This window comes from Hahella sp. HN01, assembly GCF_018986435.1.
In the GTDB taxonomy this organism is placed as follows: Bacteria; Pseudomonadota; Gammaproteobacteria; order Pseudomonadales; family Oleiphilaceae; genus Hahella.
In genome coordinates, this window is sequence record NZ_JAHMIN010000009.1 from 1 (window position 1) to 114,747 (window position 114,747).

The window sequence follows — 114,747 nt, forward strand, 5'->3', positions numbered from 1 at the left end:
TCAGGCTCTTAATACGAAGAACCCGTCCTCGTGACGGGTTTTTTTTGCCTGAAATTTAACGTCGGGCCCTGCGCCACAACTTAGCCCCTCCCAAGTTCAGTGAAAGTCGCGCGAGGGCGACTCCAGGCCTTCCGGCTGTGGCGTCAGACGGCTCTATTGGGATAGATTCAGGGCCGTTATCGATGTAACATACTGGGGTTGCCTAGCCATGCCACCGATCTCTTCAGTACTCGAATGATTAGGGGCGCTGGCGGACTCAGGTCAACTTCAATGGTCAGCGTCTCACGATTAAAATCATCACAAAGTTAAATGTTCTTAAGTGACGCCCGCATAGTAAACTGTCATTCATGAAGCCCAATGACCAGCACTAGTTAGCCCGTGTTGGAGATGCTAGAGGCTCTGGATGCCGTGTCGGCAGACATTTTTTACCTCGACGACATTTGTTGAGATTAAGCTCTCGGTACACCCGATACATGCTTCAGCGAAGGCCCCAACGCCGAAGAATGGTGAGAGGTTTGCAGAACTTATATGCAGGCTGACGCTCAACCTCTTCCTGACGCTTGGCAGTCAGCTGATCATTTCGATTGCGGTCAGGTTGGTAACGGTAGACGGAATCGCTGAGGCCAACGGTGCGACAGGCATTCGTAAACTGGCGCCATGCCGCTGTTGCGTATCACGTTGGCTGTACAGCTTTTTTCCACAATATCCGATGCTCCAGGCTCAGGTCAGCATGCATGGTTTGGAGTCGGCGACTCTCTTCCTCAATTTCGTCGAACCGCTTGATATCCTAAGCCTCCATGTCCCTGTATTTTGACTTTCAATTGTAATAGGTGGCGTCAGAAGTTCCATATTCCCAGCAGACATCATTCACTTGGCGACTGGTTTCCATTTCCTTCAAAACCTTCACTATCTGACTTTCTGTGTATTGAAATTTTTTCATTGGATGTTCTCCGTATTGCGCTAGTGTACGCTGGAGAGCTCTAGAAGAATGTGTTCGATATGCACAAGTGCCTGGCCGAATATCAAGGGCCGGGAGCTCTAAATGCGAGTGACACTAATTAGGAAAGGTTTACAGAGAGTTTTCTTTGTTGAAGCAGAATGTCGCTGCATTTGGGCAGGTTGACTCTGCTGCAAACCAAGTTTTCGAGGAGTGATATATAGTTGAGCTCATTGAACTTATTAGAAGTAAAAGGGCGTTTCATAACGCCCTTCTTGGTGGGAAAAATTAGCTCTTTCTACGGCGGACGAACAAGCCGGCCAGGCCAAGTCCCATCAATGCCAAGCTTGTTGGCTCGGGTACATTTGAGGCTACAACAATGTGGTCTTTTTCTGTGGCGACTCGACCGCCGTCAACAGTCGCGTAGATGTCAAAGTCGTATGTTCCTGGAGTTGTGCCAGTAAATGTGACTTCAAACTCGTATGATGCTGCGCTGTCTCGAGTGAAAGATCCGGTGTAAGCGCCAGGGGATACTGACACCATGCCCGCAGGAGCGCCTGAAATATCCAATGCTACTTCAGTGTATGAGGAGATAGCATTTGAAATTGCTTCATTGATAGTGTCAACCAATGTGCTAGTGTCTATGCCTGCGTGATAGGTGCCGCCAGTGGCGGCTGTGATACGTGAGGCTTGGCCTGTGCCGTCAAGGCAGTAGCCTGTTCTACAGCTAGATGCTACATCGATTGCTTCCACTTGAATGCTAGCAGCCTGAAGCGCGGCAGTGGCGCTGGCTTCTGTCGAACCCAGAGATGGGTCGTGGCCTGTGGCGTCGCCGAACCATAAAAGTATCCGCTCAGCGTCTGGGCGCCATGAAACTGTGCTTGCTACTTGCTCAAGGGCGTAGATATTGGCTTCTGGAAAGTCATAGCCTCCAGATGCGGTCCAGCTATTGATCGCTGCTTGCGTTGCAGAGGTGTCAGAGGTCATATCAGTAAGTGTGCGATACGTGAATGCGTCGCTGATATCTCGGTAACCGCCAACTCCGAAGTTGATGTCCCCAAAGCCAGCTGCAGTGCTTAATATTGAGCTTGCCGCTGCTTTTACGGCTGCTATTTCTCCACCCATGCTTCCGGTTTCATCCATGAGAAAGAATACGTCAACTTTTGATGTGGTGGCTTCTGCATCAATAGTGACAGTCTTAGTAATGGTTACGCTTTCGCCTACTCCTAAAGTTGCGGAGTAGGATGAGGGGGAAATAGAGTCCGCCATTGCCGAAATTGGCAATAGTGCAGTTAGCGCAAAAGAACACGCCAATCGTTTCATTGTTATCTCCTGATGTCGATTGTAGTTAGTGAGCTTATTAATAATGAGGTGTTTGGAATTGACTCGCTGTCCAAATATGCACAAATCTAGCCATATTTGTTGAAATATCAATTAAGAGAATGACTTACTGTTTGTTTGCTTGGTGTTTGGTTTTTAAACAGATGTAAATCCATTGGACATGAAAAATGGAAGCATTCTCGGTGAATCTGTGACGGGTTATTCTTAAAGGCTTATTTCCATATGGCGGGGGGCGGAGGCTGGACTAGGTCATAATGTTCGGATTTGCTTTTATAAAGTAGACTTTTCAAGATACTCTGCATTTTTAGATATTTTTTATTCCTATTTATTATAAGGGTGGGGCAATAGGAAACGCTGATAAAGTGTAAAGTCTTTGAACGGTATGGTGTTTTTTGCCGACAGCGCCTACAAGCATAGATATGGGGCGAGGCTCAGAGGCTCAGAGGCTCATATAAGGGCTCTTATGACATACTAGTAGCCGTGTTTATGTCTGAGCGTATAATATTTTCTGACAGTGGCGGACGCCTTTTAAATGAAGTGGGAGAGTTGCGATGAGCAGCGGACATTTGGTGATATTTGATACAACCTTGCGTGATGGAGAGCAAAGCCCTGGGGCCTCCATGACAAAGAATGAGAAGCTGCGTATCGCCAAGGCGCTGGAAAAAATGAAAGTGGATGTCATAGAAGCAGGCTTCGCTATCGCCAGTCCTGGAGATTTTGAGGCGGTTAAAGCGATAGCAGAGTCTGTCAGTGAATCCACCGTATGCAGTTTGGCGAGAGCGTTGGATAAAGATATAGATCGTGCGGCTGAGGCTTTAAAGCCGGCTAAATTGGCTCGTATTCATACGTTCATCGCCACCTCCCCAATCCATATGAAATACAAATTGCAGATGCAGCCTGATCAAGTCGTGGAACAGGCAATCAGAGCGGTTAAACGCGCCAGGATGTACACAGACGATGTTGAGTTTTCTTGTGAAGATGCTGGGCGCTCAGAAATAGATTTTCTCTGTAGAATCATAGAGGCGGCGATAGCCGCTGGCGCGAGAACAATTAATATCCCCGACACGGTAGGCTATGCGATTCCTCAGCAGTTTGGTGAAACGATTCAAACTCTACTGGAAAGGGTGCCTAATGCTGATAAAGCAACATTCTCTGTGCACTGTCACAATGACTTGGGGTTGGCCGTAGCTAACTCCCTGGCGGCGGTGATGAACGGCGCTCGTCAGGTGGAGTGTACTATTAACGGTCTGGGTGAGAGGGCTGGAAACGCGGCGCTTGAAGAGATCGTTATGGCGGTGAGAACACGAAAAGACCTATTTGCTGTTGAAACCCGTTTGGATACGCAATTTATCGTGCCGACTTCTCGCTTAGTTTCGACAATTACAGGGTTTCCTGTGCAACCCAATAAAGCAATAGTCGGCGCCAACGCGTTCGCGCATGAGTCTGGCATCCATCAGGATGGCGTACTTAAGCATAGGGAAACTTATGAGATCATGCAGGCGCAGGATGTAGGTTGGCGGACGAACAGTCTGGTGTTGGGCAAGCACTCTGGTCGTAATGCTTTTCGCACCAGGCTGCATGAGCTTGGCTATGAATTTGATTCAGAAACTGCACTTAACGAAGCTTTTGCTCGCTTCAAAGATTTGGCGGATAAGAAGCACGAAATTTTCGATGAAGATTTACAGGCTTTGGTTAGCGCTGTAGAGCTATCAGAAGATGACGAAATTTATAAATTGGTCTGTATGTCTGTTTGCAGTGAAACAGGCGTTACGCCTATTTCGAAAGTTACCTTGATGATAAATGGTGAAGAGCGAACAGCTTCCGCGGAAGGGGGCGGGCCTGTTGATGCAACTTATCGGGCGATAGAAGAAATCGCCTCTTCTGGTGTGAACTTGCAGCTATATTCGGTTAATAACATAACCAGCGGGACCGACTCACAAGGGGAGGTGACTGTGCGTTTGGAGCGTGGAGGCTGGATTGTAAATGGCGTTGGCGCGGATACTGATATTGTGATTGCTTCAGCAAAAGCTTATATAAATGCCTTAAACCTAATCTCTTCAGATAAGAGGAAGCAACATCCGCAGAGTGAAGTGTGATTCTTTTCTGCGCATAAAATTATGAATTTTTTGTACGAGAACGACAGACAGACATATTTGACCGAAATGGGAATTGCGGTTTGGTATGCGCGCAGCCCGTTGCCGAATGCTGCGCCTTCCAACTTGTTTGAATTCGATGAGGCATCAGAGGAGCTAGATAACCGGGATGTAGAGCGACGCGCGAATAAGATCAGCCCGCCAAAAGCGCCATCATTAAAAAGCGCTCAGCAAGCAGCCGCTCTTCGCCAAACGATGTCCGCTATCGCTCAGCCTGAGCCAGCTAAACAGAAGAAGGCCCGGGAACAGGATAAGAAAGACGCTTCTCCAACACCTGTATTGGTAAAGTCATCCCCTGCAACCGTTGATAAGCTACGTGCGATGAGTATAAAGGCTGGCGACATTTGTATGGTGGCGCTGTCTAAGGGGGAAGTGGATATTACTCCTGAGTCGCCCAGCGGCCAGCTTCTTGCCAATATTGCGTTGGCGGTAGGCCTGGGAGAGGAATGGAAAGATGCATATAGCCTTTTTGCCTGGCCGCCATTTGAGCGTAAAGGGTTGCCAATGCAAGACGACGTGATGCTTGCTAGAGTTCTGGCGCGTTGGTCAGCCTCCGGTGGAATGAAGCATTGTATTCTATTCTGTGATGTGGGCATCGCAGCGACTTTGGGCGGTTTAGACCCTGTGTGGAAGGGCGACAGACTCCTACAATTGCCGTCTCTAGACGAGATGCTTTATAACCCCTCTATCAAAAAACTCGTGTGGCGCAAGCTTCGTCAATATCTCTACTCCAATGACTGATCCAAAACCCGATCTCGCTTTCAGGTTAATGACCGAAGCAGACTTATCCCTAGTCTTAAATAATGAGCGTGGGGCTTATTCCCATCCTTGGACTGAAGGCGTTTTTAAAGAGTGCCTTGCGGGAGCTTCCGAATGTTGGGTCGCCGTATATAACGACGAGGTAGTCGGACACGCGGTGACCTCCATGGTTATAGATGAGGCGCACTTGCTTAATCTATGTGTCGCGCGCGCGTTACAAGGGAACGGCATGGGGTTGTCCTTCATGGCGTTTTTGCTGGAGCGCTTTCGTACACAAAATATGGTGGAGCTATTTCTAGAGGTGCGCGCTAGCAACACCGCAGCCGTGCAGTTGTACAGAAAATTGGGCTTTAATGACATTGGTTATCGAAAGGCCTATTACCCGGCCTCCGACGGTCGCGAAGACGCCATCGTGATGTCGATGAAGTTGGGGCGCGAAGAGTAAGTCGTGGAATATGTTCGCGTTGATTCGCTGCCTTTAGCTGTAGAGCTGGGACTGTGGGGAGCGATGCTTGTCTGTATTGCTCTGCTGTGGGTTAGGCGTTGTCATGTTTATCTGCGGCGAGATAATAAGCTGCAGCATATTTTCTGGGGTTGCGCGTTGGCCCTGGGGCTGTTTTGGCGTCTCAGAATTGATGTCGATTTTGGCGTTTCTCTTCATTTTCTCCTTCTAAGTGCACTGACCTTGATCCTGGATTGGGAGTTGGCGATATTTGCCGGCTTTATTGGGCTATTGCTACTTGCGCTCCAGGGCGCAACGCCTTGGCTATTGCTCCCTTTGAATTTTCTAGGGGCGGTGCTGATCCCTGTTATGGTGACCAAATGGGTGGTGGACAGGGAAAAGAAGTCTGGCGGAAGGTTATTTTTTGCTTACCCTTTAGTGAACGGCTTCTTGGGTGGAGGGCTGTCGATAGTCGCCAGTATTCTGTTTGGAATGACTATCTGCTGGCTAGTAGATGGGGAGTGGAGTCAGGATCACTCTTTAATGTTCGCTTACCTCCCTTTGATTGCCTTGCCTGAAGGCGTAATTAATGGGATGTTGGCGACAGGTATGATGGTTTATTTCCCGGACGTGCTTAGAACCTTTGATTCCAGTCGCTATCAATAGCTTTTGACACTCTGTTTGCGGCGCTATAATGTTCGCCCTCAATTCGCCAGATGTTCAAGGTTTGTCATGGGACTTCGTGAAGAAATCAAACGCCGTCGTACATTCGCCATTATCTCTCACCCTGATGCGGGTAAAACCACTATTACAGAGAAAGTACTCTTGCATGGCGGTGCGCTGCAGAAAGCCGGTACAGTAAAAGGTAAAAAGTCCGGTCAATTTGCGAAATCCGACTGGATGGAAATGGAAAAAGAACGGGGCATCTCCGTAACCACATCCGTTATGCAGTTTCCTTATGACGACTCTCTGGTAAACCTGCTTGATACCCCGGGTCACGAAGACTTCTCTGAAGACACCTATCGTACTTTAACTGCGGTTGACTCATGCTTGATGGTTATAGACAGCGCAAAAGGCGTTGAGGAGCGCACCATCAAACTTATGGAAGTGACGCGGCTGCGCGATACGCCAATCATTACTTTCATGAATAAGCTCGACCGCGATATTCGAGACCCAATGGAATTGCTGGATGAGGTCGAGGACGTACTGAAAATTAAGTGTGCGCCTATATCTTGGCCCATTGGCATGGGCAAAGGCTTCAGAGGTGTATATCACCTTCTTCGGGATGAGGTCATTTTATACCAGACTGGTAAGGGGCATACTCTCCAGGATGGTCGCACGATTAAGGGGCTGGATAACCCTGAGTTGGATACGGTGCTTGGCTCGGACGCAGAGAACTTACGCGGTGAAATCGAATTACTGCAAGGCGCTTCTCATGAGTTTGATCATCAGGCCTTTTTGGCGGGCGAGTTGACTCCAGTATTTTTTGGTACTGCGCTAGGTAACTTTGGCGTTGATCATATGCTGGATGGCTTGGTGGCGTGGGCCCCTTCCCCCCAGCCCAGAGAGACTGATAAGCGCGTTGTTGAAGCGGAAGACGAGAAGTTTTCTGGCTTTGTATTCAAGATACAGGCGAATATGGATCCGCTTCATCGTGACCGTATTGCTTTCTTGAGGGTCTGCTCAGGTCGCTACGAACAGGGCATGAAAATAAAGCATGTGCGACTGGGCAAAGATGTTCGTATTGCTGATGCGCTGACATTCATGGCGGGAGATCGAACTCGGGCGGAAGAGGCATTCGCGGGCGACATTATTGGTTTGCACAATCACGGCACTATCCAGATTGGCGATACGTTTAGCGAAGGGGAGGAGTTTAAGTTTAGCGGTATTCCTAACTTCGCCCCTGAACTATTTCGCCGTATTCGCCTGAAGGACCCGTTGAAGTCCAAACAATTGCAAAAAGGTCTGATTCAGTTGTCTGAAGAAGGCGCTGTGCAGGTATTCAGACCGCTCAATAACAACGACTTGATTGTTGGAGCGGTGGGAATGTTGCAGTTTGACGTGGTAGTTCATCGTCTCAAATCTGAGTACAAAGTGGACGCGGTGTATGAGCCGGTAAACGTCGCCACTGCGCGTTGGGTTGAGGCGAAAGATGTGAAAAAGCTAGAGGAGTTTAAGCGGAAAGTGTCCGAAAACTTATCTCTGGATGGGGGCGACAGTCTGACCTATCTGGCCCCGACGAATGTCAACTTGCAGCTGGCGATGGAGCGTTATCCAGATGTTCAGTTCAGGAAGACAAGGGAACATTAAGGGCATTGGCGATGGCGGTTTACATTGACAGCCATTGCCACTTTGACTTTCCCGACTTTGATGACGATAGAGAAGAGGTTCTGCGCAAAGCTCGGGAGTTGGGTGTAAAGCGCATTATTGCGCCCTCGGTAGGCGTCCAAAATTGGGCGCGCATATCTCAGATGGCTGCGCATTATGACGAGCTCAATTTTGCGCTGGGTATTCATCCTTTATACCTGCACGAGCATTCCGTGTTTCATCTGGACGAACTGGCTGAGAGGTTGCGTACTCAACGTGCGGATATTTCAGCGGTCGGGGAGTGCGGGCTTGACGCAACAGTAGGCATCGACTTTGACGTGCAGCGGTTTTTTTTGCGCGAACAGCTGAGGATGGCTAAAGCGAGTGATCTTTCCGTCATTCTTCACTCAAGAAAGACCCATAGCCAGCTTGCCAGGCTGGTCAAGGAATCTGGCGTTAAGAGTGGGGTGGTGCACGCCTTTTCGGGAAGCTACGAAGAGGGGATGCAGTTTGTGAAACTGGGGCTCAAATTAGGGGTCGGCGGCGTTATCACCTATGACCGAGCGCAGAAAACCAGAAAAGCGGTCTCCAAGTTGCCATTGGAGTCTCTGTTGTTGGAGACCGATGCCCCTGATATGCCTTTATGTGGTCGGCAAGGGCAGCGCAATTCTCCTGAGTTTATTCCTCAAATATTTGATGCGTTGTGCGCTTTGAGAGAGGAAGCCCGAGAACAGATATCCAATACTGTTCTGCAAAACACAATCGAGACATTCGGCCTGCCAAATCTTGATATGTGACCTTGGCGTTGCGCTGCCGTGTAATTAATTGGATTTAGAGTAGCATTTGAGCAGGAAGTGCCATATAATCCTGCGCCCGGATTTGCAATATAGTTAGGAACTTTGGCGAAGCCCCGAAGCCCAAGTTCCGAAAAGTCAGAACGTCGTTGTAACTTTCCCCGAAGGAAAGGATCAGCGTGCGTTTTATTTGGATTAATCAGCCGAGAATTTAAGAGTAAGGCGGGATTTAAATGAAAACGATCAGCGCTAAGCCAGAAACCGTAAAGCGTGACTGGTATGTTATAGACGCGACCGACAAGACGCTTGGACGTCTTTCTACTGAAATCGCCCGTCGCTTGAGGGGCAAGCACAAAGCGGAATATACCCCTCATGTGGACACTGGGGATTACATCGTTGTAGTAAACGCAGAAAAAGTGCGTGTTACTGGCAACAAAGCACAAGACAAAATGTACTATCGCCACACAGGCTATCCTGGCGGCTTGAAAGAAATGTCTTTCGATAAGCTGATTCAACATGCTCCAGAGCGTGTTATCGAAACAGCTGTTAAAGGCATGATGCCGCGCAATCCTTTAGGTCGTGCGATGCTGAAAAAGCTCAAGGTATACGCTTCGGCTGAACACCCGCATACCGCTCAGCAACCGATTGAACTGAAAATTTAAGGAAGGTGGATATGTCTGTTACTCAATATTACGGTACCGGTCGTCGTAAAACTTCGACTGCTCGCGTCTTCCTGAGACCCGGTAGCGGAAAAATCACTGTGAACCAGACTGATCTGGATTCTTACTTTGGTCGCGAAACCGCTCGCATGGTCGTGCGTCAGCCTTTAGAGCTGTTAGAGGCTACCGGCAACTTTGACGTTTTTGTTACTGTTAAAGGCGGCGGCCCTTCTGGTCAAGCAGGCGCAATTCGTCACGGTATTACTCGTGCGCTGATTCAGTATGATGAAGCGAATCGCTCTCCGCTGCGTAAAGCCGGTTACGTTACTCGCGATGCTCGTGAGGTTGAGCGTAAGAAAGTCGGTCTGCGTAAAGCGCGTAAGCGTCCGCAATTCTCCAAGCGTTAATCGATACGCTAAAGATAAAAAGCCCGGTAATCCGGGCTTTTTTGTTTCCGCTGAGCATAAGCGAAAACCGTCCGACGGATATTTAACTTGGATCAATATTGTTGAGACAACGCCACGCCGCACGCGCGTCGTCCTTGTATCGATAAGGCATTTTAATTAGTATGTCAGCCGGATTTTACGCCTGAAGAAATAAGAGCATAATGGCCTGATTTTGGCCTCAAATTGCTGCCTGATGGGAGAAACCTAGTATGACGAAAGACGACGTGAACAAGAGCCGCCGTCGTTTTCTGGTGGGAGCAACCTCGGTCGTTGGAGGTATCGGCGCCATTGGCGCAGCGGTGCCTTTTGTCGCTTCCTGGAACCCAAGCGCTAAAGCGAAAGCCGCTGGTGCGCCTGTTAAGGTTAATATCAGTAAACTTGAACCCGGTCAACAAATGACGGTTGAATGGCGGGGCAAGCCTGTTTGGGTAGTGCGCAGAACGCCAGAAATGCTGAAAGCGCTGGATTCGATTGCGGACGATTTGCAGGACCCGCAATCTGAAAAGCCGCAACAACCCGCTTACGCTCAAAACGCCCACCGCTCCATCAAAGATGAATACGTCATACTTGTAGGAATCTGCACTCACTTGGGGTGCTCTCCGAAATTCATGCCGGAAGTTATTCCTGATGAAACTGTTGGTGGTTTTTACTGTCCTTGTCACGGCAGCAAGTTTGACTTGGCTGGAAGGGTCTTCAAAGGCGTACCTGCTCCCAAGAATCTTGAAGTGCCTCCCCACATGTATGTTGACGACGTGAACCTCATCGTAGGTGATGACAAGGAGAACGCATAATGCAGAAGCTTATCCAGTGGGTCGACGATCGTCTGCCTGTCGTCGATGCCTTCGAAAAGCACATGAGCAAGTACTATGCGCCTAAAAACTTTAACGTATGGTATTTCTTCGGTTCGTTGTCTTTAGTTGTACTTGTTAACCAGCTGCTTACAGGTATTTGGTTGACTATGAGCTACAACCCTACTGCTGAAGGGGCGTTCGCTTCAGTAGAATACATTATGCGTGATGTGGAGTTCGGGTGGCTCATTCGATTGATGCACTCAACCGGCGCATCAGCATTCTTTGTCGTTGTCTACCTGCATATGTTCCGCGGACTCATGTATGGCTCATATAAAAAGCCTCGTGAGTTGGTTTGGATCTTCGGTATGACAATTTATCTGTGTTTGATGGCTGAGGCTTTCCTTGGCTATTTGTTGCCTTGGGGGCAGATGTCATACTGGGGTGCGCAGGTAATCGTTTCTCTGTTTGGCGCGATACCCTATGTAGGTGAAGATCTTGCTCAGTGGATCAGAGGCGACTACCTGATTTCGGGTATTACTCTTAACCGATTCTTTGCTCTGCACGTTATCGCTTTGCCAATTGTGCTGCTTGGTTTGGTTGTTTTGCATATTCTTGCTCTCCATGAGGTCGGCTCTAACAATCCTGATGGCGTTGAGATCAAGAAGAACAAAGATGAGAATGGTATTCCGAAAGACGGTATCCCCTTCCATCCATACTACACGGTGCATGACATCGTGGCCTTGGTTGTCTTCCTCTTTGTATTCTGTGTGGTAGTGTTCTACTTCCCTGAAATGAATGGGTATTTCCTGGAAAAGCCGAACTTTGAGCCAGCCAACCCCCTGAAGACTCCTGAACACATTGCTCCTGTTTGGTATTTCACGCCTTTCTACGCCATGTTGCGGGCAATTACTTATCCGTTGTTTGGGGTTGATGCGAAGTTCTGGGGTGTGGTGGTAATGGGCGCTGCGATTGCGATTCTCTTCGTGTTGCCGTGGCTGGATCGCAGCCCTGTTAAATCTATTCGTTACAAAGGTGTGATGAGTAAGGTCGCGCTGTTGATATTTGCGGTGAGCTTCGTGATTCTGGGCGTTTGCGGCGCACTGCCCGCTAACGAGCAGCCCAGCTGGATGGCGCCTCTGTTTACAGGCTTGTATTTCGCTTACTTCCTATTGATGCCTTGGTATACCAGAGCTGAAAAGACTAAACCTGTACCAGAGAGGGTGACTCACTAATGAAAAGCATACTGAAAGTTCTGCTTCTCTCGTGCGTGACGTCTCTTGCTTACGCGTCCGGCGGCGGAGATGTTCACTTAGATCATGTGGATGTTGATATTCGTGATAAGCCTTCTATGCAAAGAGGGGCTGCGATGTTTACCAACTACTGCATGGGCTGCCACTCTTTAAAATACTCTCGTTATGAGCGTGTAGCGGACGATATTGGTATTCCGCACAATCTTTATGAGGAGAATCTGATCTTCGGCGATGCGAAGATTGGACAGCTGATGGATATCGCTATGGCTCCTTCTATGGCGAAAGGCTGGTTTGGCGCTGCGCCTCCTGACCTGACATTGATCTCCAGATTGCGCGGACCAAATTGGTTGTATAGCTACCTGCGAGGCTTCTATAAAGATGAGTCTCGTCCATGGGGGGTCAACAACGTTGTGTTTAAAGACGTTGGTATGCCCCATGTCCTAGTCGGTCTGCAGGGCTTGTGCGCTGAAAAGCCGGAACTGGGCAGTAAGGCGGGTATAGATCCCCTAAGTGGTGTTGTCGTTGGTGCGCCAGGTTGTAAGTCATTTGCTACAACGGGCAGCATGGAGCCGCAAGAGTATGATGCTGCGATTCGCGACATGGTCAACTTCCTGGCCTATGTGGGTGAGCCCTCAAGGCTGGAAAGTGAAGACATCGCTCCGTTTGTATTGTTGTTCCTGGTGATTCTGTTCGTTCCTGCATACCTCCTCAACAGAGAATATTGGAAAGACGTTCACTAGTCTTTTCGTGTATAATGTTCGACCTTGGATAAAAGCTCCAGCATCGGGTTGCCCCGGTGCTGGAATTTTTCTTTCTGAATAATCTGAGTTACAAGCGACCGAGGTAATTCTATGGGAGTCGTGACCAAACGGTCATCAATGACATTTTTTTCTGATCCGCAGAGCCACTACAGTCATAGAGTCCGTATTGTTTTGGCTGAGAAAGGTGTGGCGGTAGATATCATCGATGTTGATCCTGATGATAAGCCTGCGGAGATTGCCGACCTAAATCCTTATAACACGCTGCCAACCCTGGTGGATCGTGAGCTGTCGCTGTACGAACCAAACATCATGATGGAGTATCTGGATGAGCGTTTTCCTCATCCGCCGCTTTTGCCGGTTTATCCGGTTGCGCGGGCGCAGAGCCGTTTGTTGATGTATCGAATCCAAAAGGATTGGTGCAGTCTGGCGGATATCGTTCTGCAAGGTAAATCTGATACTGCAGAGGTTGAAGAGGCGCGCAAACAGCTTCGTGAAAGTTTGATAGCCGCCGCCCCGATCTTTTCGGAGAAGCCGTATTTCATGAGCGAAGAGTTTACAATTGTAGACTGCTGCGTCGCTCCACTGTTGTGGCGTCTGAAGCTCATGAAGATTGAGCTTCCTGAAAAGCCGGCTAAACCGCTGATCAAGTATATGGACCGCCTGTTCTCCCGTGAGTCCTTCAAAGCTAGCCTGTCCGATATCGAACAGGAAATGTTTAGCTGATACTTCTAACTGAAGGGGTCTATGCAGGGCCCCTAAAGCTCAAATTGAATTGGCAATACCAATGACTCCCAGTCGTCCCTATTTGTTGCGAGCTCTGAACGAGTGGATTCTTGATAATCATCTAACGCCATACGTGGTTGTGGATGCGTCGCTTCAGGGCGTAGATGTGCCTCGTGACTTTGTAAGCAACGGCCAAATTGTGCTTAACATCAGTCCGCAAGCGGTGCGCGGCTTGAACATAGGTAATGATTATCTTGAGTTTAGCGCTCGTTTTGGTGGCGTGCCGCGTCAAGTGTCCGTTCCGATAATGGCGGTGCTGGCGATATACGCGAAGGAAAATGGTCAGGGCATGGTCTTTGGTTCTGAGCCGGGCGGAGCGCCTGAGCCGCCTAGCAATAAGGGTAAGCCTGGATCTTCTCCAACGCCTCCACCCAAAGGTGGTGGGCGAGATGGCTCAAAGCCGAGCTTGAAGATAGTCAAGTAAGCAATTAAAGCTTTAGAGTCTGAAGAGCCGGAAGCATGGTGAAAGCCGTGCTTCCGGCTTTTTTGTTGCTTTAGTCTATTGGGCCAAAAATTTCGCGGTCGATGTAGTCGCAAAGAGTATGGATTGTTAACAGGTGTACTTCCTGAATTCGTGCGGTGGAGGTCATTGGAACTCGAATTTCAACATCCTCGGCCTGGAGCAAGGAAGCCATGTTTCCGCCATCTTTTCCTGTCAAAGCAACCACTCTCATCCCCCTGTCATGGGCTGCCTGTATCGCTTGAATTATATTCGCAGAATTGCCGCTTGTGGAAATAGCTAAAAGTACGTCGCCTTCAGAGCCCAGGGCGCGTATCTGCTTGGAGAATACTTCGTTGTAGCTGTAGTCGTTAGCGATGGATGTCAGTGTCGAGGTGTCAGTCGTCAGAGCGACTGCTGGTAGGCTGGGGCGCTCACGCTCAAAGCGGTTTAGCAGTTCAGAGGAGAAGTGTTGCGCATCCCCGGCGGAGCCGCCATTGCCGCAGGAGAGAATTTTGTGATCGCTAAGAAGAGCGTGAACCATCAACTGGCCTGCCGCCTCAATCAGTGGGGGGAGTGATTGTGCGGAAACTTGCTTCGCTTTAATGCTTTCTTCGAAGAGGTGGATGATGCGTTCAATACTGTTCATATAAAAATCCGGAATTAACGGTGGTGTACGTTGGTGCGAAAGGTGGCGTCACCAGCAGCTAAATGCGTCTGGTATCCATTGAAAGCCGGTATTTGATTTGAGGTTTCCCACGATAACATCAAATCGGCATGGCATGTCTGTTAAACCTTTCTTCTGAAGGTATATGTTTGCGGCAAGGATAATGCGTTGCTGCTTTTTTTGGGTAATAGATTCTGCTGCGCTGCCAAACTTATCGCTGCTGCGATGGCGCACTTCTATAAATACCAAGTGCTCGCCGTGTTTAGCGATGAGGTCAATCTCTCCCCCTTTGCAGCGGAAGTTGCGCTCAAGGATGGTGAATCCTTGGGCGCGTGCAAAACTCTCCGCTTGGCTTTCTGCTGCGCGGCCAATATCAATAGACTTGATCAGGCGCTTAAAGGGCATTATTGGGAGATTGGCTCGGGGCTGTTTAACTCCGCTTTCGCCACGCCTCTTTCAAATATCGCCCATTCCAGTATGCGGCGGATTTGCTGTGCGTCATTCATAAAAAGGTTGCCTGTCGCGCCTTGTATCTGGCTGTCAGGGAATTGGCGCATGAGGCTGAGTCGTGGGGCGATAGTGTAAGCATCGGCGCCCATTGCATACAGTCTTTCGTAGCGCGTGGTGTCTGCGACATATCGAATATCTTGTTTGAGTGGCAATGACTGGCTCAATAACCAAGGCGTTTCCGTAAAATGAATGCCATTCAAGTCGTGGTCTTTATCTGGCTGAGGGACGCCTCCGTAAATTTGCGAAGTAGCGTAGACTGGCAGGTCGCTGGCGTAGTGAAACAGCAGTAAGGGTTTTAGCTGTCTGGCTACATATGGCGTAGAGATCATGATGATGGCATCAATATCCTGTCGGCGACGCGGTTCATACTCAAATTTGCCTGCAACTGACTTTAGCTTTCTGGCTCTTTGCTTGCTTGCGTTGATCTGCAACAGGTGAGCGATGCCGTCTGAATAATTTTCGCCCTCAACATATTTGTACGGGATAGGTAAAGGCAGGTTGGCTGCCTCGTATTCTCTGTCCAGTACGCTGGCGAGTTTTATCGCCCATGGTGAGTCAGGATAAATCACTGCGACGCCGCGCTTTCCTTCCGACATCAGCTTTCTGGCTATCTGGCGCACTTCGTCTTCGGCGGCGAGTCCGTATTGGTACATGCCGGGAGGCGGAGTGACGCCTTCGTCCAGGTAGTTTAATGCAAGTACAGGGGGATCAAGTTCAGGGAATCCGGCAAGCTGGGCGACGGCTTCTTTCTCCAGAGGACCAATAATCAGATCGTAGCCTTCCAGCTGCAACGAGAGGTAGAGGTCGGCGATATTTTCGATAGAGCCGGAATCTATAATCTGGATTTCCGGGCCTTGTCCGTTGCTTTCGCTGCTGTTGATATCCTGGTAGTAGGCTGCCAGGAAGCCGTCACGAATAGCTTCTCCTGCTTTAGCCAGATTACCGCTTAGCGGCGCCAGTAGTGCGATTTTGCTGGGGCGCTCATTGGGCAGTTCCGCCAGCATCTTGAGCTCGGCAGGGAGTCTTTTGGCTGCAGGATGGTCGGCCCATTGCTGGCGCCAGCTTTTTAGCGCCGCCAATTGCATTTCCAGGCTGAACTGGTTCTGACGTACGGCGGTGATCAGTTCAAGCCAGCCGCGCCAGTCGTAGTCTTGCGCCGTTTCCAGCGCGCGGCTCAACTCAAGGCTGGGCGTGGCGCGCAAGGCGTTCCAAACGTCATCCAGCACCCGCCAATACTCTTCGCCAGTATAGAGACCTGATGCGTAAACCAGAAGTTGAGCGGCGTCCAATGAGGAGCCTGTCGCCATAAGCGCTTTGGCGTGCAGTTCATTAGCGCGAAGCTGAATATCCACGGGCCGGCTGGCGAAAGCGCCGGATGGGGCGGCGTTGAAATAAGAAAGAGCTTGGTCTGGTCGATTCTGCTCCAGGGCCAGTGTCGCGCCGAGAATAATATACTGCTCCATCTGGGGCAGAGTCAGGGTGGTGGAGTTGATGGACTCCACCACTTTTTGTGCGTTTGCGTAGTCGCCTCGCGCCAGGTAAATGTCCAGTGCTTTTAATTTGTGGTTGGCTTGCTCGGGCGGTAGCGTATTTTGAGCAAGCTGAAGCTCTCTTTCCGCTTCGTCCTGAGAGGTTGCGCCTTGCGAGCTGGAGTCGCCGCCTCTGACGGGTAAGCCCTCACAGCCGCTTAAAAAAGACAGGAGTAATGTTAAAAGCAGGACGTGAAATGGATAATTATGTTTTCGCTGCATGCGCTTACCAGAGAGCAATAGTTATAAGTCAGGCCGGTTTTATGGTTAACTTAGGCCGGCCGCGGCGGTTATATAATGGCGGCGATATGCGAGAAGCCGAGTGTAAATATAAAAGCAACGGCCATTCTAGCAAAGGCCAAGGTTGGGGTGGAAATTTCAGTTATTAACAAGATGAAAGATTATGAGCGAAGCAAAGGGTGTTTTATACATTGTAGCGACCCCGATTGGTAATTTGGATGACATGACTCCCAGGGCGATCGCCATTTTGCAATCGGTGGACCTGATTGCGGCGGAAGATACCCGGCACAGCGGCAAGTTGTTAAGTCATTTTGGCGTTGATGCGCCGATGACCTCTTTGCATCAGTTCAATGAAGAGGCGAAAACAGAGCGCCTGTTGTCAGAACTGGCGGCAGGTAAGTCCATCGCTCTGATATCTGATGCAGGGACGCCGCTGATATCGGACCCGGGGTTTCCATTGGTGAGGGCGACTAGAGAGGCGGGCTTCGCCGTCACGCCAGTTCCTGGCGCCTGTGCGTTGGTGGCGGCTCTGTCCGCTTCCGGCATGCCGAGTGAACGGTTTGTCTTCGAAGGGTTTCTGCCCGCCAAGGGTTCTGGACGGCGTGGGCGTTTGCAGGAGCTGGCTGACGAACCTCGGACCATGGTGTTCTATGAGTCTCCTCACCGGATTTTGGCGATGATGGAGGATTTAGAGGAGGTGATGGGGGCCGGCAGGGAGGTGGTGATCGCCAGAGAGCTGACCAAAACCTTCGAGACGATAAAAGCGGGCTGCGTTCAGGAGGTTAAAGCCTGGATGCTGGCGGATGGAAACCAGCAGCGCGGGGAGTTCGTCGTGTTGGTGAAGGGGGAGCGCAAAGAGCAAGGCGACTCTGTGGAAATCAAAGTGTCGCAATTGCTACAGGCGTTGCTCAAAGAATTGCCTGTTAAAAAGGCGGCGGCGTTGGCGTCTTCATTGACGGGTGTCGGTAAGAATGAGCTTTATCAGCAGGCGCTGGCGTTAAAGGGCGAGTAAGTTTGCGACTTCTTTAATGACTTGCTGGCGCAAAGCTTGTGTCGGAAGAGGGAAATCGCTAATCTTGCCGCCAGAGCTTGTTAGGCAGTCGCTGTTTCGCATCCTTTATTGGGCGCGGGATGGAGGAAAGTCCGGGCTCCACAGGGCAAAGTGCCAGGTAACGCCTGGGCGGCGCGAGTCGACGGAAAGTGCAACAGAAAGTATACCGCCTAAGTCTGCTTCGGCAGAACGGTAAGGTTGAAATGGTGCGGTAAGAGCGCACCGCATGGCTGGTAACAGTCCATGGCGATGGAAAACCCCACTCGGAGCAAGACCAAATAGGGATCCAATGGCGTGGCCCACGCTGGATCCGGGTAGGTCGCTAGAGGTGCATGGCGACATGCATCCCAGATGAATGACTGTCCACGACAGAACCCGGCTTACAGACAAGCTCTTCTTTTCTCTTTTTAACCCTGAAACTCTTGCGTATGAGAGTTTCAGGGTTAACTTCTCTTAACAATGAAACTGTGCGGCCGATAATTGGGCGTGCACATACCTCGTTTTATTTACCAATGCGGTCTTTATAGCTAAATATTCTTAGATGCGAGCTTGTATCTAAAGAAATTCCTCTAGCGCTTTGATTGCAAAGCTATTTTTGTCTCAAATCTGTCTATTTTTTCCCCTTTTTTTCTGTAACTACTTGTCTTTTAAGAGGAAATTATTGACCCATCCGTAACTTAATCATCTTGAAATAATGCCTTCCGCTTTCTATAGTGTGTAAAAGTGGGTAAAAGTGGATGATTGTGGTTTTTTGTGGCGAAAACCTTCTGAGATGGGCAAATAAGTGTTTAGAGGGGTCAATGCGATCAACATGGATTCAAAGGGGCGCTTTGCTATGCCGACGCGTTACCGGGATCGTATTGCCGAAATAAGCAATAACCAAATGATTGCGACCATTGATACACAAGAACGCTGCCTTCTGATTTATCCATTGCCGGAGTGGGAACAGATTGAAAGCCAGATCGCCGCGCTTCCCGCGTACAACCCGGCGACTCGGCGCATCCAGCGGCTCTTGTTGGGCCACGCCACTGAACTTGAAATTGATGGTGCGGGACGCGTGTTGTTGTCTCAGCCGTTACGTGAATACGCATATCTGGATAAGAAATTGATTCTATTGGGTCAGGGTAAGAAGTTTGAGTTGTGGGACGAAGATCACTGGACGAAGCGGCGCGATGAATATCTGGACGAGGATGCGCTTGGTCAGGATGTCCCAGAAGAACTGATGAACATCGCGCTATAACACTATGGAAAGTAATCAATACGGACACGTAACGGTTTTATTGGCCGAGGCTGTTGAGGCTCTGGGCGTCAAGGCGGATGGGCTTTATATAGACGGCACCTTCGGGCGCGGCGGACACAGTGCGGAGATATTGAAAGCGCTGGGGCCGCAAGGGCGACTGCTGGGTATCGACAAAGATCCACGTGCGAGGCGGACGGCGATGGAAAGGTTTTCTGGCGATGACAGATTTCTATTCCGGCAAGGCTCCTTTGCTGACATGGCCTCGTTTGTTGCGGAACTGCAATGGCCTGGCGTTGACGGCGTACTGCTTGACTTGGGCGTTTCCTCCCCGCAGTTGGATGAAGCCGAAAGGGGCTTCAGCTTTATGCAGGACGGGCCATTGGATATGCGTATGGACCCGGACAGCGGACAGTCTGCTTCAGAATGGGTGAATACCGCAAAAGAAGAAGAAATTAGCAAGGTGCTTTGGGACCTGGGCGAAGAGCGTTTTGCGCGGCGGATGGCGAAGGCCATCGTGGCGGCGCGTCAGACTCAGCCCATTACCCGGACCTTGCAGCTGGCGGAAATCGTCGCGGCGGCTAATCCCCGCTGGGAGAAAGGCAAGAATCCGGCGACGCGAGCGTTTCAGGCTATCAGGATATACATCAACAGGGAGTTGGACGATCTGGCCCAGGGGCTGGAGCAGGCGTTTGGAGTGCTAAAGCCAGGCGGACGCCTGACGGTTATCAGCTTCCATTCTCTTGAAGATCGCATGGTCAAACAGTACATGCGGGATATTGTACGAGGGCCCAAGACTCCGAAATGGCTGCCGGTGGTGGATGATGCGCCGCCAAAAGCCAGATTGGTAGGTAAGAAAATCCGCGCAGGCGAAACTGAGCTCGCGGCCAATGTACGGGCGCGCAGCGCCGTAATGCGTGTATTGGAGAAATGTTGATGATTTTGATTCGTTCTACAGGTCAGGCTACGCCACTGGCGACAAGACGCAGCAAAACGGTTCGTGAGCCGATTTTGCCCGTCGTACTGGAGTGGTGGGGTGAGACGTGTCGCCTTGCCGCAAGCATGATCAAGGGGCGGGCGTTGATCACTTTGTCATTGTTGGCGGCTCTGGTGGTGTCCGGCGTCGCCACGGTGTATGCCGTGCATTTGAACCGGCAGCAGTTTATTGAACTACAGACGCTGCAGCGGGATAAAGACCGCTACGAGCGCGAATGGACCCAGCTATTGCTGGAGGAAAGCGCCTGGAGCGCGCACAGCCGAGTGGAGCAGATTGCGGATCAGCGTTTTGGCATGCATGTGCCTGACGCCACCAAGATAGAGATTGTGAGATGAAAGCCAACGACCGGCGGACAGCTCAACGAGGCGCCATGGAGCAGGCTGAGAGCGGGCAAGCAGCCCCGGCCATGCTCTGGCGCTATTACGCTGTGGCTATCGTGTTGGTCGCGTGTTTTATCGTGCTGGTCTGGCGTGTTATCGATTTGCAGGTGATTAATCATGAGTTCCTGCGTTCGCAAGGCGATATGCGTACTGTACGGGTTGAGCCGATTCAGGCGACCCGCGGCAAGATACTGGATCGCAACGGCGAGCCTTTGGCGGTCAGCGCGCCGGTTGTGACCTTATGGGCGAACCCGCAAGAAGCGCAGGAGAATGATGAAGGTTGGCGTAAGCTGGCGGATTTGCTGGGCATGCAGTCCGACGAGATGGTCGAGCGGCTGCGTCGTCATAAAGGCAAAGAGTTTATTTACGTACAGCGCCAACTATCGCCGGAAACCGGGCGCGTGGCGATGGACCTGAAACTGCAAGGGCTTTACGCAAAACGCGAATTCAAACGCTATTACCCTGCTGGGGAAGTGGCGGCGCATATCGTCGGCATTACGGATATCGACGAAAAAGGTCAGGAAGGCATTGAGCTGGCTTTTGATGAGTATCTGCGCGGCGTTAATGGCAGCAAAAAGGTGCTGAAGGACCGCCGTGGTTATGTGATCAAGGACTTGAGTCTGCTGCAGGACGCGCAATCCGGTACTGACCTGCGGCTCAGTATCGATTTGCGTTTGCAGTATATGGCGTATCGGGAATTAAAGGCGGCGGTTGAGGCGCACCACGCAAAATCCGGGTCGCTGGTGATACTGGATGTGAGGACCGGAGAGGTGCTGGCGATGGTTAACCAGCCTTCGTTCAACCCCAATAATCGGGACAGTATGAACCCCTCGGGGTTGCGAAATCGGGCGGTGACGGATTTGTTCGAGCCCGGGTCCACCGTCAAACCCTTGTCGATAGCCGCGGCGCTTAAGACAGGGAGTTTTACAACGGAAACCCGGATCAACACCAGTCCGGGTTTCCTGCGTTTGAATGGGCAGACTATTCGCGACGCTCGCGACTACGGCACGTTGGACCTGGTTTCTATCATTACCAAGTCCAGCAATGTCGGAACTAGCAAGGTGGCGTTGAAAATCGGCGGAGAAGCGGTTTTTGAAACTTTCTACCAAGCTGGCTTTGGACAGTCGTCTGGCATTGAGTTTCCAGGGGAAGCGGTAGGCGTGTTGCCGAATTTCACCAAATGGCAGCCGATTCGTCTGGCGACGCTGTCATACGGTTACGGACTGTCAGTCACTACGCTGCAGTTGGCTCAGTCATACATGGCGATCGCCGCCGATGGCGTACGCAGGCCAGTAAGTTTGATTAAGGGCGGACAGCAAGGAGTTTCTCCGCAGGAGGTTATGTCGCCGGGCATTTCCAAGCACATCAGGGAAATGCTGGAGACAGTGGTGTTAAAGGGCGGTACAGGAACCCGGGCGCATGTCGCGGAGTATCGTGTGGCGGGTAAAACCGGCACCACTCACAAAGTTGGCGAGCATGGCTATGCGGATGACGCCTATAACGCGGTGTTTGCAGGTTTGGCTCCAGTTGAGAAGCCCAGACTGGCAATGGCGATCTTGATGAATGAACCGCAGGGCTCTGAATATTACGGCGGAGAAGTCTCCGCGCCGGTTTTCGCCAGAGTGGTGGCCAATGCGTTGCGCCTGCTGAATGTGGCGCCGGATCGGGCTATCCCTATGGTCGCAGGAGCAAGCGGCTCCGATAGCAAAAGGAATGGAGGCTGATATGCCGGGTGTCGCGCAACAACGACTGGCGGAACTGTTAAAGGGAATCACGGAAGTGCCGGCCGCTTTGGACTGCTGGCTGTCTGATATCCAGCAAGACAGCAGAAAAGTCACCAGTGGCGCTTTATTTGTCGCGGCTGAGGGCGTCAGTTCAAATGGCGCTCAGTATGTAGAGGATGCGTTGGCCAGGGGCGCTCGCGCGGTTCTGCTGCCAGGAACGCGTCAGCATGTTTATGAAAAAGGCGATGTAGTCTTTATTGAGCTCGATAATGTGCGGCCAGTGGTCGGGATTATCGCGCATCGGTTTTTTGGTCAGGCGACGCATCGCATGAAAGTGGTGGGAGTCACCGGTACTAACGGTAAGTCCTCCGTCACCCATTACGTTGCGCAACTGGCGGAAGGGCTGGGAATGTCGGCGGCGGTAGTCGGCACGCTTGGTTACGGACGCCCGAACAGTCTGAAAGCAACGACGCATACCACGCCGGATGCAGTGTCTCTGCACCGGGTGCTGGCGGAGTTGCGTGATGAAGGCATTGAACTGGTGGCGATGGAGGTGTCCTCCCATGCGCTGGATCAGGACAGAGCGGCGGGCGTTAACTTTGATGTCGCGGTGTTGACCAATATCACTCGGGATCACCTAGATTATCACGGCACGCTAGAGGCGTACGCTGAAGCCAAAAAGCGGCTGTTCCTGTCGGAATCAGTGCGCTGGAAAGTCTTCAATCAGGATGACCCATATGGCGCGCGCTGGGCGCAAGAGCTGCAAGGGCCGAAAACGCTGACGTTTAGCGTCGGAAAACGTGATCAGTCCGCGGCGAACGTATGTGCGGAAGACGTACATTTTGATGCCGATGGAATGAGCTTTGCGCTTGATTTTGGCGCAACCCGTGAACCCGCGCGCTTGGCGCTGGTTGGTGAATTTAATTTATCCAATGCGTTGGCTGCTTGCGCGGCCATGTCGGCATTGAAGGCGGAGCCGCAGGCTGTACGTCAGCAGATGGCGCGATTGACGCCAGTGGCGGGACGTATGCAGCCGCTGCATGAAGATAAGGCTCCGACCGTTGTGGTGGATTACGCGCACACGCCGGATGCCCTGGAAGTTGCATTGAAGGCGGCGCGCAGGCATTGCCCTGGACGTCTCTGGTGCGTGTTTGGCTGCGGCGGCGACCGAGATCCAGGCAAGCGGCCTTTGATGGGGGCCGTCGCTGCGCAATATGCGGATGAGGTGGTGCTGACTGATGACAATCCTCGTGGAGAAGATCCGGAAAGTATTGTCGCGCAGATTGTGAAAGGCGCGGAACAAGGCGCGCACTTTCAAGTGGTGCGTCCCAGAAATGACGCCATCCGTTTCGCAGTGGAGCATGCCGCCCTGGAGGATGTGATTTTACTGGCCGGCAAAGGACACGAGGATTACCAGGAGATTCAAGGGCGGCGCATGCCGTTCTCGGACATTGAGATAGCCCGCGACTGTTTGGCCTCTGTCGCTGGCGTGAGAAGCTCCGCCAACGGCGAAATTTGATGAAGAGATGAAAAAGAGATAGAGACGATGATCGGAGACTGGTTGACAGATGACATAGCGAAAGCGGTCGACGGAACGGCTGAAGGCGACAATGTTGCTTTCACGCGCGTGACGACCGATTCCCGGGGGGATTGCTCCGGCGCTTTGTTCGTCGCGTTGAAAGGCGACCGCTTCGATGGCCATGAATATATAGACGCCGCTGTTTCTAAGGGCGCTGTCGCCGTACTGGCGCAACGCAAAGTGGCGGCGGACGCGGCGCAGATTATCGTGCCCGATAGCTTGGTTGGTCTGGGACGGCTGGGCGCCCTGAACCGGAGTCGCTTCGACGGACCAGTGGCGGCTGTCACCGGCAGCGCGGGTAAGACCACGGTGAAAGAGCTGCTGGCTTCTATATTGTCCCAGCGCGGCGAGGTCTGTAAGACCCAGGGCAACTTCAACAATCACATTGGCGCGCCATTGAGCCTGCTGCAGTTGACTGACGCTCACAAAAGCGCGGTGTTTGAGCTGGGAGCCAGTGCGGTGGGAGAGATCGCCTACACAGTGGCGCTTGCGCGCCCGCAGGTGGCGATTCTGAATAACGCCGCCGCCGTGCATATCGAAGGGTTTGGCGATCTGGCGAGCATTGTTAAAGCCAAGGGCGAGATCGTCTGTGGTTTACCTGAAGATGGCGTGGCGGTGCTGAACAAAGACGACGCTAACTTCTCCGCATGGGTGGAAATGGCGGGGGCGCGCAAAGTTATCAGTTTTGGTATGGATGAGTCTGCGATGGTGAGAGCGCAAGACGTGAACCTGGAGCTAAACGGCTCCACGTTTCAGTTGTGCGCGCCAGAGGGTGACATTGATGCGACGCTGCCGTTGCCGGGTGCGCACAACGTGCGCAACGCGTTGGCCGCTGCAGCTGCTGCATTGGCGTTGGGATGGACGTTGAATGAAGTCCGCGACGGTCTCGCGTCAGCGGTTCCTGTAAAAGGCCGCATGAACAAGTTACTGGGAATTAATGGGAGTGTCATTCTTGATGACACATACAATGCCAGCCCAACTTCAGTGAAGGCCGCGATTGACGTCCTGGCCCGCTATCCAGGGCGTCGAATCGTTGCGCTGGGGCACATGGGAGAACTGGGCTCCGTTGCGGAGGAAGCGCATAGGGAGGTCGCTCAATACGCCAGGGACAATGGCGTAGACATGTTATTGGGAATAGGCCGCTGGGCGGCGGAATATCGTGAAGGTTTCGGGGATGCGTCCCCGGTTGTTACTACTCATGACGACATCGCCGCATGGTTGCGCGAGCGCCTGGATTCTAACACTACGGTGCTAGTGAAAGGCTCACGGAGCGCGGCGATGGAAAACGTTGTGAAGCAGATTGTGGAGAAATGAAATCGTATGAACGTCCGTTCATCAAACGCGATGGGAGACGGGGCTAAATGCTAGTCTGGTTAGCTGATTTTCTAGCGCAGTATTTCAGCATTTTCAGTGTGTTCCAGTACCTCACGCTGCGTGCGATCCTGGGTGTCTTAACGGCGCTGCTGATCTCTTTGCTGGTGGGTCCGGTGATGATTCGCAAGCTCAGCTATTACCAGATCGGGCAAGCGGTCAGAGACGATGGCCCTGAGAGCCATTTCAGCAAAGCCGGCACGCCGACTATGGGCGGCGCTTTGATTTTGGTGGCGATTGCAGTGAGCACATTGTTGTGGGCGGACCTGACGAATCGCTACGTGCTGATCACATTGGGCGTGACCCTGTTGTTCGGCGCCATCGGCTGGGTGGATGACTGGCGCAAAGTCGTCGAGAGAAACCCTAAAGGTTTGCCGGCGCGCTGGAAGTACTTCTGGCAGTCCGTGTTCGGCTTTGGCGCGGCCGTCGTGTTATTCAAGACCGCCCATTTGCCGCAGGAAACGACGTTGATCGTTCCTTTCTTCAAGGACGTCACCCTGGCGCTTGGAGTGGGGTTTGTGCTGTTGACTTACTTTGTCATCGTGGGCGGCAGTAATGCCGTCAACCTGACTGACGGCCTGGATGGGCTGGCGATTATGCCAACCGTAATGGTGGGCGGCGCCTTGGCCGTGTTCGCTTATTTGTCCGGTCACGTGAAGTTTGCAGAGTACCTGCATATTCCTTATCTGCCGGGAACCGGTGAACTGGTGATATTCCTGGGTGCGCTAGTTGGCGCAGGGCTGGGCTTTCTCTGGTTCAACACTTATCCGGCGCAGGTGTTCATGGGGGATGTTGGCGCATTAGCGCTTGGCGCCGCGCTTGGCGTTGTGGCGGTTATCGTCCGTCAGGAATTGGTGTTTTTTGTAATGGGCGGCGTGTTCGTAATGGAGACGGTGTCCGTGATTCTACAGGTGGCGTCATACAAGCTGACCGGAAGGCGTATCTTCCGCATGGCTCCGTTGCACCACCATTTTGAGCTCAAAGGCTGGCCGGAGCCGAGAGTTATCGTGCGGTTTTGGGTCATAACCGTAGTGCTGGTGCTGATTGGTTTGGCGACGTTGAAGATCAGGTAATTCGTTCATGTCGATTTTGGCGCGCGACCGTAATATCGCTGTTATCGGGTTAGGTAAGACCGGGCTGTCCTGCGCGGATTATCTGACACGGCGCGGTTATGGCTTTTGCGTGATGGATACGCGCGAAAATCCTCCTGGGCTGGCGGAGCTTAATGCGATCAATCCGGATGTGCAGGTGGTGACCGGCGGGTTGGATCAGGACATGTTGGCGCGCGCCGACGAAATCTGGTTGAGCCCTGGCGTGCCATTGAGTCATCCAGACCTGCAGGCGGTGAAAGGGCAAGTCAAGATCTGTGGCGACGTAGACGTATTCAGTCGTGAAGCCAATGCGCCCATTTTGGCGATCACCGGCTCCAACGGCAAAAGCACCGTGACCACGCTGGTTGGCGAGATGGCGAAGGCTTGCGGCGTCAATGTCGCCGTGGGCGGCAACCTGGGAACGCCTGTGTTGGACTTGCTGGCGGACGGGGTGGAGTTGTACGTGGTGGAGCTGTCCAGCTTCCAGCTGGAGACGACTGATCGCCTGGGCGCACTGGCGGCCACTGTGTTGAATCTGTCTGAAGACCATATGGACCGCTATGCGGACATGATGGCTTACCACCTCGCCAAGTTGAGAGTGTTCTATGGCTGTCGTCGTCAAGTGCTGAATCGTGATGATGCGTTGGCGCAACCGCCCCTGAGCCGGGACGCGGAAGTTACCTGGTTCACGTTGAAGCAGCCTGAGCCAGGACAATATGGCGTGCTGGAAGAAAATGGCGACGCCTGGCTGGCGTATGGCGCGGAAAAGCTTTTGCCGGTAGAACAGATGCGCATTCGCGGCAAGCACAACTGGAGCAACGCGCTGGCCGCGCTGGCGCTGGCGGATGCTGCAGGTTTGGAGCGCGAGCCCTGTCTGCAGGCGTTGAGAGAATTTACGGGGCTGACCCACCGTTGTGAGTGGGTGGCCGATAAAGACGGAGTCGCCTACATCAATGACTCTAAAGCCACCAACGTGGGAGCGACTCAGGCGGCATTGGCCGGATTGGGTCCTGTTACGAACGGTGGAATCGTGTTGATTTGCGGCGGACAAGGGAAAGGTCAGGACTTTGCTCCTTTGGCTCCGGCGGTGAAAGAGTGGGTGTCCACGTTGATCATCATTGGTGAAGACGGCCCCAAATTAAAAGAAGCACTCGCTGGCGGCGCAATGACGTTGTCAGCTGAAACGATGGAAGAGGCGATTAAGCTGGCGGCGGAAACATCCTCTGCTGGCGATCTGGTGTTGCTGTCTCCAGCCTGCGCCAGTTTTGACATGTTCAAAAACTACGAGGATCGCGGCGACCAGTTCAAGCAATGGGTGAGGGCGTTATGAGTACGTTAACGCTTGTCGCTTCCAAAAATACCCAGACGATGACGCTGGATATGCCGTTGCTGGGCTCCGCCCTGGCGTTGGCGGCCATTGGCTTGATCATGGTGACCTCGGCGTCGGTTGACTTCGCTGACGACGCTAATGGACAGGCCTTGTACTACATGTGGCGGCATTTGTCGTACCTGCTGGCCGGCGTTGCAGTTGGCTTTGTGATTCTGCGGCTGCCTCTGCAATGGTGGCACAAGCAAAGCTGGATATTGCTGGTGGTGGCGCTGGGCTTCCTGGTGGCGGTGCTGATTCCCGGTATCGGGCGCACAGTTAACGGCAGCACCCGCTGGATCAGTCTGGGGGTGATCAATATCCAGGCGTCGGAAATCGCCAAAGTGTGTCTGGCGATATACACCGCCAGTTATCTGGTGCGCCGCCTGGACGAAGTGCGCGGCAGCTGGTGGGGCTTCGCCAAGCCGTTGCTGGTGCTGACGCTGGTGGCGTTGCTGCTGCTGATGGAGCCAGATTTTGGCGCTTTGGTCGTCACCATGTGTGCGGTGGTCGGAATGATTTTCTTAAGCGGCGTGGCGTTAAGCCGGTTCGCCGCACTGTTGATGTTCTGCGTGGGTAGCGTGGCGTTGTTGGCGGTATCACAGCCCTACCGCTTGAAGCGGTTGACGGCTTATACCGACCCTTGGGCGGATCAGTTTGACAGCGGTTATCAGCTGACTCAGGCGCTGATTGCTTTCGGGCGCGGCGAGTGGAGCGGCGTAGGCCTGGGTAACAGTATACAAAAGCTTTTTTATCTGCCTGAAGCGCATACCGACTTTGTGTTCGCGATTATCGCGGAAGAGTTGGGTCTGCTGGGTAGCTTGTTGATTATCGTGTTGTTTGGCGTGTTGCTGTGGCGCGGCATGCATGTGTCGCGGATGGCGGAGCGTGCGGGTCAGCTGTTTAACGCCTACACCGGTTATGGCGTCACGCTGTTGCTGGGCGGTCAGGCGTTGATCAACCTGGGCGTGAACACCGGGCTGTTGCCAACCAAAGGTTTGACGTTGCCGCTGATCAGTTACGGCGGCAGTAGTTTGATTATCAGTAGCCTGTGCGTGGCGATTTTGCTGCGAATTGGCTCCGAGGCGGTGAGCTGTGAACAAAATGAAGAGGCTCCGCCAAAAGTGAAAAACCGGGGAGGCGCGCAGCGATGAGCGACAAGACTTTCCTGGTTATGGCGGGCGGCACCGGCGGGCATGTATACCCGGCTCTGGCGTCTGCGCTGGCGTTGCGTGAACAGGGTGCGAAGGTCGTCTGGCTGGGCGCACGCGGAGGAATGGAGGAGCGTATTATCAGTCGCACCGACATTCCTATGCGTTTAATCACAATTGGCGGCTTGCGGGGCAAAGGCGCGGCTGCATTGTTGATGGCGCCGGTCAACCTGATGCGCGCCCTATGGCAGGCATTTAGCGTATTCCGTAAGGAAAAGCCCGATTGTGTGTTGGGAATGGGCGGATTTGCGTCAGGACCTGGCGGCATCGTGGCCTGTTTGACCGGTACGCCTCTGGTGATTCACGAACAGAATGCGATTGCGGGAATGACTAACCGTTGGCTGGCTCGCGGCGCGCGCTATGTATTGGAAGCTTTCCCGCAAACCTTTGCTCAGGCGCAATCGGTTGTGACCGTGGGTAATCCGGTCAGAGACGAACTGGCGGCGTTGCCCTCGCCGCAGGAGCGGGGAATCGGCTCAAGAAAACCCACGCTGCTTATTCTTGGCGGCAGTCGCGGCGCTCTTGCGTTAAATGAAGCGGCGCCTAAAGCGATTGCGGCCTTGCCAGAGGCTTTGCGTCCACGAATCGTGCATCAAGCGGGCGAGGGTAAGGACCAAGCCTGTCGCGAGCTTTATGCGAGCTTGGGAGTGGAGGCGGAAGTCCACGATTTTTTACAAGACATGGCCAGCGTATATGCAAATGCTGACCTGGCTTTATGTCGAGCAGGGGCGTTGACCCTTGCGGAGCTTTGTACTGTGGGATTGGGAGCCCTGCTGGCGCCCTACCCACATGCGGTGGACGATCACCAGACCGCGAATGCCCGGCACTTGGAGCAGGCAGGAGCGGCGAAGATATTTCAACAGGATCATTTAACAGTGGAAAGATTGGCTGAGACTTTGACTTCCCTGCTCGGGCAGCCGCAAAAACTGCTGGAAATGGCGAACGCCGCACGGACGTTAGCCAAGCCCGAAGCGACCAGAGAAGTGGTCAAGTATTGTTGGGAGGCATGCGCCAATGACTGAGACAACTATGAAGAATACCGTTTGGGGACCGCCCGAAATGCGCCGTATCAGACGCATACATTTTGTGGGCATTGGCGGTTCCGGTATGTGCGGCATTGCGGAAGTGCTGCTGAACCAGGGTTATGAAATCAGCGGCTCAGATTTGAAAGAGTCCGCAACGACCAGACGTTTGAGCGATATGGGGGCGATCATCACCTTCGGCCATACCGCGCAGAATATTGCCGGAGCGAATGTGGTGGTGACATCCAGCGCCGTAGCCAAAGACAACCCGGAAGTGACGGCGGCCAACGAGCAACGTATTCCGGTCATCGCCCGCGCGGAAATGCTGGCGGAGTTGATGCGTTACCGACATGGCGTCGCCATCGCTGGTACCCACGGCAAGACAACGACAACCAGTCTGATGGCGTCCGTTTTAGGTGAAGCGGGTCTGGACCCAACGTTTGTTATCGGTGGTCGTCTGAACAGCGCAGGAACCAACGCCAAGCTGGGCGCCTCTCGATATCTGGTGGCCGAAGCGGACGAGAGCGACGCGTCGTTCCTGCACCTGACGCCAATGGTGTCAGTGGTGACAAACATAGACGCAGACCACATGCACACCTATGGCGGCGACTTTGAGAAGCTGAAGCAGACCTTCGTCGACTTCCTGCATAACCTGCCTTTCTACGGCGTGGCGGTGATGTGTTACGACGATCCAGTGGTGCGTGAAATTATTCCTCGTGTAGGGCGTTCCGTCATCACCTATGGGTTTAACGAGAAAGCGGATGTGCGGGCCGTGGATATCGCACAGCAGGGGATGCAGACATCCTTTACCGCGAAGCGCCCTGGCGATCAGCCCGACTTGCGCATCAGCCTGAATATGCCGGGCAAGCACAATGTGCTGAATGCGCTGGCGGTGATAGCGGTAGCGTCTGACGAAGGGATTGCCGACGAAGCGATTGTCTCTGCGCTGAATAAATTTCAGGGCGTGGGGCGCCGGTTTCAGGTCTACGGAAATTATCCGGTGGCCGAAGGCTCGGTCATGCTGGTTGACGACTATGGTCATCACCCGAGAGAGGTGGACGCCACCATCAAAGCCATTCGCGACGGCTGGCCGGATAAGCGTCTGGTGACAGTGTTCCAGCCACACCGTTACACGCGCACCCGCGACCTGTACGAAGACTTTGTGCAGGTGTTGTCCAAAGTGGACGTGTTGGTGCTGATGGACGTTTATCCCGCGGGAGAAAAAGAAATCCCCGGGGCGGATGGACGCAGTCTCTGCCGCAGTATCCGGCAGCGTGGACAGCTTGACCCAATATTTATCGAACGTGGGCAGGATGTAAAAGCAGTGTTGAGCGGCGTGCTTCAGGACGGCGATCTATTACTGACGCAAGGCGCGGGAGACATTGGCTCAGTGGCCGGGGTATTGGCTGAAGGCGGGCTGCAGTAGCGGCTGGCGTAACGAAGCAACAAGGTAATTAAAGCGTATATGACGGTCCTCAGTTGGGAAAAAGTAAAAGACTTGCCGCCCGCCGATTTCGGCAAAGTGGCGGTGCTGTTCGGAGGCGCTTCCGCTGAGCGGGACGTGTCTCTGAAAAGTGGCGGGCAAGTGCTCGCGGCCTTACGTAACGCTGGTGTGGACTGTTTTCATATCGATCCGCGCGATGGCTTGCAGCCCTTGTTGGACGGCGATTTTGATCGAGCATTTATCGTATTGCACGGCCGTGGCGGAGAAGACGGAACCATGCAGGGCCTGTTAACCCTGCTGAACAAGCCCTACACCGGTAGCGACGTTCTCGCGTCCGCCTTGGCGATGGATAAGCTGCGCACTAAACAGTTGTGGGAAACCATGGGTATCCCGACGCCCAAGTATGCTGTGTTGGACGCCGAATGTGACTGGAATGCCATCGTGCAGGAAGTGGGCGCGGGACATCCGTTGATGGTGAAGCCTGTTCATGAAGGCTCCAGTATCGGTATGCGTAGAGTGGTGTCCGCTGAAGAGTTGGAAGCGGCCTATCTGGAAGCGGCGAAATTTGATTCAGTCGTGATCGCAGAACAGTGGATAACCGGCGCGGAATACACCGTCTCTATTCTGGGTGAGGACGCGCTGCCGGCCATCAAGCTGGAGACAGACCGCCAGTTCTACGACTACGAAGCCAAGTATCTGGTGAACGACACGCGTTACATTCTGCCCTGCGGCTTATCTCAGGACAAAGAAGACGAGCTCAAAACGCTGGCTCTGCACGCCTATCGCGCCATTGGCTGTTCTGGATGGGGGCGGGTGGACGTCATGTGTGACGCATCCGGCCAGCCTTGGCTGCTGGAAGCGAATACGGTGCCTGGGATGACGGACCATAGTCTGGTTCCCATGGCCGCAAAAGCCTCTGGATTAAGCTTTGAACAGCTGGTTTTGAGCATACTTGGTACGACATTGTAACCAGGACGACGATCGACCTGGATGGCAGTCAAGGACGACTGGACAAAATTGAAATGTACGGACGTGCGTAACGACAGTTGCGCCAAGGCAAGTAACTGAGAGTCGCTACAGCTAATGACGCCAATGAAGAAGCAGCTCGACAAATCGCTTGGTTCCCGACGCGGCGCAACTGCGACCCGCGCAAGGGAGCGCGCCGACAACCGGAATACCGGGCCGGCTGCGATCGTGCGACTGCTGGCCTTTATCCCGTGGAATCGGGTACTGCTGCACGTATCGATCTTCTGCTTTTGGCTGTTGGTGTTAAGCGCGTTGATCGCTGGCGTCAAATGGTTGGACCGTCCAGTCGCCACGGTTCAGGTGGTCGGTGAGTTGAATTACGTGAGCCGCGGAGAGGTGAAAGAGCTGCTAGCGCCGTTGCTCAACGCCAGCTTTTTCACATCCGATCTGGAAGGCGTGCGCAAAAGCCTGGAAACCCATCCCTGGATAAAGAGGGCTTCCATCTCGAGATTGTGGCCGGACGCTGTGCAAGTGGATCTGGAAGAGGAAGAGCCTTTTGTCAGATGGCGCAACCAGGGCTATATCAACGAAGCCGGGCGGTTGTTCGTTAAAGAAACCGGCGTTGTGGTGAACGGCCTGCCTTCGCTGATTGGACCGCCGCACAGCGAGCGACTGGTCTTTGATAACTTCCAGAAATGGAAGGCGGAGCTAGCCAAAGTGGGACTGGATGTGAACGGCGTGATTATGGAGTCCAGAGGCGCATGGCTGATCAGCTTTACGGATGGGTGGGAGCTTAACCTTGGGAAACAGGATGTTGAGGGACGGCTACACCGTTTTACTGTGCTGTTTGATAAGAAGCTGCACCAGGAGCGAGAAAAAATAGCGAGTGTTGACGCACGATACACCCGGGGGGTGGCGGTGAAATGGAAAGCAGACGTTACTCCGGAACAAGGTTGAATGTGAACTTTAAGACAGAGTCGAAATATATGGCGAGTTCGAGTGGGAATATGATTGTGGGGCTGGACATTGGCACATCCAAAGTGGTGGCCATTGTCGGGCAGAGAAATCAGGAAGGAGCGATTGAAGTCGTTGGCATCGGTTCCCATCCGTCACGCGGACTCAAACGGGGCGTTGTCGTCAATATCGAAACAACGGTCCAGGCCATACAACGTGCGGTGGAAGAGGCTGAGCTGATGGCCGGTTGCCGCATTCACTCCGTCTATGCGGGCATCGCCGGCAGCCACATCCGCAGCATGAACTCCCACGGCATCGTTGCGGTGCGCGACCGGGAAGTGGTGCAGGCGGATCTGGAACGAGTTCTGGATGCGGCGCAGGCTGTGGCGATTCCCGCTGATCAACGTGTGCTTCACGTCGTGCCGCAGGAGTACGTCATCGACAACCAGGAGGGCGTGAAAGAGCCTGTAGGGATGTCTGGCGTGCGCTTGGAAGCCAAGGTTCATCTGGTTACCTGTGCGGTCAACGCTTATCAGAACATCGAAAAGTGCGTGAAGCGCTGCGGCCTGGAAGTAGACGAAATCATTTTGGAGCAGCTCGCCTCCAGCTACGCGGTGCTGACGGATGATGAAAAAGAATTGGGCGTGTGCGTTGTCGATATCGGCGGCGGCACGACTGATATCGCAATATTCACGGGCGGCTCTATTCGCCACACGGCGGTAATCCCTATCGCTGGCGATCAGGTCACTAACGATATTGCGATGGCGTTGCGAACGCCAACGCAGAATGCAGAGGAAATCAAAATCAAATACGCCTGCGCGCTGACTCAGCTAGCGGGCGCGGATGAGACGATCAAGGTGCCAGGCGTGGGAGATCGCCCGTCGCGGGACTTAAGCCGGCAGTCGCTGGCGGAAGTTGTGGAGCCGCGCTATGAGGAGTTGTTCACCTTGATCCAATCAGAGTTGCGACGCAGCGGGTATGAGGATCTCATTGCCGCTGGCGTCGTGCTCACTGGAGGAACCTCCAGTATGGAGGGGGTCGTGGAGTTGGCGGAGGAGATTTTCCACATGCCGGTAAGGCTGGCGGTGCCGCAGTGGGTCACCGGCCTGAGCGATGTGGTTAGCAATCCTATGTACTCCACCGCAGTCGGATTACTGCTCTATGGATTTAAACAGCAAGAACTCGGCCGGGGCTCCCAGCACCGGGGAGAACCTGCAGAAAACCTGTTCCAACGGCTGAAGAACTGGTTTATGGGGAATTTTTAATCAGCCCAAATAGAGTCAACTCAAAGGTCTATACCAACTTGCGGAAATTAGTTTCAGGTCGCAGGTACTATAACGAAGAAGGAGAAGGGGAATGTTTGAGCTCGTAGATAACGTACCACAAAATGCAGTCATTAAAGTTGTAGGCGTTGGCGGCGGCGGCGGCAACGCAGTTCGTCACATGCTCGCCTCTTCGGTGGAAGGCGTGGAGTTTATCTGCGCGAACACCGACGCTCAGGCGTTGCGTGATGTCGACGCCAAGCACGTGATTCAACTCGGCGGCAGCGTCACCAAAGGGCTGGGCGCCGGAGCCAATCCAGAAGTCGGTCGTCAGGCGGCTATGGAAGACAGAGAGCGCATCGCGGAAACGCTGAGAGGCGCGGACATGGTCTTCATTACTGCTGGCATGGGCGGCGGCACCGGAACGGGCGGCGCGCCGGTTGTAGCGGAAATCGCCCGTGAGATGGGCATCCTGACGGTTGCAGTAGTCACCCGTCCGTTCCCGTTTGAAGGCGGCAAGCGCATGAAAGTTGCGGAAGCCGGCCTGCGTGAATTGGGACAACACGTCGATTCACTGATTACGATTCCCAACGAGAAGCTGTTAAGCGTCATGGGCAAAAACACCAGTCTGCTGGATGCTTTCGCCGCGGCTAACGATGTGCTTTTGGGGGCTGTACAGGGAATTGCGGATTTGATTATCCGTCCTGGAATGATAAACGTAGACTTTGCGGACGTTCGCACCGTTATGTCCGAGATGGGCATGGCGATGATGGGCACCGGCGTTTCCAGCGGCGACAATCGCGCTCGTGAAGCGGCGGAAAGAGCCGTACGCAGCCCGCTGCTTGAAGATATCAATCTGCAGGGCGCGCGTGGGATTCTGGTCAACATTACTGCAGGCATGGATCTGTCTTTGGGCGAGTTTTCTGAAGTGGGCGCCACCATTGAAGAATTCGCTTCCGACGCTGCGACAGTGGTTGTTGGAACGGTAATCGATCCAGAAATGAAGGATGAGTTGCGGGTGACAGTGGTCGCCACGGGTTTGGGCGGTGTGCATGACCGGCCGACCAAGGTGGTGGACAACTCTTCCCGGACTATGAACGGCACAACTGATTATCATCAGCTGGAGCGTCCGACTGTGATGCGTAAACGCGCTACTTCAGTTGTGGGCAATGCGGCGGTGGATCGTCGGGCCGTAGGGGATGAGCAAAACGTGGACTATTTGGACATACCTGCGTTTTTGCGTCGTCAGGCGGATTAAATGAGAATGAGTTCGGTCTTTTAGGTTGGTGCACCTAATACCTTTCTGGTATGATTTGGCCGAATTTTATCCAGATTTTGGTAAATCATTGAAATGATAAAACAGCGCACACTTAAAAACATCATCCGAGCCACTGGCGTTGGTCTGCATTCAGGGGAGAAGGTCTACCTGACCTTGAAACCGGCCCCAGTGGACACGGGTGTTGTATTCTGCCGTACAGATCTCGATCCTATCGTGGAAATCCCGGCGCGTGCTGAGAACGTAGGCGAAACCCTTCTCTCTACGACTCTCGTAAAAAACGGAGTGAAGATAGCAACCGTTGAACACTTGCTGTCAGCTCTGGCCGGTCTTGGTATCGATAACTGCTACGTTGAGTTGAGCGCAGCCGAAGTGCCTATTATGGATGGCAGCGCCGGTCCGTTTGTATTTCTGATTCAATCGGCGGGCATTGCTGAGCAGGACGCGCCCAAGAAATTTATCCGCATCAAGCGCGAAGTAACGGTGACTGACGAAGACAAGCGGGCTACCTTTGTACCGTTCGACGGTTTCAAAGTGACTTTTAGCATAGACTTTGATCATCCTGTGATCAAAGGCCGCTCACAAGAGACAGTTATCGACTTTTCCAGCACTTCTTTTGTTAAAGAAGTTAGCCGTGCGCGGACATTCGGATTCATGCGCGATATTGAAAAATTGCGTGCAATGAATCTGGCTTTGGGCGGCAGCATGGATAACGTTATCGTTGTCGATGACTTCAAAATTCTCAATGAAGACGGCTTGCGCTACGAAGACGAATTCGTCAAGCACAAGGTGTTGGACGCGATTGGAGATCTGTACCTGTTAGGCAACAGTCTGATCGGTGAGTTTAAAGGGCACAAGTCGGGTCACGGCTTAAATAACAAACTTCTTCGTGAGCTTATTTCCCAAAAGGATGCTTGGGAGGTTGTGACCTTTGAAGACGCCAGTGAAGCGCCGATTTCCTACCTGAAACCAGTGCTGGCCTAAGATTTCTAGTCCGCTGTATGAGTTGAAAGAGCCTCCAGTGCTTTCTTCAACTCAGGGTCGTCACAGAGCTGAGCTTCTTGTTTGAGAAGCTCAGCATTCTTTTGCGAAATTGGTTTCGCCTTCCTTTTTGTCTTCGCTTTAACTTCCGTTGGCTCCACGCGAATCTTGAACTGATAAGCAAAATCGAAATCTTTATGCTTGCGTAGTTCCGGTAGAGACGTGTGTTGATTCATGCGCAACTGAGTTGCGGTGACGGCATCGGGGACGGTTACGCGAATAACGCCATCTTTAACTGATGACAGAGTTACCTTGCCGCGTAGTTGATTGGGCAGGCATTGTGAGAATATCTGCTGCAGCTTATCCAGTTGCAGAGCCCGATGAAAAAGAGACTCCAGCGTAGGGGAGGATGACGACAAAATATCTCCCAGCTTTCGATCTCTATCAGGCATTACAGTTAACCAAAGATTAAAGGTTCGTTACATTTGCAGACATCAACTATCACAACATCTGTTACAATTTACAAGTATAGTATTTTTAGATAACCTCCGTCGTTTATATAATTCAGGCAACTCAAAACCCTGGAAAAGCATGAATATTATCTTCCTGAGAGATGGACATGGTCAGTCACGCGCCCGTTCTATGGGCGCGCGCGCAGTTGTGCTGACGACGGTCCTTGCGCTGTCTCTGGTGGCTGCATTGTCGGCGGCGGCGTTTTGGCTTGGACGGCAGTCCGCTGCGTCGGACGCTTCTATCACTCCTGAACTGGTTAGAACTTGGCAGGAAAATCTGAAACAACAGAAAGAAGAAATCCGCACTTATAAGTCGCTTGCGCAACAGAATATAGATGCCCTGACGCTGCGTATGGGCGAGTTGCAGGCGAGACTGTTGCGCCTTGATGCGCTTGGGCAACGTCTTACCGACGTCGCTGGTCTGGATGAAGGGGAGTTTGACTTCGAATCATCGCCGGCATTAGGTGGGCCAGAAGAGCCTGCCTTGGAGCAATCTTTTTCTGTTCCTATGTTAACGCAAGTGCTGGAGTCCATTGAGCAGCAGGCTGAGTCCCGTGAGCAACAACTGCGGGTGATGGATGAGCTATTCGTCAACCAGCGCTTTCAACGAGAACAGTTTGTCGCGGGTCGTCCAATCAAGAAGGGCTGGTTGTCTTCCCATTATGGCTTTCGTTCAGATCCGTTCACTGGCAAGCGGGCGTGGCATTCTGGCGTAGACTTCGCTGGCAAAGAGGGCAGCGATATCGTTGCGGTCGCTGGTGGGGTTGTGACCTATTCGGAAGAGCGCTTCGGCTACGGTAATCTGGTTGAGGTTAATCATGGCGGAGGTTTGGTCACTCGCTATGCGCATTGCGCCAAACTCATGGTTAAAACCGGGGATGTCGTGCAGAAGGGACAAATTTTGGCGAAGATGGGGAGCACAGGGCGTTCTACTGGGCCCCATGTTCACTTTGAAGTTCTTCAGGATGGGCGTTCTGCAAATCCCACAAAATTTATTCACCGCGCAAGTCGGTAACACTTTTTTAGGGCCTTGATGTAACCCACGTCAAGGCCTTGCGATTACTGGCTTTCCCCCACATTCAGTCTAGCCAATTTAAGGCGTTTCTATCTCCCTACCGCGCGCATTGCTTGTTACTAGGGGTAACAAGTGTGCACTAATCCCTTTATTGCTGTAACAAATTGAGGTTAGAATGCGGAGCTTGGAATTACGCTCCCGCTGAATTTATATCTCCTTCGGCAAGGTGGCTCCAAATCCATAAAGTAACGAGTAAGCGATTCCGCCACGAGCGGAGCCTCCATAAACGCTTCAAAGAGACAGGTAATTTCGTTAGTTATGTTTTCATCTATCGCCAGGAAAATTTTCGGCAGCAAAAATGCCCGCGAAATTAAGCGCATGGGCAAAGTTGTCAAACGCATCAACGAACTGGAAGAGTCAATCAGCGCATTAGACGAAGCCGCTCTTAAAGCAAAAACTCAGGAGTTTCGCTCTCGACTTGAGAAAGGAGAAACGCTTGATCAAGTGTTGCCGGAAGCATTTGCGGTAGCGCGAGAGGCCGGTAAGCGTGTGATGGGCATGCGCCATTTTGATGTTCAGTTGATCGGCGGTATGGTGCTGCATGAAGGCAAAATTGCAGAGATGCGTACCGGGGAAGGTAAAACGCTGGTAGCAACGCTTCCCGTATACTTGAATGCCCTGACCGGAAAAGGCGTACACGTAGTCACCGTAAACGATTATCTGGCGCGTCGTGATGCGGACTGGATGAGGCCTCTGTACGAATATTTGGGGTTGAGCGTTGGCGTCGTGGTGAGCGGGCAGGACAGTGAAACCAAGCGCGCCGCTTACGCATCCGACATTACTTACGGAACCAATAACGAATTCGGTTTTGATTACCTGCGTGACAACATGGCGTTCAGCCTCACCGACAAGGCGCAACGCGGACAGCATTTTGCGATTGTCGACGAGGTTGACTCGATCCTGATTGATGAGGCGCGGACGCCTTTGATCATCAGTGGCCCAGCTGAAGACAGCTCTGAGTTGTACAGAAAGATTAACGAGTTGGTTCCTCAGCTCAAGAAAGGTGAGCAGCCAGAGGAAGGGCAGCCAGTTGATGGGCACTTCACTGTTGATGAGAAAAGTCGCTCAGTTGAGCTGTCGGAATCAGGCCACTCTTATGTAGAAGATCTGCTAACCAAAAACGGTTTGCTGGAAGAAGGCGACAGTCTCTACGCCGCCACGAACCTGGGTCTACTGCACCATATCAGTTCTGCTCTGCGCGCCCATCATTTATATAGTAAAGACGTTGACTACATCGTGCAGAACGACCAAGTGGTGATTGTTGACGAACATACAGGCAGAACCATGCCGGGCCGCCGTTGGGGTGAAGGTCTGCACCAGGCGATTGAAGCGAAAGAGCGCATCAAAATCCAAGCTGAAAGCCAGACACTTGCTTCTACTACCTTCCAGAATTACTTCCGTCTTTATGAAAAGCTTGCCGGTATGACCGGCACCGCTGATACCGAAGCCTTCGAGTTCCGCCAGATTTATGGTTTGGACGTCATTGTTATTCCTACCAATAAACCGATTAAGCGTATTGATTACAATGACTTGGTATATCTGTCCGTGGATGAGAAATTCCAGGCGGTTATCGACGATATCAAGGATACAGTGACGCAAAATCGTCCTGTGTTGGTGGGTACGGCCTCTATCGAGGCGTCCGAATATTTGTCGGCCATGCTGAAAAAAGAAGGCATCGCTCACAATGTCTTGAACGCGAAACAGCACGAGCGTGAAGCGCATGTTATTGCGCAAGCAGGTCGTCCTGGCGCAGTCACCATCGCCACTAACATGGCGGGTCGCGGTACCGATATCGTCTTGGGCGGAAACTGGGAAGCCGACGTCGCTGAGTTGGAAGATCCAACACCAGAGCAAATCGCTCAACTCAAAGCCGATTGGCAGAAGCGCCATGATCAAGTAATCGCTGCGGGTGGTCTGCATGTCGTTGGCTCTGAGCGCCATGAGTCTCGGCGTATCGATAACCAGCTACGGGGACGTTCGGGTCGTCAGGGCGATCCTGGCTCGACCCGTTTCTACCTGTCTTTGGAAGATAACCTGATGCGTATTTTCGCCTCTGATCGGGTGAAAAATATTATGCAGGCGTTGGGTATGCAGAAAGGCGAAGCGATTGAGCACCGGATGGTGAGCAACGCTATCGAAAAAGCTCAGCGTAAGGTAGAAGGCCGCAACTTCGACATTCGTAAATCGCTGCTGGAATATGATGACGTGGCGAACGATCAGCGTCATGTCGTTTACGAACAGCGTAACGAAATTATGGCGACCGACGATATTTCGGAAATGATCGATGCGATCCGCGGCGACGTGGTCAACGCTACGGTCAGCCAGTTTATCCCGCCGCAAAGTTTGGCCGAACAGTGGAATATTCCAGGGCTTGAGAAGCAGTTGGAGTCTGATTTTGGCGTTGATTTACCTGTGCAGCAGTGGCTGGACGAAGACAAGCGTCTGCATGAAGAGACCTTGCGCGAGAAAATCCTGCAGGCGGTAGTTGATTCTTATCGTGAGAAAGAAGAAGTGGTTGGCGCATCCGTTATGCGCAACTTCGAGAAGCAGGTATTCCTGCAGGTACTGGATACCTTGTGGAAAGAGCACCTTTCCAATATGGACCTGCTGCGTATGGGTATTCACTTGCGTGGTTACGCGCAGAAAAACCCCAAGCAAGAATACAAACGTGAAGCCTTTGAGCTGTTCCAGAATATGCTGGATACCATCAAGCATGACGTAGTTAGAGTGATCTGCCATGTCAGGGTGCAGAAACAGGAAGAAATGGAAGAGCTGGAGCGCCGTCGTCGTGAAGCACTGGCGCAGCAAATGCAGCGCGCCCAGGCGACTCACCCTGAAGCGTCAGAAGAAGATGTCGATGCGGAAGAGCAGGATGAAAGCTCTGACGCGCCTTATGTTCGCGACCACAAGAAAGTCGGCCGTAACGAGCCTTGCCCATGTGGTTCCGGCAAAAAATATAAACAGTGTCATGGTCGCCTGGAGTAATTGAGATGGCTGTGGGGCATGCGCCTTTACCCGAGTTTCACCCTGTTGCGGGCGTCCGTATCGGGGTTGGGTCCGCCGGCATTAAAAAGCCGGGCCGTAAAGACCTGGTTGTGTTTGAGCTATGTGAAGGAGCGCGAACCGCCGCTGTTTTTACCAATAACGCTTTTTGCGCTGCGCCAGTCACGCTGGCTAAGCGTCACCTTGCTGAGGGCGCGCCTCGTTACTTGTTAATTAACACTGGCAACGCCAATGCGGGCACGGGTCGGCAAGGTCTGGATAACGCCATGCGATGCTGTCAGACGTTGGCGCAGCTTGGCGAAGTGGCGTCTGAGCAAGTATTGCCGTTTTCCACGGGGGTCATTGGCGAGCCGCTGCCTGTCGATAAAATCGTAGCAGGGTTGCCCAGCGCACTGGGTAGTCTCAGTGACAACGCTTGGGCTGAAGCTGCTCAAGGGATAATGACGACGGATACCCGGCCTAAAGGCGCCACTGTGCGTCTTGAAATTGATGGCGTGGCGGTTCATATCAGCGGCGTCAGTAAAGGCGCTGGGATGATTAAGCCGAATATGGCCACAATGCTGGGCTTTGTCGCGACGGACGCAGATATCGAGCCGGAACTGCTGCAACGCATGCTGACTGCCGCCGCCAATAAATCTTTTAATCGCATCACCGTAGATGGAGATACCTCCACCAATGACGCTTGTGTACTGGTGGCGACAGGGCGTTCCGGCGCACTGAGATTTACTGAGGCGAATGCTGAGCTTTGGCGACCATTCCAGGAAGCGTTGGATGACTTGATGCAACGGCTTGCTCACGCCATTGTCAGAGATGCGGAAGGAGCGACTAAGTTCGTCGCCATCAACGTTCAGGGCGCGGCGGCGCTTAGCGAAGCGCTTGATGTCGCCTACACCATCGCCCATTCTCCCTTGGTCAAGACCGCATTATTCGCCAGCGATCCTAATTGGGGCCGCATACTGGCGGCGGTTGGGCGCGCAGGCCTGCAGGACCTTGAGGTTGAGCGTATTAATATTTACCTCAACGAAGTATGCATTGTTGAGGGCGGCGCCAGGGCGGCTTCATATACGGAAGAGGCTGGACAAGCGGTGATGGATCTTGAGGACATTACAATTCGAGTCGATCTGGGTCGCGGAGAAGTAGAAGATACTGTCTGGACCTGCGACTTCTCCCATGAATACGTCACTATCAATGCTGAATATCGCACCTGATCGCTGTGACAGGTGCTGTGGAGACGGAGAATGAAAGCCGTTCATGTCGCTGTTGCGGTGGTTCTTGATCAGCACAATAGAGTGTTGGTGGCCCGCAGACCTGACCACTTGCATCAGGGTGGGCTGTTAGAGTTCCCTGGAGGTAAAGTCGAACCAGGTGAAACGGTTTTGGCGGCGTTGCAGCGTGAACTTTTTGAAGAAGTTGGCGTCCAAGTGGATGTATCTGAGGACGCAACGAACCCTTTGATCCAAATAGAGCATCACTATCCCGATAAGCATGTATTGCTGGATGTGTGGCGCGTATCCCGATTCTCTGGCGAAGCGCAAGGCCGTGAAGGTCAATATGTGGCTTGGCTGGATCTGAATGAGCTTGACCCCGAGGCGTTTCCCGCCGCTAATCGTGAGATCATCGCGGCGTTGCGGCAAGCCAGTTAGTGACCTGAGCGAGGAGTGCGGATGGCGGAACTCACCCATCTTGATGAGAAGGGCGCAGCGCATATGGTGGACGTTTCTGATAAGGAAACGACAACCAGAGTAGCGCGAGCGGAGGCATTGATTCGAATGCAGCCGGAAACCCTGGCTATGATTACCGAAGGTCGGCACAAAAAAGGCGATGTCTTTGCTGTCGCCCGTATCGCTGGCATTCAAGCGGCGAAAAAAACGTCTGACCTGATCCCCCTATGCCATAGCCTTAATCTGACTTCGGTGAAAGTAAACCTGGAGGCGGATTCAAGCGCTTCCCTGGTACGCATTGAAGCGATATGTAAGCTTGATGCGAAAACCGGTGTGGAGATGGAAGCGCTGACAGCGGCCAGTGTGGCGGCCCTGACCCTTTATGATATGTGCAAGGCGGTGGATAAAGGGATGGTGATCGAGTCGGTGCGCCTGCTGGAGAAGCAAGGCGGACGCAGCGGCCATTGGCAGGTGCAGGAGTAAGCCATGATAAAGGTATTGTTTTTCGCGAAGTTGCGGGAGCAGGTGGGTCGTTCTGAAATAGAGTTACCCGCTTTGGATTTCGGGAGCAATGTAGCTGCGCTGTTAGATGCGGTGGTTGCGGAGATTCCAGAAGCCGAGCCTGTCTTGAGGCAGGGAAATATCCTGGCGGCCATAAACCAGGAAATGGCTCCCTTGAGCGCGACAGTTGCAGACGGTGATGAAGTCGCATTCTTTCCGCCTGTGACCGGCGGGTGAGAGTCCGTCGTTTGTAGTTCGCCGCCTGTTGGGCCTGATTTGTTTCGGTAGTTCAGGTGGCGTATAAATGGAGTTGGTAGTTATCGAGGGGGAGTGCGTCTCGTTATGTCTTCAGCCCGCCTGATTGATCGATTTGGCCGTGAAGTAAATTACGTACGGCTGTCTGTAACCGACCGGTGCGACTTTCGTTGTGTGTACTGCATGGCGGAAGATATGACCTTCCTTCCCCGTGAACAAATCCTTTCGTTGGAAGAGCTCTATGACGTGGGCAAAGCGTTTGTTGAGCTTGGCGTTCGTAAGCTACGGCTGACCGGGGGAGAGCCTCTTGTACGCCGTAATATTCTGGAGTTGGTGGAGAAGCTTGGGCGCTTGCAGGCACTGCATGAATTAACCCTGACTACCAATGGCTCCCAGCTTGTCAAAATGGCGCCGGATCTTCGTAAAGCTGGCGTCAAGCGCATCAATGTCAGTCTCGACAGTCTCAATCCCGATCGTTTCAAAGAGTTGACCCGCACTGGGGATTTGCAGCAAGTGTTGGCGGGAATTGACGCCGCCAAAACCGCCGGTATAGAGAGAATCAAGCTTAATGCAGTGGTTCTGCGCGGGCGCAATGAAGACGAGGTGATGGACCTGGTGCGATATGCGCGAGCGGAAAAGCTGGATATTTCTTTCATTGAAGAAATGCCACTGGGCGCAATCACAGAGCATAATCGGCAACTTTCTTTTGTTTCCAGCGCTGAATTACGTGAACGTATCAGTCAGGATTATGAGCTGTTTCCCTGCAGTGAAAATACAGGGGGGCCTTCTCGTTATTACAGAATGTCCGATAGCGGTTCCAGAATTGGCTTTATATCTCCTCACAGCCATAACTTCTGTAATTTGTGTAACCGGGTTCGAGTGACCGTGGAAGGGCGCCTGTTGCTGTGTCTGGGTAATGAGCATTCCGTTGATTTGCGTGAAGTTTTGCGTGGTAGACCTGATCAATTGAAGCAGGCGATTGTCGACGCCATGGCGATTAAACCGGAACGGCACTATTTTAATCTTGAGGAAGAACCTCAGATCGTACGCTTTATGAATATGACCGGCGGTTGACGCCAGTCTTATGGGGCGAATCATTGGCGTAAGTTATTGACGCCATAGATTGCGCCCATGAGTCTAAGTGTTGGGGTGGGGCGGCGCATCTGATAGAATTTCCGCCCCGCCAAGTTTTAGAGAGAGTATCGAGTGTCTGTCACCTATGTCGCCAGTTGTAAGCTGCCAACTCCCTTTGGTGTATTCGATATGCACGGATTCCAGGAAGCCGGTACGCAAAAAGAGCATATTGCCCTGACTTTGGGAGATATTGGCGACGGAGCGCCGGTGTTGGCGCGTACGCACTCAGAATGTCTGACTGGTGACGCGCTGTTCAGTATGCGCTGTGACTGCGGCTATCAGCTCGACGAAGCGTTGCGCAGCATCGCCGCAGAAGGGCGGGGCATTTTGCTGTACTTGCGCCAGGAAGGTCGTGGGATTGGCTTACTGAATAAGATTCGCGCTTATAATCTGCAAGATCAAGGCGCTGATACGGTGGAAGCCAATGAGCAACTGGGGTTCGCGGCGGATTTACGCGACTACAGTATGTGCAAACCGATGTTGTATCACCTGGGAATAAGCCGTATTCGTCTGATGACCAACAATCCTCGCAAGGTCAATTCGCTGACTAATTTAGGAATTGAAGTGGTTGAGCGAGTGCCTCTGGAAGTGGGAAGAAATCCCCATAATCGCAACTATCTGGCCACTAAAGCCGGCAAATTAGGGCATTTGCTGACGACGCACCAAGACGACGATTACGTTGTCGCTGCGAAATAATGCGGACGGGTAGTAAAAAAGACTTCAAGACAGACAGTTTTGAGAAAGGTTAAGCGGGGCGCATAGTGCGCCCCGTTTGCGTTTTCAGGCGATGGCGCCAGTCTTGGGCGACGCCAGATTCAGGCTCTGCAGGCGCTTTTTGATAGCTGCGGCGATGCCTTGCGTATCCAGACCGACTTCTTTGTGCAATTCTGCAGGCTTGCCGTGTTCGATAAACTCATCGGGTAGACCCAGCTGCAATACGGGCATGGCGATGCCTTGCGAAGCGAGAAACTCGATAACGCCGCTGCCTGCGCCGCCAAGGATGCAATTCTCTTCAAGGGTTACCAAAAGATCATGGCTTCCCGCCATCTCCAGAATCATATTTTGATCCAGAGGTTTGATAAAGCGCATATCAACGACGGTGAAATTATTCTCTTCCGCGACTTCCAGAGCTACAGGCAACAAGGCGCCAAAGTTCAGGATGACTGTCTGCGCGCCACGGCGACGCAGATTGGCTTTGCCTATCTCCAATGACTCAAGCCCTGGGCTGATTTCCGCGCCTGGTCCGTTGCCTCTGGGGTAGCGCACTGCAGCGGGGCCTTTGAACTGGTGTCCAGTAGTCAGCATTTTGCGGGTTTCATCTTCATCCGACGGCGCCATGATCACCATGTTGGGGATGCAACGCAGGTAGGTGAGATCGAAGCTGCCAGCGTGGGTAGGGCCGTCTTCGCCGACCAAGCCCGCGCGATCAATCGCGAAAAGCACATCCAGATTCTGAATCGCGACATCGTGAATGAGCTGGTCGTAGGCGCGCTGCAGGAAGGTGGAGTAAATGGCCACTACCGGCTTGGCTCCATCGCAAGCCAGGCCTGCGGCTAACGTCACTGCGTGCTGCTCTGCGATGGCGACATCGTAATAGCGCTCAGGAAAACGTTTGGAGAACTCGATCAGATCGGAGCCTTCGCACATGGCGGGAGTGATGCCCACCAGGCTGGGGTCCTGTTCCGCCATGTCGCACAACCATTGGCCAAAAATATTGGAGTATCGTGGCTTTTTCGGCGCTTTAGCGGTGTCCTGCACCTTGGGCTTAGGTTCAATTTTATTGATGGCGTGATAGCCGATAGGGTCGCTTTCCGCGTGAGCGAAGCCTTTGCCCTTTTTCGTGACTACATGCAGAAACTGAGGCCCGCTCAGTTCCTTGATATTGTTCAGGGTCTCCACCAGACGAGGCAGATCGTGGCCGTCTATGGGACCGATATAGTTAAAGCCAAGCTCCTCGAACAGAGTGCCTGGAGCGACCATGCCTTTGAAATGCTCTTCCGTTTTGCGCGCCAGCTCCATCAGACCTGGCGCGCCTTGAAGCACGCGCTTGCCGCTGTCGCGCATCTGGTTGTATGTCTTGCTCGCCAGTAAGCGGGCGAAGTAGTTGGATAGCCCGCCAACATTGCGGGAAATCGACATATCGTTGTCGTTCAGAATCACCAGCAGGTCCGCTTTGGTGTCGGCGGCGTGGTTCAAGGCTTCGAACGCCATACCGGCGGTCATGGCGCCGTCGCCAATGACGGCGATGGCTTTCCGGGGCTGGTTCTGCATGCGCGCAGCGATCGCCATGCCCAGTGCGGCGCTGATAGACGTGCTGGAGTGGCCAACGCCAAAGGTGTCATATGGGCTTTCTTCGCGGCGAGGAAAAGCGGCGAGACCATCCTTTTGACGAATAGTGAGCATTTGCTCACGGCGACCGGTAAGTATTTTGTGGGGGTAAGCCTGATGGCCCACGTCCCAAACCAGTCGGTCGTCGGGAGTATTGAAGGCGTAGTGCAGGGCTACGGTTAACTCCACCACGCCAAGACCTGCGCCGAAATGGCCGCCGGATTGGCCTACGCTGTACAGCAAAAATGCACGTAGTTCGTGCGCCAACTGCAGGAGTTCGGCTTCATTGAGAAGGCGCAGTTGGGCCGGAGAGTCGATTTTGTCGAGCAGCGGCGTGTTGGGCCGGTGCACTGGAATTTCTTGAAATACGTATGGTTTTTGCATTCTTGCAGTTGTAGTCGCTCGGTTCTAAGGGATTAGCCGCCGGATCATAGCCTCGGACGCAAAAAAATTGCCTATAAAAGCAATCGGCCATTATAAGCGATGTTGGGTTGGAGAACACGGGCAATTGGCGATCAATGCGTGCGCTCGATCATGAAGCTGGCAAGATCCTGTAAGCGGGAGTTCTGCAATCCCAGCGCCTGCAGCTGCGCGAGGGCTTCGTCATACAACTGGCGCGCTTTCAGTTTCGCCGGTTCAAGGCCCAACAGAGACGTGTACGTGGGTTTGTTACGCTCCGCGTCTTTCCCAGCGGTTTTGCCCAATACGCTGGTGTCGCTTTCCACGTCGATGATGTCGTCACGAACCTGGAACGCCAAGCCAATGGCCTGCGCGAAGCGGCGTAAGCCTTCAATGGTTTCAGCGTCAGCCCGACCGCTGGACAGTGCGCCCAATACGATGCTCGCCTCTATCAACGCGCCGGTTTTTTCCAGGTGCATGCGCTCCAACTCTTCGAGCTTGAGCGTATGGCCTTCTGAGTAGATATCGATGGCCTGTCCGCCGACCATTCCCAGATGTCCGCTGGCGCGGGCGAGTTCCCGCACCATTTGCAGCATGCTATCCGCGGATGCGCCAGAGGGCTCGGTGAGTGCGCTGAACGCCAGCGTTTGCAGGCCGTCGCCGACCAGGATGGCGGTGGCTTCGTCGAAAGCGATATGGCAGGTGGGTTTACCCCGGCGCAGAGAGTCGTCGTCCATGGCCGGTAAATCGTCATGCACTAGAGAGTAGGCGTGAATAAGCTCTACCGCGCAGCAGGCAGGCAACGCCTGTTGCAGGTCTCCCCCCAAAGCTTCGGTCGTAGCGAGCAATAATAAAGGACGCACGCGCTTGCCGCCGTTAAGCACGCAATAACGCATAGCCTCATTCAGCCTGGCCTTGGGGCCTTCCGGATTGGGGAGCAGGTTGGCTAGGGCTTGGTCGATCTGGGCGCGGTTACGCTGGAAAAAGTCGTCGAGAGAATCAGTCTTCGGCGTCATTCTGGTCAAAAGGTTTGGTTAGCGGGGTTCCGCGCTCTTCAATTAACTGTTGAACCTTTTGTTCCGCAGTCTGCAAGGCGGTTTGGCAGTGGCGAGTAAGTTGGACGCCTTCTTCAAAAGCGACCAAAGCCTCTTCCAGTTTAAGATCGCCTTGCTCCAGCTTTCTCACCAGTACTTCCAGACGTTGTAATGCGTCTTCGAAATCGGGCGTTGAGCCGCTGGTGGCGGGGCTTACATCAGGGTTGGCGTTTTTTTCAGTCATGGTGTTCTTATGCCGGGTTTTTGCGCAGAGCCACCCTACCTGAGAGCGTCGCCAGGGTCAATCGGTCGCCGTTAAAATTCAGTCGCGCCGGGCTTTGCAGGCGTTCGTTTCAACAAACTAACACCCGGATAAGTCAGCAGTTTTTAAATTCCCTGTCTATACTTTGGGGAAGCCCGGCGCGGCCTGTTCCAGCGCTGGGCTTCCTCTGGGTTTATTCTGTACTGTCCACCCGTAAAGGAGCGCTTTGTGGATTTAGCTACGCTTTTGGGCCTCATCGGCGGTTTCGCGATCGTGACGATGGCGATGATGTTAGGCGGCTCAATTGGAATGTTTGTTGATGTGCCGTCGCTTCTCATTGTATTTGGCGGCACGCTATTAGTTGTTCTGATGAAGTTTTCGCTTGGTCAATTCCTTAGCGCGGGCAAGGTGGCGGCCAAGGCTTTTATGTTCAAGCTGGATAAGCCCGAAGAATTGATCGAGCAGGTCGTGGAACTGGCGGACGCCGCCAGAAAAGGCGGTTTGCTCTCTCTGGAAGGTAAGGAAATTCCCAACGCGTTTCTCTCCAAAGGCATTCAACTGCTGATAGACGGTCACGATGGCGATGTGGTGAAAGCGTTGCTGACTAAAGATCGTAATCTTACCGTGGACCGGCATAAGCAAGGCTCTTCCGTATTCACCTCCATGGGGGATGTGGCTCCGGCGATGGGAATGATCGGCACACTGGTGGGGTTGGTGGCGATGTTGTCCAACATGGATGACCCTAAGTCTATCGGGCCAGCGATGGCTGTTGCGCTACTCACAACGCTATATGGCGCCATGCTGGCGAATATGGTGGCGATTCCAGTTGCGGATAAATTGAAATTGAGAATGGGGGAGGAAGAGCAGATCAAGTCCATGATCATCGACGCTCTGTTGGCGATTCAGGCGGGGCAGAACCCGCGCGTGATTGAGACCATGCTGCGCACCTATCTGCCTGAAGGTAAACGTCAGACTGAAGAAGCCTGACGGGAGTTGCGCCAATGAGTGACGAAGAAGAGCAAAAGTGCGAATGTCCTCCCGGGCTGCCTGCCTGGATGGCGACTTTCGCCGATTTGATGTCCTTGCTGATGTGTTTCTTTGTGCTGCTGCTGTCTTTTTCGGAGATGGATGCGCTCAAGTTCAAACGTCTGGCCGGCTCCATGCGGGAGGCCTTCGGCGTGCAGGCTGTCGTCAATGTGGACAATATTCCCAAAGGCACCAGCATCATCGCCCAGGAGTTCAGCCCCGGTAAGCCTGACCCAACGCCGCTGCAGACCATCATGCAGCAAACCCAGATGGAACTGCCTAACCTGGAGCAGCTCTGCGAGCAGCAGGTGGCTGACGCCTTGAAGGAAGAGTGTCCCAAGATAAAAGGGGAAGAGCTCAGCGACATTGTGCTGGAAAAGATCAAGATGTTGGTGGAGGAGACGGAGAACGACGCCATTACATTGGCTTCCGCTTTGGAGGCGGAGGTTCGCAACAATCAGGTTGAAGTGGAGACCCGGGGACGTAAGATTGTCATCCGTGTGCAGGAGAAAGGCTCGTTTAACAGCGGCTCCGCGAATTTGAATCCAGAGTTTTATCCGGTGATAGACAAGCTGGTGGAACTGCTCAAGTCCATGGATGGCACTATCGCGGTGGAAGGGCATTCGGACAGTATTCCCATTCATACCGCCCGGTTTCGCTCCAATTGGGATCTCTCCGCCGCACGGGCGCTGGAAGTAGCCCATGCGTTGTTTGAGTCGGGAGAGCTGGACCCCTCCCGCTTCAGCGTCGCCGGTTATGCAGACACGAAACCTCTGGCGCCGAATGACTCGGCGGAAAACCGCGCTCGCAACCGACGGGTGGAAATTATTCTGCAACAGCCTCTGGATGCTGAGACCAAGAAAGAAATCCAGAAGGCGAGAGATGTCGCCCCAGGCATTTTGCCCAGCGATCAATCGGAAGAGTGGCAGGGCTTGGCTCCGGACGAAATATTCTGATCTGGCTGATAGTTGAGCGGTTCGCTATAGATTGGGTGAGAGCGTATAAATAGAGAGACGTAATGGGAGCAAAAAGCAGGACGCGCATGAGAGTATTGACGTATGAGCGCGGGTGAGAATCTATGTCTGAGTTAGATGAAAGACGTCGCTTCTTTCGCATTAGCGATACAGTAGGTTTGGCGTATCGGGTGTTGCAGCGCGGAGAGGCGACGGAGAAAGAGTCATCGGAATCCCACGTAAGTTCGGCCTCTTTGTTGACGCTGGAGAATGATATCTCCAAAGCGCTGGAGAGCATGCGGGCGGCGAACGCCGGGTTGGCTCATATGCTTGAGTTGTTCAACCGCAAGATCAACCTAGCGCTGACCCTGGAAAACCGCAGTGACGGCGTATGGTCGGAGCCCCGACGGGCCAAGCGGGTCAATCTCAGCGCCTGTGGCATCGCTTTTCCGGTGGACGATCATCTGGATGTCGGCGTGACGCTGCAACTGCACATGATCTTATATCCCAGCAATATCTCCATGTCCCTGCGTGCGCTCGTTATTGCCTGCGACAAGCCCAGAGCTGACGACGAGGACAAAGATGGCTTTGTCCTGCGGGCGGACTTCACGGACATTGAAGAACAGAATCAGGAAATCCTGATTCAGCATGTCCTTAAGTGTCAGACCCGTCAGTTGCGGGAGCGGCGAGAGGAGAAGGAAAAGAAAGGCTGACTTCGCTCTGGTATACGCCCTTCTCAAACGTCTTTTCCCACATCTGCGTAACGCCGTTTGCATCATGCAGCAACAGCGTACTGCTGCGGGTGCCGTAATCATTCGAGGTAATAAAGGCGGAGGACAGCAACCGCTCCACCTCAACACCAACTCCAGTATCCGGCAACAGATAGTCCGGCGCGGCGGCGTCATCCGCCAGTAACGTCCAGAGTTCATCCTGACTAGGTCCATTGATCGCAGAAGCGAATCGGCGCTTGCCGGCGGTTAACTTGGGCCAGGGCGTATTCAAAAATCCGTTGCTCAAACCGTATACGCCTGGCGTTAAACGCTGATATTGAGGCTCCTTGCGATTGCTGAAATAAGCCAGGGTGGAGCCAGCGAGCATCATCAAGTTGAAACCGCCATAGGAGTGACTGGTCGGCTCCAGGGCGGCGGCGAAATCGTCCACTGACAATTCCGACTCCAGGAAGCTTCTGACCAGAGCGCCTCTAGAAAGCTGCGCCGCTTCGCGGGGGCCGGAGCGGTGATTGGTGATGGCGGCGAATCGGCCGTTGGTGGTTGCGCCCATCCAGGTTCCTCCTTCCTGCAAATCGCGTCCGGCGTAAATGCGCGGGCGCTCAGGCCATTGCGTGAGAGGCTGGGTGGGGCGGGCGTAGAACTCGTCGCGATTGGCGGCGACGATCAGCGGAAACCGGGGATTCGCTTGGTAAGCGACAAATAGTAGGCACATAGGCTTGCTCCCAGACGTGCGTGGAATTCGAAAAGCACAGAGTCCTTAATTTATGTATCATACCACCTTCTTTATACGGGGCTCCTGGCGGAGCGGCCTGATCCTATGGGGGCGAAATGGTATTCCTGGCGTATTTGGCTTTGGGCGCGCTAGCGGGAGTGTTGGCCGGACTGTTCGGCATCGGCGGCGGATTGATTATTGTCCCTGCATTGATTTTCAGCTTCGAACTACAGAACGTGGCCCCAAGCGTCGCTACGCATTTGGCCGTCGGCACATCCCTGGCGACAATTATTTTCACATCTATCAACTCGATCCGGGCGCATCATCAGAAGCAAGGGGTGAATTGGCGCGTGTTTCGTCCTATGGCGGTAGGACTGATGGTGGGCGCGGTATTGGGCGCGCAGACGGCCTCATTGATGCCCGCGGCGCAGTTGAAACTGGTCATCGGGATATTCGCTATCACTATCGGCGTGCAAATGGCGTTGGCGTTGAAGCCCAAACCCCATAGGAGCCTGCCTGGCGACGGTGTATTGGCAGGCGTTGGCGGCGGCATCGGCTGGGCGTCCGCCATATTCGGCATTGGCGGCGGCTCCCTGTCGGTGCCTTATCTGACATGGTGTAACGTGCGCATGCAACAGGCAGTGGGCACCTCAGCCGCTTGCGGGTTGCCGATCGCGCTCATGGGCGCCGTTACAAATATCTGGGAAGGATGGAGCGAAGCGTCGCTGCCGGAATATAGTCTGGGGTTCATCTATCTGCCGGCTTTGGCGGGGATCGCGATCACCAGCATGCCCTTCGCGAGCCTGGGCGCTAAATTGGCTCACCGTCTGCCTGGAGACGTGCTTAAACGAATTTTCTCAGTGCTGCTGTTTGTTGTGGGCGGCCGGTTTCTATATCAAGCGTGGGGACAATTGTGACAGAACGTTGGTTTGACTATCCGAATATCGACCCGGTGGCTTTTTCCGTTGGGCCGCTGAGCGTGCATTGGTATGGCTTGATGTATCTGCTGGGCTTCGCCGCGGCCTGGATGCTGGGTAAGCACCGTTCGCATCAGCCGCATGCGCCTATGCAGGAGCAGCAAGTGGCGGACCTGATCTTCTGGTGCGCGCTTGGCGTCGTATTGGGCGGGCGTGTTGGCTATGTCATATTTTATAACTTTGAACAGTTTCTGGATGATCCCATCTGGTTGTTTGAAGTCTGGACCGGCGGCATGTCATTCCACGGTGGACTGATTGGCGTGATTATCGCCATGTGGGCTTACGGTCGTTCACTGGGACTGTCTTTCTTTCAAGTGGCGGATTTTGTAGCGCCGCTGGTGCCAATCGGCTTGGGCGCAGGGCGCCTGGGCAACTTTATTGGCGGCGAACTCTGGGGCAGGGCGTCTGATGTTCCCTGGGCCATGGTGTTTCCGCGCGACCCGACGCATCTGGCGCGCCATCCCTCGCAGCTCTATCAATTCGCCCTGGAAGGCGTCGCCCTGTTTTTGATTCTATGGTTCTATTCCGCCAAACCCCGCCCGCGCATGACCGTCTCCGGCTTGTTCCTGCTGTGCTACGGCTGCTTCCGCTTCCTGGTGGAGTTCGTGCGTGAGCCAGATGCTCAGCTGGGTTACCTTGCATGGGGCTGGCTGACCATGGGTCAGGTATTATCAACCCCGATGATTGTGATTGGGGTGGCTTTCATTATTTATGGCCGCACCGTTTATGGGGCGGAAGCAAAAGCGGCGCGGAGTTAGTAGACGTCATATGAAACAGTATCTCGACATGATGCGCCATGTGCGCGAGCAAGGGGCCGTAAAAACTGACCGCACTGGCACCGGCACCCGTAGCGTATTCGGTTATCAGATGCGCTTCGATTTGCAGCAGGGGTTTCCCCTGGTGACCACCAAGAAGCTGCATTTGCGTTCGATCATTTATGAATTGCTGTGGTTTCTGAACGGCGACACTAATGTCAAGTACCTGAAAGACAATGGCGTCAGCATCTGGGACGAGTGGGCGGATGAAAGCGGCGACTTAGGGCCTGTTTATGGCTATCAGTGGCGCAGCTGGCCGGCGCCGAATGGTGAGCATATCGATCAGATTTCCAATGTGCTGGCGCAGATCAAAAACAATCCGGACTCCCGTCGTCATATGGTGGTGGCGTATAACCCTGCGTTTGTGGACCAAATGGCGCTGCCTCCCTGTCACGCCATGTTCCAGTTCTATGTGGCGGAAGGGCGTTTGTCCTGTCAGTTGTACCAGCGTAGCGCCGATATTTTCCTGGGCGTGCCTTTCAATATCGCCAGCTATGCATTGTTGACGCATATGTTTGCGCAGCAGTGCGACCTTGAGGTGGGAGATTTCATCTGGACCGGCGGCGATGTTCACCTGTACAACAATCATCTAAATCAGGCGGATGAGCAGTTAAACCGCGAACCGCGTCCGCTGCCGCAATTGCAGATTCGTCGCAAGCCGGCGTCGCTGTTTGAATATGAATTTGAAGACTTTGAGATTACGGGATACGACCCGCACCCTCATATTAAAGCGCCGGTAGCAGTGTAAGGAGCGAAGATATGAGCGCAGTTTTATCAATCGTTGTCGCCCGCGCCGAGAATGGCGCTATTGGCGTGGAAAATACGCTGCCCTGGCGTTTATCCAATGACCTGCAGTATTTCAAGCGGGTCACCATGGGTAAGCCCATTATTATGGGGCGCAAGACCTTTGATTCGATCGGGCGCCCCTTGCCGGGCCGAACCAATATCGTGGTGACGCGCAATAAAGACTGGCGTCATGATGGCGTCAGCGTGGCGCATTCTCTGGAAGAGGCCGTATCTCTGGCGGGGCGGGAGCCCGTGGAGGAAGTCATGCTGATTGGCGGCGCCGAATTGTACCGGCAGGGACTGGCGGCGGCTCAGCGTGTTTACTTGACGGAGGTGAAGACCTCCGTGCAGGGCGATGCGTTCTTTCCAGAGCTTGATCCCGCTGACTGGCGTGAAACTTCTCGCGAGTCGCACCCGTCGGATGAGAAAAATCAATATCCCCATGACTTTGTCGTCTTTGAGCGGTCATAACGCCTCAGTCTCCATGCTCCCCATCGATCACATTATCCCTGAGCTTCTAACCACTCTGGAAGCTCACTCCACGGTACTGTTGCAGGCCCCGCCAGGGGCCGGTAAGACCACTCGGGTTCCTTTGGCCCTATTGGATTCGCCCTGGCGCGACGACCGCAAAATTCTGATGCTGGAGCCGCGCCGGTTAGCGGCGCGCTCCGCCGCTCGCTTTATGGCGAAGCAACTGGGAGAGCCGGTTGGACGCCGAGTCGGTTATCGTACTCGACAGGACACCAAAGTTTCCGCCGATACGCGTATCGAAGTGGTGACCGAAGGCATTTTGACCCGCCTGATTCAATCTGATCCCGCCCTGGAAGACTATGCAGCGGTGCTGTTCGACGAATTTCACGAACGTTCTCTGCAGGCGGACCTGGGCTTGGCTTTGGTGCGTGAGAGCCAACAGGCTCTGCGGGAAGATTTGCGGGTGCTGGTTATGTCCGCGACCCTGGATACCGCGCCACTGGCCAAGCTGCTGGGAAATGCGCCAGTGCTGACCAGCGAAGGGCGCGCCTATCCCGTGGAGGTGCGCTATCGCCCCTTGCAGCGGGAGCAGCGACCGGTAGAGAAAACGGTTGCGGTGGTGCGAGAGGCGCTGGCGGAAGAAAGCGGCTCGTTGCTGGTGTTTTTGCCCGGTGTAGGCGAGATTCGACGGGTCCATGACGCCTTGGCGGAGCACTTGCCAAACGGGGTGCGTTTAGCGCCTTTGTACGGCAACCTCAAAGCGGAAGAGCAGGATCAGGCGATTCTGCCTTGCGTGGAGGGCGAACGAAAAGTGGTTCTCGCCACGGCTATTGCGGAAACCAGTTTGACCATTGAGGGCGTGCGCGTGGTGATTGACGCGGGCCTGCAGCGTCGCGCGATCTTTGACGCCAATAGCGGCATGACCCGCCTCACGACGGGCAGAGTGTCAAAAGCGTCGGCGAAGCAGCGCAAAGGCCGCGCCGGCAGGTTGGAGCCCGGCGTATGCTATCGCCTTTGGTCGGAGACGGAGCAGCAGGGATTGAGCCCTTTTACCCCGGCGGAAATACTGGAAGCGGATTTGGCTCCCTTGGTGCTGGAGCTGGCTCAATGGGGCGCGCGTCAGCCGCAGGACTTAGTTTGGCTGGACCCACCGCCGATGGCGCATTGGCGACAGGCGGTCGATACGTTGCGCTGGTTGGATGCGCTGGATGAGGCTGGCGCAATTACCTCTCACGGGGAAAGTCTGCGTGAGTTCGGCGTCCACCCCCGTTTGGCGCATATGGTGGTGATGGGGAGAGCGATCGGCGCGCCGGTGCTTGCGGCGGAAGTCGCTGCGCTCCTGGGCGAGCGGGATCTGCTGGGACGGGATGCCGGCGCAGATCTGCAGCAGCGTGTGCGAGCCCTGCGCGGTGAATACAAAGGCACCGGGCTGGATCGCCGACGCCTGGAAAGCGTACGTCAGGATGCGCGCAAGCTTATAGACGGCAAAACCTCTGACGAGCTTGGGATGGATGCGGTCGGCCGGCTACTCGCGTTGGCCTACCCAGACCGCATCGCCCGACGGCGCACTGGCTCAAGTCCCCGTTACCAGCTCAGTAATGGACGCGGCGCGGCGCTGGCGGAAGAAGACTCGCTGGGGCGAGAGACTTGGCTGGTGGCGGCCGACCTTGATGGTCAGGCGCGGGAGTCCCGAATATACCTGGCGGCGGCCTTGAGTCCTGGCGATTTTGAGCTGGATTTGAGCGCCCATATCGTCACTGAAGACCAAGCGGATTGGGATGAGCAGCGAGGCACGGTGGTGGCGCGTCGAGTCAGACGGCTGGGCGCATTGATTCTGGAAGAGCGGCCCGTTGCGGTGAGTCCGGAGCTGGTCCGGGAGGCGCTGTTGACCGCTGTACGGCGCAAAGGCCTGGACAGCCTGCCATGGAGCGATGCCGCGCGGCAATGGCGCGCCCGCGTGACTTTAATGCGCAGGCAACAACCTGACGCATGGCCGGAGTTGAGTGATGACGCCTTATTGGCGGACCTGGAAAACTGGCTCGGTCCTTTCCTCAATGGCGTCTCCAACTGGGCGGGACTGCAAAAACTGGACTTGCTGTCGGCGCTGAAAACATTGATTGACTACACCGCACAGCAGGCTCTCGACGCTCAGGCGCCGGTGGCATTGACGATTCCAACCGGGCAAAAAGTGACGCTGGATTATCTGGCGGAGAGCGGCCCAGTGCTGGCGGCTAAACTACAGGCGCTGTTCGGTTGGACGGAAACGCCGCGAGTGGCCGGGGGGCGAGTACCTGTAGTGATTCACTTGTTATCCCCTTCGCAAAGACCGCTGGCGGTGACCAGTGATCTAGCCAGTTTCTGGCGCAATAGCTATCCGGAGGTGCGCAAAGACATGCGCGGCCGTTACCCCAAACATCCCTGGCCGGAAGACCCTCTGACGGCGGAAGCCAAGCAGGGAACCAAGAAGCAACAGTTCTGACAGGGTGAACAACGAAGGAAGCGTTGGTGAGGGGGAGGCAGAGTTGCTTTAGACGCGGGTCAATGTGAAGCCCGTGCGGAGACTGGCTCCGCACGGGTGGGGCGATATCAGATCTGAACTTCTACAGATTACTTCAGTAGCTCTTTATCACGCACGGCGCCTTTATCGGCGGATGTCGCCAACAGCGCGTAGGCTTTCAATGCCGTTGTTACTTTACGCGGACGCGGTTGCGCAGGCTTCCAGGCGTCGGCGCCTTTGGCTTCCATCGCCTGACGGCGCTCATTGAGCTGCTCTGGCGTCAGACTGACGTTGATGCCGCGGTTGGGAATATCAATGATGATTTCATCGCCTTCCTCAATCAGTCCAATAGCGCCGCCCGCCGCAGCTTCAGGAGAGCAGTGGCCGATGGACAGACCGGAGGTGCCGCCGGAGAAACGTCCATCGGTGAGCAGGGCGCAGGCTTTGCCAAGTCCTTTCGACTTCAGGTAGCTGGTCGGATACAGCATTTCCTGCATGCCCGGACCGCCTTTAGGGCCTTCGTAGCGAATGATCACCACGTCGCCTTCTTTTACCTGATCGTTCAGAATGCCTTTTACGGCGTCATCCTGGCTCTCGAAGATTCTGGCTTTGCCTTTGAACAGCAGAATGCTCTCATCGACGCCCGCGGTTTTTACTATACAGCCGTCTTCGGCGATGTTGCCGTACAGCACCGCCAGACCGCCTTGTTGACTGAACGCATGCTCTGCGCTGCGGATACAGCCGTTTTCGCGATCCAGATCCAGCGATGACCAGCGAGTGGACTGGCTAAAGGCCTGCTGGGTCGGGATGCCCGCCGGACCGGCTTTAAAGAACTTATGCAGTTCCGGATCGTTGTTGCGCATGACATCCCATTTGTCCAGGGCGTCTTTCATCGTGTCGCTGTGCACTGTGGGAAGGTCGGTATGCAGCAGTCCCGCGCGATCCAGCTCACCCAGAATCGCCATGATGCCGCCGGCGCGATGCACGTCTTCGATATGATACTTAGGCGTGTTGGGGGCGACCTTACAGAACTGGCCGACTTTCCGTGACAGTTGGTCGATGTGGGTCATGCTGAAATCCACTTCGGCTTCCTGAGCCGCCGCCAGCAGATGCAGAATGGTGTTCGTGGAGCCGCCCATGGCGATGTCCAGGGTCATGGCGTTTTCAAAAGCCTTGAAGCTGGCGATGGAGCGCGGCAATACGGAAGTGTCTTCGTCTTGATAGTAACGCTTGGTCAAGTCGACGATGCGGCGCGCTGCGGTCAGGAACAGCTGCTCACGATCAGAGTGAGTCGCCAGCGTAGTGCCGTTCCCAGGCAGGGACAGGCCGATGGCTTCAGTCAGACAGTTCATGGAGTTCGCCGTGAACATCCCGGAACAGGAGCCGCAAGTCGGGCAGGCGGAGCGTTCGTATTCTTCCGTTAATTCGTCGGAGGCGCTGGAGTCCGCCGCGATGACCATGGCGTCCACCAGATCCAGCTTGTGCTCGGAAAGCTTGGTTTTACCCGCTTCCATCGGTCCGCCGGAAACGAAAATAGTGGGGATGTTCAGGCGCAACGCCGCCATCAGCATTCCCGGAGTGATCTTGTCGCAGTTGGAGATGCACACCAGCGCGTCAGCGCAATGGGCGTTGGCCATGTATTCCACAGAGTCGGCGATGATTTCCCGGGAGGGCAGGCTGTACAGCATGCCGTCATGCCCCATGGCGATGCCGTCGTCCACCGCAATGGTGTTGAATTCTTTTGCGACGCCGCCGGCGGCTTCAATTTCCCGGCACACCAGCTGGCCCAGGTCTTTCAAATGAACATGCCCGGGGACGAACTGGGTAAAAGAGTTCACAACGGCGATAATGGGTTTGGAAAAGTCTTCGGTCTTCATACCGGTGGCGCGCCAAAGAGCGCGAGCCCCAGCCATATTACGGCCTTTGGTAGTGGTACTGGAGCGGTATTCGGGCATGGTTATACTCCGTGGTTATTAAAACAGCTAACGAAAAGCACTCATCGGCTACAGGATAGCAAACTTGCCTGACCCCATAAATTCTTTTGCCGATACAGGTCGCCCCAACTTGGATATAGGTCTAGACTTGCTACTGTAGAGTGTGAGCCAACCGGAATGCGCCTCCCATGTCATCAGAATCCCTTGATCAGGCAAGCTCTGACTTGTCGCGACTGAAGCACTTTTCTCTACTGGCCAAGCTGTCTGACCCGCAGTTGGTGGTTTTGTCCTCCCGAGCGGATTATCGGCGCTACTCCAAAGGCGCCAAGATTCTCGACTTGGGAAGTCAGGACAGCTATGACTATTTTCTGCTGGAAGGCGAAGTAGCGCTGACGGCGGAGGATGGACGGACGGCGTTGATCGCCGCTGCGTCTCAGGCGGCGCGCCAACCCGTCGCGCATTTGCAGCCTCGCCGCTATGAAGTCAAAGCGAAGTCGCCCTGTGTGATGCTGGTGGTGGACCAGCCGACCCTGACCCGCATGCTGAAGGACGCGCCTTTGGACTATCAGATTGGCGAAGGCGTGTCGCAGGTGGACCGCACGGAGCATCCGGCCTATTCGTTGATCACCTCGTTTTACCAGGATTTAAATGCGCATCGGCTGACCTTGCCCAGTTTGCCTGATATGGCGATGCGTATTCGTCATGTCACAGAGCAGCCCAACTTTCACCTCAACGATATCTCCAAAGTGATCGTGCGCGATCCTGTACTGACGGCGAAATTGATTCGCTCCGCCAACAGCCCCTTATATAGAGGCTTCAAGGAAATCGAGTGCTGTGAGGACGCGGTGGTGCGCCTGGGGTTGGACACCACGCGGCAACTGATCACGATCTTCACGTTGCGGGAAATCTTCCGCAGCAAGAACGCCATGCTGCAAAAACGCATGACCAAGCTCTGGCGACACTCCTCCGATGTGGGGGCGATCTCATTTGTGCTGGCGCGCATGACGCCGGGCATCAAGCCGGAGCAGGCGTTGCTGGCGGGCATTCTCCATGACATTGGCGTGGTGCCGGTGATTATGTATGCGGAAGAACATCCAGCGCTGCGGACTCACGAGGACATGCTGGAGAGCCTGATTATGGAGCTTCGGCAGGAAATCGGTTGCGCTTTGCTGGAGAGCTGGGAGTTTCCTGACGCCTTCGTAGCGGCGGCGCGTCATGCCGAAGACTACATGTACGATTCTGGCCAGGAAACGCCCACCTATGCGGATTTGGTGATCGTGGCGCAGATCCATTCATACATTGGCAAACCGGAGCATGGCGTTATACCGCCCTTGGATCAGGTTCCCGCCTTCCACAAATTAGCTTTGGGTGAATTATCGCCGCAGCGTAGCCTGCAGGTGCTGCAAATGGCGGAAGAAGAAATCAACAGCGTGCGGCGTTTGTTGACGGACTAAACGTCCGGCGTTTCTTGCGGGTCCGGGTCTTCCGCCGCATCGGAACGACCGTTGTTTCTGACGTTAACTTCCTCCGCTAACACGGTGATATGGCGCTCCATCCGCTCCATCTTCATTTCCAGATCGTTCAGCTTGTTCAGAATTTCCAGATCGCGGCGTACTTGATCTTTTTCGTCCTGAGAAACGAAGAAGGCGGAAAATCCCGCTGTCAGTAATGAAAACAACGCCATGCCGAGAAGAATCAAAAAGGAGGCGAACAGTCTGCCGATAGTGCTGGTCGGCACGATATCGCCATAGCCGACCGTCGTCACCGTGACCCAGGCCCACCAGACCCCATCCCAGGGCGTTTCAATGGCCGGGTCCAGTCCTGCGATGATAAACCCCGCCATAACAATCACGATAAAACCGATAAACAGCGTGTTGCCTAGATTGTGCCGAGAGAGAAGGCGTCGCGCGGTGCCGGAAATCTGCAGCAACAGGCTGAACATAACCAGTAAACGCAGGGTGCGTAACGCGCCAGCCAGCGGCGAGAACCACCAAATCAGCGGGCAGCCGAACAGAATGATGATCAGGTTGACCCAATTATTGCGCAGGTAATAGGTTTTTTTGTCCACCAGGGCGGTGAGCAGGAGCGTCTCCACGATAAAGAACAGCCAGATCAGCCAATCGGTGATCAGCAGGGCGTCGCCGGACAACTCATCGTTGGCCTGTAAATACCACTCGATAATGATCCAGATCGCCAGCAGCATCATTGGCCACTCCAAAATCTGCCCCCAGAATCGGGCGCGTGAATTCTCGGTGGCGGATACGCCGGCCAGGCCGGTGACGATAGGGAGGCGATCGGATAAAGACATGTTGGGCTTGGTTTAACTCTGCTTGATGCGTTGTTTTCATGATTATGAAACAAATATAGCCAGCGTGGCGATGCAAGTCAGGGCCTTTTGTTTCAGTAACTTGCCATTTCACATAGGCGGTCTAATATCTGAGATTAGGCCGCTTTGACGCGTAAGGAGCGACGCAAGGCGAACAGACAGGCGCTGTTCCCCGGCTTAACGGGGTGGATGCTGCGATAATGACGAAAGAGTTCCCTATATTTCCGCTGAATTCCGTGTTGTGCCCAAAGGGGCGATTGCCGCTGCAGATTTTCGAACAACGTTATCTGTCCATGATCAGCCGTTGTCTGAAGTCCCACGAAGGTTTTGTCATTGTGCTGATCAAAGACGGCAAGGAGGCGAGCGGAGACTGTACTTTCTTTGACGTTGGCTCCTACGCAAGGGTCGTCGACTTCCAGCAGCTGCCTAACGGCTTCTTGGGAATCACCGCGGAAGGCGAGTGCAAGGTGAGCATCTCCCACGCGCACCGGCAAAGCGACGGACTGTATGTGGCGAAAGTCGAAGCGTTAGGTCTGGAGACGCCGACGGAAATCCCTGAACAATACTCCGAGCTGGCGGACCTTTTGGGAGACCTCCTGCGCCATCCAGTGATACAGGCGCTGGGCATGAGCGTGGACTTTCAAGACGCCCGTGATGTGGGGTGGCGCCTGGTGGAGCTGTTGCCGCTGGAGATGGAGGATAAACAGTATCTGTTGACCCTTGACGATCCCATCTATCGGCTTGAGCAGATTCGCTACCTTATTCATGCCCTGGCGGAGTAGCCCAGGGTATCTTTTGTCTCTGCTTTATTTATGCTTTATCTCTGCATTTGAATACTGACAGCTTCCGGCATGGTCCAGCCAAGATAGGCGCACGCCGCCAGGACAAATCCGAATAACAACCCATAACGCCAGCCGCCCCGCCACATGGGGGTTCTGTCGAAATGACTCTGCGCCACCCGGGCGAAACCACAGACCGTCAGCCCCAGTAAGGCGCCGCCGACGACATCCGAAAACCAATGCACGCCCAGGTATAGACGGCTGAACGCCACCAGCAAGGCGGCCATCGCACCGGAAATATAGATCGGCCAGCGTCGTGGTGGACTGAACTCCCGCGCCAGCATTGATGTCGCTAATCCGTAGACCAGTACTGCGCCGCTAGTATGGCCGCTTGGGTAGGCGAAAGACGCCGGCGCCAGCAGCGCCTCCGGCCGCGCGACCTGCAGCCAGTGTTTCAGCCCGGTGGTGGCGGCGTGAGTGACCAAACCCGCGCCGACGCAACACAGCGTCAGGCGCAGGTTTTTCTGCAGCAGTAATAAGAGGCAGAAGAATCCAAAGGCGATATATAGAAATGTAGGATCGCCCAGTAGCGTCATGCCTATGAAGAGATAATCCAGAATAGGAGTGTGCAGGCGCTGCATATTCTCTGCGACCCAGGCGTTCAAGTGCGACACCGCGTCAGTGTTCATCACCAACAAAGTCCACAGTATGAAAAGCAACAACGCGCAGGAACCTAGTAAAAAGGAGCTGATGGGATATTCTTTGACGCCGTCGCGAAGGCTATAACTATTGGCCCATAAACGGCCGACTCCTGGGCGCTTGGCGCCGAAACGGAGCAGGGAGCGGTAAAGTTTGCCGCTGGGGCGCAGTTGATAATGAAACTGCGTGAACAAGCTGGCCAGGCTCACCAGGATGAGAACGACGACTGTTAATACCGGGTAAAAATGCGGAGGCAGTGGCGCGCGCGTATCGATAGCGGCCCCGACCAGAAAACCGGGTACGACATAAAAGGGCGCCCAGGCCAGAGCGGACAGCAGATTAAAGGTGAAAAAGCGGCGCGCGCTCATATTGAGCATCCCCGCCACCAGGGGAATGACGGGGCGGACCGGGCCTATAAAGCGCCCGATAATGACGCTTTTGCCGCCATGGCGCTGAAAGAAGCTTTCCCCCTGCGTTAGTAGGTCAGGGTATTTCGACAAAGGCCACAGCCCGCGAACGCGGACATCCAGGTATTTGCCCAAATAGAAACTCAAGCCATCGCCAAGGACTGCGCCGAGGAAGGCCGCCATGATTGTCCATTGCAACGCGAGCGCGCCGCCGCCGCAAATCGCCGCCAGTCCAAACAGCAATACGACGCCAGGAATAATAATGCCGGCGATAGCCAGGGACTCCAGAAACGCCACCAGGAATACGGCGATGGCTAACCAGTCAGGATGTTGTTGCACCCAAATAAGAAGAGAGTTCGGAGACACAGTGTTTCCTTTGCGACTGAATCTATTGGCGCATCATCCTGTGTAAGACTTTTCAGGAAAGCGCTTTTCGGCGGGCTATTTTAAGCCGCAGACGGCCGTTTTTCTAACTTTCCGCCCTGAAAGACTGGTAATGTTCGGCTTCAACGCAAGCGTATGCAGCAGGCGAGAATAAAAGGCGGCGGTTTAATTACCAAGCGGCGGCAGGAGCCTGAGCGGCCCCTGTTATTTGGACTTGCTCAGCACCACGCGGTTATGGCCGGATTGCTGGGCCTGTTTCAAAGCGGTCAGCGCACGGTCCGTAAGCGCCTGATCATCCGTTTCTCCGGATTTACGCGTCAGGCAGCCTACGCTGACAGTGAGACTGTCGATGATTGGCCAGGTGCGCTCCTCCACACTGCGGCGTAAACGCTCCGCAATCACCAGCAGCCCTTCTTCCGGCGTCATCGGCAGCATGATGAAAAAGCGGCCGTTATCGACGTAATAGATGCTGTCGCCTGCCCGGGTCATTTGCAGAAGCTGGGCGCCGAACTGAGAAAGTAGCTCGTTAATGAAATTCTGTCCCTGCACTTCCCGTTGCTGATCAAAAAAGTCGACTTCCAATACCACCAGAGACAAAGGGTGGGAGGTGGCTTCCGAGCGGGAAATTTCCTGTTTGAGCGAAAACTCCAAGTGCTTTTGGTTATAGGCGCCGGTGAGCGGGTCCTTGATGGAGGCATGCACCAGAAAGCGGGATTTATGGTGATACAAATAGGCGTAAACGCCGGCCAAGCCGACTAACAGCGCATAACTGGTGGCGAAACGCAGCGTGCTGTAGAACGAGTCGCTGTAGGACAGGGCGACGCTGCTGATAAGCAGGGTGACAATGTTGAACGTGAAGGCGGGACGCAAGGGGAGAAGCAGAAAGCTGAACAGCCCGATGCCATAAAGCCAATGCACGATCGCTTTTTGGCCGCCGCTTAACTGCAGCGCGACCACTACGAGCATGACCGTCAACACTGCGAGATGGCCGCCGTAGGCGTTCAGGTCGCTGCGTCGCGCCCAGGCGTAAATAGCGCCGAACAGCATTGCCGGCGCCAGCAGAATACTCATGTAAAACAGGTCGTATAAGCCGTAGCGCACATTTTGCACGGACATGAACAGCAGCAGGAATAACGTCGCCAGATATAAGGCGATACGCGTACGGGTGCGTAGATAGGACTCAGCCAGCAAGTGTCGCCCCTCCTTCGGATTCCATTTCCAGGAATTCAGTCTGTTGATTCGCGCCTTTGTTACGGGCGAATGTGAGCGCGCGGCGGGCGTTGGCGATCAGGGTTTCCGGAGTATCGCCTACATTCAACGTCGCCAGCCCCAGGCTAACGGTGACCGTGATCTCTCGCGTGCTCAGCGCCTGCTTGGCTTTCACTCTCAGCTGTGACGCCTTCTTTGCCGCCTCTCTGGAGTTGCAGTGAGGGAGCAGAATGATGAAGTCCACGTTTTCATAGCGGTAATAGCTGTCGAACAGGCGTAGATTCTCGTGCAACATGCGCCCCAGCCTGTGCAGGATGTGGTCTTTATCGTCTGCGGAAGCGTGTTCCAGGGAGTTGCTGTCGATGCTCAACGCGAGAATGGACAAGTCGGTGCCCTCCCGCTCGCTGCGCTGGATTTCCTTGTCGAGATCCTGAGTCAGATATTCGCGAGTGGAGGCGAGGGTAAGGTTATCGGTACGGCGTAGTGGTTTGAGCTGCTGCTCTTTGATCTCACGCAGATACACAAAAGCCAGAGACATCGCCAGGCTTAATAGATAGATGAAGAAGATCTGCACTTTTTCCGGCCCTTGATAATAGCCGATAAGCGCGAGCGCCAGCGCGATGGAGTAAGCGGAAGTGACGATGGTCGCCACTTGAATCCGATAAATCAGAAAGGCGATCAACGGCACGATGTAGCACCATTGTTCGGCGGTGCCCGGGTAGCGCACCATAGCCGCCAGGGTGATGAGCACCAGAAATACCACTATCACATGGGACAACCATAACGGAGCTGGCTGCTCTCCATGGCGTTGATTGAGCTTGCCGTTGGCCAGCAGCAGGCCAGCGAATACGCCGGAGACTCCAGCCATCAACCACTCTGCGAAAAGTGCGGCGCCCAGCGCCAGAAGTGCGGCGACTACCGCCGCGAGAGAATAAGCTTTACTGCGCAGTTGGTTGTTCAGCTCAACGGGCGTCATGTTGTTTTATATTATGCATCGAGGATTTGAGTATAAGTTGTCAGTATTATTCAGCATTTGCTGATGTATAATAGCCAGTTTACATCATGTTTCGGAAATACCAAGCAGAGGTCTTAGACTGCATGGATATAAATGCCTACATGCACGAAGTGGGGAGCGAAGCCCGCTCGGCGTCCCGTTTGATTGCTAAAGCAGACACCGGCGTCAAGAACAAAGCGTTGATCGCTACTGCGGAAGCTATCGACGCCGCGCGAGAAGAACTGATGGCCGCTAACGGCAAGGATCTGGAATCCGGTCGGGCGAATGGCCTGGATGCAGCATTGCTGGATCGTCTGGAGCTGACGCCAGCCCGTATCGACGCCATGATCGAAGGTTTGCATCAGGTTGCTGCGCTGCCGGACCCGGTAGGCGAAATCACTGGCCTTAACTATCGCCCGAGCGGAATTCAGGTTGGCAAAATGCGCGTGCCGTTGGGCGTAGTGGGCATCATCTATGAGTCTCGCCCCAATGTGACCGTTGAAGCGGCCAGCCTGTGCTTGAAATCAGGCAACGCCACTATTCTGCGTGGGGGCTCCGAAGCTATTCATTCCAATCAGGCGATCGCCGCTTGTATCGAGAAAGGTCTGAAAGCCGCAGGCTTGCCGGCGTCGGTGGTGCAGGTGATCAAGACGACGGATCGGGCCGCTGTGGGCGAACTGATTACCATGCCAGACTATGTCGACGTTATCGTACCTCGTGGCGGCAAGGGATTGATCGAACGCATCAGTCGCGAAGCGCGGGTGCCCGTCATCAAGCATCTGGATGGCGTCTGCCATGTTTTTATTGACCGCGATGCGGATCTGAATAAAGCCCTGACTATTGCGGTTAACTCGAAAACCCAGCGTTATGGCACGTGTAATACCATGGAGACGCTATTGGTGGACGCGCCTGTCGCCGCAACCATTTTGCCGCAGTTGGCGCAAGCCTACGCCGAGAAAGGCGTTGAGTTGCGTGGCTGCGAGCGGACCCGGGAAATCCTGCCACAGGCGTTGAGCGCGGTAGAGGCGGACTGGTCTGAGGAATATCTTGCGCCGATACTGGCCATCAAAGTAGTGGAAGATCTGGACGACGCGATTGCTCATATCAATCACTATGGCTCGCAACATACTGATGCGATTGTGACGGAGAGCTACAGCAAAGGCCGTCGTTTTCTGACGGAGGTGGATTCCAGCTCCGTGATGATCAACGCTTCCACGCGATTCGCTGACGGTTTCGAGTATGGCCTGGGCGCGGAAATCGGCATTTCCACCGATAAAATTCACGCGCGCGGTCCCGTCGGTTTGGAAGGACTGACCTCACAAAAATACGTGGTGCTCGGGGATGGCCATATTCGGCAGTAACGGGCACGAGGAAAGACTTCCTACCTGATCATGCAGGAACATTCTCCCATAGTGCTGCTTGGCGGCACTTTTGACCCTATACACTTCGGTCACTTGCGTACGGCGCTGGAATTACAGCAGCACTTCGGCGAGATGGCTGAAGTGCGCCTGATTCCCTGTGGCGACCCTCGTCATCGCGCTGCGCCCAAGGCCTCTGGCGAGCATCGTCTGGCGATGCTGCGACTGGCGTTGGAAGGTGAGCCAAGCCTGCGCATTGACGAAGTTGAGGTGCGCAGAACCGGCGCCAGCTATACCGTGGATACGCTGTTGGAGCTGCGTCAGGAGGTCGGTAATCAGCGGCCGTTGGTATTCGTTATGGGGACAGACGCCTTTGAGTCGCTGCCAAAATGGCGAAGATGGCTGGAAATTATTCAATTAGCCCATATAATGGTGGTTAACAGACCGGGTTGGTCATTTTGTGAGCAAGGTGAGTTGGGAGATTTTTTGCGTCAGCACTCCGCAGAGAGCAATAACGACCTGATACGCCAGCCTGCCGGAAAGGTTGGATTCATTACGCTTACCCAAATGGGAATTTCCAGTTCCAAGGTGCGTGAGCTAATCGGCTTGCGCCTATCCCCCCGTTTCTTACTACCGGATTCGGTGTGGCGATATATTCGCCAGCATCGTCTATATGGCGCTGTGAATGCCTAGGGCGCTTTTCCTTAATTATTGCAACGCGACAGTTATTGGAAACCGCTTGCGGGCGGCGGGCGCCGCATTATTTAAATATTCTTTAACCCCCCCCCTCTATGAGGCGTTATGGAGACTGAAAATCTGAAAGAGATAGTCATTAAGGCACTGGAAGATATCAAAGCAAAAGATATCTCAGTGCTGGATGTAAAAGACCGCACTAGCGTAACGGACTACATGGTCATCGCCAGCGGAACCTCGAATCGTCACGTTAAATCCATCGCGGATAACGTCATTGCTGAAGTCAAAGCCAACGGCGGCCGTCCGCTGGGCTCTGAAGGCGGCACGGCGTCTGATTGGATCCTCGTGGATCTGGGCGATATCGTGGTCCATGTCATGCTGCCGTCGTCCCGGGAGTTTTATGATCTGGAGCGCTTCTGGCGCGATTCGCCAGTGGCGGAATCCATGTCGCATCACGTGTAATTCCGGCGATAAAGTATTTATTGACGACTAAAGAATTACAGTGCGGATAAAGCTAATCGCAGTGGGCGGTAAAATGCCTGGCTGGGTTGAGCAGGGTTATAACGAGTACGTTAAACGTATGCCTCGTGACATGCCCTTGCAGCTCATCGAAATCCCCATGCCCAGGCGTCAAAAGAACGCGGACCCGCAAAAGCTCAAGATCCAGGAAGGAGAGAGCATTTTGCAATCGCTGGGCTCCAGCGATCATGTCGTCGCATTGGAAGTCGAAGGCAAGCCCTGGTCCACCCCTCAATTGTCGCAACAAATGGAGCGCTGGCGTATGTCCGGGCAGGATGTCGCTTTGCTGGTGGGGGGGCCGGACGGGTTAAGCGATGCGTGCCGAGCGAGAGCGAATCAGCAATGGTCGCTGTCGCCGTTGACGCTTCCGCATCCGTTGGTTCGAGTGCTGCTCGCAGAGCAACTTTATCGAGCCTGGACCATATTGCAAGGACATCCTTACCACCGGGAGTAATCGCTATACTGGCGTCTGGCCTGATCGAGGGTGACAGCGGGCGGGTCGTATTGACGGCCCCGACCCTTGAGCCTGATTCTGGACTGAAGACTGAGCTGAGTCGCCTTTCAATTATGGGAAGCTTAGGAAAAGGGAAAATAAAAGGTAAGTATGGGAAAAATGGAAAGATAGTAAGTACCGTCCTCGGATAGATAGGACTAAGATAATAGCGCCTGCGTCCGCGATCAGACTAATATCTACCGGCGGAGCCTGACATAACCAGCAACTGACGGTATTGACCACATAGAACCATGGCTTCTCGAGAGCTAAAAGACCACTTCCGCGAGCAACGCATTTTTTTCCATCGGGCCATTTGGGCTGCTCTGGGAGTGATCGCCCTGAGTATCGCGCTGTTCGCCCGCTATTACTACCTGCAAATCAGTCAACACGAAGTCTATAAGACCCTCTCCGACCGTAACCGCATGCAATTGCAGTCCATCACGCCCACTCGTGGCCTGATCTATGATCGCAGCGGCGTTTTGCTGGCGGATAACCAGCCCACATTTTCCCTCACACTTGTGAAAGAGCGGACCAAAGATGTGGACGCCACCATCGCGGAACTGCAGGACATTCTTGAGATTACGGACGACGATGTGGAGTCGTTCCGAAAACGCATGGGGCAGCGCAGACGGCCTTATGAGTCAGTGACCCTGAAATCGCGTCTGACTGAGGAGGAAATTGCTCGCATCGCCGTGAACCGACACCTCCTCGCGGGCGTTGAAGTCGAGGCGGAGTTGATCCGCTATTATCCGTTGGGCGACACCCTGGCCCATGTGCTGGGATATGTCGGTCGCATCAGTGAGCGGGAACTGAAACAGGTCGATCCCTCCAATTACAGCGGCACCCAGTATTACGGCAAGCTTGGAGTGGAGCGCCATTATGAGAGCCTGCTGCATGGCTCTGTTGGCTATCAGACGGTAGAGACTGACGCGCGAGGGCGCGTGCTGAGAGTCCTGGACCGTGTTGCGCCAACCCCGGGCGCGGATATTTCAATTTATTTGGATGTCAATTTACAGCGCGCCGCAATTGAAGCACTGGATGGTCGACGGGGCGCGGTCGTGGCGATAGAGCCTTCCACCGGCGGGATTCTCGCGCTGGTCAGTACGCCCAGTTTTGATCCCAACCTGTTTGTTACCGGCATCGACTCCGCGACCTACAAAGCGCTGCAGGACTCGCCGGACATTCCTCTTTTTAACCGCGCGCTGCGTGGCCAGTATCCGCCTGGATCCACCATCAAGCCATTTCTTGGTTTGGCGGGACTGGATACGGAAACCATCAACGTCAATTCCCGGGTATGGGACCCAGGCTGGTATCAACTTAAAAACGATGACCGCAAGTATCGCGACTGGAAGCGCTCCGGTCATGGTTGGGTGGACCTCAACGCGTCCATTGAGCAGTCTTGCGACGTTTTCTTCTATGACATGGCCTTCAAAATGGGGGTCGATAATATGTATGCCTACATGGCGCAGTTCGGTTTCGGCGAGCAGATGGTTTACGACATCGACGAGGCTCAGGACGGCATCTTGCCCTCGCGGGAGTGGAAGCGTGCGGCGCGGCGGCTTCCCTGGTTTCCTGGCGATTCGTTGAATATGGGAATTGGTCAGGGCTTTATGCTTTCCACTCCCATGCAGTTGGCCACGGCGACGGCGGTTTTGGCTAATCGAGGCAAGTGGGTGCGTCCCCGTTTGATCAAGACCATCAATGAAAGTGAAGTGGCTGATATTGAGTCGCCTCCTGACGTTACGCTCAAGCAGGAGTGGTACTGGAACTATGTGATCAAGGCGATGGAAGGCGTTATGCATGGGCGTCACGGCACTGCCCGTTCCAGTGGTAAGGACTCCTCCTACAAAATGGCGGGGAAAACCGGGACGGCGCAGGTGATCGGCATCAAACAGAACGCCGTGTACGACGCGGAAGCCATCGCTGAACGCCATCGCGACCATGCGCTTTTCGTTGGGTTTGCGCCAGTGGACAACCCCAAAATTGCGGTGGCGGTATTGGTCGAAAACGGCGGCGGCGGTAGCGGCGCCGCTGCGCCTGTGGCGCGCAAGATGTTTGACGCTTACCTGGTTGGGCCCAAGTTGGAGCCGGGGCAGATGCAGGCGGCTTCGCCCTGAACTAGATTTGTATTGATGCGCGGGCGCGTCCCGTTGCGACTATTACTATAAACATTCATCCCGGCCAAAGTCGGGTGACGCAGATCGATACTTGGGATATGAAAAGCAGCGATTTCGTAAGGCAGTTACCCGGCGGTGAGGCGCATTTCAGTCGACCTCGCACGCTTGCCAGCATTCTTCACATTGACGTTCCGCTATTCACTTTGCTGCTGACGCTCGTGCTTGGCGGTTTGTTCGTGCTGTATAGCGGCAGTGAAAAAAGCATGCCAGATGTGGCCAGGCAAGGCATTCACTTTGCTGTCGCCTCTTCTTTGATGCTGATTCTGGCTCGATTTGATCCACAAGTATTTCGCCGCTGGGCTCCTTGGGTATTTTTTCTTGGACTGGCCGGTTTGGTGGCGGTATTGGTGTTCGGCAGCGACGCCAAAGGCGCGCAGCGCTGGCTGAAAATTCCTGGCGTCAACGTACGGGTGCAGCCATCGGAATTTATGAAGCTGGCGGTGCCGATGATGGTGGCCTGGTACCTCTCGGATCGTATTTTACCCCCATCTTTCAAACATATTATCGGGGCGCTGATCATCATTTTTGTCCCCGCCGCCCTGATCGCCAAGCAGCCTGATCTGGGAACGGCGATCCTGATCGCCGCGTCAGGCGTTTTCGTGCTGTTATTCGCAGGACTTGGACTGCGTTGGATTCTCGGCTGTCTGGCGGGCGTTGCGGCGCTGGCGCCGGCGATGTGGTTTTTCGTTATGCATGATTACCAAAAGCAGCGGGTGCTGACATTCCTTGATCCCGAGTCGGACCCTTTACGCACAGGCTGGAATATCATTCAGTCCAAAACGGCGATTGGCTCCGGCGGCTTTGGCGGTAAAGGCTGGCTGGAAGGCACTCAATCCCATTTGGACTTCCTGCCGGAGAGCCACACGGACTTTATTATCGCTGTGCTGGCGGAGGAGTTCGGCTATATCGGCGTGGCCTGTATTCTTACGCTGTATATGATGATTATCGGTCGCGGGCTATATATCGCGGCTAACGGTCAGGATACGTTTTCCCGTCTGCTGGCGGGATCGCTGATCATGACGTTCTTCGTTTATGTTTTCGTCAATATGGGCATGGTGAGCGGCATACTTCCGGTCGTTGGCGTGCCCTTGCCATTGGTCAGTTACGGCGGTACGTCCGTGCTTACCCTGATGGCGTCGTTCGGCATACTGATGTCGATTCATACTCATAAGAAAATGCTGTCCAGATAAACTCACGAGGCAGTCCTGCTGTAAGGTGGGGCCTCCTCCGAGACGAAGGGGATCTATGCAATCCTGGAACATTCCTCAAAGAATAAAAAAGTCCGCGCTGGCGATGCTTGTACTCAGCGCGTTGAGCGCAGGCGTGGCGAATGCGGCGGAAGAAAACGTCGCCTACAAGACTCACCCGGAAGCCAAAAAATTTATCGCCACCATGGCGACCAAGCATGGCTTTGATAAGGCGCAGCTGCAGCAAATTTTCTCGGGCGCTGAGAAAAAACAGGACATTATCGACGCGATGAAGCGGCCGGCGGAGAAAGTGCTGGAATGGAAGGACTATCGCCGGATATTTCTCACCGACCAGCGCGTTGCCGGCGGTAAGGAGTTTATGAAGGAGAACAAGGACGCGTTGCTTCGGGCTGAAGCGCAATATGGCGTCCCGGCGCAGGTCATCACGGCGATTATTGGCGTGGAAACTCTGTATGGTCGCCATAAGGGGCGCTACCGGGTTATTGACGCCTTATCTACGCTGGCGTTTGATTACCCGCCGCGTAGCAAGTTCTTCCGCAGCGAACTGGAGCAATACCTGTTGCTTGGTCGAGAGCAGGGCTTTGATGTCATGAGCCTGACCGGCTCTTATGCGGGCGCAATGGGGTATGGGCAGTTCATACCTAGCAGTTACCGCAGCTATGCCGTTGATTTTAATGACGATAAGATTGCTGATATTCTGACTGACAAAACGGATGCGATTGGCAGCGTGGCCAATTACCTGGCGCGACATGGCTGGCGTCAGGGCGAGGGCGTGGCGATGCAGGTCGAGATGCAAAAAGCGCCGCCTGCCTCGTTATTGCCGAAGAAACAGAAGCCGGCGCAAAGCGTCGGTAAATTGAAAAAGGCGGGTGTGCCCGTCCCTGAGTCATTGGATGATAAAACTCGCGCCAGACTGATGGCGTTGGAGGCGGAATCCGGCAAGGAATATTGGCTGGGACTACAGAATTTTTATGTGATAACCCGCTATAACCACAGCGATTTATACGCCATGGCGGTGTTCCAACTCAGTGAGGCGATAAGAAACGATGATTCGAGCAATACGGACGGGCCAGCGGACGCGACTGGGGCTTAACGCCCTGACGTTGCTGATGGTCCTGTTGGCGGCGGGGTGCTCCACGACGCCTTCCTCCCGCTATCATATTCAGAACGATCGGGGACCGGACGGGGATGTGGACCTGAGCCACCTGAAAGAGCCGACTCCCCGCAAAGAGCCGCGTAGTCGCGGCGGTAACAAAAGCCCTTATTCTGTTTGGGGTAAAACCTACTACGTGATGAACACCAGCGACGGCTATGTGGAAGAAGGCGTGGCTTCCTGGTATGGAACCAAGTTTCACGGCTATAAGACGTCTAACGGCGAAACATACAACATGTATGACTACACCGCCGCCCATAAAAGCCTGCCTTTGCCTACTTATGTGCGGGTGACCAATCTGGAGAATGGCCGCAGCGTGATCGTGCGGGTGAATGATCGCGGCCCGTTCCATGGCGGCAGATTGATTGATTTATCCTACGCGGCGGCGAAAAAGTTGGGTTATGACAAGAAGGGCACCGCCCGCGTAAGAGTGGAAGTGGTGACGGAAGCCACGACGCCCGCCCAGGTGGCGCACGCGGCGACTTCCAAGCCTGTTGTGACGTCGGCTCCGACACCAGCGCCAACACCAACACCTTCGGGCGCTGCGCAAGGATATTTTTTACAGGTGGGAGCGTTCAGCACGGAACTGGGGGCGATTAAAGTGCGCAACCACATCAGCTCACTGCTGGATGCGCCAGTCTTCGTCAGCAAACCGGAAACAGATTCGATCTACCGGGTGAGAGTTGGGCCTTTCGTGAAAGAGGAAGAAGCCGCTCGTTTTCTGGACATTCTGCAGCGCGCAGCCTATCCGGAAACCATGCTGATCAAGCGGGCGCTGAACAATCCCAGCATTTGAACGCTGGGTTACGGGTTACTGCAAGTTAATGCGACAGAGTTTCAGTTCGGGGTGAATTAACCCCGGCTTTCCGTTACTATTCAGCAGCAAAACCGCGACCTAATCACACACAAATCCAAGTAAAAGCCAGAGAACCAATCATGTCATTACCAAGGATGCGAGTTTATATTGCATTTTTCCTTTGCTGGGCCGTTAGCGCAGCCTGGGCGGACCAAGCTTCCCTGATTCCTTCGGCTCCGCAAATCGCAGCCTCTTCATACATCCTGATGGACGCTGAAAGCGGCGCCATTATCGTTGAGAAAAATTCTGAAGAACGCCTTCCTCCCGCCAGCTTGACCAAGATGATGACGTCTTATGTGCTGGATTACGAAGTTAATCAGGGCAACGTCAACTTCAATGACGAAGCGCCGATCAGCGTGAAAGCCTGGAAGACCGGCGGCTCTAAAATGTTCGTGCGTGAAGGCACCAGTGTTCGTCTGGGCGATCTGATCAAGGGCATTATCATTCAGTCCGGCAACGACGCCAGCGTCGCTGTTGCTGAGTTTCTCGCCGGTAGTGAAGACGCGTTTGCTTCCATGATGAACCAGCACGCGCAGCGTCTGGGCATGAACAACACCAATTTTGAAAACGCCACGGGCCTGCCTTCGGAGAACCATTACTCCTCCGCGCATGACTTGGCGAAATTAGCGAAAGCGATTATCAACGACTTTCCTAACCAGTATCCGATCTATTCTGAAAAATACTTTACTTACAACAACATCCGTCAGCCGAATCGCAACTTGCTGCTGTGGCGCGACAAGTCCGTGGATGGTCTGAAAACCGGTCATACGGAAGAAGCGGGATACTGTCTGGTGTCTTCCGCCGTGCGCGACGGCATGCGTCTGATCAGTGTGGTGATGGGCACCAAGAGCGAAGAAGCCCGCGCTCGCGAGACGCTGAAGCTGCTGAACTATGGTTTCCGTTATTTTGAAACTCATAAGCTGTACTCCGCTGGACAAAAACTGGTGGACAGCGACATTTGGGCCGGCTCCGCCGATACAGTTCCGCTTGGCCTGAGCAAGGAAATTGTGGTGACTATCCCACGCGGCAAGAAAGACGCGCTGGAAGCCACTGTCGATATCGACAAAGTCATCAAGGCGCCGATCGAAGTGGGCGCGGAGCTGGGCAAGCTAACTGTTAAGCTGAACGGCGAGTTGCTGCTGGAAAAGCCGGTGGTGGCCCTGGAAGCGGTTGAGGAAGCTGGCTTCTTCAAGCGTATCTGGCATGCTATCGTGCTGTTCTTTATGGGATTATTTGAATAAGCGCAAACGCCGGGACAAGGGCGAGCCAAAACGCCCTGTAAAAGCGTATAATAAGCAGACCTCTGGCCGCGTGGCGACCAGAGGTTTTGTTCATTTTTAACCCAGGCGGTTGTCTTGGTTGCTGTTAAAGGTGCTCTCATGACCGATAGCCAAAAAGAGGCTCCCAAAATTGAATTTCCCTGCGATTATCCGTTGAAAGTCATCGGTGTGGCGGGGCCTGATTTTCAGGAAACCGTGGCGACAATTGTACGCGCCCATGCGCCTGAGTTTGACGCGTCTTCGATTGACGTGCTCGATAGCCGCAACGGTAAATATCTTTCCTTGCGTTTCAGTATTCAGGCTCAGAGCGAAGAGCATATTCGTCGTCTGTTTCTGGACCTGAAAGCGCATAGCGCTGTGCAAATGGTGCTGTAAGTCGTGACGCAGCAGGACTCTGTTGAGATGGAAGCTGTGGCGTTGACGCAAACGCTGATCGTGCGACGTTTTAGTCTGATGCCTTATGAGCCGGTGTGGCGGGCGATGCAGGACTTTACGCAACAGCGTGACGCTGAGACCACTGATGAAGTCTGGTTGTTGCAGCACGAATCTGTTTTCACCCAGGGACAGGCTGGCGACGCTGAGCATGTGTTGTTTCCCGGCGATATTCCAGTCGTGCAGGTGGATCGCGGCGGTCAGGTGACCTATCACGGTCCCGGCCAACTAATGGTGTATTTACTTTTAGATCTGCGGCGTCTCAAAATGGGCGCCCGAGATCTGGTGACAATGATCGAAAACACGCTGGTGGATACGCTGGCGGGATACGGTATCGAAGCCCATGCCCGCAAAGATGCGCCCGGCGTGTATGTGGGCGACGCTAAAATAGCGTCCCTGGGGTTGAGAATTCGGCGCGGTTCCTCATTCCATGGTCTGGCCTTGAATGTGGATATGGATCTGGAGCCCTTTTTGCGCATTAATCCCTGCGGCTATCAGGGATTGCGAATGACGCAGATAAAAGAATTCGTACCGGATGTGAGCTGGGCATCAGCCGCCGATGCGTGGCTGAGCCAATTTGTCCGCGCAGCGGGCTTCCAATCAGTTGTAGAGCAGAGAGGGTTACCCGGAGATGAGTGAAACCAACGTACAAGGTTCTCTGGCTGAGACGCCGAAAGCGGCGGTCAAGCGGGTGGAGCAGGGCGTTAAGCTGCGCGGTTACGACAAAGTATCCCGCAATCCCGTCAAGATTATCGCTACTGACGCTGTGCCCAGAAAACCGGACTGGATTCGGGTGCGCCTGTCCTCTTCCCCCAGTGTGGAAGCCATCAAGCAAAAGCTGCGCAAGCTGAACCTGCATTCTGTCTGCGAAGAGGCGTCCTGCCCTAACCTGAGCGAGTGCTTCAGCCATGGCACCGCTACTTTCATGATCATGGGCGACATCTGTACGCGCCGTTGTCCTTTCTGTGACGTGGCCCATGGCCGTCCTAACGCGCTGGACGAAAACGAGCCGACGCATCTGGCGCAAGCCATCGCTGAAATGAACCTTAAGTACGTGGTCATCACTTCGGTGGACCGTGACGATCTGCGCGACGGCGGCGCAGGGCACTTCGCCAAGTGCATCAGCGAATCCCGCAAATACAGCCCAAATCTGAAAATCGAAGTGCTGGTGCCTGACTTCCGCGGTCGCATGGACGTAGCGCTGGATATTCTGCGCGAGTCTCCGCCTGACGTTTTCAACCATAACCTGGAGACGGTGCCCCGCTTGTACAAGCAGGCGCGCCCCGGCGCTGATTACGCCTGGTCTCTGCTGTTGTTGAAACGCTTCAAAGAAGCGGCGCCGGACGTGCCGACCAAATCCGGTCTGATGCTGGGTATTGGCGAAGAAATTGAAGAAGTTAAGCAGGTCATGAGAGATCTGCGCGCGCACAATACCGATATGCTGACCCTGGGCCAGTATCTGGCTCCTTCCAAAGACCACCTGCCGGTCGTGCGTTTCGTGCACCCTGATGAGTTCAAGGAACTGGCGGATTACGGTTACGAAATCGGCTTTAAGCAGGTGGCGAGCGGCCCGTTGGTGAGATCTTCCTATCACGCGGACAAGCAGGCCGCCGGCGAGAGCATCTCCTGACGCGAAACTTTTAAAGGGAATATTGAATGCGGCATGAGTGATAAACCAAACGCCAAGAACAATGCCCGGGAGGTTGACCGTATCAAGACAGGAAGCTTTGAACGACGCCTCAGCCTGACGCGGGCGGGTTTGGTCGCGGGATCGCGGTTGGCGGGTAATATGGCCGCCAATCTGTTCAAGTCCCGTGAAAAACGTGAGGAAAGCCGTCGCGAAGCGCTGTCCCGTCAGGCTCAGTATCTGGTGGAGGAGCTGGGACAGCTCAAAGGCAGCGTCGTTAAAATCGGCCAGGTGATGGCGTTGTATGGGGAACACTTCCTGCCTGTGGAAGTGACCGAGGCCCTGCATACTCTGGAAGACCGCACTACCGCTCTGGGATGGAGCAAGATTCATCAAGTCCTGTTACAGGAGCTGGGCGCGGATAAGCTCAAGGAGCTGGATATCCAGCATGAGCCCATCGGCGCCGCCTCGCTGGGGCAGGTGCATCGGGCGCGGCGCAAGTCCGACGGCCGAGAGCTATGTCTTAAGATTCAATACCCTGGTGTTGCGGAAGCGGTGGATTCGGATCTGGATTCCGTCGCCCGCTTGTTGAAAGTCGCCCGCATGGTGTCCTTTGGCCCTGACTTCGACGAGTGGCTGGAAGAAGTCCGCGTCATGATGCACCGGGAAGTGAATTACAGTCTTGAGCTGGAAACCACCCGCCGTTTCGGCGAGATGCTCAAAGATGACGACCGCTTTGTGGTTCCTGAGGTTTTCCCCGAATACTCCACGTCCCATGTCATGGCCACTTCCTATGAGCCGGGTCTGGGCGTCACCCATGCGCAGGTGCAGGAATTGTCTCTGGCGCGGCGCAACCATCTGGCGCAGGCGGCTTTGGAATTATTCTTCCGCGAGCTGTTTGTCTGGGGCGAGTTGCAGACCGATCCCAACTTTGGCAACTACCGCATTCGTCTCGGCGCCAACCCGGGCGAGCCGGACCGCATAGTGCTGTTGGATTTCGGAGCCGTACAGAAATACCCTGACTCTTTTATCCGCCCCGTGTGCGACATGATCCGAGCCTCCTATGAGCGAGACCTTGAACGGGTGATCGAGGGCGCGGTGAAACTGCGTTTCATGCGTCGCGATTGGCCGGTCAGCGTACTGGATGAATTTGGTAAAGTCTGCATGGCGGTGCTGGAGCCGTTGGCGGCGGAGGCGGAGGACGTACCTGACTTCGCCCTGAACGCGGACAACGAATACTGCTGGCGACGCAGCGATCTGCCGACGCGTATCGCCAAACGCGCCGCGAAATCGGCGATTAATCGTTATTTCCAGATTCCGCCGAAGGAATTTGTCTTCCTCAATCGCAAGCTGGTGGGAGTTTACACCTTTGTCTCCGTGCTGGATGCGGAGTTCAACGGCAGCGCCATTCTCGAACGCTATCTCTATCCGCATACCGCCGCGCAAGGGGTATGAACCTCAACTCTATTCAGTTCAGAGCCAGGGCGTAAAAAAGGCCCCCGCGTCGTCCACCCTGAAAATAGAACGCGGGAGCCGGGAAGCGCTTCACGCCGTCAGGCGCAAATGTTTAATGAAGTATGAGTTAGCGGTGCTGACGAAGCCTTTGGAGCACAGCAAATCCGGGTGCACGATAGGAATGGATTGGCCGTCGTGGACAAAGCCGGAGATCAGCGCCTCCCGCCACAATGGACGCTCGTTGGCGTCAAATGCTTCAAACTGGCCGTCGGTGATCTCTACTTTCACTGGCGCGTTACGGGTTTCCAGCGCGATATAGCCGTTTTCCTGGTTGGCGGCGGCGCGCAGCACCACTACATTGACGTGCTCGTTGCTATTGCCGGGACGCAGACGAAACACCGGCACCACATGCCCCATCCACTCCACCACATGCGAGCAGCTCGGCGCAGAAGTAGGCAAATCCTGCACTTCCACATCCTGCAGATATTCGCAAAGCGTATCGGCGACAAAGGCGATGCTTTGGCGCTCGCCGGCGTCAGCTAACCAAACGAACATTTTGAAATTGGAATTGGGGGAGTTCATAGCGTAATGCCTTCTCAAAGTATTCGATCAGTTGATGGGCGCTGGTGTAGCACTCCCAGCCGGTATTGTGGCGCAGGACGCCTTCGATCGGACTGGAGCCGACCATGAAGTCCGGCAGGCGACGCGGCCGGTGGTTGGCGCGCAGCTTATAAATAGCGCGGCAGGACAGCGCCAATGCCGGTTCGGTCCCGCTTTCGGGGCTGCATATCAACGCGGCGCGGGAATCGCCGCCTTGCAGCCCGGGCTGGGGAATGAACCCTTCGCGAAATCCGTAGACGGGATACAGCTCCCCGTTAAAACGGATACATGGAATGTGTTCTATATCCAGCACTTCTTCCTTTCCCGCCAGATAGAGAATGTCGCTGGCGGGCAGGTACAAGGTCCTGCCCGCGACGACCAATGAGTAATACGCGGTTAAGCTCGACTTTTCTCCAATCATGTCAGCAACTCCCTGATGGTATCCATGAGCTCGTTGTCGTTGTAGGGTTTCGTGGCGTAAGCCGTCACCCCGGCCTTGTGGGCCAGACTACGATGTTTTTCGTGGCTGCGTGAGGTCAGCATAACCACAGGCATGTTGGCCCAGTCCTGCTGCTGACGCAGGTGTCGGGTCAACTCCAGTCCGTCCATGCGCGGCATTTCCATATCCACCAGCAACAGGTTGGGGGTGATGTGCCGCAGTTTCTCGACTGCGTCGAGGCCATCGCTGGCGGTGACGACTTCAAATCCACAGTCCTGCAGCAGCTGCTTCAGGGTGCTGCGGACGCTGAGGGAGTCGTCCACCACCAGAATTTTCGGGGAATCCACCTGGCTCTCGGTGATGATATGAGCGGTTTGATAAGCCTGTTTGGATTGATTCTGTTGCAACAGATCCGACAGGTTCAGCACCGGCACCAGCGAGCCGTCGCCCAGGATGGTCAGGCCGAAGACGCCGCGCAGACCGGGGATCAGTTTGCCCGGCGTCCGCACGACCAGTTGCTCGCCGGTGAGCAGCATGTCCACGGCGATAGCCACGGTGCGCTCGTTGAGCTCGGCGATTACCACCGGCTTGCCGGCGCCCTGTGGCGCAGGCTGTCCGTACAGACGCTGCGCCAGATCGATATAAGGGTAAAGCTGGCCGTCATATTCCAGGTAGGGCTTGCCGGCCACTTCTTCCAGTTCGCCGGTGTGAGTCGGCAGAATTTGCTTCAGCACGGCGGTGGGCAGAGCGAAGCGTTGCGCGCCCACCAGCACCAGCAACATGTACTGGGTGATTTCTTTCACCGGCACCCGGATCAGCAGACGGCAGCCGCCTTCGCTATCGAAGCTGAAGCGAACTGTGCCGCCGAGCAGTTCAACCTGGCTGCGTACGGCGTCCATGCCAATGCCGCGACCGGACAACTGAGTGGCTTTGTCTTTGGTGCTGAAGCCCGGAAGCCAGACCAGCTGCGCCAGAGACTGATTGTCCGGGCGTCCGCCATCGGCGGGCAACAGGCCACGTTGCTTGGCCTTTTCATAGATGCTGTCGAAATTGAGACCGCGACCGTCGTCGCTCAGGCTGATCTCCAGAAAACGTCCGTCCTGGCGATAGTTCAGACTGATTGAGCCCTGTCCGGATTTTCCGGCGTTGAGACGGCTTTGTTCGTCTTCGATGCCGTGGTCGACGGCGTTGCGCAATAGGTGCATTAGCGGGTCGGCCAGTTTCTCCACCAACTCCCGGTCCACCTGAATGTCTTCGCCGACAATGGTCAGGTCGGCCAGTTTGCCGGCGGCGCGACAGGCTTGACGCACGCAGCGCTGCAGACGGCCGCTCAGTACTTGCGCGGCGACCCGTTGGCGCGACAGCAATTGGTGCTGCAAGGTATCGATATGACGGTGTTGCTGGCGCATCAACGCATCCATCATCGCCAGTTGGTCCTGTAGCTTCTGGTTCAACTCGCGTACGTCGGCGATCGCTTCGAACAGCTGGTGGGAGCAGCGATGCATGTCATCGTAGCGGTCCATTTCCAGCGGGTCGAGATCCTGCGCATGTTCGCTGTCCGGGCGCAGTTTGCGCGCCATGCTGCGGCTGTCGATCAGGCCTTCCAGCTCCAGGCGGGTTTCGTTCAAGCGGGTGTCGTGGCCTTTCAGATCAAAGCCGGTGAGCTGCACGCGCTTGTACAGTTCCTGCGCCTGTACGGTGTTGATGCTCATCTCTTCCGCCAACTGCAGCAACTGCTCCAGACCGGCGTTGTCCTGAGGCGCCGCAAACTGTTGCTGAGCGGGAGCGGCGGAGGCTTCTTCCTGTGCGGGCGTCGCCGGTGCACGTTCCGCAGCGTTGTCGCGGGAGGGCAGCGCCACTACTTTGTCGTCCGCCGGGGTGGCTTCGATATTAGTGTCTGCATGATGCTCCTGCATCGCCGCCCAGGCGGCTTCGGCTTTCTCTGGGGAGCGCCAGTGCACCAGCGCGTTGAGCAGGGGAAGGGCGTCTTCCGGCGGTTGATCGCGTCCCAGCAGATGGTCGATCATGCTGCTGACGCAATCCGCGGCGCTGAGCAGCATGTCTTTCATCTCTAGGCTCCACTCCGCCTTGCCGTCCGCCAGGGCTTCAAAGATCTCCTCCATGGCGTGGCTGATATTGGCGACGCCTTTGATGCCGATCAGGTTGGCGGCGCCTTTCAAGGTATGGCTGGCGCGCTGGGCCTGCTGCAGGAAGGCTTTCTTGTCAGACAGATCGCCATGCAGGGAGGACAGCGCATGGAACAGCGCATGAGTATGGTTGGGTGAATCCAGCAAAAACGCCTGGAATACCTCCTGATTGGCGCCGTCAGACGGAACCAGGGAAATATCGTCAGGCGTTAACACGGCGTCTTCCACGGCTTCGTCCATAAACTCGTCGTCGCTGAGCTGGAAGTCCACCAGATTTTCCAGAATCGCTTGCTGTGTCTCTTCGTCCAGACGTTCGCCCTAGGTGGCGTCGTCGATAAACTGCATCAGACACAGGCAGCTTTCTTCTGACGCGCCGCTTTGCAGATATTCATGCAGCAGGGCGGGCCACTGCTCCAGTAAGTCAGCCAGCTCCGGGTCCACCTGATCGATGGATTGCAGGCGAATCGCCACCATATCGAAAAGCAGTTGCAGGCCGGACAATCCCAGATAGGCGCAGGTTTCGCCCAGGGTTTGCAGCAGCTCGCAATAACAATGGCGGGCTTTGATGGAATCCCGCATTTTTCCAGCCTGCTTGGCGAATTCCGGCAGCAGGGCGACAGTTTCTTCCCACAGCGAGGCCAGGATTTCCTGGTGAGATTCGGGAAGATCCGCGGGGGGAGTGAAGTCGGAGAGGTCGAATGTTATTTCCGGTTCCTCTTCCGTGACTTCCGCCACATCCATCGCCGGCAAGGTGACGCCGAGTTCGGTCGCAATGTCGACGAAATCTTCTTCATAGACTTCCGCGACCAACTCGTCGGCGTTGTCCGTTTCGGTTTCCGTGACTTCCATCGAGGGAATGGCCTCGGCGGAGGCGGTTGTGTCCGCTACGGCGCCCTCTGGTTGCGATGCGCTATAGTCATTCCAACTTTCGGGGCCGGCGGCGTTTTGCTGCGCTTGCAGTGATAATTGTTCTTCCGCCAGGGGTTCCAGTCTGTGCAGCCAGTCGATGATGGACCAGACCTTTTTCGCCTCAACCGGGAAATTCGGCATGGTCTCATTGCTTCGCGGATCTTTGGGGCCGTCGCTGGCGATGTTCGCATACAGGCGTTGCAGGCGCGCCTGCAATTCCGGCATGGCCGCCATCTCCAAAGCGTCATTGACGTTTTCCAGAGCGGCGAAGACTAATTCCGCATCGACGGTCCGTTGCGTCGCCGCCACATCCTCCAGTTCCGCAGTAAAGGTGCGAATGAGTTCGACGGTGGGTGAAACAGGGTCTTGCTTGTGCATAGACGGAATCCATCCTGGTTAGTGGTTGCGGGCGCTTCAAGGGAAGCGCGCCAAACATCAGGTTTAAACAGCAACCTTTTCCCGGCGGCTGGCGCATCTTGCGATAACGCCAGCCGCAATCCTCCCGCCTCTTAGCTGGCCTGCTTGAGGCGTCCCGGCTCTTCTTTCGCTGGAGCGCCTGCGCTGGGAATCATCAGCTTGCTTGGCGCAGAGGCGCTGGTTTCCAGCGACTCTGTGGACAGTTCCGGTATCCGGATATTGGTGGATACGGAAGCTGGCAAGGTGAACAATTCCACCGTTTGTTGCAGTACGCCAGAAGCAGTACGCAGTCTTTCTGTGTGCAAGGACTGGCGTTTCAGCTCCATGTCGGTGACGCGGGTGCTGGCTTCGATTTCGCCGGTCTGTTGACACACATTCTGGGTTTCTTTGGCCTGGGCCAGAGAGTTCTGCGCGATCTTCTCTACCGCTGTTACCAGCTCGCGAGTGGTCTTCTGCGTTTCCTGCATCTGAGAACCGGCCTGGGTGGCGCGTTTGGAACCGTTGACCACCTGGGTGATACTGTTGTTCATGGTGTCCACCGCATCCGCCGTTTCGGTCTGGATGTTGCGAATCAAGCTGCTGATCTGAGAGGTGGCGTTACGTGAGCTTTCCGCCAGACGCTGCACCTCGTCCGCAACCACCGCAAATCCGCGGCCGGCTTCACCTGCCGCCGCCGCCTGCATACTGGCGTTCAAGGCCAGTACGTGAGTACGTTCCGCGATGCTGTTGATGATGTCGATGATGCCGCTGATCTCCAAAGAACGTTCTGACAGACGCTTGATGCGTTTTTCTGTTTCGCTGATGGAGTCGCGAATCTCGTCCATACTCTCGACGGTATTTCCTACCGCTTCATAGGCTTTGTCAGTGGAAGAAGAAGCGCTTTGCGCGATCTGGTTACAGGACTGACACCACTTGGCGATTTGCGCCATGTGTTTGGCTACGCCATCCAGTTTCTGGATAGTTTGTTCGATCAGTTTCCGCTCTTGATCGGCGACGCCGACAACCTTGCGGGTCTGCTCATCCACCATGACGCTGGAGGCGCTGACCAGGTTACTGACGTAACGGATTTTGCCCAAGGCTTCAGAAGTTTCCTTGGTAACCAGGTTCAAGGCGTCCGCAACCGGCCCAGTGATGTCTTCGCGTACGGTCAGTTTGGTGGTGAGGTCGCGATCGCTGAGTTTGGAGGTGCCTTCCAGCAGTTCGATAACCGAGTTGTTGAGGACTTCGTTCTCTCTTTCGATGCGAATCAACGTGGCCACTTTCTCGTTCAGCAGCTGGTCGAGGGCCTGGCCCAGGGTAACCAGCTCGTCGGTGCCGGTGAGGGCGGTACGGGCTTCGGAATCGCCTTGCTTGACCTTGTCCACAGTTTCCGCGATGACGTTGACCGGACGCAGGATGGAGCGACGAATGTACTGCGACAGACCGATAGCGCCGCCCAGGCTCAACAGGATGATGGCGGAGCCGGCGATCAGGGCGATGTTCAATACGCCTTCGGAGGTTTCAAAGGCGATCTGCGCTTGTTGGGTCAATTGGTCCGCATAAGCGGTGGAAGCGTCGTTGAAGGGACCGATAAACTCAGACAAGTCGTTCAACAGGAACAGTTCCAAATCGGCGCGGGACTGATTGCCGCCCATGGCTTTGAACTGATCGAAGGCGGAGAATACGCCAGCGACGGTTCTCTTCATCTCGGTGAAGCCGGACTGCTGATCGCCGCCCTGTGAGGTGGTGGAGGCGCTCAAAGCCTGCCAGTCCGATTCAAACTGCTTGCGGGCCAGCGCCAGTTTGGCGTCGGCGTCCGCCCAGGTGACCACACCAGTGTTCAGACTGTTGATGGTGTCCACCATGCCTTCCTGCAGGGTGTTGATCAAGTGCGTGAGTCGTGATGTTTCGTTGACCTGGTTATGCAATTTTTCGGATGAGTTCCTTGCATACGTCAGGGCGAAGAAGGCCAGAGATCCGATGACCACCAGCGTTAACGCCATAACCAGCGTTTGCGACAGCAGTCGTTGGCCGACGCTGAGTTTGCTGAGAGAAAAAGTACGGTTCAATTTCATGATAATGCTCCTGCTTATCGAGCCTGTATAACCCGTTGCTTCATGCCATTCAGAACAATCTGGCCAATTGCGAGCCTTCTATGGGGAGGTAGGACTTGTTGTTGAAATAGGTCATCGTCACCAAGTCCGACCCCTGATTGTCGCCGCGGAAGTCGAGGGCGACGCCGCCGATGTTGAATTCCGCGTTGCGAGTGGCGCGCACAAAGCTTTCCCGGGTCAGGTCGCCTTTAATGCTTTGCATGATGGCCACGAACATCTTGCCGACGATGTAGCCTTCCAGGCTCACCACGTTCAGGCGTTCGCCCAGGGCGGATCTGGCTTCTTTGACGATCGGCAGATCGGATTCCAGATCAGGCACCACCTGGGTCAGGATGACTTTGTCGGTTACCCCGAAGCGATCCAGGGTGTCGCGCAGGTTTTCCGCACCGGTGAAGGAGACGGCGCTGATCAACCAGTCCTCGCCACGTTGTTTGGAGTAGGCGGCGAAGCGGCCGATGGCGTTGTAAGTGCCTACAGTAACCACCAGACGGCAGCGGCTGTTGCTGGCTTTTTCCCAGTCTTTCAGAGACTCGAAGCCGGCGCGGGAAGTCAGAGTGTTGCGTTGATAGACGCCGACAGGGCCGATGCCGTTGCGTTCAGGGGAATCGCCGGATTTGGCCAGGATAGTGTCCAGTTTTTCCACGATGTCGCGGGAGCGAACATTGTTTTGCAGGGCCAGCTTGATGCCTTCCACCCCCGCCATGCCGTAGGCGTCGTTCTGCACGTAAGCGCAGATTTCAGACGCTTGCAGACCGGCGCGGAAACCTTGTTCGATGACCTTGGCGGTTTCCTGCACATAGCTGGCGCGGAAGTTGATAACGTCGCCGATGCCGGGACGCAGCAGACCTGCGCCGGTGAAGAAGCCGACAGCGGGTACTTTGTTATCGGCGAGGATCGGCAGCGCCACCTGTGCGGTCGGAGTGCCGACATTGCCGATCATGGCGAACACGCCGTCCCTGATCAGACGGTTGGTCTGCTCAACGGTGAGGTCCGGAGTGTATGAATCGTTGAGGGTGACGTACTCAAGGCGTCTGCCCTTGATGTTGACGCCTTCGAATGCTGCGAGCACGCCGTCGCGCATGTTAAGGCCCAGACCGCGGGACTGACCTTCCAGGTCCAGTACGCCGCCGACGACAATGCGATCTCCGTAGACGCCGGGTGATTGTGCGGCGACAAGTTGGCTCAGGGCCAGACCGAATAAGAGTGAGATGGTCTTTCTCATGTTATCCTCCCATGGGACTCCTTTTAATAACGCTTCCGAAGTGGGTTTTTGGGCGTAGCCAACCCTCTCCGGTCCTGACTTTCCCGGAAATTCCGTTTAAGCAACCAGGGTTCAGCCTGCGCCTTGAGGGGCGGATGTTTACTGCTATCGCTGACAGGCTTGTCTATCGGGGTAAGGCTTAACTCGTGCTCAGCATATCGGTCAGCCTCCTTTTGAATGTTTCCAGATTCCATTCACACCAAATGCCGTTCTGTCTGTAGACCGCATTGACGCAGGCCATCAGAGCGTTGGAAAGGGGCGGGGGCTGAGTCATGCGCTCATCCGCCGTCATCATCAGTTTGTTGGGAAAACGACGCACTTTTATGGCGAAGGATTCCTGCCCCTGATCGAAATACAACAGGTAAGAGGGGCTGGCCCGCTGCACGACTTTACGTTGCGGCGCGGCGGCTTCCGCGTCTTCGCGCAGGCCGAAAAATATCTCCAGGTCGACAACCGGCGTGACCTGGCTGCGGACATTCACGAAACCGCTCAACCACTTGGGAGCGTAGGGGACCGGACAGATTTCCGGGGACTCCAGCAGCTCCTTGTAGCAGTCCTCGCGAATCAGCAGGCCCAGGTTGCCCTGATCAGCTGTTTCCGCGTCGGCTTCCTTGACGGCCAGCCGCAGGGCGAACCATGCGGTGGCCTGATTTTCGCGGACTTCCTCCCGGGTCTCCGCGTTAATTTGCCGGAGCAGGGCGAATGCTTCGGAAGGCCGCAGTATTCGCTTGCTCTCTACCGGGATTGACACGCTGTTCATTGCGTCTCACCTCGTCCCTGAATCGGCTTCAGGCGTAGCTGTGGAGTTGACTGATGATTTCTTCATTTTTGTAAGGCTTGGACACCAACGCCTTGGCGCCTTGCTTGGCCGCCCAGATGTGGTCCACTTTCTGGTTCTTGCTGGAGACGAACACCACGGGGATTTTAGACAGCTCAGGGTCCTGGGCGATTTCCCGACAGGTGCTGAATCCATCCATGTCTCCCATGATGATGTCCATCAGAATCAGGCTGGGCTTTTCTTTGCGCGCCTTGCTGATGGCTTCTTCGCCGGAACGGGCGGTCACCGTTTGATAGGCGGCGCCGGAGACGATCTGCTCCAAATGTTTCAGATCGGTTTCGCTGTCATCGACGATAAGTACTTTCTTGTTCATAGGTTATCTCCCTAGAGCTGCTAATTGTGGAAATATGAGCGTTTCCGTTTTGGTTGCGCCGAGATAGCGGCGTACGACTTCCGCCAGTTCCCGGTCTTCCGGGGGCTTGGTGATATAACCGTCGCACCCGGACATTTTTGCTTTGACGCGGTTTAACGTGGATGATTTGCTGGTCAGCATCACCACTTTGGTTTTCACTTGTTGCTTGATTGAGCGGCAAGCCTGATAACCATCCATGCCAGGCATCATCACATCCATGAACACCAGATCGTAGCGGCAGTCGCGCACTTTCAGCAGCGCTTCCTCACCGCTTTCCGCCACATCCACACCGGCTTCGAAATCCAGGATTTCGTGCAACTTCTGTTTCATGAAGGTGCGCACCGGCAAGTTGTCGTCGACAACGAGAATGTTCTTTACGTGGGTCTTCGCTTCTTGTTGGTCCGATTGCGTAGCCTGCTGCAATGCTTCGCGCAGGCGACGAAAAATCAGGGGACGGGTCAGATGAATCGCGCCGTCGTCCACAGGCTGTTTGCTGCGGCTGATGACGATGGTCTTTTCGAAATGGGTGGCGGCCTTCATACGTTGCCAAAGGCTGCGGCTTTCTGGCTTATCCACATCCACCAGTAGAATCTGACCTTCCATGGTGCCGGCCTCGCTGGCCAGCTGGAAGTTTCCGAACCAGGTTTCGTCCAGATGAGACAGGTTCCGAAGCAGGACCAAGTCTTTCTCCATTAGCCCCACATGCGAAATAATAATCTTGTCCATGAAACCCTCTCCTCGACCTTGCGGTCTTTCCTTTGGGTCTGATTACGAAACGACTAAGTGAACTGCTCCGATGTGATTAAAAACTAATCACTATTGGCTGGATTATTGGAATGAATGTTAAATTTGTCAAAAACATGCTCGTAAACAATAGTAATGAACGTCGACAAATTGACGTTTCAATTCGCGGTTCCCTTTGCGGGATGTAATTGGAGAGGGAAAATTGTTACGAATGGTGAAAGCGTGCCCATATTCACATATGCAGCTAAGCTTCTGATTTTGCTTGAATCGAGAAGGCAAAGGAAAACGGCGGGTGAGAAATCGCCCAAATTCGCCGTACATTGCGGKGAAAAAGTTTGCAAAATTAAATACAGGATTTCGCCCGAAAATGAGGTTTGGAAGAGGGTTTTTTAGCGTTCGCCGGGAACAGACGAGCGACGCCGGCAAGCGAAAATAAACTTGGAAAAAGCCTTATTCCGAAGAAGAAAAAAGGGAGAGAGGGACATGAAAAAGGGGACCCAAGGTCCCCTTATCGGTTTATCAACCTCAGCGCGAATTAGTGAATCGCGCTCTTGGCCAGTTTGCCGATGTCAGTGTGGTGCAGCAGCTTGGAGAAGCCTTCCGTCGCGCTGGCGGGACCGAACGCCATCACCGGCACTGGCGTGCTGGTGTGAGTGCCGGTAGCCCAGACGACGTTCTGGCTTTCGGACATGGCGCGACCCAGCAGGTCGTGACGCACTTCCTGGCCGTACACGTAGAACGACTTGAAGTCATTCACTTTCGGGAACATCTTGGCGCTCAGGTAGTCATGGCCGTCAACCTGATAGTAGTTAGGCTCTTGCTCCAGAACCGCCTTGGCCTGCTCCAGTGTGATAGGGAAAGCATTGTTGGCGTTAACCAGCTTCATCAGGGCTTCTGGGGACGGTTTGCCGCCATCGAACTGGGCGAACAGGTCCGGGAAGCTCATTTTCTGCTGGTACAGTTTGCTCAGGGTTTCGAAAGAGCCGAAGTTGAAGTTAGGCGCGTAAGCCGCTACTTTGAACGCTTCGCCAGTCAGTTTCTCGCCTTCTGGGATGTTGGAGCGCGAGTAGCTGAAACCAAAACCGCCGGTTTCATGGTCGGCGGTGATGATGACCAGCGTGTCTTGACGGTTCTTCACCCACTCATAAACGTAGTTGATGGTTTCGTCGAACTTGAGCATCTCATGCAGCATGGTGCCCGCGTCATTGTCGTGGCCCGCCCAGTCGATCTGACCGCCTTCGATCATCAGGAAGAATCCCTTTTCGTTGCGGGACAGAATGTCCAGGGCCTTCATGGTCATTTCTTTCAATGACGGCTCAGTGCGCTTGGGATCGTCTTTGGTCTGAGTGTAACGGATGCCGTTCATCATGCCGGAGTAGTTGAACAGGCCCAGCAGCTTGTCGCCTTTGGCGGCGTCCAGCTGATGGCGGTTGAACGCCAACTGGTAACCCTTGTTCTCCGCTTCCGCCAGCAGGTTTTTGTCGTCCTTACGCTTGGACTTCAACTGCACGGCGCCTTCGGTTTTCTTCTCCAACTGCTGATACAGCTCGCCTTTGTCGTTCACGGACTTGGGCAACCAGTGACGCAAACCGCCGGACAGCATGACGTCCACCTCGTCGGCCAGCATGTCTTCCGCGATCTGGTTCTCCATGGAGCGATGCGCGCGGTGAGCGGCGAAAGACGCAGGCGTGGCGTGAGTCATACGGGTGTCGGAAACCAGACCAGTGGATTTGCCCATGCGTTTGGCTTTTTCCAGTACGGTTTCAACGTGGTTGCCCACTTTGTCCACGCCGATAACTTCGGATGGCGCAGGTTCGCCAGTCGCCAGCTGTGTGGCGGAGCAGGCGGAGTCGACAACCAGGTTGTAAGCGGGGGTATGGCGGGAAAGACCAATCACGCCGGCGTCCATAAACTTCTGCATGCCGGTGAGTTGACCGTGGTAAATGGAATCCGGCGCATTGATGGCGTATTCGTGCAACAAGCCGATCTGCTGCGGCCCCATGCCGTCGCCGATCATCATGATCACGTTTTTAACTTCGGTTTCCTTGGCGGTGGTTTTCTTGTCCATGGTGGACTGACATCCCGCCATCAAGGCCGAAATTGCTGCTGCGCTGGCCAATAATTTCCAAGAGTGTATTCTTCTTAGCATAGACTTCCTTATTGCATAGTCGATTGATGTGATAATGGAGCTTGCGCCCCTTTAGTCAGGCGTTTTTGTTGTTATCGCCCAATTCTTCTGATCCGGTCACAGCATACACGCATCGGGATGACATTATCCCTGTCGATCCTGATGCGTATTGATCGGGTTTAATTATTTCAGGTACTTGGCCGTCAGCGCGCTCATGTATTCAGGGTCATCCCGCAGACGCGAAATCTCTTTCCAGATGGCGGTTTGTTCTGCGGTGGTGAGGGGCGAGCCTTTGGCGAAAGTAAGATGGTAGGATTTACTGCTGAGGGGGTTGAGGTCGGACTTCAGTTTGGTTTTGTATTCCGCCTGCCGCATCAGATGCTGATAGACCTCCGGGGTGGTGATCACCGATCCGCTTCCCAGTTTGGCCAGCTTTTCGATGTTGCGCAGCTCCCCGGTCTGGCTTTCGTATATGCGACGGTTGGACTCCCGCAGCGTGCTGACGATGGAGTAACCGCGGGCGACGCGCACCGGTTCCGGCAGCGTATTGAGATCGCCCTTGTATTCGTATTTTGTGTCGCTGGACACCACGACAATATATTCCACTTGCGCTACCCGCGAGGCGGAGCGTTGCTCGGTGGCGGCGTCGGCGGGATAGTTCATGTATCCCGCGCGCTCTTTTTTGTAGGAGGCGGTGACGACGCCGTGCACTAGGTTGCCGCGGGCGGAATCCAGACACTCCTGCCATAGCATGGGTTTGAATTCGACTTTATAGCCCAGGCTTTCGGCGGCTTTTTTCACGATGTCCACATGCATGCCTGCGGCTTCGCCTTGTTCGTCAACGTAGGTGAACGGGTACCAGTAGTTGTTGTCGCTACAGAAGACGATATCTGTTTGCGCGGCGGCGAGGTTGGAAAGGAAGAGAGTAGTAAGAAAAAGCGCCAGCGCTCTGAAGGCATTGTATGTCGACATATGTTTTCCTTATGGGAAAGTGAATACAGATTGTGTCTTAGCAGGCTCTGTTTTGAGATCTGATTATTATTCTGCACATACGCTGATTTTATTATTTATTTCGACATGTTAGCTGATGTAGGTCTAATGGCAAGGGCTTGTTGGGGATAAGTTACACAGTGTTACCTTGAATGAAATGCGTGGGGTGGACGTTAGATTTTCGCTGCAGGGTCGACAGGGCGCTTCCGGTTTAGGGCGTCGCGGGTAAGACGCTTGCTGGCGGGAATTTTGAAAAGCGTTGCTAAAGTCGCGAGAATAAGAGGCTTGTCTGACATTCTATTTCGGGACTTCGCGTTATATGAAACTCACCGCCATTCATCATGCCGCTATTATTTGTTCGGACTATGCGGCGTCGAAACGTTTTTATACGGAAGTGCTGGGGCTGAAAATCCTGGCTGAGAATTTTCGCGCGCAACGAAATTCATACAAATTGGACCTGCAACTGCCGGACGGCTCTCAGGTCGAGTTGTTCTCCTTTCCAGAGGCTCCGCCTCGTCCCAGTTATCCTGAAGCGCGCGGACTGCGACATCTGGCTTTTGTCACGCCCTCGGTGGAGGACGCCAAGGCGTACCTGGAATCCCAAGGCGTGGCGGTGGAGGAGATCCGAGTGGACGAGTACACCGGCAAGCGTTTCACTTTCTTCGCCGATCCGGATGATCTGCCGCTGGAATTATATGAAGCCTGAGCGTGTGATCTGGGCATGGATGCAAAGCGGGGAAGTCAGGTCTGCGACAGGTTAAAACAGGTTAAAACAGATTAAAAAAGGGAGCGCTAAGGCTCCCAAACGCAGAGGAGCAAGGGTCGTTGCTTTTGCTTCTCCTCAACCGAGGTGAGGGTTTCTCCTCAAACCGAATGTCTTTTCCAAAAATAGCTATGTTCGTTCTGATGGACTGCGCTACAACAGCTTTTGCAGTTCAGGAATACAGGAGCCGCAGTTAGTGCCCGCATTCAGGCATTGGCCAATGGCCTCCACCGTTTGCAGCCCTTGGTCTCGAATGGCCTGACGCAGGGTATTTTCTCCCACGCCGAAGCAGGCGCAGATAGTGCGACCGGCATGGGCGGCGTCGGAGCGCGGAACGCCGGCGAGCAGGCCAAGACGGTCGTTGTGGGCCAGCGCTTCCAGATCGAACAGACTCGCCAGCCAGGAACGTTCAGGCAAATCCGGCGTTGGACCGATAAACAGGCACGCCGTCAAACGGTCGCCGGCAAAACAGGCGCTGCGATACTTGCCCGACGCGCTGTCCTGATACTCCAGCCATTCGCCTTCATCCTGATCTGACGGACTCAGCAGGGCGTGCGCCCACTGGCTCCAGTCAGCAACGGACGCAACCCCGGCGATCTCATAGCGATAGAAGCGGGCCCCGCGGATTTTGGTCCAGTAGGGCGCGCCCTCCAGGTTCAATTCTTCCCGGGAGAAAATAAAACCGTGCCAAGCCGCCTCAAAGCGTTCCAGCGTCACTGGCGTGTGCTTACTCTCGGGTTGACCGGAGTGAGGGTCGGTCACCGGATTAACCAAGGCGCCGACCCGTCCCGCCGCACTGAATTGCGCTGTCCAGTGCATGGGAACGAATAGCTGTCCGGGCTGTTGCTCATCCGTCAGATCGGCTCTGGCGATCAAAGCGCCATAGTGAGAGCGGAGTCTGACCAGATCGTTTTGCGCGACCCCAAGTCGTTGCGCGTCCTGCGGATGCATGGCGCAATAAGGTTCGCAAAGGTGTGCATTCAGTTGCGGCGCCAGAGCGGTGCGGGTCATGGTGTGCCATTGATCGCGAATGCGGCCGGTGTTGAGTGCGAAGGGCATACGCTCATCCCGTTTTCCCTGCGGCGGTTGCGGTGTAATCGGCAGCAGGAGCGCCTTGTGATTCGGATTTAAATAACCGCCGTCCTGAAACAATCTGGCGGCCCCTTGGGGCGTGGCGGCGTTAACCGGCCACTGTATCGGTTCCAGCGCGTCGTAAGCGGCGTCAGTCAGAGTTTCCAGTGCGGATATATCGAAAACGCGCTCTGTTTGCTCTGGCGTATTTTCGAACCCGGACAAGGCCGCGTGCTCAATAAAAATGTCCCGGCTGTTGCGATAATTGAAGGCTGCGCCGAAGCCCATGCGTTGCGCCACCGCGCTGACAATCCACCAGTCCGCTTTGGCCTCGCCGGGAGCGGGCAAGAAGGCGCGTTGACGGGAGATGCGCCGCTCGGAATTGGTGACGGTCCCGTCTTTCTCGCCCCAGCCGAGAGCCGGCAACAAAATGTTGGCGTATTCCGTGGTGTCAGTGTGTCGTATGCAGTCGGACACGATCACTTTGTCGCAGCGGGAAAGCGCCTGGGCGACTTTGTCCGCATCCGGCATGCTGACCACAGGATTGGTGCCCATGATCCAGATGGCTTTAATGCGGCCATCCGCCACGGCGTCGAACAGGTCCACCGCTTTCAGACCGGGTTGACTGGCCATGCGCGTGGCGTTCCAGAAGCGGCCCACCCGCTCGACATTGTCCGGGGTGAAATCCATATGCGCGGCGAGCTGATTGGCCAGTCCGCCCACTTCGCGACCACCCATTGCGTTGGGTTGACCGGTGAGAGAAAACGGCCCCATACCGGGTTTGCCGATACGGCCAGTGGCCAGGTGACAGTTGATGATGGCGTTGACCTTGTCGCTGCCGCTGCTGGACTGATTGACGCCCTGGGAATAGGCCGTCACGGTTTTTGGCGTTCTGCGGAACCAGTCGTAAAACGCCGCCACTTCGCCTTCTTTCAGGCCGCAATGTCGCGCCACGGAGACGATATCTGCAGTGTCCTCGGCGCGGGCGGCCTTGATCGCACGGCCGAATCCCTCGGTATGTTGCTCAAGATATTCGTAATTAAGCGCGCCCAGGCGCGCCAGATAGGCCAGTAAGCCGTTGAACAGCCAGGCGTCAGTTCCCGGCTGCAGCGGCAGATGCAGGTCGGCGATATCGCAGGTGGCGGTGCGACGCGGGTCGATCACCACCACTTTCATCTGTGGTCGCTGCTGCTTGGCGGCTTTGATGCGTTGATACACAACAGGATGACACCAGGCGGTATTGGAGCCAGTCAGGATAATCAGGTCGGCCAGCTCCAGGTCTTCGTAGCATCCTGGTACGACATCCGCGCCGAAAGCGCGTTTGTGTCCGGCCACGGAGGAGGACATGCACAGGCGTGAATTGGTGTCCACGTTGGCGGAACCAAGGAAGCCTTTCATCAGCTTGTTGGCGACGTAATAGTCCTCCGTCAGCAATTGGCCGGAGAGATAGAACGCGACGGACTCAGGGCCATGTTCACGCAGGGTGGCGCTGAGGGTGGTCGCGACAAGGTCCAGCGCGGCGTCCCAGGATACGGTTTCGCCATTGACCTCGGGATGCAGCAGGCGGCCCTGCAAGGTCAGCGTGTCCGCCAGCGCGGCGCCTTTCGAACACAAACGACCGAAGTTGGCGGGATGGCTGGGATCGCCGGTAATGCGGGTCTGCCGCGTCGCCGCATCGAGCACTTGCGCCATAATGCCGCAACCCACGCCGCAGTAAGCGCAAGTGGTGTTTAGAGTGCGATTAGAAGTCATAAACTCGGGCCTGATGCAAAAAGGGTGAAACGGCGAAACCGCGGCGGGGAGTGCGGTCCCGCCGTTTCAATGGGAAAAGAGTCCCCAAGCTCACCATTTTCAATCGCTCTCTTCCGTGGCGGTGAGGGCCACGAATATTTGCCGGCCTTCCATGCGCACCTGGAATGTGCGCGTACAGCCGGTGTCATAACCTTGGGCTTCGCCGTTCTGCAGGCTGATCACCCAGTTGTGCAGCGGGCAGGTGACGTTGTCGCCGTGCACGATTCCCTGGGACAGCGCGCCGCCCTTGTGCGGGCATTTGTCGCGCAGGGCGAACACTTTGTCGTCCTTGGTGCGAAACACCGCCAGGTCGCCGAAACGGGATTGCACTACGCGGGCGCCAAGACGCGGTATTTCTTCAAGACTGCCTACCTCGATCCACTGTGTCATAGTTGATATCTCTTCTGTCTTACGTCTCTGTGGTACTCTGATTCAGGTATCTGCGCGGTTTCAGTTCAATTGCGTGAGAGGAATGAATTCCTGTTTTTCTGCGCCTTGAGCCGCCCGTTCCGCCCAGGGATCGATCTGCGCCAGTGTCTGCGACGCCAGGAAGCGGGTGTGAAACGCTTTGCGCTGTTCCGGGTTGTCCACCAGCTCGGTCTTGATATAGCTGAGACCGACCCGCTCCACCCAGGGCGCGGTGCGCTCGTTGTGGTGACCCTGTTCGCGGTACATCTGCATGAAGGCGCCGGCGTACTCCATGACGTCGTCCATGGTGGACACTTTTACCAGGAAGTCGGATACGCGCACTTTCATGCCGCCGTTGCCGCCTACGTAAAGTTCCCAGCCGGAGTCCACCGCTACGACGCCGAAGTCCTTGATCGTCGCTTCGGCGCAATTGCGCGGGCAGCCGGATACCGCCATTTTCACTTTGGCTGGCGTCCAGGAGCCCCAGGTCATCTTCTCCAGCTTGACGCCCATACCGGTGGAGTCCTGGGTGCCGAAGCGGCAGAACTCCGAGCCGACGCAGGTCTTCACAGTGCGCAAGGCTTTGCCGTAGGCGTGGCCGGACACCATGCCGGCGTCGTTCAGGTCTTTCCAGATATGGGGCAGGTCTTCTTTCTTGACCCCGAGCAGGTCAATACGCTGGCCGCCGGTGACTTTTACGCAGGGCACTCTGTATTTGTCCGCCGCATCAGCGATGGCGCGCAGTTCGTTGGGCGTAGTGAGGCCGCCCCACATGCGCGGTACGACGCTGTAAGTATTGTCTTTCTGAATATTGGCGTGCACCCGCTCGTTGATAAAGCGGGAGCGTGGATCATCCACCTTCTGGTCCGGCCAGGCGCAAACCAGGTAATAGTTGATGGCCGGGCGGCAGACATGACAGCCGTCCGGCTTGTCCCATTCCATGAAAGCGGCGACTTCATGAAAGGTTTTCAGGCCGTTATCGAGGATGGTTTTGCGGACAGTGTCATGGCCGTAGCCAGTGCATTTACAAAGCGGCTTTTCGCTGGGCGCGGTGCTGTAGTCGCCGCCCACGGTGGCCGCCAGAACCTGTTCCACCAGCCCGGTGCAGGAGCCGCAGGAGGCGGAGGCCTTGGTGGCGGCGCGTACGTCGTCCAGGGTGTAGAGTTTGTTGTCGGTGATGGCTTTGACGATGTCGCCTTTGCAGACGCCGTTGCAACCGCAGATTTCTGTGTCGTCAGGCAACTCCGCGACGGCGTTGATGCCCTGGCGGCCGGAATCGCCCACCAAATGTTGGCCGAACAGCAAGGTGTCGCGGAAGTCGCTGATGTTGGTTTTGTCGCGCATCAGTTGGAAGTACCAGGAGCCGTCTCCGGTGTCGCCGAACATGACGGAGCCGATGATTTTGTCCTCTCGGATCACCACCTTTTTATAGACGCCGCGCTTGGGGTCCTGAAACACGATGTTTTCGCTGTCGTTGTCCCCCAGGAAATTGCCGGCGGAAAACACATCGATGCCGGTGACTTTGAGTTTGGTGGAGACTTCTTTCTGCTTGTAGATGCCAATGCCGTAGCCCGCCAGATGGTTGGCGCAGACTTTGGCCTGATCCCAAATGGGGGCGACTAAGCCGAATAATTCCCCTCGGTGTTGGACGCACTCGCCAATGGCGTAGATGCTGGGGTCGAAGGTCTGCATGGTGTCATTGACCACCACTCCGCGCTCACAATACAAACCGCAGGATTGCGCCAGCTCGGTGTTGGGACGAATACCGACCGCCATCACTACGATATCCGCAGGCAGCGTCTCGCCGGTGTCGAACTTGATCGCTTTGACGCCGCCATGTTCATCGCCTTCCAGGCAAGACGTGTTGGCGGACATGCGGAATTTCATGCCACGCTCCTCCAGGGCCGCTTGCAGAAAGCGGGCGGAGGGACCGTCCAGCTGACGGTTCATCAGAATTTCCAGGTTATGCACGACCGTGACGTCCATGCCGTGTTTCAACAATCCGTTGGCGGCTTCCAGGCCAAGCAGGCCGCCGCCGATCACGATGGCGTGTTGTTTGGATTTGGCGGCGGACAGCATGGTGTCCACATCGGAAATATCCCGGAAGGTGATGACGCCTTTCAGGTCTTTGCCTGGCACAGGAATAATGAAGGGATTGGAGCCGGTGGACAGCAGCAGCCTGTCATAGGGCGCTTCCGTCCCGTCCGCCGCATACACGATCTTGTTGCGGCGGTCCACTTTCAACGCCCGTTTTTCCCAGCCGGCGTGCAAGGTGATCTGGTGGGTTTTGTACCATTCCATGTCGTTGATCATGATGTCTTCGAGCGTCTTTTCTCCGGACAACAACGGCGACAACATGATGCGGTTGTAATTGCCGTGAGGCTCTGATCCGAACACGGTGATGTCGTATTTATCCGGCGCTATTTTTAGCAACTCCTCGACCGTCCGCATTCCAGCCATTCCATTTCCGACGACGACTAATTTTTCTTTCATGGACCTTCTCCAGCTCACTGAATCCGCTACAGGCTAATTGACCGTGATAGAGCACGAATGGCGCCAAACGATCAGGTTGTATTTTTAAGTGTCTGTAAATAAAAGAGTAATTTTCGGTTTTGGAGGTTATATAGGACGTTGTGCATTTTGATGGTGCGGGATTTAGAGCGAGTTTTGATCTAAAAAAGTGCGCAAATTTTAGCTGGCGCCCAACAAGAGTGATTAATTTGGTGCGGCTTGGAGTTTTTGTGTTGCGCCTATTTGGTGCATTTTTGTGACGGGTAAAACGCCTAACACCCTGTCTGATAAATTTAATTATCTGATATACATAGGTATTTACGTTTTTTCCCGGTTGCGAACGAAATATTCAGGCAGGCTGAAAGGAGGTTGGACAGGCTCGATTTGTCGGTTGGCACAGCTTTTGTAGTTCCTGTGAGTGCTTTTCTATAAGAACTCAACTGCCAATAAGACAGGAAGATTTATGTCATCCGATAAACTCAATATTCTGGATCTGTCCCAAGGGGGCGTCCGAACCTTGCATTACACCTGGTTCGCGTTTTTCCTCACGTTCGTCATGTGGTTTTCCCACGCGCCGATGAAGCCCTTCATTGTAGAAGCCTTCAATATGTCCAATGAGCAGTGGAAGGCGCTGCTGATTTTGAACGTGGCGCTGACCATTCCTGCGCGTATCGTTATCGGCATGTTGGTGGATAAGTTCGGCCCGCGTGCGGTGTACAGTCTGTTGCTGATGATTTCCGCTTTCCTGTGTTGGGGTTTTGCGTTTTCCACTACCTTTGAGCAGCTTGCTCTGTTCCGCTTTCTGTGTGGGTTTATTGGCGCTGGTTTTGTCATCGGCATTCGTCTGGTGGGGGAGTGGTTTCCCGCTAAAACCGTCGGTGTGGCGGAAGGCGTTTATGGCGGCTGGGGTAACTTCGGCTCCACTGCGGCGGCCTGGACGTTGCCTTCAATCGCCGCCTATATCTATGGCGGCGATGAAGGATGGCGTTATGCGATCGCCACCACGGGCGTCGTCGCTTTCTTCTATGGACTGCTATTTTATCGCAAAGTCCGCAACACCCCGAAAGGCTCTACCTATTTCAAACCCAAAAAGAGCGGCGGGCTGGAAGTCAGCTCCTGGAAAGACTTCTGGTTTTACATCGCTATGAACCTGCCCATGTATATCGCTTTGGCGGTGCTGACCTGGAAGTTGTCTCCCGCCGGTCTCGGACTGCTTTCCGACTCCACGGCGCTGATCTTGTGGGCGGGGCTGGGGGCGTTGTTCATCGTGCAGTTCTGGCAGATCTACAACGTCAATCATGAGCGTCTAAAGCAGGGCGTGCCGGAAATGCAGCGTTACAAGTTCAAGCAGGTGGCGGTGCTGGACTGGGCGTATTTCGTGACTTTTGGATCGGAGCTGGCGGTGGTGTCGATGCTGCCCGCCTTTTTCATGGAGACCTTTGGTTTGTCTCCGGTTCAGGCCGGGTTGCTGGGCGGGGCCTTCGCGTTGATGAATCTGGTGGCGCGGCCCGGCGGAGGTCTGTTGTCGGATCGTTTTGGTCGCAAGAAAACCTTGTCCATTCTGATTGCGGGCTTGGCGGTGGGGTATCTGTTGCTGAGTCAGATTTCCTCAACCTGGATGATCGCCGCGGCGGTGGCTTCGGTGATGTTCTGTTCCTTCTTCGTGCAGGCGGGGGAGGGCGCCGTGTTTGCCATGGTGCCGCTGGTGCAGCGCCGTATGACCGGACAAATCGCGGGCATGGCGGGCGCCTACGGCAACGTGGGCGGTGTGACTTTCCTGACGGTGTATTCATTCGTCGACGCATCCACATTCTTTATGGTCATTGCAGGAGCAGCGGCGGTTTGTTTCCTCGCCGTGCAGTTTCTGGATGAGCCTGAAGGTCATATGGTCGAAGTAGGTGAAGACGGCAGCGTGCAGCTGATTGAAGTGAACTGATTGACATGGGCGTATCGCTGCGGCGTACTACCTTTAACTTTCGCAGCAGGAATAGTGGCGCATGATATTCGCCAGCGATTTGTCGCTATCTGTTGATCAACACAGCATGGCGGGCGTGAAACCCCGCAATGAAGACTGCATTGGCGTGCGTATTCCTGATCGGGAAACGTTGCAACTGAAAGGCGCCGTTGCGGTCATCGCGGATGGCGTCAGCGCGGCGGAAGCGGGTAAGGAAGCCAGCGAAGCCTGCGTCACCAACTTCCTGAGCGATTACTTCTGCACCCCGGATTCCTGGTCGGTGAAAAACGCCGCGCAGAAAGTGCTGCAGGCGTTGAATCGTTGGCTTTATGGACAAAGCCTGCGCACGCTGAATGACGACAAAGGTTACGTATGCACGTTGTCCATTCTGGTATTGAAGTCGACGCAGGCGCATATCTTTCATGTGGGCGACAGCCGGATTTATCTCTATCGGCAGGGCGAGCTGGAGCAGATTACAACGGATCATACCGCCCGCGTCGATGCAGAGCGCACTTATCTGGCCCGGGCGATGGGTTTTTCCCCCAATCTGGACATCGATTACCGCGTGATGGACGTGCAGGCCGGAGATGTGTTTTTGTTGAGCACGGATGGTCTGCATGATTTTATCTCGCACAATCAATTGCGGGAGCGGCTGCGAGGCGCAGCGCAAACGACTTTTCAGGGACTTGCGGCAGACCTTTTACAGACAGCGCTGCAGGCGGGCAGTGACGATAACCTGAGTTGTCAGATACTCCGGGTGGACAGCCTCGGCTTGCGCGATGCGGACGCCTGCTGTCGCGAGCTCAGTCGCCTGCCGTTTCCCCCGCCGTTGGAAGTGGGACAGAGTCTGGACGGCTATCGCGTCGAGCGTATTCTGCACGAAACCGCGCGCAGTCAGGTCTATCAGGTTACTGATATAGAAACTGGTACGCGCGCGGTAATGAAAACCCCGTCACTTAATTTTGTGGACGATCCCGCCTATATCGAACGTTTCACCATGGAGGAATGGATTGCCCGGCGCGTTCAGAATCCCCATGTGGCGGGCCTGATTCCCTGCAAACGAGCGCGCAGCTGTTTGTATTATTTGACGGAGTTCGTGCCGGGCGCGCCTTTGTCACGATGGATTCGCGACAACTCCCGCCCGGATATTCATCGGGTGACGCGTATTTTGGAACAGATAGTCAAAGGCGTGCGGGCGTTACATCGCAAAGAGACTTTGCACCAGGATATCAAGCCGGACAATCTCCTGATTACTAATGAGGATCACGTCACGCTGGTGGATTTTGGTTCCTGTCGTATTCCGGGTGTGGAGGAAATGTATCTGCCCATTGCCCGGGAAAGGGCGCTGGGCACCGCCAGCTATAGCGCGCCGGAATATGTGTTGGGGACGAAAGCCACAACGCGATCCGAGCTGTTTTCCGTGGCGGTAATCGGGTATGAAATGTTGACCGGGCATTTGCCGTACGGCGAAGCCTATGAAAAGGCCGCGTCGCCGACCGCGTTGGCCAAATTAAAATATACCCCCGCCTATCATCACAACCCGATGGTTCCGGTGTGGATGGACGGGGCCTTAAAGAAAGCCCTGCAACTGGACCCGCGTCGTCGCTACGACAGCTTTTCCGAATGGTTGCAGGACATGACTCATCCCAACTCCCGGCTCATGCCGGATAACGCACTACCTATCATCGAGCGCAATCCTTTGGCCTTCTGGCGTACGCTGAGCGGGATTCTACTGCTTACACAGCTGGCCACTTTACTGTGGTTGCTGCATCTGTGGCGATAGTGTTCAGGAACCCGCCGGAGCGGGAATTTCCGCCGCCACTTTCTCTCCGATCAGTTGATGGGTTTTACCGGAAGGGTGAATGCTGTCGAAGTAATAGAAACTGTCGAACTGCTCTTCGCTACAGATATCGCTGAATTCAAGGTCTTCCGTCACGTAACAGCCGTCGGTGGCGTTGGTGAAGCCGTAGTCGGCGGCGTTGTTAAGGATATCCAGAGCAATCTGATAAGAGTTGATCATGGTGACTTTCGCATCGCCCATATTCAATTCAGACAGTTTCAGCTCCACCTGGCTGTTGAAGTAATTCGTCAGATCGCTGACCAGTTGCGAACGGCCTTCCTGTCCGGGCTCCGCTGACTCTTTCAACACTTTGGGGGTTTTGCCCACATCCGGGACCGTCAGCACGACGATGTTTTTTCCGCCTTTGTCGATCACTTCCTGAACGTTGGCGGCCACTTTGTCTGCGGCAAGATTCAGGGCGTTGGTGTTGTTAGGGGAGGTCTCTCCGCGCTGTTCAAGAATATCGTTGCCGCCGATAAAGAACAGGTACAGCGCTTTCGGGGACGCTTCTTCTGAGTGATATTCCATATAAGTGTCCACCTGGAAATCCAGGTCGATATTCTGATCTGCGTCCGCCTGTCCACCGGCTACGGCGTAGTTGGTGCCGTCGGTGATTTCGCCTAGATACAGGGATGGCTCCACCTCCAGGTTCAGGGACTCCGCCACGTAATCCACAATCAACTTACCGTTGGAAATCCGGTTATTGTAAAAGGGGGAAGGCAGGTCTGTCTCCAGAGAGAGGTAGCCGCCGATATTCCCGGTATCAGACAGACTATCTCCAAATACATAGAGCGCGCTGTAGGGGCGGGACTCAGAGGTCTCCTTCTCTTCATCATCGCTCAGTTGACAGCCCGACAGGGCGATTGCGCACGCCAACGGCGCCAAAAAAGTTTGTTTCCAGGTTCCTTTCACCATGTTCATTATGCTCATCCTATTTCTACAGTTAGCTCTCTTTATTCCTGCGGCCGCCAAAACCGGGCCTTCAGCGTCCGTCCGTCTCAACTCCAACGCTCCGCGTGAACTTGAGTCGTTACCCCCTTATCGCAGGAACCATGCCTGAAATGAGAAATAACCCGCTGATTGACTGTAATCCCCCGAAAACATTGGGCTGAGAGGAAATTAATGATGAAGAACAAGGACTTGTTTTGCTGAACGCTATTCAGTTTTTTTGTAAAAACGGCTACTGGAATTTGTAAAGTTGGAAGGAATTGGAAGGAAGTTGAGGATGGGAAGGGCATGTATTGCCGGAGCTTAGACGGCCTTGGCTGGTAAAAAACAAAGCCAGACGAGTGCTGGCTTTGTTAAAAAAGACTGCGATGGAAGCGCTCTATCAACTCTCGCCAGGAACGTTAATTACCCCTTCGAGATAGAGTCGCGCCTGACCCACCAGCAGTACGTTAGGGCCGCGGTAGTGGCACATGACTTCGCCGCCTCGTTGGGAGATCTGGCGGGCGGTCAGCTCCACTTTGCCCAGTTTTTCTGACCAGTAAGGCGTCAGTGTGCAATGGGCGGAGCCGGTGACGGGGTCTTCCGGCACCCCGACTTTGGGGGCGAAGAAGCGGGAGACGAAGTCGACCTTGTCGCCTTTGGCGGTGACGATGACGCCCAGGGAGTCGACAAGTTTCAGCATGCGCATGTCAGGATAGACGGCGCGTACGGCGGCTTCGTTTTCCAGTACGACCATATAGTCCCTGGACTTAAGCACCTCCAGCGGTTTCACACCGCCAAGAGCCTCCAGCAGGGCCTGCTCTGGTTCAACTACTTCGCCTTTGCGGCTGGGGAACAACATGGCGTAGCCGCCATGCTTGTGAGGAGACACCTCCAGCGTGCCGCTGCGGGTATGGAACTGAATGCGAGGTCCCTTGAACCCCTTCAATTCGTAAAGAACAAATGCGGTGGCCAGCGTAGCGTGACCGCATAAATCCACTTCCGCTTCCGGCGTGAACCAGCGCAAGTCGAAGCCGTTGGTGCGGGGTACGTAGAAAGCGGTTTCCGATAAGTTATTCTCGGCGGCGATTTTGCAGAGCGTATCGTCCGGCAGCCAGTCGTCCAGGCTGCAAACCCCGGCGGGGTTTCCGGAAAATACGTTGGAAGTGAATGCGTCAACCTGAAAGTACTGATGCTTACTCATAAAGTGATCTCAAACCAGTGTTGTGTCTTGATGCGGGTAAAACCCAGACCCTCGTAAAACTGGTGAGCCTGCTCCCGATGAATTCGCGACCCTAATCGAATTTTAAATACTCCCTGTTGTTTTGCCCACTCCTTTACGGATTCGATCAGCTTTCCGCCGACGCCTTGTCCTCGCGCGCGTTCATCAACCACCAGACTGACGATCTCAACATAGCCGCCCGCCACCAGGGTGCGTTTGAGGTTGCTCTGAATGAAGCCGAGGATCTCATTGCCGCTGACGGCGACCATAAAATGCGCGTGGGAATCGTGGATTAAAGTAGAGAGAGTACGATCAAGCTGAGTCAGGGTAAGGGAGTACCCCAACTGCTCGATCAGGGGTAGAAGAGCGGAGGCGTCAGCCGCCTCCGCTCTGCGCAACGTCAATGTTTGCAAGCTTTGTCCTTAGTGTTGCAGGATCTGGCTGAGGAACAGTTTGGTCCGCTCGTTCTGTGGATTGTTGAAGAACTCGTGCGGCTCATTTTCTTCAATGATCTGACCGGCGTCCATGAAGATAACCCGGTTGGCCACGGTTTTAGCGAAGCCCATTTCGTGGGTGACGCAGATCATGGTCATGCCGGATTCCGCCAGTTCGATCATGGTGTCCAACACCTCTTTGATCATCTCTGGGTCGAGCGCCGAAGTAGGTTCGTCGAACAGCATGATTTCAGGGTTCATACACAGACTGCGGGCGATCGCCACACGCTGCTGCTGACCACCTGACAACTGTCCCGGATACTTATGCGCCTGGTGCGGGATCTTGACCTTTTCCAGATACTTCATCGCTGTCGCTTCAGCTTCTTTCTGCGGCACTTTACGCACCCAGATTGGAGCCAGCGTACAGTTCTGCAGCACTGTCAGGTGAGGGAACAGGTTAAAGTGCTGGAACACCATGCCTACTTCCCGACGCACGCTGTCGATGTTCTTAAGGTCATTGGTCAGAGGGATATCTTTTACGATGATATCCCCTTGCTGATGCTCTTCCAGACGGTTGATGCAGCGGATCATGGTGGACTTGCCCGATCCGGAGGGGCCGCACACAACGATACGCTCGCCCTTGTACACTTCCAGATTGATGTCTTTCAGTACATGGAACTTGCCGTACCATTTGTTGACGCCGCGCAGGTGGATCATGCTCTTGCGGGAATCTGCGCTGTTAGTATTCGTATTCATGTCGTACTCCAGAAAACTTGCCTATCGGTGACTGGTATTCAGTTTACGCTCCAGCGCCTGGCTGTAGCGGGACATTCCGAAGCAGAACACCCAGAATAAGAAAGCCACGAAAATATAACCTTCAACGGAGAAGCCCAGCCATTTGGGATCGTGCAATGCTGACTGCACGATGGCGAGCAAGTCGAACAGGCCGATAATCAATACCAGACTGGTGTCTTTGAACAGAGCGATAAAGGTGTTGACGATACCGGGAATCATCAGCTTCAGCGCTTGCGGAAGAATGATGAAGAACATCATTTTCCAGTAGCTCAGGCCCAGAGAGTGAGCCGCCTCATACTGACCTTTCGGAATCGCCTGCAAACCGCCGCGTACGACTTCCGCCATGTACGCGCTCTGGAACATGATGACGCCGATCATGGCGCGCAACAATTTGTCGGTTTCGGTGCCTTCGCTCATGAACAGCGGCAGCATAACCGACGCCATGAACAACACGGTGATCAAGGGAACGCCGCGCCAGAACTCGATATAGACCACACTGATGCTCTTCACGATGGGCATTTCCGAGCGGCGTCCCAGCGCCAGCGCGATGCCTATCGGCAAGGAGACCACGATGCCGACGGTGGCGATAACCAGCGTCAGAGTCAGACCGCCCCATTTATGGGTTTCCACCACTTCCAGACCGAACGCGCCGCCATACAACAGGAAGTACGCAATGATCGGGAAGATGACCAGCATAAACAGCGCAATCCACCCTTTCTTGGGCGTCTTGTCGATGATTAACGCTGCGATGCCGATGATGGCGATCGCGAACATCAGATTGATGCGCCAGACTTCATCAGACGGGTAGAAGCCGTAGATGAACTGAGGCAGACGGACGGATATGAATACCCAACAGGCGCCGCCTGAGGTGCAGTCTTCCCGAGAGGTTCCAATAACGTCTGAATTAATGATCCCCCAGGACACAAACCAGGAGAGCGCTGAATAAATCAGATAACAGGCGATAATGGTCAGAATGCTGTTCGTTGGACTGCTGAACAGATTGGTTCTGAGCCAGCCGACGACTCCCACCGTATTGGATGGAGGGGGCAAGTCGGGCAATGGAACAAATTTATTGCTCATGTCGATTACCTCTCAACCAATGCAATACGGCTGTTGTACCAGTTCATCAGAGCGGAGGTGCTCAAGCTGAGGAACAGATAGACGGCCATTGTCATAAATATAATCTCAATCGCCTGACCTGTCTGGTTCAGGGTCGTGCCCATGAACACGGATACCAGATCGGGATAACCGATAGCGGTAGCCAGCGAGGAGTTTTTGGTCAGGTTGAGGTATTGGTTGGTCATCGGAGGAATAATGACCCGCATCGCCTGAGGCACGATAACCAGACGCAGGCGCTGTCCATTCGACAGGCCCAGTGCGTTTGCCGCTTCGCTTTGTCCTCTGGGAATCGCTTCAATGCCCGAACGTACAACCTCAGCGATAAACGCCGCGGTGTAAACGGTCAGAGCGATCAACAGAGCGATCAACTCAGGAATGATGGTCAAACCGCCTTTGAAGTTGAAGCCCGCCAGCGCAGGGTAATCCCAGTGCATGGGAGAGCCAGCGATGAAGAACACGATCAGGGGAAGACCGACCAGCACGCCCAGTGACGGCAGGAATAACGGGAATGTCTTTCCTGTGTCACGCTGTCTTTTATGCTCGAACTTCACCAGACCGATAACGATCGCTATGGCGATGACGATTGCGGCAGCGACAACGCCGAAGCCGTCTTCATAAACCGGTTTGGGCAGGTAAAGCCCGCGGATATTAAAGAATACGGATTCGCCCAGTTGCATACTGTTGCGAGGGCTCGGAAGACCTTGCAGTACAGCGAAATACCAGAAGAAAATCTGCAACAGCAGAGGGATGTTACGGAAAGTCTCAATATAGGTGGTGGCCAGTTTTGAGATTAACCAGTTATGCGACAGACGCCCGATACCAATAAAGAAGCCGAGAAGAGTCGCCATGATAATACCGAGTACGGCGACCAAAACAGTATTCAACAGACCTACGAAAAAGGTGCGGCCGAACGAGTTTGTTTCGTCGTAATCGATAAGAGATTGAAGTATTCCGAATCCGGCTTGGTCGCCAAGAAAGGCGAAGCCGGTAGTTATTCCGCGCTGTTCCATATTGGTTAGCGCGTTATTAATTATGTACAGGAAAAAAGCGACTACGGCGCCCACAGCAAGTACTTGGAAAAATACAGAGCGTACTGCAGGATCGTTCCAGATTTTTGTTTTCGCTTTATCCTGTCCTTTGCTTTGAATATCCACTCAATGTTCTCCAGAAGATCGGCAAGGAGTTATTAAATTGGGTGTTTAGAACAGGATAGGGCGCACGGATGTGCGCCCAGACACTAAGGCTTTTATTAGCGGATAGGTGGAGCGTATTGCAGACCGCCTTTGGTCCACAGTGCGTTCAGACCGCGCTCAATGCCCAGCGGAGAGGATTTACCAACGTTGCGTTCGAACATTTCGCCGTAGTTGCCTACTTGCTTAACGATGTTGAAAGCCCATGCATCGTCCAGACCCAGGTTTTTGCCCTGGCCGGCTTCTGTGCCCAACAGACGTTGTACGTTCGGGTTGGTGCTGGATTTCATTTTGTCTACGTTATCGGAAGATACGCCCAGTTCTTCAGCGGTAATCGCTGCGAACAGAGACCACTTCACGATGTTGAACCACTGGTCGTCGCCTTGACGAACCACAGGGCCCAAAGGTTCTTTAGAGATAACTTCCGGCAGAACCATGGCTTTGTCAGGGTTGGAAAGCTGAATGCGCAGGGCGTACAGCTGAGACTGGTCAGAAGTCAGAACGTCGCAACGTCCGGCTTCGAAGCCTTTTACAGTCTGGTCGGAAGTATCGAATACCACTGGCTGGTATTTCATGCCGAACTCACGGAAGTAGTCGGCCAGGTTCAATTCGGTAGTGGTTCCCGCCTGGATACACACGGCTGCGCCGTCCAGTTCTTTCGCGCTCTTCACGCCCAGATCTTTACTTACCAGGAAGCCTTGACCGTCGTAGTAGTTGACGCCAGCGAAGTTAAGGCCCAGTGAGCCGTCGCGGGTCAGTGTCCAGGTAGTGTTACGGGAGAGGAGGTCGATTTCGCCGGATTGCAGAGCTGTGAAGCGCTCTTTGGCGGTAAGTGGGATGTATTTAACTTTTGAAGCGTCGCCTAGCGTCGCAGCTGCAACTGCGCGGCACAGATCAACGTCGAGGCCCATCCAGTTGCCTTTGTCATCCGGGTTGGAGAAGCCGGGAAGACCAGTGCTCACGCCACACTGAACAAACCCTTTTTTCTTTACAGCGTCCAGTGTGCCGTCAGCCATCGCTGCACCGGTAGCCGTCATAAACCCAAGCGCTGCAACTGCAGAAACGAATGTCTTCTTCATTTTTTACCCTCGGTTGGTTGTTTGTTGTTCATTGTTATTACCGGATTTAACTTAGCATAGTGTTTTCGCAAAAACGAGAATGCGTAAACACAAAAATTCCGGCGTTTCGGTAATTACGTATCCAATGAACTTCGCCTTGGTTAATGCAATTGTAATGCCGTAACTCCATGATTTTATTGATGTCGTGGCGCATCATAAATATGGCTGCAGACCACGGACTAATTCCAAAGTAAAGTGTAGATGATGAAATACGGTTGTGCTTAATGTTGGTGCGCGATACGGAAAAAGATTAAATTTCGGTGCAAGCCAGTCCGTTTTTATGCTAAAAAATACGTGTTTTCCGAAAGGAAAACTGTTGGCGAGAGACCTTCCATCATAATCGGCTTTCCATGTATTCATCCGTTACTTCCGCAAGCTCATTTGAAACCCGCAAAAAATTGCTCATTGAAGAAATGGCGAAATTCTTGCCTTCGGATTCCATCATCGCCGATGAGGAAACGTTGCGGGTTTATGAATGCGACGGCTTGTCCGCTTACTGCGAACGCCCGTTGCTGACTGTATTGCCGGACTCTGTGGAGGACGTGCAAAAGATTCTCAAACTTTGCCACCGCTGGGGCGTGCCGGTGGTCGCCCGCGGCGCCGGAACAGGCTTGTCGGCGGGCGCCACACCGAGCCCGGATGGGATTTTGCTGTCCCTGGCCCGCTTTAACCGGATACTGCGCATCGATCCGGAAGCGCGCACCGCGACGGTGCAGCCCGGCGTGCGGAACCTTGCGATAAGCCAGGCGGTGGAGCCTATGGGGCTGTTTTACGCGCCTGATCCATCCTCGCAAATTGCCTGCACCATTGGCGGTAATCTGGCGGAAAATTCCGGCGGCGCCCACTGTCTTAAATACGGACTCACCGTTCATAACGTGCTGGCGTTTGAAATGCTCACCGCGGAAGGCGAAAGAGTGCGCGTAGGCGGGCAGGGGCTGGATAATTGCGGCTTCGATCTGTTGCCGTTAATCATTGGCTCGGAAGGACTTTTGGGCGTCATCACCGAGATTACCGTTAAGCTGCTGCCCTCTCCAGACGCCGCACAGGTGATCATGGCGGCGTTCGACAGTGTGGAGAAGGCGGGCGACGCGGTCGCGGGGGTTATCGCCAAAGGGATAATTCCCGCCGCGCTGGAAATGATGGATCGTTACGCTATTCAGGCGGCGGAGGATTTCGTACGCGCCGGCTATCCAACCAACGCGGAAGCGCTCCTGCTTTGTGAAATTGATGGCGTGAGAGAAGAGGTGGTGGAGTATGTGGAGCAGGTGGAAGGCCTGTTTCGTGAGCTCGGGGCCGTCGCCGTGCGGACGTCCCAAAGCGATGCGGAGCGCGCTTTGTTGTGGAAGGGGCGCAAGTCCGCGTTTCCAGCAGTAGGGCGTATTTCCCCTGACTACTATTGCATGGACGGCACTATTCCCCGCAGTCAGTTGTCCTATGTGCTGACGCGAATGCGGGAAATGTCGGAAGAATATGGGCTACGCGTGGCGAATGTATTTCACGCTGGCGATGGTAATTTGCACCCATTGATTATGTTTGACGCCAATGTGCCGGGCGAGTTTGAAAAGACGGAAGAGTTTGGCGGCAGAATTTTGGAGCTGTGCGTCGCCGTCGGCGGTTGCATCACGGGTGAGCATGGTGTTGGCCTGGAGAAAATACGGCAAATGAGCGCGCAGTTTTCAGAGGCGGAGTTGGAGCAGTTTCACGCTGTGAAAGACGCGTTCGATCCTGGCGGGGTTTTGAACCCAGGCAAAGGCGTTCCCATATTGCGCCGATGTCAGGAGTATCGCTCGATAGGCAATTAATAGTGTGGGCGGAAGTTCCGTCCCGGATGAACATATATAAATGACGGACATAGCTGACAGACTGGTCGACCAAGTGATGACCGCCAGAGCGGCGAGTCGGCCTCTGATGATACGTGGCGGCGGCAGTAAAGCATTCATGGGGCGCGCCGTCGCCGGCGAGGCGATGGACCTAAGCGAACATAGCGGCGTCGTGGATTATTCCCCTTCTGAACTGGTGATCACCGCCAGAGCCGGCACACGCATCGCTGACGTAAGGCGAGCACTGGACGAGCAAGGCCAGATGCTGCCGTTTGAACCGCCTGAATATGAGGGACGCGCGACGCTGGGCGGCGCTTTGGCCGCCAACACCTCGGGGCCGGCCCGCCCCTGGCGCGGCTCTGTGCGCGACGCTCTGCTGGGAACCCGCATTATCAACGGCAAAGGCGAACACCTGCGATTCGGCGGCGTAGTCATGAAAAATGTCGCGGGTTACGACTTGTCGCGGGCGCAGTGCGGCGCCATGGGATCGCTGGGCGTCATTACGGAACTCAGTATCCGGGTGATTCCCAAACCGGAACTGGAAACCACGCTGGTGCAGGAATGCAATGAGGCCACGGCGATCACTAAAATGGTGGAATTGTGCCGACAGCCGCGGCCGTTATCAGCCGTGTGCTGGACGGGCGGCCGCTTGTACTTGCGCCTGTCCGGCGCGGAGCAGGCGGTAGCCAGCACTATCGGTTATTGGGGCGGCGAATTGCTGGAGCGGGCGGCGGATTTCTGGCGCCAGATTCAGGAGCAGACGCATGAATTCTTTGAAGGCGAGACGCCTTTATGGCGCTTATCCGTCAAACCTTCCGCGCCGCCGTTAGGAAATGACGCGCCGGTGCTGCTGGATTGGGGCGGCGCTTTAAGATGGGTGCGGGCTGAATCATCGTTAACGGCCATGGAGCGTTATGCGGTTTCCGCTCAGGGTCAGGCCAGCCTGTATCGTCATGGCGACCGTAACGGCGAAGTCTACCACCGGCTCTCACCTCCGCTGCGGGCGTTGCATCAAAGATTAAAAGCGGCGCTGGACCCCGACGGCATATTCAATCCAGGCAGGCTGTATTCCTGGCTTTAGTATTTATCCGGATTTGAAGCGAGCGAGTCCGGGACTCAAAGGTCACTGATGAAAACCGAAATCCACGCTAAATATAAGAACACGCCAGAAGGCGATGAAGCGGAAAAGATTATTCGTTCCTGCGTGCACTGCGGCTTTTGCAACGCCACGTGCCCTACCTATCAGGAGCTGAGCGATGAGCGGGATGGCCCTCGGGGACGCATCTATTTAATCAAGCAGATGCTGGAGACGGATGAGGCGTCGGAAAGCACCCGCCTGCATCTGGATCGTTGCCTGACCTGTCGAAGCTGTGAAACCACCTGTCCCTCCGGCGTTGAATACGGCAAGCTGCTGGATATCGGCCGTGGCGTGGTGGAAAAGAAAGCGCCCCGCACCTGGCGTGAGCGTCTGTTGCGCAAAATATTGCTTCTGCTTTTACCTTACCCGCAGCGGTTTGGCTTCCTGATTGTCGTCGGACAATGGGTGAGGCCGGCGCTACCAGAATATCTGCGCAAGAAAATTCCTGAGAAGCAGGTGCCGATCACTTGGCCGCCCCAACGTCAGCCCAGAGTGATGATGGGGCTGCACGGCTGCGCCCAAAGTGTCACTACGCCCAACACAAACGCTGCGGCTGCGCGGGTGCTGGACCGGCTTGGCGTCAGTCTGATCGCCTCAAACGAGGCGGGCTGTTGCGGCGCGGTCAGTTATCATCTGGGCGCGCAGGATGAAGGCAAGCGTCTGATGAAAAAGAATATTGACGCCTGGTGGCCGGCCATCGAATCAGGATTGGAAGCCATTGTTATTACTGCTTCAGGGTGCGGCGAACTGGTGAAGGAGTACGGGCACATCTTAAAGGACGATCCCGAGTACGCGGAAAAGGCCCATCGAGTATCGCAAATGACCCGTGATCTTAGCGAGGTGGTGGCGGCGGAGGACCTGTCCGTCCTGTCTATAAAAAGGAACTACTCGAAAATCGCCGTGCATTGTCCTTGTACGTTGCAGCATGGACAAAAATTGCCGGGGATCGTAGAAAAGATTCTGACCGATGTAGGGTTTGATCTTGCTTCAGCGCGCGACAAGCACCTCTGTTGCGGGTCCGCCGGCGCTTATTCGCTGCTGCAACCGAAGATGAGCCGTCAACTATTAAAGAAAAAGGTGGCGGCGCTGGTGCAGGATGATCCTGACACCATTGTCACCGCGAATGTAGGGTGTCAGTTGCATCTGGCGTCCGAGGCGAGGGTGCCAGTCAGACACTGGATTGAGATCATGGATGAAGCGCTGGGATAAGCCAGAATTGAAGCGGAGAGGCAGGCGTTACGCCTGCGCTCCCATCAGTGTCTGTTTGGGTTTACGTAATTTCAGAACAATGAAGATACCGGTGTAAACCACCGCGATGCACCACAGCGAACTCATCAAGGTATACGCCAGATAGAGGCACACCAACACTCCCAGGCCTGGCAAAACACGGTCCTTGCCTTGAAACAGGCGCACGGCGGACAGCATCGTCAGCAGGTAAACCAATACGATCATGCCGTTAGCCATGCGAATCAGCTCCTCCAACGGAACCTGTAACACGGAGAACACAAGCAGGCTCGCCACGCTGGCGATGGACATGGCGAACACCGCATTCGCTGGAGCGCCATGGCGGTTGACCTTACCCAAAGCGGGATAGGTCGCGCCATCCTTACCCAGGCTCCATAACATACGGGAAGAGCCAGCCAGATAGATATTCATGGTTGCCACGCAGGACAGGAAACCAAACAGCCCAATCAGCAGCTTGCCGTGTCCGCCGATCAGCGCATCGAACAGATAAACCATGGCGGGACCGGAATAATCTGCGCCCAGCGCGTAGTGCAGCGTCACCCAGCTGCCCATCCAATACACCAGTCCGACCAGCGCCACGCCGATAATCAGACACAGAGGAAAGTCCCGCTCGGGATTTTTGAACTCCGTTGATAGGTGAGCCAGGGT

General features: G+C 54.7%; 105 protein-coding genes and 1 other RNA gene (1 of these 106 only partly in view). 68 read left to right on the top strand and 38 right to left on the bottom strand.

Features of this window, described 5'->3' with window-relative positions; all coding sequences use genetic code 11:
* Positions 1-817: 817 nt before the first annotated feature.
* The gene (locus KP814_RS33385) at positions 818-940 is read right to left on the bottom strand and encodes a transposase (protein ID WP_371824051.1); all 123 of its coding nucleotides are present in this window, start codon (positions 938-940) and stop codon (positions 818-820) included.
* A gap of 285 nt (positions 941-1,225) precedes the next feature.
* Complete coding sequence (locus KP814_RS10425; protein WP_216736719.1) at positions 1,226-2,260, bottom strand: PEP-CTERM sorting domain-containing protein; 1,035 nt, start codon at positions 2,258-2,260, stop codon at positions 1,226-1,228.
* A 569-nt stretch (positions 2,261-2,829) separates the two neighbouring features.
* On the opposite strand from KP814_RS10425, the gene KP814_RS10430 reads away from it, so the two are divergent.
* The 13 genes from KP814_RS10430 (at position 2,830) to KP814_RS10490 (ending at position 13,847) form a co-directional block, all read left to right on the top strand.
* Positions 2,830-4,374: a 2-isopropylmalate synthase gene (locus KP814_RS10430; protein WP_216736720.1), complete on the top strand. Its 1,545-nt coding sequence runs from the start codon at positions 2,830-2,832 to the stop codon at positions 4,372-4,374.
* 21 nt (positions 4,375-4,395) lie between these two features.
* The gene (locus tag KP814_RS10435; protein ID WP_216736721.1) at positions 4,396-5,172 is read left to right on the top strand and encodes a hypothetical protein; all 777 of its coding nucleotides are present in this window, start codon (positions 4,396-4,398) and stop codon (positions 5,170-5,172) included.
* Between the two features lie 28 nt (positions 5,173-5,200).
* Entirely contained in the window at positions 5,201-5,635 is a 435-nt protein-coding gene (gene rimI, locus KP814_RS10440) for a ribosomal protein S18-alanine N-acetyltransferase (protein WP_216736722.1), read from the top strand.
* A 3-nt stretch (positions 5,636-5,638) separates the two neighbouring features.
* Positions 5,639-6,298 (top strand): energy-coupling factor ABC transporter permease, encoded by a 660-nt coding sequence (locus tag KP814_RS10445; protein WP_216736723.1) that lies wholly within the window; start codon positions 5,639-5,641, stop codon positions 6,296-6,298.
* A gap of 66 nt (positions 6,299-6,364) precedes the next feature.
* The gene (prfC, locus tag KP814_RS10450; protein WP_216736724.1) at positions 6,365-7,942 is read left to right on the top strand and encodes a peptide chain release factor 3; all 1,578 of its coding nucleotides are present in this window, start codon (positions 6,365-6,367) and stop codon (positions 7,940-7,942) included.
* 11 nt (positions 7,943-7,953) lie between these two features.
* Positions 7,954-8,736: a TatD family hydrolase gene (locus KP814_RS10455; RefSeq protein WP_253938310.1), complete on the top strand. Its 783-nt coding sequence runs from the start codon at positions 7,954-7,956 to the stop codon at positions 8,734-8,736.
* A 230-nt stretch (positions 8,737-8,966) separates the two neighbouring features.
* The gene (rplM, locus tag KP814_RS10460; RefSeq protein ID WP_011399611.1) at positions 8,967-9,395 is read left to right on the top strand and encodes a 50S ribosomal protein L13; all 429 of its coding nucleotides are present in this window, start codon (positions 8,967-8,969) and stop codon (positions 9,393-9,395) included.
* A gap of 11 nt (positions 9,396-9,406) precedes the next feature.
* Positions 9,407-9,799: a 30S ribosomal protein S9 gene (gene rpsI, locus KP814_RS10465; protein WP_216736726.1), complete on the top strand. Its 393-nt coding sequence runs from the start codon at positions 9,407-9,409 to the stop codon at positions 9,797-9,799.
* A gap of 248 nt (positions 9,800-10,047) precedes the next feature.
* Positions 10,048-10,629, top strand: coding sequence for a ubiquinol-cytochrome c reductase iron-sulfur subunit (gene petA / locus KP814_RS10470; protein WP_216736727.1), 582 nt, complete (start codon positions 10,048-10,050; stop codon positions 10,627-10,629).
* Positions 10,629-11,861, top strand: a complete 1,233-nt coding sequence (locus KP814_RS10475; RefSeq protein WP_216736728.1) for a cytochrome bc complex cytochrome b subunit — start codon at positions 10,629-10,631, stop codon at positions 11,859-11,861. The genes petA and KP814_RS10475 overlap by 1 nt, the downstream gene beginning before the upstream one ends.
* Positions 11,861-12,619 (top strand): cytochrome c1, encoded by a 759-nt coding sequence (locus tag KP814_RS10480; protein ID WP_216736729.1) that lies wholly within the window; start codon positions 11,861-11,863, stop codon positions 12,617-12,619. Before KP814_RS10475 ends, KP814_RS10480 begins: the two co-directional genes overlap by 1 nt.
* Positions 12,620-12,730: 111 nt before the next feature.
* A complete protein-coding gene (locus KP814_RS10485) occupies positions 12,731-13,363 on the top strand; it encodes a glutathione S-transferase N-terminal domain-containing protein (protein ID WP_011399606.1) in 633 nt (210 codons plus the stop codon).
* 61 nt (positions 13,364-13,424) lie between these two features.
* Positions 13,425-13,847, top strand: coding sequence for a ClpXP protease specificity-enhancing factor (locus KP814_RS10490; protein WP_127968623.1), 423 nt, complete (start codon positions 13,425-13,427; stop codon positions 13,845-13,847).
* A gap of 70 nt (positions 13,848-13,917) precedes the next feature.
* Here the strand turns inward: KP814_RS10490 and KP814_RS10495 are convergent, their stop codons facing one another.
* From KP814_RS10495 to KP814_RS10505, 3 genes are read right to left on the bottom strand one after another with little or no spacing between them, the layout of a single operon-like run.
* Positions 13,918-14,511: a phosphoheptose isomerase gene (locus tag KP814_RS10495; RefSeq protein WP_216736730.1), complete on the bottom strand. Its 594-nt coding sequence runs from the start codon at positions 14,509-14,511 to the stop codon at positions 13,918-13,920.
* A 48-nt stretch (positions 14,512-14,559) separates the two neighbouring features.
* Positions 14,560-14,934: a YraN family protein gene (locus KP814_RS10500; RefSeq protein ID WP_216736731.1), complete on the bottom strand. Its 375-nt coding sequence runs from the start codon at positions 14,932-14,934 to the stop codon at positions 14,560-14,562.
* Positions 14,934-16,790, bottom strand: coding sequence for a penicillin-binding protein activator (locus KP814_RS10505; RefSeq protein WP_216736732.1), 1,857 nt, complete (start codon positions 16,788-16,790; stop codon positions 14,934-14,936). The genes KP814_RS10500 and KP814_RS10505 overlap by 1 nt, the downstream gene beginning before the upstream one ends.
* Positions 16,791-16,971: 181 nt before the next feature.
* On the opposite strand from KP814_RS10505, the gene rsmI reads away from it, so the two are divergent.
* From rsmI to lpxC, 18 genes are all read left to right on the top strand, one after another.
* Positions 16,972-17,820 (top strand): 16S rRNA (cytidine(1402)-2'-O)-methyltransferase, encoded by an 849-nt coding sequence (rsmI, locus tag KP814_RS10510; protein ID WP_216736733.1) that lies wholly within the window; start codon positions 16,972-16,974, stop codon positions 17,818-17,820.
* 72 nt (positions 17,821-17,892) lie between these two features.
* Positions 17,893-18,258: RNase P RNA component class A (rnpB, locus tag KP814_RS10515), an RNA gene on the top strand.
* 385 nt (positions 18,259-18,643) lie between these two features.
* Positions 18,644-19,099, top strand: coding sequence for a division/cell wall cluster transcriptional repressor MraZ (gene mraZ, locus KP814_RS10520; protein ID WP_041598950.1), 456 nt, complete (start codon positions 18,644-18,646; stop codon positions 19,097-19,099).
* A gap of 4 nt (positions 19,100-19,103) precedes the next feature.
* Positions 19,104-20,033, top strand: coding sequence for a 16S rRNA (cytosine(1402)-N(4))-methyltransferase RsmH (gene rsmH / locus KP814_RS10525; protein ID WP_216736734.1), 930 nt, complete (start codon positions 19,104-19,106; stop codon positions 20,031-20,033).
* Complete coding sequence (ftsL, locus tag KP814_RS10530; RefSeq protein WP_216736735.1) at positions 20,033-20,428, top strand: cell division protein FtsL; 396 nt, start codon at positions 20,033-20,035, stop codon at positions 20,426-20,428. The genes rsmH and ftsL overlap by 1 nt, the downstream gene beginning before the upstream one ends.
* Positions 20,425-22,197, top strand: a complete 1,773-nt coding sequence (locus tag KP814_RS10535; RefSeq protein WP_216736736.1) for a penicillin-binding protein 2 — start codon at positions 20,425-20,427, stop codon at positions 22,195-22,197. The genes ftsL and KP814_RS10535 overlap by 4 nt, the downstream gene beginning before the upstream one ends.
* 1 nt (position 22,198) lies before the next feature.
* Positions 22,199-23,716 (top strand): UDP-N-acetylmuramoyl-L-alanyl-D-glutamate--2,6-diaminopimelate ligase, encoded by a 1,518-nt coding sequence (locus KP814_RS10540; RefSeq protein WP_216736737.1) that lies wholly within the window; start codon positions 22,199-22,201, stop codon positions 23,714-23,716.
* A 42-nt stretch (positions 23,717-23,758) separates the two neighbouring features.
* A complete protein-coding gene (gene murF, locus KP814_RS10545) occupies positions 23,759-25,090 on the top strand; it encodes a UDP-N-acetylmuramoyl-tripeptide--D-alanyl-D-alanine ligase (RefSeq protein ID WP_253938301.1) in 1,332 nt (443 codons plus the stop codon).
* Between the two features lie 47 nt (positions 25,091-25,137).
* Entirely contained in the window at positions 25,138-26,220 is a 1,083-nt protein-coding gene (mraY, locus tag KP814_RS10550) for a phospho-N-acetylmuramoyl-pentapeptide-transferase (RefSeq protein ID WP_127968633.1), read from the top strand.
* 7 nt (positions 26,221-26,227) lie between these two features.
* Positions 26,228-27,568 (top strand): UDP-N-acetylmuramoyl-L-alanine--D-glutamate ligase, encoded by a 1,341-nt coding sequence (gene murD, locus KP814_RS10555; RefSeq protein WP_216736739.1) that lies wholly within the window; start codon positions 26,228-26,230, stop codon positions 27,566-27,568.
* Positions 27,565-28,758 carry a putative lipid II flippase FtsW gene (gene ftsW / locus KP814_RS10560; RefSeq protein WP_216736740.1) on the top strand — a complete coding sequence of 398 codons (1,194 nt, stop codon included), beginning with the start codon at positions 27,565-27,567 and terminating at the stop codon, positions 28,756-28,758. The genes murD and ftsW overlap by 4 nt, the downstream gene beginning before the upstream one ends.
* The gene (gene murG / locus KP814_RS10565) at positions 28,755-29,837 is read left to right on the top strand and encodes an undecaprenyldiphospho-muramoylpentapeptide beta-N-acetylglucosaminyltransferase (protein WP_216736741.1); all 1,083 of its coding nucleotides are present in this window, start codon (positions 28,755-28,757) and stop codon (positions 29,835-29,837) included. The genes ftsW and murG overlap by 4 nt, the downstream gene beginning before the upstream one ends.
* Positions 29,830-31,263 carry a UDP-N-acetylmuramate--L-alanine ligase gene (murC, locus tag KP814_RS10570; protein WP_371824052.1) on the top strand — a complete coding sequence of 478 codons (1,434 nt, stop codon included), beginning with the start codon at positions 29,830-29,832 and terminating at the stop codon, positions 31,261-31,263. Before murG ends, murC begins: the two co-directional genes overlap by 8 nt.
* A gap of 39 nt (positions 31,264-31,302) precedes the next feature.
* Entirely contained in the window at positions 31,303-32,250 is a 948-nt protein-coding gene (locus tag KP814_RS10575; protein ID WP_216736742.1) for a D-alanine--D-alanine ligase, read from the top strand.
* A 114-nt stretch (positions 32,251-32,364) separates the two neighbouring features.
* Positions 32,365-33,204 carry a cell division protein FtsQ/DivIB gene (locus KP814_RS10580; protein ID WP_216736743.1) on the top strand — a complete coding sequence of 280 codons (840 nt, stop codon included), beginning with the start codon at positions 32,365-32,367 and terminating at the stop codon, positions 33,202-33,204.
* 29 nt (positions 33,205-33,233) lie between these two features.
* On the top strand, positions 33,234-34,466 hold the full coding sequence (gene ftsA, locus KP814_RS10585) for a cell division protein FtsA (RefSeq protein WP_216736744.1): 1,233 nt from the start codon (positions 33,234-33,236) through the stop codon (positions 34,464-34,466).
* 91 nt (positions 34,467-34,557) lie between these two features.
* On the top strand, positions 34,558-35,721 hold the full coding sequence (gene ftsZ, locus KP814_RS10590; RefSeq protein ID WP_127968639.1) for a cell division protein FtsZ: 1,164 nt from the start codon (positions 34,558-34,560) through the stop codon (positions 35,719-35,721).
* A 93-nt stretch (positions 35,722-35,814) separates the two neighbouring features.
* Positions 35,815-36,723, top strand: coding sequence for a UDP-3-O-acyl-N-acetylglucosamine deacetylase (lpxC, locus tag KP814_RS10595; RefSeq protein ID WP_127968640.1), 909 nt, complete (start codon positions 35,815-35,817; stop codon positions 36,721-36,723).
* Positions 36,724-36,728: 5 nt separating this feature from the next.
* On the opposite strand, the gene KP814_RS10600 is transcribed toward lpxC, so the two are convergent.
* On the bottom strand, positions 36,729-37,172 hold the full coding sequence (locus tag KP814_RS10600) for a DciA family protein (protein ID WP_216736745.1): 444 nt from the start codon (positions 37,170-37,172) through the stop codon (positions 36,729-36,731).
* 139 nt (positions 37,173-37,311) lie between these two features.
* Between KP814_RS10600 and KP814_RS10605 the strand changes: the two genes are divergently transcribed.
* The 8 genes from KP814_RS10605 (at position 37,312) to ribA (ending at position 45,557) form a co-directional block, all read left to right on the top strand.
* Positions 37,312-38,247, top strand: coding sequence for a M23 family metallopeptidase (locus KP814_RS10605; protein ID WP_216736746.1), 936 nt, complete (start codon positions 37,312-37,314; stop codon positions 38,245-38,247).
* A 318-nt stretch (positions 38,248-38,565) separates the two neighbouring features.
* The gene (secA, locus tag KP814_RS10610) at positions 38,566-41,292 is read left to right on the top strand and encodes a preprotein translocase subunit SecA (RefSeq protein WP_216736747.1); all 2,727 of its coding nucleotides are present in this window, start codon (positions 38,566-38,568) and stop codon (positions 41,290-41,292) included.
* A gap of 5 nt (positions 41,293-41,297) precedes the next feature.
* Positions 41,298-42,518 carry a bifunctional glutamate N-acetyltransferase/amino-acid acetyltransferase ArgJ gene (gene argJ / locus KP814_RS10615; RefSeq protein ID WP_216736748.1) on the top strand — a complete coding sequence of 407 codons (1,221 nt, stop codon included), beginning with the start codon at positions 41,298-41,300 and terminating at the stop codon, positions 42,516-42,518.
* A 30-nt stretch (positions 42,519-42,548) separates the two neighbouring features.
* Positions 42,549-42,953, top strand: coding sequence for an 8-oxo-dGTP diphosphatase MutT (gene mutT, locus KP814_RS10620; protein ID WP_216736749.1), 405 nt, complete (start codon positions 42,549-42,551; stop codon positions 42,951-42,953).
* A 21-nt stretch (positions 42,954-42,974) separates the two neighbouring features.
* Positions 42,975-43,454: a cyclic pyranopterin monophosphate synthase MoaC gene (moaC, locus tag KP814_RS10625; protein ID WP_127968646.1), complete on the top strand. Its 480-nt coding sequence runs from the start codon at positions 42,975-42,977 to the stop codon at positions 43,452-43,454.
* Positions 43,455-43,457: 3 nt separating this feature from the next.
* Entirely contained in the window at positions 43,458-43,709 is a 252-nt protein-coding gene (locus KP814_RS10630) for a MoaD/ThiS family protein (RefSeq protein ID WP_216736750.1), read from the top strand.
* Between the two features lie 105 nt (positions 43,710-43,814).
* Positions 43,815-44,801, top strand: a complete 987-nt coding sequence (moaA, locus tag KP814_RS10635) for a GTP 3',8-cyclase MoaA (RefSeq protein WP_216736751.1) — start codon at positions 43,815-43,817, stop codon at positions 44,799-44,801.
* A gap of 132 nt (positions 44,802-44,933) precedes the next feature.
* Positions 44,934-45,557: a GTP cyclohydrolase II gene (ribA, locus tag KP814_RS10640; RefSeq protein ID WP_216736752.1), complete on the top strand. Its 624-nt coding sequence runs from the start codon at positions 44,934-44,936 to the stop codon at positions 45,555-45,557.
* Between the two features lie 84 nt (positions 45,558-45,641).
* On the opposite strand, the gene dxs is transcribed toward ribA, so the two are convergent.
* From dxs to KP814_RS10655, 3 genes are all read right to left on the bottom strand, one after another.
* On the bottom strand, positions 45,642-47,573 hold the full coding sequence (gene dxs / locus KP814_RS10645; RefSeq protein ID WP_216736753.1) for a 1-deoxy-D-xylulose-5-phosphate synthase: 1,932 nt from the start codon (positions 47,571-47,573) through the stop codon (positions 45,642-45,644).
* Positions 47,574-47,704: 131 nt separating this feature from the next.
* A complete protein-coding gene (locus KP814_RS10650) occupies positions 47,705-48,604 on the bottom strand; it encodes a polyprenyl synthetase family protein (RefSeq protein ID WP_216736754.1) in 900 nt (299 codons plus the stop codon).
* Positions 48,588-48,866: an exodeoxyribonuclease VII small subunit gene (locus tag KP814_RS10655; protein ID WP_216736755.1), complete on the bottom strand. Its 279-nt coding sequence runs from the start codon at positions 48,864-48,866 to the stop codon at positions 48,588-48,590. The genes KP814_RS10650 and KP814_RS10655 overlap by 17 nt, the downstream gene beginning before the upstream one ends.
* 246 nt (positions 48,867-49,112) lie before the next feature.
* Here KP814_RS10655 and pomA point away from each other — a divergent pair, with 246 nt between their 5' ends.
* From pomA to KP814_RS10670, 3 genes are all read left to right on the top strand, one after another.
* Positions 49,113-49,871 carry a flagellar motor protein PomA gene (gene pomA / locus KP814_RS10660; protein WP_127968653.1) on the top strand — a complete coding sequence of 253 codons (759 nt, stop codon included), beginning with the start codon at positions 49,113-49,115 and terminating at the stop codon, positions 49,869-49,871.
* Positions 49,872-49,885: 14 nt separating this feature from the next.
* Entirely contained in the window at positions 49,886-50,866 is a 981-nt protein-coding gene (locus tag KP814_RS10665) for a flagellar motor protein MotB (protein ID WP_216736756.1), read from the top strand.
* Between the two features lie 122 nt (positions 50,867-50,988).
* Complete coding sequence (locus tag KP814_RS10670; protein ID WP_216736757.1) at positions 50,989-51,576, top strand: hypothetical protein; 588 nt, start codon at positions 50,989-50,991, stop codon at positions 51,574-51,576.
* Here KP814_RS10670 and KP814_RS10675 read toward each other — a convergent pair.
* Positions 51,518-52,306: an NRDE family protein gene (locus KP814_RS10675; protein ID WP_216736758.1), complete on the bottom strand. Its 789-nt coding sequence runs from the start codon at positions 52,304-52,306 to the stop codon at positions 51,518-51,520. The genes KP814_RS10670 and KP814_RS10675 overlap by 59 nt on opposite strands.
* 116 nt (positions 52,307-52,422) lie before the next feature.
* Here KP814_RS10675 and KP814_RS10680 point away from each other — a divergent pair, with 116 nt between their 5' ends.
* Genes KP814_RS10680 through hrpB form a run of 5 tightly spaced genes read left to right on the top strand, consistent with a single transcriptional unit; the run spans position 52,423 to position 57,834 of the window.
* Positions 52,423-53,223, top strand: a complete 801-nt coding sequence (locus tag KP814_RS10680; RefSeq protein ID WP_216736759.1) for a sulfite exporter TauE/SafE family protein — start codon at positions 52,423-52,425, stop codon at positions 53,221-53,223.
* On the top strand, positions 53,220-54,041 hold the full coding sequence (gene lgt, locus KP814_RS10685; protein ID WP_216736760.1) for a prolipoprotein diacylglyceryl transferase: 822 nt from the start codon (positions 53,220-53,222) through the stop codon (positions 54,039-54,041). The genes KP814_RS10680 and lgt overlap by 4 nt, the downstream gene beginning before the upstream one ends.
* Before the next feature lie 10 nt (positions 54,042-54,051).
* Positions 54,052-54,846 (top strand): thymidylate synthase, encoded by a 795-nt coding sequence (gene thyA / locus KP814_RS10690; protein ID WP_216736761.1) that lies wholly within the window; start codon positions 54,052-54,054, stop codon positions 54,844-54,846.
* Positions 54,847-54,857: 11 nt separating this feature from the next.
* Positions 54,858-55,355: a dihydrofolate reductase gene (locus KP814_RS10695; protein ID WP_216736762.1), complete on the top strand. Its 498-nt coding sequence runs from the start codon at positions 54,858-54,860 to the stop codon at positions 55,353-55,355.
* Positions 55,306-57,834, top strand: a complete 2,529-nt coding sequence (gene hrpB / locus KP814_RS10700) for an ATP-dependent helicase HrpB (RefSeq protein WP_253938302.1) — start codon at positions 55,306-55,308, stop codon at positions 57,832-57,834. The genes KP814_RS10695 and hrpB overlap by 50 nt, the downstream gene beginning before the upstream one ends.
* Positions 57,835-57,962: 128 nt before the next feature.
* Here the strand turns inward: hrpB and ilvD are convergent, their stop codons facing one another.
* Positions 57,963-59,807, bottom strand: coding sequence for a dihydroxy-acid dehydratase (gene ilvD / locus KP814_RS10705; protein WP_216736763.1), 1,845 nt, complete (start codon positions 59,805-59,807; stop codon positions 57,963-57,965).
* A 167-nt stretch (positions 59,808-59,974) separates the two neighbouring features.
* Between ilvD and KP814_RS10710 the strand changes: the two genes are divergently transcribed.
* Positions 59,975-61,240: an HDOD domain-containing protein gene (locus KP814_RS10710; protein WP_216736764.1), complete on the top strand. Its 1,266-nt coding sequence runs from the start codon at positions 59,975-59,977 to the stop codon at positions 61,238-61,240.
* On the opposite strand, the gene KP814_RS10715 is transcribed toward KP814_RS10710, so the two are convergent.
* Positions 61,237-62,094 carry a potassium channel family protein gene (locus KP814_RS10715; protein WP_216736765.1) on the bottom strand — a complete coding sequence of 286 codons (858 nt, stop codon included), beginning with the start codon at positions 62,092-62,094 and terminating at the stop codon, positions 61,237-61,239. The two genes, KP814_RS10710 and KP814_RS10715, sit on opposite strands and share 4 nt — an antisense overlap.
* A 218-nt stretch (positions 62,095-62,312) precedes the next feature.
* On the opposite strand from KP814_RS10715, the gene KP814_RS10720 reads away from it, so the two are divergent.
* Complete coding sequence (locus KP814_RS10720) at positions 62,313-62,894, top strand: LON peptidase substrate-binding domain-containing protein (protein ID WP_216736766.1); 582 nt, start codon at positions 62,313-62,315, stop codon at positions 62,892-62,894.
* Positions 62,895-62,929: 35 nt separating this feature from the next.
* Here the strand turns inward: KP814_RS10720 and KP814_RS10725 are convergent, their stop codons facing one another.
* The 3 genes from KP814_RS10725 to KP814_RS10735 all read right to left on the bottom strand — a co-directional run bounded on the left by KP814_RS10725 (position 62,930) and on the right by KP814_RS10735 (position 66,566).
* A complete protein-coding gene (locus tag KP814_RS10725) occupies positions 62,930-64,363 on the bottom strand; it encodes a bifunctional DedA family/phosphatase PAP2 family protein (RefSeq protein ID WP_216736767.1) in 1,434 nt (477 codons plus the stop codon).
* Between the two features lie 222 nt (positions 64,364-64,585).
* Positions 64,586-65,572, bottom strand: a complete 987-nt coding sequence (locus tag KP814_RS10730) for a GGDEF domain-containing protein (protein WP_216736768.1) — start codon at positions 65,570-65,572, stop codon at positions 64,586-64,588.
* On the bottom strand, positions 65,562-66,566 hold the full coding sequence (locus KP814_RS10735; RefSeq protein ID WP_216736769.1) for a GGDEF domain-containing protein: 1,005 nt from the start codon (positions 66,564-66,566) through the stop codon (positions 65,562-65,564). The genes KP814_RS10730 and KP814_RS10735 overlap by 11 nt, the downstream gene beginning before the upstream one ends.
* Before the next feature lie 122 nt (positions 66,567-66,688).
* Between KP814_RS10735 and KP814_RS10740 the strand changes: the two genes are divergently transcribed.
* From KP814_RS10740 to KP814_RS10800, 13 genes are all read left to right on the top strand, one after another.
* The gene (locus KP814_RS10740) at positions 66,689-67,945 is read left to right on the top strand and encodes a glutamate-5-semialdehyde dehydrogenase (RefSeq protein ID WP_216736770.1); all 1,257 of its coding nucleotides are present in this window, start codon (positions 66,689-66,691) and stop codon (positions 67,943-67,945) included.
* A 30-nt stretch (positions 67,946-67,975) separates the two neighbouring features.
* Positions 67,976-68,635, top strand: coding sequence for a nicotinate-nucleotide adenylyltransferase (gene nadD, locus KP814_RS10745; RefSeq protein ID WP_216736771.1), 660 nt, complete (start codon positions 67,976-67,978; stop codon positions 68,633-68,635).
* A 108-nt stretch (positions 68,636-68,743) separates the two neighbouring features.
* Complete coding sequence (gene rsfS, locus KP814_RS10750) at positions 68,744-69,097, top strand: ribosome silencing factor (protein ID WP_216736772.1); 354 nt, start codon at positions 68,744-68,746, stop codon at positions 69,095-69,097.
* A gap of 40 nt (positions 69,098-69,137) precedes the next feature.
* Complete coding sequence (rlmH, locus tag KP814_RS10755; RefSeq protein WP_127968670.1) at positions 69,138-69,608, top strand: 23S rRNA (pseudouridine(1915)-N(3))-methyltransferase RlmH; 471 nt, start codon at positions 69,138-69,140, stop codon at positions 69,606-69,608.
* A gap of 290 nt (positions 69,609-69,898) precedes the next feature.
* A complete protein-coding gene (gene mrdA, locus KP814_RS10760; protein ID WP_216736773.1) occupies positions 69,899-71,764 on the top strand; it encodes a penicillin-binding protein 2 in 1,866 nt (621 codons plus the stop codon).
* A 98-nt stretch (positions 71,765-71,862) separates the two neighbouring features.
* Positions 71,863-73,014: a rod shape-determining protein RodA gene (rodA, locus tag KP814_RS10765; RefSeq protein ID WP_216736774.1), complete on the top strand. Its 1,152-nt coding sequence runs from the start codon at positions 71,863-71,865 to the stop codon at positions 73,012-73,014.
* A gap of 55 nt (positions 73,015-73,069) precedes the next feature.
* A complete protein-coding gene (gene mltB / locus KP814_RS10770) occupies positions 73,070-74,125 on the top strand; it encodes a lytic murein transglycosylase B (protein ID WP_216736775.1) in 1,056 nt (351 codons plus the stop codon).
* Positions 74,079-74,981 (top strand): septal ring lytic transglycosylase RlpA family protein, encoded by a 903-nt coding sequence (locus tag KP814_RS10775; RefSeq protein WP_216736776.1) that lies wholly within the window; start codon positions 74,079-74,081, stop codon positions 74,979-74,981. Before mltB ends, KP814_RS10775 begins: the two co-directional genes overlap by 47 nt.
* 140 nt (positions 74,982-75,121) lie before the next feature.
* Complete coding sequence (locus tag KP814_RS10780) at positions 75,122-76,282, top strand: D-alanyl-D-alanine carboxypeptidase family protein (protein WP_216736777.1); 1,161 nt, start codon at positions 75,122-75,124, stop codon at positions 76,280-76,282.
* A gap of 138 nt (positions 76,283-76,420) precedes the next feature.
* Complete coding sequence (locus tag KP814_RS10785; RefSeq protein WP_127968676.1) at positions 76,421-76,696, top strand: YbeD family protein; 276 nt, start codon at positions 76,421-76,423, stop codon at positions 76,694-76,696.
* A 27-nt stretch (positions 76,697-76,723) separates the two neighbouring features.
* On the top strand, positions 76,724-77,392 hold the full coding sequence (lipB, locus tag KP814_RS10790) for a lipoyl(octanoyl) transferase LipB (protein ID WP_216736883.1): 669 nt from the start codon (positions 76,724-76,726) through the stop codon (positions 77,390-77,392).
* Positions 77,385-78,383: a lipoyl synthase gene (lipA, locus tag KP814_RS10795; RefSeq protein WP_216736778.1), complete on the top strand. Its 999-nt coding sequence runs from the start codon at positions 77,385-77,387 to the stop codon at positions 78,381-78,383. The genes lipB and lipA overlap by 8 nt, the downstream gene beginning before the upstream one ends.
* A gap of 33 nt (positions 78,384-78,416) precedes the next feature.
* Positions 78,417-79,835, top strand: coding sequence for an AarF/ABC1/UbiB kinase family protein (locus tag KP814_RS10800; RefSeq protein ID WP_216736779.1), 1,419 nt, complete (start codon positions 78,417-78,419; stop codon positions 79,833-79,835).
* A gap of 90 nt (positions 79,836-79,925) precedes the next feature.
* On the opposite strand, the gene KP814_RS10805 is transcribed toward KP814_RS10800, so the two are convergent.
* From KP814_RS10805 to KP814_RS10855, 11 genes are all read right to left on the bottom strand, one after another.
* Complete coding sequence (locus tag KP814_RS10805; RefSeq protein WP_216736780.1) at positions 79,926-80,417, bottom strand: chemotaxis protein CheW; 492 nt, start codon at positions 80,415-80,417, stop codon at positions 79,926-79,928.
* Positions 80,371-80,856 carry a hypothetical protein gene (locus tag KP814_RS10810; protein ID WP_216736781.1) on the bottom strand — a complete coding sequence of 162 codons (486 nt, stop codon included), beginning with the start codon at positions 80,854-80,856 and terminating at the stop codon, positions 80,371-80,373. Before KP814_RS10810 ends, KP814_RS10805 begins: the two co-directional genes overlap by 47 nt.
* Positions 80,853-83,291 carry a response regulator gene (locus KP814_RS10815; RefSeq protein WP_216736782.1) on the bottom strand — a complete coding sequence of 813 codons (2,439 nt, stop codon included), beginning with the start codon at positions 83,289-83,291 and terminating at the stop codon, positions 80,853-80,855. Before KP814_RS10815 ends, KP814_RS10810 begins: the two co-directional genes overlap by 4 nt.
* A 48-nt stretch (positions 83,292-83,339) precedes the next feature.
* Entirely contained in the window at positions 83,340-84,308 is a 969-nt protein-coding gene (locus KP814_RS10820) for a hypothetical protein (RefSeq protein ID WP_216736783.1), read from the bottom strand.
* A gap of 131 nt (positions 84,309-84,439) precedes the next feature.
* Positions 84,440-86,401 (bottom strand): methyl-accepting chemotaxis protein, encoded by a 1,962-nt coding sequence (locus KP814_RS10825; RefSeq protein WP_216736784.1) that lies wholly within the window; start codon positions 86,399-86,401, stop codon positions 84,440-84,442.
* A 49-nt stretch (positions 86,402-86,450) separates the two neighbouring features.
* Positions 86,451-87,662, bottom strand: a complete 1,212-nt coding sequence (locus KP814_RS10830) for an ABC transporter substrate-binding protein (protein ID WP_216736785.1) — start codon at positions 87,660-87,662, stop codon at positions 86,451-86,453.
* Between the two features lie 178 nt (positions 87,663-87,840).
* Positions 87,841-88,461: a chemotaxis protein CheW gene (locus KP814_RS10835; protein WP_216736786.1), complete on the bottom strand. Its 621-nt coding sequence runs from the start codon at positions 88,459-88,461 to the stop codon at positions 87,841-87,843.
* A 28-nt stretch (positions 88,462-88,489) separates the two neighbouring features.
* Complete coding sequence (locus tag KP814_RS10840) at positions 88,490-88,852, bottom strand: PleD family two-component system response regulator (RefSeq protein WP_216736787.1); 363 nt, start codon at positions 88,850-88,852, stop codon at positions 88,490-88,492.
* 3 nt (positions 88,853-88,855) lie between these two features.
* A complete protein-coding gene (locus KP814_RS10845; protein ID WP_216736788.1) occupies positions 88,856-89,617 on the bottom strand; it encodes a response regulator in 762 nt (253 codons plus the stop codon).
* Positions 89,618-90,170: 553 nt separating this feature from the next.
* Entirely contained in the window at positions 90,171-91,784 is a 1,614-nt protein-coding gene (locus KP814_RS10850) for an alkaline phosphatase (protein ID WP_216736789.1), read from the bottom strand.
* A 162-nt stretch (positions 91,785-91,946) separates the two neighbouring features.
* Positions 91,947-92,735 (bottom strand): ABC transporter substrate-binding protein, encoded by a 789-nt coding sequence (locus KP814_RS10855; protein WP_216736790.1) that lies wholly within the window; start codon positions 92,733-92,735, stop codon positions 91,947-91,949.
* Between the two features lie 337 nt (positions 92,736-93,072).
* Here KP814_RS10855 and KP814_RS10860 point away from each other — a divergent pair, with 337 nt between their 5' ends.
* Positions 93,073-93,459 carry a VOC family protein gene (locus KP814_RS10860; protein ID WP_127968689.1) on the top strand — a complete coding sequence of 129 codons (387 nt, stop codon included), beginning with the start codon at positions 93,073-93,075 and terminating at the stop codon, positions 93,457-93,459.
* A gap of 210 nt (positions 93,460-93,669) precedes the next feature.
* Here KP814_RS10860 and KP814_RS10865 read toward each other — a convergent pair whose 3' ends face one another.
* From KP814_RS10865 to nirB, 3 genes are all read right to left on the bottom strand, one after another.
* Positions 93,670-96,339 carry a nitrate reductase gene (locus KP814_RS10865; RefSeq protein ID WP_216736791.1) on the bottom strand — a complete coding sequence of 890 codons (2,670 nt, stop codon included), beginning with the start codon at positions 96,337-96,339 and terminating at the stop codon, positions 93,670-93,672.
* A 99-nt stretch (positions 96,340-96,438) separates the two neighbouring features.
* Positions 96,439-96,768 carry a nitrite reductase small subunit NirD gene (gene nirD / locus KP814_RS10870; RefSeq protein WP_127968691.1) on the bottom strand — a complete coding sequence of 110 codons (330 nt, stop codon included), beginning with the start codon at positions 96,766-96,768 and terminating at the stop codon, positions 96,439-96,441.
* Between the two features lie 60 nt (positions 96,769-96,828).
* Positions 96,829-99,279 carry a nitrite reductase large subunit NirB gene (gene nirB / locus KP814_RS10875; RefSeq protein ID WP_216736792.1) on the bottom strand — a complete coding sequence of 817 codons (2,451 nt, stop codon included), beginning with the start codon at positions 99,277-99,279 and terminating at the stop codon, positions 96,829-96,831.
* 481 nt (positions 99,280-99,760) lie between these two features.
* Between nirB and KP814_RS10880 the strand changes: the two genes are divergently transcribed.
* Both KP814_RS10880 and KP814_RS10885 read left to right on the top strand, forming a co-directional pair.
* Positions 99,761-101,233 carry a NarK family nitrate/nitrite MFS transporter gene (locus KP814_RS10880; protein ID WP_216736793.1) on the top strand — a complete coding sequence of 491 codons (1,473 nt, stop codon included), beginning with the start codon at positions 99,761-99,763 and terminating at the stop codon, positions 101,231-101,233.
* A gap of 61 nt (positions 101,234-101,294) precedes the next feature.
* On the top strand, positions 101,295-103,034 hold the full coding sequence (locus KP814_RS10885) for a bifunctional protein-serine/threonine kinase/phosphatase (RefSeq protein WP_216736794.1): 1,740 nt from the start codon (positions 101,295-101,297) through the stop codon (positions 103,032-103,034).
* 3 nt (positions 103,035-103,037) lie between these two features.
* Here the strand turns inward: KP814_RS10885 and KP814_RS10890 are convergent, their stop codons facing one another.
* From KP814_RS10890 to KP814_RS33390, 8 genes are all read right to left on the bottom strand, one after another.
* Positions 103,038-104,012, bottom strand: a complete 975-nt coding sequence (locus tag KP814_RS10890) for an SGNH/GDSL hydrolase family protein (RefSeq protein ID WP_216736795.1) — start codon at positions 104,010-104,012, stop codon at positions 103,038-103,040.
* Between the two features lie 409 nt (positions 104,013-104,421).
* Positions 104,422-105,222, bottom strand: a complete 801-nt coding sequence (locus KP814_RS10895; protein WP_216736796.1) for a PhzF family phenazine biosynthesis protein — start codon at positions 105,220-105,222, stop codon at positions 104,422-104,424.
* Positions 105,219-105,653: a GNAT family N-acetyltransferase gene (locus tag KP814_RS10900; RefSeq protein ID WP_216736797.1), complete on the bottom strand. Its 435-nt coding sequence runs from the start codon at positions 105,651-105,653 to the stop codon at positions 105,219-105,221. The genes KP814_RS10895 and KP814_RS10900 overlap by 4 nt, the downstream gene beginning before the upstream one ends.
* Positions 105,654-105,662: 9 nt before the next feature.
* Complete coding sequence (locus KP814_RS10905) at positions 105,663-106,430, bottom strand: amino acid ABC transporter ATP-binding protein (protein WP_279506883.1); 768 nt, start codon at positions 106,428-106,430, stop codon at positions 105,663-105,665.
* A 21-nt stretch (positions 106,431-106,451) separates the two neighbouring features.
* Complete coding sequence (locus tag KP814_RS10910; RefSeq protein WP_216736798.1) at positions 106,452-107,549, bottom strand: amino acid ABC transporter permease; 1,098 nt, start codon at positions 107,547-107,549, stop codon at positions 106,452-106,454.
* A gap of 5 nt (positions 107,550-107,554) precedes the next feature.
* Complete coding sequence (locus KP814_RS10915) at positions 107,555-108,742, bottom strand: amino acid ABC transporter permease (RefSeq protein WP_216736799.1); 1,188 nt, start codon at positions 108,740-108,742, stop codon at positions 107,555-107,557.
* Positions 108,743-108,837: 95 nt separating this feature from the next.
* Positions 108,838-109,794, bottom strand: a complete 957-nt coding sequence (locus KP814_RS10920) for an amino acid ABC transporter substrate-binding protein (RefSeq protein WP_371824054.1) — start codon at positions 109,792-109,794, stop codon at positions 108,838-108,840.
* Positions 109,787-109,846, bottom strand: a complete 60-nt coding sequence (locus tag KP814_RS33390; protein WP_370454959.1) for a hypothetical protein — start codon at positions 109,844-109,846, stop codon at positions 109,787-109,789. Before KP814_RS33390 ends, KP814_RS10920 begins: the two co-directional genes overlap by 8 nt.
* Before the next feature lie 400 nt (positions 109,847-110,246).
* Here KP814_RS33390 and KP814_RS10925 point away from each other — a divergent pair, with 400 nt between their 5' ends.
* From KP814_RS10925 to glcF, 3 genes are read left to right on the top strand one after another with little or no spacing between them, the layout of a single operon-like run.
* Positions 110,247-111,698 (top strand): FAD-linked oxidase C-terminal domain-containing protein, encoded by a 1,452-nt coding sequence (locus KP814_RS10925; protein WP_216736801.1) that lies wholly within the window; start codon positions 110,247-110,249, stop codon positions 111,696-111,698.
* A gap of 40 nt (positions 111,699-111,738) precedes the next feature.
* Positions 111,739-112,797: a glycolate oxidase subunit GlcE gene (gene glcE / locus KP814_RS10930; RefSeq protein WP_216736802.1), complete on the top strand. Its 1,059-nt coding sequence runs from the start codon at positions 111,739-111,741 to the stop codon at positions 112,795-112,797.
* Between the two features lie 48 nt (positions 112,798-112,845).
* Entirely contained in the window at positions 112,846-114,063 is a 1,218-nt protein-coding gene (gene glcF, locus KP814_RS10935; RefSeq protein WP_216736803.1) for a glycolate oxidase subunit GlcF, read from the top strand.
* A gap of 27 nt (positions 114,064-114,090) precedes the next feature.
* Here the strand turns inward: glcF and yjeH are convergent, their stop codons facing one another.
* On the bottom strand, positions 114,091-114,747 hold the 3' portion of the coding sequence (gene yjeH / locus KP814_RS10940) for an L-methionine/branched-chain amino acid transporter (RefSeq protein ID WP_216736804.1). It continues 603 nt past the right edge of the window; 657 of the gene's 1,260 nt are visible here — the last part of the coding sequence; the start codon falls outside the window, past its right edge; the stop codon is at positions 114,091-114,093.

What these genes read in the sequence shown, in the direction of transcription:
- KP814_RS10805 (WP_216736780.1), bottom strand. Translation starts at nt 80,417, where the DNA reads ATGAACTCCCCCAATTCCAATTTCAAAATGTTCGTTTGGTTAGCTGAC.
- lipA (WP_216736778.1), top strand. Translation starts at nt 77,385, where the DNA reads ATGAGTGAAACCAACGTACAAGGTTCTCTGGCTGAGACGCCGAAAGCG.
- KP814_RS10455 (WP_253938310.1), top strand. Translation starts at nt 7,954, where the DNA reads ATGGCGGTTTACATTGACAGCCATTGCCACTTTGACTTTCCCGACTTT.
- petA (WP_216736727.1), top strand. Translation starts at nt 10,048, where the DNA reads ATGACGAAAGACGACGTGAACAAGAGCCGCCGTCGTTTTCTGGTGGGA.
- KP814_RS10780 (WP_216736777.1), top strand. Translation starts at nt 75,122, where the DNA reads ATGTCATTACCAAGGATGCGAGTTTATATTGCATTTTTCCTTTGCTGG.
- rodA (WP_216736774.1), top strand. Translation starts at nt 71,863, where the DNA reads ATGAAAAGCAGCGATTTCGTAAGGCAGTTACCCGGCGGTGAGGCGCAT.
- KP814_RS10890 (WP_216736795.1), bottom strand. Translation starts at nt 104,012, where the DNA reads ATGAACATGGTGAAAGGAACCTGGAAACAAACTTTTTTGGCGCCGTTG.
- KP814_RS10895 (WP_216736796.1), bottom strand. Translation starts at nt 105,222, where the DNA reads ATGAGTAAGCATCAGTACTTTCAGGTTGACGCATTCACTTCCAACGTA.
- murG (WP_216736741.1), top strand. Translation starts at nt 28,755, where the DNA reads ATGAGCGACAAGACTTTCCTGGTTATGGCGGGCGGCACCGGCGGGCAT.
- KP814_RS10430 (WP_216736720.1), top strand. Translation starts at nt 2,830, where the DNA reads ATGAGCAGCGGACATTTGGTGATATTTGATACAACCTTGCGTGATGGA.
- lpxC (WP_127968640.1), top strand. Translation starts at nt 35,815, where the DNA reads ATGATAAAACAGCGCACACTTAAAAACATCATCCGAGCCACTGGCGTT.
- KP814_RS10830 (WP_216736785.1), bottom strand. Translation starts at nt 87,662, where the DNA reads ATGAGAAAGACCATCTCACTCTTATTCGGTCTGGCCCTGAGCCAACTT.
- KP814_RS10845 (WP_216736788.1), bottom strand. Translation starts at nt 89,617, where the DNA reads ATGGACAAGATTATTATTTCGCATGTGGGGCTAATGGAGAAAGACTTG.
- KP814_RS10580 (WP_216736743.1), top strand. Translation starts at nt 32,365, where the DNA reads ATGACGCCAATGAAGAAGCAGCTCGACAAATCGCTTGGTTCCCGACGC.
- rsmH (WP_216736734.1), top strand. Translation starts at nt 19,104, where the DNA reads ATGGAAAGTAATCAATACGGACACGTAACGGTTTTATTGGCCGAGGCT.
- lipB (WP_216736883.1), top strand. Translation starts at nt 76,724, where the DNA reads ATGGAAGCTGTGGCGTTGACGCAAACGCTGATCGTGCGACGTTTTAGT.
- KP814_RS10575 (WP_216736742.1), top strand. Translation starts at nt 31,303, where the DNA reads ATGACGGTCCTCAGTTGGGAAAAAGTAAAAGACTTGCCGCCCGCCGAT.
- KP814_RS10905 (WP_279506883.1), bottom strand. Translation starts at nt 106,430, where the DNA reads ATGAATACGAATACTAACAGCGCAGATTCCCGCAAGAGCATGATCCAC.
- ftsL (WP_216736735.1), top strand. Translation starts at nt 20,033, where the DNA reads ATGATTTTGATTCGTTCTACAGGTCAGGCTACGCCACTGGCGACAAGA.
- KP814_RS10850 (WP_216736789.1), bottom strand. Translation starts at nt 91,784, where the DNA reads ATGCTAAGAAGAATACACTCTTGGAAATTATTGGCCAGCGCAGCAGCA.
- KP814_RS10835 (WP_216736786.1), bottom strand. Translation starts at nt 88,461, where the DNA reads ATGAACAGCGTGTCAATCCCGGTAGAGAGCAAGCGAATACTGCGGCCT.
- murD (WP_216736739.1), top strand. Translation starts at nt 26,228, where the DNA reads ATGTCGATTTTGGCGCGCGACCGTAATATCGCTGTTATCGGGTTAGGT.
- KP814_RS10920 (WP_371824054.1), bottom strand. Translation starts at nt 109,794, where the DNA reads ATGGCTGACGGCACACTGGACGCTGTAAAGAAAAAAGGGTTTGTTCAG.
- KP814_RS10865 (WP_216736791.1), bottom strand. Translation starts at nt 96,339, where the DNA reads ATGACTTCTAATCGCACTCTAAACACCACTTGCGCTTACTGCGGCGTG.
- glcF (WP_216736803.1), top strand. Translation starts at nt 112,846, where the DNA reads ATGAAAACCGAAATCCACGCTAAATATAAGAACACGCCAGAAGGCGAT.
- KP814_RS10500 (WP_216736731.1), bottom strand. Translation starts at nt 14,934, where the DNA reads ATGCCCTTTAAGCGCCTGATCAAGTCTATTGATATTGGCCGCGCAGCA.
- KP814_RS10825 (WP_216736784.1), bottom strand. Translation starts at nt 86,401, where the DNA reads ATGAAATTGAACCGTACTTTTTCTCTCAGCAAACTCAGCGTCGGCCAA.
- KP814_RS10495 (WP_216736730.1), bottom strand. Translation starts at nt 14,511, where the DNA reads ATGAACAGTATTGAACGCATCATCCACCTCTTCGAAGAAAGCATTAAA.
- nadD (WP_216736771.1), top strand. Translation starts at nt 67,976, where the DNA reads ATGCAGGAACATTCTCCCATAGTGCTGCTTGGCGGCACTTTTGACCCT.
- KP814_RS10485 (WP_011399606.1), top strand. Translation starts at nt 12,731, where the DNA reads ATGGGAGTCGTGACCAAACGGTCATCAATGACATTTTTTTCTGATCCG.
- KP814_RS10735 (WP_216736769.1), bottom strand. Translation starts at nt 66,566, where the DNA reads ATGACGCCCGTTGAGCTGAACAACCAACTGCGCAGTAAAGCTTATTCT.
- KP814_RS10605 (WP_216736746.1), top strand. Translation starts at nt 37,312, where the DNA reads ATGAATATTATCTTCCTGAGAGATGGACATGGTCAGTCACGCGCCCGT.
- KP814_RS10490 (WP_127968623.1), top strand. Translation starts at nt 13,425, where the DNA reads ATGACTCCCAGTCGTCCCTATTTGTTGCGAGCTCTGAACGAGTGGATT.
- KP814_RS10925 (WP_216736801.1), top strand. Translation starts at nt 110,247, where the DNA reads ATGTATTCATCCGTTACTTCCGCAAGCTCATTTGAAACCCGCAAAAAA.
- ftsA (WP_216736744.1), top strand. Translation starts at nt 33,234, where the DNA reads ATGGCGAGTTCGAGTGGGAATATGATTGTGGGGCTGGACATTGGCACA.
- mltB (WP_216736775.1), top strand. Translation starts at nt 73,070, where the DNA reads ATGCAATCCTGGAACATTCCTCAAAGAATAAAAAAGTCCGCGCTGGCG.
- secA (WP_216736747.1), top strand. Translation starts at nt 38,566, where the DNA reads ATGTTTTCATCTATCGCCAGGAAAATTTTCGGCAGCAAAAATGCCCGC.
- KP814_RS10695 (WP_216736762.1), top strand. Translation starts at nt 54,858, where the DNA reads ATGAGCGCAGTTTTATCAATCGTTGTCGCCCGCGCCGAGAATGGCGCT.
- KP814_RS10785 (WP_127968676.1), top strand. Translation starts at nt 76,421, where the DNA reads ATGACCGATAGCCAAAAAGAGGCTCCCAAAATTGAATTTCCCTGCGAT.
- KP814_RS10740 (WP_216736770.1), top strand. Translation starts at nt 66,689, where the DNA reads ATGGATATAAATGCCTACATGCACGAAGTGGGGAGCGAAGCCCGCTCG.
- nirD (WP_127968691.1), bottom strand. Translation starts at nt 96,768, where the DNA reads ATGACACAGTGGATCGAGGTAGGCAGTCTTGAAGAAATACCGCGTCTT.
- KP814_RS10475 (WP_216736728.1), top strand. Translation starts at nt 10,629, where the DNA reads ATGCAGAAGCTTATCCAGTGGGTCGACGATCGTCTGCCTGTCGTCGAT.
- KP814_RS10715 (WP_216736765.1), bottom strand. Translation starts at nt 62,094, where the DNA reads ATGTCTTTATCCGATCGCCTCCCTATCGTCACCGGCCTGGCCGGCGTA.
- ilvD (WP_216736763.1), bottom strand. Translation starts at nt 59,807, where the DNA reads ATGCCCGAATACCGCTCCAGTACCACTACCAAAGGCCGTAATATGGCT.
- KP814_RS10435 (WP_216736721.1), top strand. Translation starts at nt 4,396, where the DNA reads ATGAATTTTTTGTACGAGAACGACAGACAGACATATTTGACCGAAATG.
- KP814_RS10630 (WP_216736750.1), top strand. Translation starts at nt 43,458, where the DNA reads ATGATAAAGGTATTGTTTTTCGCGAAGTTGCGGGAGCAGGTGGGTCGT.
- KP814_RS10855 (WP_216736790.1), bottom strand. Translation starts at nt 92,735, where the DNA reads ATGTCGACATACAATGCCTTCAGAGCGCTGGCGCTTTTTCTTACTACT.
- KP814_RS10675 (WP_216736758.1), bottom strand. Translation starts at nt 52,306, where the DNA reads ATGTGCCTACTATTTGTCGCTTACCAAGCGAATCCCCGGTTTCCGCTG.
- mrdA (WP_216736773.1), top strand. Translation starts at nt 69,899, where the DNA reads ATGGCTTCTCGAGAGCTAAAAGACCACTTCCGCGAGCAACGCATTTTT.
- KP814_RS10425 (WP_216736719.1), bottom strand. Translation starts at nt 2,260, where the DNA reads ATGAAACGATTGGCGTGTTCTTTTGCGCTAACTGCACTATTGCCAATT.
- KP814_RS10540 (WP_216736737.1), top strand. Translation starts at nt 22,199, where the DNA reads ATGCCGGGTGTCGCGCAACAACGACTGGCGGAACTGTTAAAGGGAATC.
- murC (WP_371824052.1), top strand. Translation starts at nt 29,830, where the DNA reads ATGACTGAGACAACTATGAAGAATACCGTTTGGGGACCGCCCGAAATG.
- KP814_RS10655 (WP_216736755.1), bottom strand. Translation starts at nt 48,866, where the DNA reads ATGACTGAAAAAAACGCCAACCCTGATGTAAGCCCCGCCACCAGCGGC.
- hrpB (WP_253938302.1), top strand. Translation starts at nt 55,306, where the DNA reads ATGAGAAAAATCAATATCCCCATGACTTTGTCGTCTTTGAGCGGTCAT.
- KP814_RS10880 (WP_216736793.1), top strand. Translation starts at nt 99,761, where the DNA reads ATGTCATCCGATAAACTCAATATTCTGGATCTGTCCCAAGGGGGCGTC.
- rplM (WP_011399611.1), top strand. Translation starts at nt 8,967, where the DNA reads ATGAAAACGATCAGCGCTAAGCCAGAAACCGTAAAGCGTGACTGGTAT.
- argJ (WP_216736748.1), top strand. Translation starts at nt 41,298, where the DNA reads ATGGCTGTGGGGCATGCGCCTTTACCCGAGTTTCACCCTGTTGCGGGC.
- ftsZ (WP_127968639.1), top strand. Translation starts at nt 34,558, where the DNA reads ATGTTTGAGCTCGTAGATAACGTACCACAAAATGCAGTCATTAAAGTT.
- mraY (WP_127968633.1), top strand. Translation starts at nt 25,138, where the DNA reads ATGCTAGTCTGGTTAGCTGATTTTCTAGCGCAGTATTTCAGCATTTTC.
- moaA (WP_216736751.1), top strand. Translation starts at nt 43,815, where the DNA reads ATGTCTTCAGCCCGCCTGATTGATCGATTTGGCCGTGAAGTAAATTAC.
- KP814_RS10670 (WP_216736757.1), top strand. Translation starts at nt 50,989, where the DNA reads ATGTCTGAGTTAGATGAAAGACGTCGCTTCTTTCGCATTAGCGATACA.
- KP814_RS10710 (WP_216736764.1), top strand. Translation starts at nt 59,975, where the DNA reads ATGTCATCAGAATCCCTTGATCAGGCAAGCTCTGACTTGTCGCGACTG.
- mutT (WP_216736749.1), top strand. Translation starts at nt 42,549, where the DNA reads ATGAAAGCCGTTCATGTCGCTGTTGCGGTGGTTCTTGATCAGCACAAT.
- KP814_RS10775 (WP_216736776.1), top strand. Translation starts at nt 74,079, where the DNA reads ATGATTCGAGCAATACGGACGGGCCAGCGGACGCGACTGGGGCTTAAC.
- KP814_RS10910 (WP_216736798.1), bottom strand. Translation starts at nt 107,549, where the DNA reads ATGAGCAATAAATTTGTTCCATTGCCCGACTTGCCCCCTCCATCCAAT.
- KP814_RS10860 (WP_127968689.1), top strand. Translation starts at nt 93,073, where the DNA reads ATGAAACTCACCGCCATTCATCATGCCGCTATTATTTGTTCGGACTAT.
- KP814_RS10665 (WP_216736756.1), top strand. Translation starts at nt 49,886, where the DNA reads ATGAGTGACGAAGAAGAGCAAAAGTGCGAATGTCCTCCCGGGCTGCCT.
- moaC (WP_127968646.1), top strand. Translation starts at nt 42,975, where the DNA reads ATGGCGGAACTCACCCATCTTGATGAGAAGGGCGCAGCGCATATGGTG.
- KP814_RS10480 (WP_216736729.1), top strand. Translation starts at nt 11,861, where the DNA reads ATGAAAAGCATACTGAAAGTTCTGCTTCTCTCGTGCGTGACGTCTCTT.
- nirB (WP_216736792.1), bottom strand. Translation starts at nt 99,279, where the DNA reads ATGAAAGAAAAATTAGTCGTCGTCGGAAATGGAATGGCTGGAATGCGG.
- KP814_RS10800 (WP_216736779.1), top strand. Translation starts at nt 78,417, where the DNA reads ATGAGTGATAAACCAAACGCCAAGAACAATGCCCGGGAGGTTGACCGT.
- KP814_RS10535 (WP_216736736.1), top strand. Translation starts at nt 20,425, where the DNA reads ATGAAAGCCAACGACCGGCGGACAGCTCAACGAGGCGCCATGGAGCAG.
- KP814_RS10650 (WP_216736754.1), bottom strand. Translation starts at nt 48,604, where the DNA reads ATGACGCCGAAGACTGATTCTCTCGACGACTTTTTCCAGCGTAACCGC.
- KP814_RS10885 (WP_216736794.1), top strand. Translation starts at nt 101,295, where the DNA reads ATGATATTCGCCAGCGATTTGTCGCTATCTGTTGATCAACACAGCATG.
- rimI (WP_216736722.1), top strand. Translation starts at nt 5,201, where the DNA reads ATGACCGAAGCAGACTTATCCCTAGTCTTAAATAATGAGCGTGGGGCT.
- dxs (WP_216736753.1), bottom strand. Translation starts at nt 47,573, where the DNA reads ATGCAAAAACCATACGTATTTCAAGAAATTCCAGTGCACCGGCCCAAC.
- KP814_RS10720 (WP_216736766.1), top strand. Translation starts at nt 62,313, where the DNA reads ATGACGAAAGAGTTCCCTATATTTCCGCTGAATTCCGTGTTGTGCCCA.
- prfC (WP_216736724.1), top strand. Translation starts at nt 6,365, where the DNA reads ATGGGACTTCGTGAAGAAATCAAACGCCGTCGTACATTCGCCATTATC.
- KP814_RS10840 (WP_216736787.1), bottom strand. Translation starts at nt 88,852, where the DNA reads ATGAACAAGAAAGTACTTATCGTCGATGACAGCGAAACCGATCTGAAA.
- KP814_RS10810 (WP_216736781.1), bottom strand. Translation starts at nt 80,856, where the DNA reads ATGATTGGAGAAAAGTCGAGCTTAACCGCGTATTACTCATTGGTCGTC.
- KP814_RS10680 (WP_216736759.1), top strand. Translation starts at nt 52,423, where the DNA reads ATGGTATTCCTGGCGTATTTGGCTTTGGGCGCGCTAGCGGGAGTGTTG.
- glcE (WP_216736802.1), top strand. Translation starts at nt 111,739, where the DNA reads ATGACGGACATAGCTGACAGACTGGTCGACCAAGTGATGACCGCCAGA.
- rsmI (WP_216736733.1), top strand. Translation starts at nt 16,972, where the DNA reads ATGAGCGAAGCAAAGGGTGTTTTATACATTGTAGCGACCCCGATTGGT.
- rsfS (WP_216736772.1), top strand. Translation starts at nt 68,744, where the DNA reads ATGGAGACTGAAAATCTGAAAGAGATAGTCATTAAGGCACTGGAAGAT.
- KP814_RS10505 (WP_216736732.1), bottom strand. Translation starts at nt 16,790, where the DNA reads ATGCAGCGAAAACATAATTATCCATTTCACGTCCTGCTTTTAACATTA.
- rpsI (WP_216736726.1), top strand. Translation starts at nt 9,407, where the DNA reads ATGTCTGTTACTCAATATTACGGTACCGGTCGTCGTAAAACTTCGACT.
- KP814_RS10600 (WP_216736745.1), bottom strand. Translation starts at nt 37,172, where the DNA reads ATGCCTGATAGAGATCGAAAGCTGGGAGATATTTTGTCGTCATCCTCC.
- KP814_RS10820 (WP_216736783.1), bottom strand. Translation starts at nt 84,308, where the DNA reads ATGCACAAGCAAGACCCTGTTTCACCCACCGTCGAACTCATTCGCACC.
- thyA (WP_216736761.1), top strand. Translation starts at nt 54,052, where the DNA reads ATGAAACAGTATCTCGACATGATGCGCCATGTGCGCGAGCAAGGGGCC.
- KP814_RS33385 (WP_371824051.1), bottom strand. Translation starts at nt 940, where the DNA reads ATGAAAAAATTTCAATACACAGAAAGTCAGATAGTGAAGGTTTTGAAG.
- ftsW (WP_216736740.1), top strand. Translation starts at nt 27,565, where the DNA reads ATGAGTACGTTAACGCTTGTCGCTTCCAAAAATACCCAGACGATGACG.